This is a genomic window from Pandoraea sp. LA3, from assembly GCF_022696215.1.
Classification (GTDB): domain Bacteria; phylum Pseudomonadota; class Gammaproteobacteria; order Burkholderiales; family Burkholderiaceae; genus Pandoraea; species Pandoraea capi.
In genome coordinates, this window is the sequence record NZ_PTPY01000024.1 from 1 (window position 1) to 115,343 (window position 115,343).

Consider the following 115,343-nt stretch of genomic DNA (forward strand, 5'->3'; position numbering starts at 1 on the left):
ACCCCTTCCCATCCCGAACAGGACCGTGAAACGACTCCACGCCGATGATAGTGCGGATACCCGTGTGAAAGTAGGTAATCGTCAGGCTCCCCTTAAAAACCCCTTGTAGCCAAAGCTGCAAGGGGTTTTTGCTTTGGGCCCGCGCTTTGCATCCAAGCTTTGTACCCGCGCTTTGTGCTGTCTCTCTGTGCTCTCGCTTTGCCCTCACGCTTTACACCGGTACTTTGCAGCCGAGGCTTTGGCTGCCGGATCCCGTTGCTGCGCCCGTGTCGGCTAGCCTGATTCCCAGAAGCGTCCGGAAGAAGACGACGCGCTCCGGTATCACGGCGCACGTCGCGTAATGCCCTCCAATGCTCCCAGCTTAATCGCAACATGGCCTGCGGCTAGTGCTGCATTTCTTGTGATGCCTTGTGTCTGATCGATCTCAACGGTCAGCCGCTACTTTCGATAAGAGCGAAGTACCCATGAGCACCACCGCAATCGACGAGTCGACGAGATCACGGTGGTTCAGGCATTGCCGACTGAAGCCACCCATGGAATCACGATGGCAGCCCGGTGGCCTTTGCCACTTTCGAACGAGATCACGGTGGTTCAGACATTTCGGACTGAAGCCACCCGTGGAATCACGATGGCAGCCCGGTGGCCTTTGCCACTTTCGATTCAGGGGGATAGCACCCAAGAGCACTGCGTCTTAGATAGATCGCAGCGGGTTCGGCGCTTCGGACAGATGCTAGCCCGCAAGTCGACAATGACCCACAGGGTAACGGTGACTCTCGGTGGATTGGAACGATGACGCACTGTGGGGCAGCGCCGTCATTGAGACGGCTACCGGCTTGCGGATACTGCTGCCGGCGTCTCGTAACTGAGGGGCGGGGAGATACGAGTCGATGCCCTCAATCTGCTGGGCAACGACTCGTAAAGACAACTGAAACAGCTAAGCAGCTAGCCGACGACGTCGGTCGTCGGTGCTGCAAATTTGTTAGCGGGCTGTGGCCAGGACCCTACGCACGATGACTACGCAGATGCCGACGAATACGATCAGTGCGAGCCATTCGGACGTCGAGGCGAAACTGCTGCCGACGAGTGCGAGCGGGGCGTCCGAGCCGGTGAAGCCGACGACCATCGCCATCGCAACACCCACGAGACTTTCGCCAACGATCAGGCCGGACGCCAGCAACACGCCGCGTCGCTCCGCCGCTTCCGCGTAGGGGCCGTAATCCTCCCCCTTTGCCTTCGCACGTGCCTTCAATACACGCTGCGCAATCCACCCCAACAACGCACCGATCACCAGCACCGAACCGATCGTCGGTGGCAAATAGATGCCAATACCCACGGCAATGACCGGTACACGCGCAACACCACCGCGCTTGGCCAACACCGCATCGATGGCAATCAACGTGAGACCGAGCACCGCCCCAATGCCTAACATCGACCAGTCGAGCTGGTGCGTGAAGATGCCCTTGGCAATCGCCGTCATCAGAATCGCCTGCGGCGCCGACAACGCTTGCGACGGATCCATTCCCGGACGCGGCAACGCATCCGTAAAGCCGTACGCGTTGTAGAGCAGATTGAGCACCGGCGGAATCACCGCCGCACCGACCACGCAACCGACGAGCAACGCCACCTGCTGACGCCACGGCGTCGCCCCCACAAGCCAACCCGTCTTCAGATCCTGAAGGTTATCGTTCGAGATGGTCGCGATAGCGATGACGGCAGCCGTCGTGAAGAGTGCCAACGCAATCGCCAGCTTGCTTCCCGCGCCCGTGTCGAGCAACCCACTCGCCTGGCTGACGCTCAGAATCAGCAGCGAGACGAGTACCACAGCCACAATCCCGATGCCCGAAATCGGACTGGCAGACGATCCCACCAACCCGGCCATGTAGCCGCACGCGGCAGCCACCAGAAAACCGAAGACGACCGCAAACACCACGCTGCAAATGACCAACGTCGCGATCGCACCGAACGACAGCGGCGCATCCGCCAGGAACACCCCGAACGTCACGACCCAGACGGCCACACACAGCAAAGTCAGTCCGATCACCCAATACGGCGACAGATCCTGCTCCGTTCGCGCCAACGCACCTGCCCCGCGCGCACCGCGCGACTTACCCAACGCGGCAAACGACGTCTTCACACCATCGACCATCGGCTTTGCCAACGTAATCAACGTCCAGACAGCGGCCACGCCGATCACGCCGGCGCCGATGAAGCGCACCTTGTGCTGCCACAGCCCGTTGGCGAACGCGGCCATCGCCACGCCATCGGGATTCGGCGTGATGGAAGTGAGCACCGGCACCGCGATACCCCACGTCAGCACAACGCCGAGCAGGATCGCCAGCCCGGACACGATACCGATGAGATAGCCGGCACCGATCAACGCGAGCGAGAAACCCGTCGTGAGACGAAAGACAGCGGCACCCGCAGGAATCCACGCCGTGATGCTCTCACCGAGCACCTTCAGTCCCGCCGTTGCAAACGCGAAAAGCGCCGACACCACGCCGCCGAACGCAATCTCGCGCACGCCACTGGATTCGTTACCCGTCGCGGCCTTCTTGCCAGCCGTAGGCGTGCCTTCATCCCCCTCGCTGCCGACGCGCAGAATTTCCGCCGCCGCGACACCTTCGGGATAAGGCAGGTCACTGTCGACGACCATCGCGCGTCGCAGCGGAATGGTGAACAGCACGCCGAGAATGCCGCCCGACGCACAGATCGCCAGCGTCAGGCCGAACGGAAAGCCCTGCCAATGCCCGATCATCAGCAAACCGGGCAAGACGAAGATGATCGACGAGAGCGTGCCGGCTGCGGACGCCTGCGTCTGCACCATATTGTTCTCGAGGATGTTGCCGCCACGCAGCGCCCGCAATACGGCCATCGAAATGACGGCCGCGGGAATCGAAGACGAAAACGTCAGACCGACCTTGAGGCCGAGATATACGTTGGATGCGGTGAACACTACGGTGATCAACGCACCGAGGATCATGCCGCGCACCGTCAGCTCGGGAAGCGAGACGGCGTCGGGAATTCGGGTCGGATGAGATGCCATGTACGAATCGGGGGGATTTTTCGCCCAATGGGAATGTGGCGCAGATTGTATGCGCCCACGTGGTGTATCGCCAGTCTTGACGCGCGCGCTAGAACAGTCGTTCGAATCTGACCCTATGAGGCGTGCACCTCCGCGCAACCTCGTTCATCCCCGTCTCACATACGCCATACGCAGAATGCTGCCCATATCCATCTGCTTATCAGATGGAATCTAACTTTTCTCAATTGATTTATTGATGGATGATGCGGGTTTTCCCTAGAAATCAATGAATGCGCCGGATAGCTCGGAAGTCACGCAGACAACCGGACCGGCGCGAAGAAGCAAAGGAGTTTTCCGATGTCCAGTCTGCATACCTCAACACATCCGGTTCCCCACACTCGCGACACCCGTCGTTGGTGGGTACTGGCTATCGTGTCGGTGGCGCTGCTGCTCATCGTGATCGACATGACGGTGCTCTATACGGCACTGCCGCGTCTGACCCACGATCTCGCAGCGACGGCCTCCGCCAAGCTGTGGATCGTCAATGCCTATGCACTCGTCGTATCGGGTCTGCTGCTCGGCATGGGCACGCTCGGCGATCGCCTGGGCCACAAGCAACTGTTTCTCGCCGGCCTCGTCGTTTTCGGCGTCGCTTCGCTTGCTGCGGCCTTCGCGCCGAGCGCTAATGTGTTGATCGTCGCGCGCGGCTTCCTCGGTGTGGGGGCTGCGATGATGATGCCCGCGACGCTTTCGCTGATTCGCCTGACCTTTGCCGATCCGCATGAGCAAGCGCTCGCTATCGGTATCTGGGCGTCGGTCGCCTCGGGTGGCGCGGCGTTTGGCCCGATCGTCGGCGGGGCGCTGCTTGAACACTTCTGGTGGGGTTCGGTCTTTCTGATCAACGTACCCATCGTGCTGATCGCGCTGCCTGTGGCCTGGTGGCTGATCCCGAATCGTGGGGCGACGTCGACGCAACCGTGGGATTGGCTCGGTTCGCTGCTCTTCATGGTCGGTCTGATCGGCGTGACGTACGCGATCAAGAGCGCGGGCAAGATGTCGCCCGACTGGACGACGGTCGGCGTCGCGGTGCTCGTCGGCGCCATCTTCCTGTGGGCGTTCGTCAAGCGTCAGCAACGCAGCGAGCACCCACTGCTCGACTTCGCGCTATTCCGCAACCCGGTGTTCGCCGGCGCCGTTGCCGCCGCACTGATCGCCGCTGCTGCGTTGATCGGCATGCAACTGGTGTTCAGTCAGCGTCTGCAACTGGTCCTGGGTTACTCGCCGCTTGCCGCCGGGTTGGCGGGGATGCCGTTGTCGTTGGCGGCATTCGTCGCCGGGCCGATTGCGGGACGTATGCTGCCGCGCATGGGAAGTACGCGCTTGCTGTCGATTTCGCTGACGATGTCGGCCGTCGGTATGGCGGGCTACCTCTTCCTGCGTGATTCCGGGTTCGTCCTGTGGGGACTCGCGCTGGTGATCCTCGGGCTTGGCGTCGGGGCGACGATGGCTGCCGCCTCGCACACCATCATGCAGAGTGCGCCGCCCGAGCGTGCGGGCATGGCCGCGTCGGTGGAAGAGGTGTCATACGAACTCGGTGGCGCGCTCGGCGTGACGTTCATGGGCAGCTTGCTGACGTTCGTCTACGGTCGTGCGATGGATGTGCCGCAAGTCGCTTCGTTGCCCGACACCGTGCGCGATAGCCTCGACGAAGCGCAGATCGTCGCCGAGCATCTGTCGCCGGGAATGGCTGATACGCTCACGACGTTGTCCAACACGGCCTTCAATCTAGGCTTCGACGCCGTGATCGGCACCGGGGCATTGCTGCTGCTCGTCACTGCTATCTGGGGACGCTGGCACGCACGCAAGCGCTAACCGGTCGTCTTCATCCCTACACAAGCACCTACCGCAAGGAACACGACAGCCAGTGTGCGATACGCACACCGTCCAGTCGTGAGCCTTCGGGGGTATCGCTACCGAGCATGGTCACGATGACGGGACGTGTCTTGTGCACCATCACGCGCATCACCATGTTGTGTCCCGACTCGTTGATGAAGCCGGTTTTCTGCACGCTCGCGTGGACTTTCCCGTAGCGCACCAGTCGATTCGTATTGACGTACTGCAACTGTCCTTTGCCCGTAGGCACGAGTTGCTGGTTATCAATCGAGTAGCGGCGAATGAGCGGATAGCCGTTCGACGCGCGCACCAGTCGCGCCAGTTCGCGCGCCGTCGACACGTTTCGCGGCGAGAGCCCCGTGGAGTTCTCGAAGCGTGTATTCGGCATGTTGAGCAGGCGCGCCTTGGCATTCATCGCCGAGATAAACGCGGGACGTCCGCCCGGATAGTCGCGGCTCAGCGCTGCCGCTGCGCGATTCTCGGAGGCCATCAGCGAGATGTGCAGCATGTCGGCGCGCGAGAGCGTCGAGCCTACCGCCAGACGCGAATGCGTGAACTTGAGCGTGTCGAGATCTGCGTTGGTGACGCTCAGCGGCGCACGCATGGCCGGGCCGCTATCGAGCCAGACGACCGCCGTCATGAGCTTCGAGAGCGACGCGATGGGGCGCACCTGATCCGCGTTGCGTGCGAACAGCGGCGTATGCGTTTTCTCGTCGACGATATAGACGGCCTTTGAGAACAGCCGCTTGCGCGACGCTGGCGTGAAGCCGCATCGCGCAAGCAGACGTGGCTTGGCGTCGGTACTCACTTGTGCAGAAGCGGGCGCTGTGTCGGTGTTTGCCGTGACCGCCCCTGCCGCTCCAGCCGCCACACTCCCGGCGCCCGCAACGGCCGCCGTTCTGGGCACTGCCTTGCGTCTGGCTGTCGTTGGCGCCCGTTGGGCCGTCGATCTCACCGCCTTGGCATGACGCGGCGGCACAGCCTTCTTCGCGCCCCGTGCGGTCCGCGATTTCGCCGAATGACTCGCCGCACGCTTGCGCGAGGCGCTTGCCGTCGCCTTGCGCTGCGGGGCTGCCTTGGCCTTCTTTGCCACGGGCTTTTTCTTCTTGACGACGTCGTGACGGCGTTTGCCGGTGCTCGTGTGATGTGCGTTGGCAGCGAGCGCGTCGCTCACCGGCAGCCCCGCAATCAACAGAATGACGCCGAACATCACCAGACGGGCGAGGGCAATGGCGCGAGGCGACATGCGGTAAAGGCGGGGCAGGGACGGGCTGAGCAGCGGGTACCACAAGGCGGACATCTTCGCGAGGTTCCGTAGAGACAAGCGGTGGGCGGATGATTCGCGTCGGCAAAAGAGCCGCGCTGCGCGGCAGGCATCGCCACACAGAGCACGGACGCAATTCACGGGGAAACCTGTTGGACGACGCGTCAGCGAGGAGTTCCTGAATTTCTCGATCGCGTATTACAAAAAGTTACATGTGCAGAACCTTCGGCGTACGAATGCTCTTCGCGCGGCGAACCATTAGCTTTACGCAATTGGTTATTGGACGCTCCCGGGCGTCGCTTCCTAGACTGTGCGTTCGCCTCAACCGGCGTCACCGATACCAACATCAAGGGGAGTTTTCATGCAACGCCGCCAATTGTTTCGTCTGCTCGGCAGTCTCTCGATCGCATTCGCCATCGGCACGGTGGGGGCGCTGGGGACGATGGCGGCCCACGCGGCCGACAAGCCGCTCAAGGTCGGTGTGCGTGGCGGCGTCGACGAGGAAATCTGGGAAGTGGTCACGAAAGTCGCGAAATCGCGTGGCCTGAACGTCGAACCCATCGTCGTGAGCGGCACCGCCAGCCCGAACGAAGCGCTCAACAACGGCGATCTCGACGCCAACTCGTTCCAGCACATTCCGTTCCTGCGCGATCAGATCAAGCAGCGTGGCTACAAGCTGGTGTCGGTCGGCGACACGTTGATCTCGCCGATCGCTTTCTATTCGAAGAAGTACAAGTCGCTCGAATCCCTGCCCGAAGGCGCGAAGATCGGCTTGCCTAACGACCCGAGCAACCAGACGCGCGCGCTCGTGATCCTGCGCGATCACGGACTGATCAAACTGCGCGATGGCTTCGATCCGTACACCGGTACGGCCACGCTCTCCGACGTGACGGCGAACCCCCGCAAGCTCCAGTTCATCGAAAGCGCATCGGTGGTGCTCGCACGTTCGTTGCCGGATGTCGACGCGTCGGCCATCGTCAACAGTTTTGCCTATCAGGCGGGCCTGATCGCCACGCGCGACGGCATCGCAGTGGAGAAGCGCGAGAACAATCCGTACGTGAACATCATCGCCGTGCGCGAGAAGGACAAGAACGCCCCGTGGGTCGCGCCGCTGGTCAAGGCCTATCAGTCTGAAGAAGTGCGCAAGTTCATCGAGACGAAGTATCAGGGCTCGGTGGTCCCGGCGTTCTGATGTCCCGACGTCCTGAACCGAACGCACACCCCACACCCCCACACCTGGTACCCAGCCCATCACCTACGAGGAGCCGACGATGACGACACGAAACGCCGGCGCTGCCCCCGTTACCCGTCTGCCTACGGCAGCCGCACGCGAGGTCGCGCACATTACCTTCGACGGACTCGGCAAGGTCTATCCGGGCGCATCGAGCGCTGCGCTGCAAGACATCTCCTTCGCGGTGCAACGCGGCGAGAGCTTCGGCATCATCGGGCGCAGCGGCGCGGGCAAGTCCACGCTGTTGCGCACGATCAACGCGCTGGAGTTGCCGAGCGCAGGGCACATCAAGGTGGATGGCGTGGACATCGCATCGCTCGACGACGAGGCGCTGGTCGGTCTGCGTCGGCGTGTGGGCATGATCTTCCAGCACTTCAATCTGTTGTCCGCGAAGACCGTCTTCGAGAACGTCGCGCTGCCGTTGCGGGTGGCGGGCGTACCGAAAGCGAAGATCGCGCCGCGCGTGAACGAACTGCTCTCGCTTGTCGGTCTCTCGGGCAAGGCCGACGCCTATCCCGCCATGCTCTCGGGCGGGCAGAAGCAGCGCGTGGGCATTGCCCGCGCCCTCGTGCATCGCCCTGAAATCCTGCTGTGTGACGAAGCCACATCCGCGCTCGACCCAGAGACGACCGACGCGATCCTTGCCCTGCTCGGCGACGTGCAGCGCGAATTCGGGTTGACGGTCGTGCTCATCACGCATGACATGGGTGTCATCCATCAGGCTTGCGACCGCGTGCTGGTGCTCGATCAGGGACGCATCGCCGAACTCGGTCCGGTCGACGAAGTCTTCGACAATCCGCTGGCCGAGGCAACGCGAGCGTTGCTGCGTCCGCTGCAACATGCGTGGCAGGGGCGTCTCTCGCAACGCGCGCCGACGACTCGACAGGCGCACGCCGTCTGATCTTTCTGGACATTCCATGCTCGACAAATATCTGCGCGCGCTCGGCGAAACCTTGTTGATGGTCACGAGCGCCTGCGCCATCGTCTTCGCGATCGGCATGCTGCTCGCGGTCGTGCTGGTCGTCACGGCACCCGGCGGGCTGGCGCCTCGCCCCCGTTTCAATCGTGCGCTGTCGGTCATCGTAAACCTGTTTCGCGCGGTGCCGTTCATTATTCTGCTGGTGGCGTTGCTGCCGGTCACCCGCTGGATCGTCGGCACGACGATGGGGACGTGGGCCGCCGTGGTGCCGCTCGCCGTGCATCTCATCCCGTTCTTCGCGCGTGTGACGCAGGTCGGTCTGCGCGAGATCGACCCGGGCCTGATCGAAGCGGCCCGCGCGATGGGCTGCCGCCGGTGGCACATCGTGCGGCACGTGTTGTTGCCGGAAGCCTTGCCCGCCATTCTGGGCGGTGCGACGGTGACGGTGATTGCGATGGTCGGTGCGTCGGCGATGGCGGGCGCCGTGGGCGCGGGCGGGCTCGGCGATCTTGCGGTGCGCTATGGCTACGAGCGCTACGAGACCAGCGTCATGTTCAACGTGATCGTCATTCTGGTGGCGCTGGTCACACTGGTGCAGTTCGCGGGCGAACGACTGGCACGTCGCGTCGATCATCGTCGCTGAGACGAAGCCCGGGAGATTCGAGGAAAAATTCGAGGACAAAAAAACGGGGCCGCGATTGCGGCCCCGATTCATTGGCGATCACTTGCATCGCCGACGATCCGGACGATGTCCGGACCGGATCATGCATCAGTACCCGAGTGCGAGACCCGTGTTACGACGCGGATCATTCGCGCCGTAGAAACGGTTCTTGCCGATCGGCTTGCCGCCGAGCGACGGGGCGCCCACGAGAATCGCTGCAATGTGGTTCGCCGGTTGCGGACCTGCGAACTTCTGGCCCCAGCTTTCAAGAATCTTCTGCGTATCCGGGCTGAGGGCGAACGGCTCGATGTTGGTCGCTTCCGGCATCCACTGCTGGTGGAAGCGCGGCGCATCGACCGCTTCTTGCAGGTTCATGCCGTAGTCGATCATGTTGAGCATCGTGAGCAGCGTGGCCGTAATGATGCGGCTGCCACCCGGCGTACCCACGACCATGACCGGCTTGCCATCCTTCGTGACGATGGTCGGGCTCATCGACGACAGCGGACGGCGGCCCGGCCCGATGGCGTTCGCTTCACCCTGGATCAGACCGTACAGGTTCGGCACGCCCACCTTGGCGGTGAAGTCGTCCATTTCGTCGTTGAGCAGCACGCCCGTACCGTTGGCCATGACCTTCGCGCCGAACCAGTCGTTGAGCGTGTAGGTGACCGACACGGCGTTGCCGTCCTTGTCGATGATGGAGTAGTGCGTGGTGTTGCTGCCTTCATGCGGCGGCACACCCGGCTTGATCTCTTGCGAGATACCGGCCTTCTGCGGCTGGATCGCGGCGCGAATCTTGGCGGCGTAGTTCTTGTCGAGCAACTGCGCGATCGGGTTCTTCACGAAGTCCGGGTCGCCCAGATAGCTGTTGCGGTCGACGTAAGCATGACGCATCGCTTCGATGGTGTAGTGCACGCCCTGAGCCGAGTGATAACCCAGCTCCTTCATCGGGTAGCCTTCGAGAATGTTCATGATCTCGCAGATCACCACGCCGCCCGAGCTGGGGGGCGGTGCCGACACCACGTGATAGCCGCGGTAGTCGCATTCGACCGGCGCGAGTTCACGCGTCTGGTACTGGTCGAGATCGGCCTGCGTGATGATGCCGCCGCCGGCCTTCATCGATGCCACCAGCTTGTCGGCGACTTCGCCCTTGTAGAAGCCGTCGGGGCCCTTTGCACTGACCAGCTTGAGCGTGCGTGCGAGGTCCTTCTGCACCAGGCGCTCGCCCGGCTGGAACGGCTGTCCCTTGTTCAGGAAGATGGCGCCCGAGTTGGCGCGGTCCTTCTCGAAATCCTTGGTGGACGTCCACAGCATGTCGACGTCGCCCTGATCCAGCACGAAGCCCTTGTCGGCCAGCGTGATGGCCGGCGCGAGCAGTTGCTGACGCGTCTTCGTGCCGTACTTGCTGCGCGCGTATTCCATGCCCGAGACGGTGCCCGGCACGCCCACGGCCAGATAGCCGGTGGTGGAAGCGCCCTTGATGACGTTGCCGTCCTTGTCGAGGTACATGTTGGCCGTCGCGGCGAGCGGGGCCTTTTCACGGAAGTCGAGGAAGGTCTTGCGGCCGTCGGCGAGCTGGATCGTCATGAAGCCGCCGCCGCCGATGTTGCCCGCTGCCGGGTACACCACCGCGAGTGCATAGCCCACGGCAACGGCTGCGTCGACGGCATTCCCGCCGGCCTTGAGCACATCGACGCCGACTTTCGACGCGAGGTGCTGGGCCGTCACGACCATGCCGTTCTCCGCGCCGACCGGAGCCTGCGATGCCGCGTGAACGTTGAACAGCGCACCGGCCAGCGCCGTGGCCAGGAGAGCTTTGGTGAAGGTTGGGTTTTTCATCGTCTTTCTGTGGTTCTTGTCGTAAGCGAGATAGAAAGGGACTTCAACTGCGGAGGACTTCAACTCCACATTCGACGGACGCACGACGGGCAGCTCACCCTCGTGCACGTGCCTGAGCGAGTGGCACAGCGCCGGGGTGACGTCTCCGCTGCCGGTGTGTCGTACATTGGGAAAAATCCGTCGACCATCGAACGTTAACGCATAACGGGTAATTGGGGAAAGATGTGCCAAAAGTCCGGGCGACGGGCCACGACACGCGACCGGGTGGCTCTGGACAATTGGCAAAACAGCATGCGAGCCTTCAATGACGTGCGCTCGACGTGATTTGGGGTCAGATGCCGGAGGGGAGTTGTCCGTCGAAACGGTGAGGATCGCGAGGCGAAACAGCAGGAAAAGTTCGGAAACCGCCCGATGATGTTGCGTTATCACTACGTTGTGACGTGCGTAGTGTTATGGCGAGCATGGCGTGACGACAGCGAAGATCGCGCTCAAATCTTGAGCAGCGAATGACGGATTGAGCCAGATTGAACTGCGTGTTGAGTATTTGTTGAGTATTTCTTGGTCTTCGTCGAGGCGGCCCATTCAATCCCGGCCGCGCCGCTCTCGCGGCGCGTCGCCGGAATCATCCGATAAGCATCACACGAACATCAGATGAGCAGGTCTTCGTAGAAGGCGCCGAAGGCACGCGTCGGATGGGCGATCTGGATCTCGAGAATCCAGAGGCCGCCGTTGGGCGTGCCGTCCAGATCGGCCAGCCTGCCGCCCTTGTGGATGGCGTGTGGGAAGTCGCTCACCCGATGGCCCTTGATGTCGAGGTTGAGGACCCAGCCCATCGCTTCGGCCTGCGTCTTCGCGAACTCATACAGCGCTTGCCCGGTCACGCCTTCGGCGCGCCAGTGGGCGTGCACGATGTCGAACAGGCGCCTGGCGTCGTCGGCACAGCGCTGCATCTCGGCATCGGTGCCGGTCGTGCGGGTGAAGCCGCAGTCGCCTTCGTGAGCCCCGAACACCACGCCGATATCGATGAAATAGATATCGTCGTCACCGAGCACCGGGTCGTTATCGCTACGTTCGCTGAAGGTGCGCAACGTGTTTTCGCCGAAGCGGATCAACACCGGATGCCAAATGCGGTCCATGCCGAGCGTGCCGAGCAGCGCCTTACCGGCCGCAATGGCTTCCGACTCACGCATGCCGGGCTTGATGATGGCGGCGATTTTTTCGGTCGCCTCCCATGTGAGGGCCTGCGCCCGCTTCATGGCCTCGACGCTGTACTTTGCTCCGACCGCCTCGCGTCGAGCCAGCTCCGTCAACTCCATCGAATTTCTCCACTGATTGTTTTGGCTTGGGGGAACGTCCGTTCGCGTTGCAACCTGCGCAACGGATGTCATGGCATCAAGGATAAGGCCTAACTTGTATAATTCGAAGCGCCATTTATCGGGTGTTTGATTGGGCCACTATGAACGAACCCGGTTGCCGACAAGATGCCTACGTCACGCTTTACCTCCACCACGCTCGCTCACGAATCCATCGCCCTATGCGCCGACGTCACGTAAGCCAGTCGCTCGAACTGCCGCTCTCCGACCGTCATGAGAAGGAGACCCGTCAGGCCTGGGTGTATCGCTGTGTGCGCGAGCGCATCGTGGCCGGCGCATTGCGGCGCGGTGACCGTCTGCCGTCCACGCGCACGCTGGCCGAGCGCTGGGGCGTGTCGCGGGGGATCGTCGAACTCGCTTTTGAGCAATTGACGCTCGAAGGCTATGTGGCGAGTCGTGTGGGGGCGGGCACGGAAGTCGTCGCGGACCTGCCGGGCGCGGGGGCGTCAACGGATCGGGCGAACCCGTGCGTCGCCCCGCCTGAACCGTTGCCGGAAAACGCGGCGTCGCTCGCTTCGAAGACCGGGCGCTCGCCCGATGCCGCGCTGTTCTCGCTACCGGTGTGGCGCAAGCACATGAATCGCGCGCTGCGCACGGTGACGCCGGAACTGCTCGCCGACACCGATCCGCGCGGCTACCTGCCGCTGCGCGAGAGCATCGCCCGCTACGTGCGCATGACACGCGGCATCGCCTGCGAGGCCGCCGAGATCGTTGTGACGACGGGCATCCGGCATGCCATCGATCTCGTGACGGAGGTGTTGGCGGACGACGCCACCGCGTTCTATCTTGAAGATCCCGGCTACAAGAATCTGTCGTCGCTGATTCGCGCGCCGTTGCCGCGTTGCGTGAGTGTGCCGGTCGATGACGAGGGCTTCGTCGTGGATGTGGCGGACCGTGCGGGTGAAGGTCGCTCTGGCATCGCCTACGTCACGCCGGCGCATCAGGCGCCGCTCGGCACGACGATGTCGATCAACCGTCGCATGCAGTTGCTGGAGTGGGCTGTCGCGCGCAACGTGTGGATCGTCGAGGACGATTACGACAGCGAGTTCAGTTACGGCAGCGCGCCGTTACCCGCACTCAAGGCCATCGACACGCACGGCCGCGTGATTCATTGCAGCAGCTTCAACAAGACGCTGTTTCCATCGCTACGCATCGGGTACCTGCTGGCGCCGCCGGCGTTGCTCGCGCGGATTGCGGGATTGCGCTCGGCATCGGGCAGAGCGAACAGTCTCATCGAGCAGATGGCGCTGGCGAGCTATATCGACGCCGGGGATTTCGCGCGACACCTGCGAGCGTCGCGCAGCGTTTATCTGCGACGTCGTAATCTGCTGCTCGAAACGTTACGCGCGCGGATGTCGACCTCGTGTCGCGTCACCGGCGAGCACGCTGGCTTTCACTTCGTACTCTGGCTGCCGAGGCCGGTGGATGAGGCGGCGCTCGTCGCGACGTTGCGCGAACAGGGCGTTTTCGTGGAGGGGCTCAGGGAGTTCACGCGAGCGCAGGCGATGCCACCTGCGCTCGTGCTTGGCTACGCCGCACTGGAAGACGCGCGGTTGCCGGAGATTGCGACGCGAATTGCCCTGGCCATCGATACGGTGGTGCTGGCGGCGCAGGCGGGCGGATGAATTCGCGTCGAGGTCGAAGAACGTGAGACCGAACGTCAGGCCGAACGTCAGGCCGAACGCTTGCGCATTTCGAGCCGGATGACGAACCAGCCGGCCACGGCCGACATGATCGCCAGCGCGTACCACGTCAGCAGATAGCTCATGTGGTTGTTCGGGAACTGCACGACGGTGAGGCCGCCGACCGGGTAATCGCGGTCCTGAGACTGGGCGCGGCTGGTGACGGCTTCGGCATCGTTGGTGATGGCGTTCGCGCTGTCGCTGGCGCCAGGTTTGGCATCGGCATCGACGAAATACGGCGCGACATCGGCCGGCGAGAGCCCGCGCGCGGCGGCAATCGCGCTCACATCTCGCGAGTACCAGAGGTTCTCCGACGGCACGTTCTTGCGCAGGAAGCCGCCGACCGGCTCAGGCATGCGCAGCAGGCCCGTGACCGTGACTTCGCCAGCGGGGGCCGGCGGCACCGATTCCTTCCAGCCCGGCGGCACGAAGCCGCGATTGACGAGCACGTCGCCACCGTCTGCCGTGTGCAGCGGTGTGAGCACCCAGTAACCGCCGCCCAGATCAGTGACAGCTTGCACGAGCGTGTCCTTGTCGAACCGGTAGGTGCCGGTGAGCGACACATGGCGGTATTCGTCGGTTTCCGCGTTCACGGCGGGCCACTGTGCGCGTGTCGGCGCGGCGGACGGCGGCGCATGCACGCGGGAATTCACCCGCTCGATCAGGTCGAGTTTCCAGGCGCGGCGTTGCAACTGCCACGTGCCGAGCGAGGCGAACACGCTCACGAGCACCAGCGTGATGACGCCAAGGATGACCAGCCGAAGGGGGGAAGGTTGGGCGGGGGCGCCGGAAGCGCGCGGGGGACGCTGTGCGTCCCCCGAATTGTGAAGTCGATCGCTGCTCAAGGGAAATGCCGTTCAAGGGAGGTTTTTCGTATCCTGCATCATACCCGGCATCATGTTTTGGTTCAGGTGATACATCACCCAGAGCGAGCCCGAGAGCGTAATGACGACCAGCACGATCGTGAAGATCAGCGAGAGCATGTTCCAGCCGCCCTCGGACTTCGCGTTCATGTGCAGGAAGTAGATCATGTGCACCACGATCTGAATGGCCGCGAGGAAGAGGATCATGATCGCGGTCGTGCTCGATTTCTCGAACACGCCGCCCATCACGAACCAGAACGGAATGGCGGTGAGCACGACCGACAGGATGAAGCCGGTCGCGTAACCGCGCAGGGTGCTGTGCGGTCCTTCGTCGCCATGATCGTGATCATGGTCGTGGTCGTGCCCCTCGGCACCGTGCAGGGTGGAGTCATGGGTGCTCACGGCAGCACTCCCATCAGATAGACGAACGTGAAGACGCCGATCCACACGACGTCGAGAAAGTGCCAGAACATCGACAGACACATCAGACGACGGCGATTCGGCGCGGTGAGGCCGTGCTTGCCGATCTGTACCAGCAGCGTGATCAGCCAGACGATGCCGAACGTGACGTGAAGTCCGTGCGTGCCCACCAGCGTGAAGAACGACGACAGGAACGCGCTGCGCCACGGCCCGGCGCCTTCATGAATCAGGTGCCCGAACTCATACAGTTCCAGCGAGAGAAACGCCGCGCCGAGCAGGCCGGTCACGATCAGCCAGGCGGTCACCGCGCTCTGGCGGCGCTTTTGCATCTCCAGCATCGCGAAACCGTACGTGATGGAGGAGAGCAGCAGGAACGTGGTGTTCAGCGCGACGAGCGGCAGATCGAACAACTCCGCCCCGGTCGGTCCGCCGGCGTAATTGCGACCGAGCACGCCATACGCCGCGAACAGACAGGCGAAGACGAGACAGTCGCTCATCAGATAGATCCAGAAGCCGAGCAACGTGCCACCCGGCGGGTGGTAGTCGGTCGACATCATGAACTTCAGGCTGGCGTCGCCCGGGGGCGCGGGCGTGTGAGCGGCATGGGCGCCGCCGCCGAGCGGGGCGCCGCCTGCCGGGAAGGGTGCGGTCGTCTCAGACATGCTGGGCGAGCAGTCGCGTGCGCGCTGCCTCCGTGTGTTCGACCTGGTCGGCCGGGATGTAGTAGTCGCGGTGATAGTTGAACGTGTGGCCGATCGCCACCGCCAGCAGCGAGACGAATGCCACGATCACCACCAGCCACATGTGCCAGATGAGCCCGAAGCCGCACACCGTCGCCAGACCCGCGAGGATGATGCCCGCGCCGGTGTTCTTCGGCATGTGAATCGGGATGAAGCCATCGTCCGGACGCTTGAAGCCGTGCTGCTTCATCTGCCACCACGCGTCGTTGTCATGGATGAGCGGCGTGAAGGCGAAGTTGTAGACCGGCGGCGGCGACGACGTCGACCATTCCAGCGTGCGTCCGCCCCATGGATCGCCCGTGTCGTCGCGCAACTGATCGCGGCGCATGAAGCTCACCACGAGCTGGATGATGAAGCAGCCGATGCCGATGGCGATGAGCAGCGCTCCCACGGCGGCGACCTGGAACCAGATCTGGAGCGACATATCGTCGAAGTGGCTCACGCGGCGCGTCACACCCATCAAGCCCAGCAGATAGAGCGGCATGAAGGCGACATAGAAGCCGATGAACCAGAACCAGAACGAGCACTTGCCCCAGAACGGATCGAGCTTGTAGCCGAACGCTTTCGGGAACCAGTAGGTAATGGCAGCGAACACGCCAAACACGACCCCGCCGATGATCACGTTGTGGAAGTGGGCGATCAGGAACAGACCGTTGTGCAGCGAGAAGTCGGCGGGCGGCACGGCGAGCAGCACGCCGGTCATGCCGCCGATCACGAACGTCACCATGAAGCCGACCGTCCAGAGCATCGGCACTTCGAAGTGGATTCGCCCGCGATACATCGTGAACAGCCAGTTGAATATCTTCGCCCCGGTCGGTATCGAGATGATCATCGTCGTGATCCCGAAGAACGAGTTCACGCTCGCGCCCGAGCCCATCGTGAAGAAGTGGTGCAGCCACACGAGGTACGACAGCACCGTAATCACGACCGTGGCGTAGACCATCGACGCGTAACCGAAGAGCCGCTTGCCGGAGAACGTGGCGACGACTTCCGAGAACACGCCGAACACCGGCAGCACGAGAATGTAGACCTCCGGGTGGCCCCAGATCCAGATGAGGTTCACGTACATCATGGCGTTGCCGCCGAGATCGTTCGTGAAGAAGTTGGTGCCGGCGTAGCGATCGAGCGCGAGCAGTGCGAGCACGGCGGTAAGCACCGGGAACGCAGCGACGATCAGCACGTTGGTGCACAGCGAGGTCCACGTGAACACCGGCATGCGCATCATCGTCATGCCCGGCGCGCGCATCTTCACGATGGTCACGAGCAGGTTGATCCCGGAAAGCAAGGTGCCCACCCCCGCGATCTGCAACGCCCATATGTAGTAATCGACGCCCACGTCCGGGCTTTGCAGAATGCCCGAGAGCGGCGGGTAAGCCAGCCAGCCGGTGCGTGCGAATTCGCCGACGAAGAGCGACATCATCACGAGCACCGCGCCGCTCGTCGTCATCCAGAAGCTGAAGTTGTTGAGGAACGGGAAGGCCACGTCGCGCGCACCGATCTGCAAGGGCACCACGAAGTTCATGAGCCCGGTGACCAGCGGCATCGCCACGAAGAAGATCATGATCACGCCATGCGCCGTGAAGATCTGGTCGTAGTGGTGCGGCGGCAGATAGCCCATGTTGTCGCCGAACGAGACCGCCTGCTGCATGCGCATCATGGCGGCGTCGGCAAAGCCGCGCAGCAACATGATGATGCCCAGAATCACGTACATGATGCCGATCTTCTTGTGATCGATACTCGTGAACCACTCTCGCCAGAGATAGCCCCACAGCTTGAAATAGGTGATGGCGCCCACCACCACGATGCCGCCGATCGCCACGCCCGCAAAGGTCGCGAGCAGGATCGGTTCGTGGTACGGGATGGCCTCTAGCGTGAGGCGGCCGAAGATCAGCTTGACGATGTCCATAAGCTCGAACCTGGGATCATTCGCGCGCGAGGCGCATGATTGTCGACGGTTGGGCGCGGTGGTCCATCACTGCGCAAGCGCGTTGCCGGGAACGCGTCTGGCCTCCGACGCGAACTGCACGGTGTTCTGTGCGGTGCACATGGCGTCGGAGAGCAAGGCGTCGGTGCTGCGCGAGCGCGCCCGGCTGGCATGCGAGTGATTGGGCTGATCCATCATGTCCTTCAGACAGGTCTGTCCCGGCTGGACACAACGGTTCAGGATCGCGTCGTAGAGATCGGGCGCGACATCGGCGTAGTACTTCACCGGCACCCACTCGCTCGGTTTCGCGAGCGCCTCGTACTTGTCGCGCGAGAGGTTCTCGCCGCGGGCCTTGACCTGTCGCACCCACGCGTCGAATTCGTCCGCCGTCATGCCGTGGAACTTGAAGCGCATGCCCGAGAAGCCTGCCCCGCTGTAGTTCGCGGAGAAGCCGTCGTACACGCCGGGCTTGTTGATGACTGCATGCAGCTTCGTTTCCATGCCCGGCATGGCGTAAATCTGACCGGCCAGCGCGGGGACGAAGAACGAATTCATCATCGTCGTCGACGTAATCTCGAAGCGAATCGGTCTGTCGACAGGCGCGGCCAGTTCATTGACCGTCGCAATGCCCTGATCGGGGTAGAAGAACAGCCACTTCCAGTCCATCGCCACCACTTGCACGGTGAGCGGCCGGGTGTCGGGCGGTATCTCGCGTTTCGCGTCGATGCGTTCGAGCGGCCGGTACGGATCGAGCTTGTGGGTGCTGACCCAGGTGAGCGCACCCAGCGCGATGATGATCAGCAGCGGCGCGGCCCAGATCAGCAGTTCTAGCAGCGTCGAGTGATCCCACTCGGGGGTGTAGACGGCGTTCTTGTTCGATGCCCGGTATCGCCAGGCGAACAGCAATGTCAGCACGATCACCGGCACGATGATCAGCAACATCAGAACGGTGGAAATGATGATGATGTCCCGCTGCCTCACCGCGAGATCCCCCGAAGGCGACATCAGAACGGTATTGCAGCCGGACAACAACGCCACGAGGGCGAGGGCGGGGAGCAAAAGTACCCCGCGAGGGAACTTGGGGGAAGTCATGCTGCGATCGATGGAACCGTAGCCTTAGACCGTGACCATCATGGACTGCCCTCCCGCATGCAGCAATTTAGGGTAAACCCTATGGCGGCAACTCGAGATACCTGCGATGCTTTTCTGGCACGAGTGTTTCATCGTCAGCCCGCGCCATCCCGATCCGCCCGATCCGTGAGGGGGTCCGATAATGTCAAGCAGTGCTCATCATTCGCCCACGCCGGGCGTACCCGCCGCACCGACGGCGCACGATCACGGGAGCAAGTCCCGCATCGCGCCGGAGGAAATTGCGGTTGGCGTGGTCGTTGGACGCGCCTCCGAGTACTTCGACTTTTTCGTGTTCGGCATCGCTGCCGTGCTCGTCTTTCCACACGTCTTCTTTCCATTTGCCGACGGGCTGCACGGCCTGCTGTACTCGTTCACGATCTTCTCTTTCGCCTTCATCTCGCGTCCATTCGGCACGGCATTGTTCATGAACGTGCAACGCCGCTGGGGACGCAGCGTGAAGCTCACGGCGGCGCTGTTCGTGCTCGGCACGGCCACGGCCGGCATGGCCTTCCTGCCGGGGCACGCGGTGCTCGGCGATCGCGCGATCTGGCTGCTCGCGTTCTTCCGGCTGGTGCAGGGCATCGGCTTCGGCGGCTCGTGGGACGGCCTGCCGTCGTTGCTTGCCATGAACGCACCGCCGCAGCGTCGCGGCTGGTATTCGATGATGGGGCAGTTGGGCGCACCGATCGGGTTCATCATCGCGGCGTCGCTGTTCCTGTTCCTGCACTGGAGTCTGGAGCCCGACGACTTCCTCACGTGGGGCTGGCGCTATCCGTTCTATGTCGCTTTCGCCGTGAACGTGGTGGCGCTCTTTGCGCGGCTGCGTCTGGTGGTCACGCATGAATACACCGCCATGCTCGAAGAAGGGCAACTGGAGCCGATCAGCACGCGCGAGATGGTGCGCTCGCAGGGCTACAACATCTTCCTCGGCGCGTTTGCGGCACTCGCGAGCTACGCGTTGTTCCACCTTGTGACGGTGTTTCCGCTGTCGTGGATTTCGCTGCAAAACACGCAGGATCTGAACAGCGTGCTGATCGTGCAGCTGTGCGGTGCGGTGATCGCGATCATCTGTACGGTGCTCTCGGGACGCATCGCCGACCGCATCGGACGCCGGACCACTTTGGGCCTTTTCGCGATCTTTATCGCCATCTTTGCCCTATTCGCACCGTTCCTCATGGGCGGCGGATCGATGCGTCAGGACATTTTCATTCTGGTGGGCTTCGGCCTGCTCGGTCTGTCCTACGGACAGGCGGCCGGCACGGTGACGTCGAACTTCGAGCAGCGCTTTCGCTACACCGGGGCGGCGCTGACGACCGACTTCGCGTGGTTGCTGGGCGCAGCGTTCGCGCCGCTCGTAGCACTCGGGTTGTCGGCCGAATTCGGGCTGATCGCCGTGAGCGGCTATCTGCTCTCCGGCGCGGTGTGCACACTGCTGGCGCTGCGCATCAACAAGGCACTGGAGACGCGCGACTGACATCGATCACACGTCATGCAACATACCCGCGATGGCGGCGGTGATGTTGTAGGTGCGCGAATCGTGTGCGCGATGAATCATGCCGACGGTGCGCAGCAACGGCGGCTCGGCGATCGGCACGATGCGCAGCGACGGATCGGACTGCCAGTCGCCACGATGCAGCAAGGGCAGCACGGACACGCCGACGTTCTTGCGCACCAGCGCGACGATCGTCTCGATGGAGTTCAGCTCCAGATATTCCGTCACGCTTAGTTTCGCCGCGCGCAACGCCTGCTCCACCACGAGCCCGGTACGAACGCGCCGGTCGAAGCGCAGGAACGCGTGGGCGTCGAGAATGCGCTGCGGGTCCGGCTCGGTGACCTCCCGGTTCACCACCATCACCATGGGCTCGGTGTAGAGCGGCGTCCACACCAGTCCGTCCTGACCGCTGGCATGCACACCGTCAGCAACGTCCGCGCGGCCGACCACGGCGGCGATATCGACTTCCCCCTGTTCCACGAGATCGGTCAGTTCGTCGGAGCGGGCCGACGTCAGGCGAACGTCGAGCCGGGGATGCGCCGTCTTCAATTCCGCGACCACGAGCGACAACGCACCGATGACGGACACCACCGCACCGATGGTCACGGGGCCCTGCATGGCGTCGATGGGCGTGGCGGTCAGTTCGGCGGTCAGCGCGAGAATCTGTTCGACGCGAGGAAACAGATCACGCCCCTGACGGGTGAGCGTGATCTGGCGTCCGCGCCGGTCGAACAGTCGCTGGCCCACGGCGTCTTCCAAACCCCGCATCTGGAGACTGACGGCAGCCTGCGTCAGCGCGGCACGCTCGGCCGCCGCCGCGAACGACCCGGTTTGCGCCACCAGCCGGAACGTTTTCAACATGCGCAACGTGAGCATTTCGATGGGCGTCCCAATGTTAAAAATTACTTAAGCATGAAAAAGAAATATTAATATTTCTTTTGCTTCCGTGGGGGACATAATCGTGTCATGCAGATCCCTCATGACCGCCGAGCCAAGGTTTCGCGGGCAGGAGGGCAGAAAGACCGACCCACACAACGCGCCCCATGACCATGCCCGCAGACGCTGGGCCGGTGCTTGATGTCACCGGACTGTCGCTGAAGTTCTCCAAGGCGGCCGACGCGCCGAATCTGATCGACGGCGTGTCGTTCGCCGTGCATCCCGGCAAGACGCTGTGCATCGTCGGCGAGTCGGGGTGCGGCAAGAGCGTCACGTCGCTGGCCCTCATGGGCCTGCTGCCCAGCCCGCCCGCGAACGTCGTCGCCGGGCGGGCCGTCTTCGAAGGCAAGGACTTGCTCGCGCTGGACGAACGCGACTTCGCCGATCTGCGAGGCAATCGTCTGGCGATGATCTTCCAGGAGCCGATGACCTCGCTCAATCCGTCCTTCACCATCGGTCATCAGATCGAGGAGGGCATTCGGCGTCATCGCGGGCTGGACCGGCGCGCGGCGCGGGCCGAAGCGCTCGAGATGCTCAAGCTCGTGCGCATTCCTGCGCCGGAGACCCGACTGGACAACTATCCGCACGAGCTGTCCGGCGGCATGCGTCAGCGCGTGATGATCGCCATGGCGCTCGCCAACCGGCCGGCGCTGCTCATTGCGGACGAGCCCACCACGGCACTCGACGTCACCATCCAGGCGCAGGTGCTCACGCTCATCCAGACGCTGCAACGCGAGACCGGCACGGCCGTCGTGCTCATCACCCACGATCTGGGCGTGGTCGCCGAGGTGGCGGACGACGTCGCCGTGATGTACGCCGGGCGCATCGTCGAGTACGGCACCGTGGGCGAGATTTTCGATGACCCGCAGCATCCCTACACCATCGGCCTGATGGGGGCGATACCGTCCATCGGCAAACGAGAGGGCACGCTCGCGACGATTCGCGGCTCGGTGCCGTCGCCGGAGCGCATGCCTGCCGGGTGTCGCTTCGCGCCGCGCTGTCCGTTCGCCGAGGCGCGATGCGTGCGTGAAGCGCCCCCCGAGCGCACGTTGTCGGGCGCGCACCGGGTGGCTTGCTGGCTTGCCCCGGTCGAGGCGCTGACACCGCCGCCGTCCGTTCGTGACGAGGTGGCCGCATGAGTGCCAATCACACGCCGCATACACCCCACACGTCGCCGGTGCCGATTCTCGAAGCACGCGACCTGACGAAGCACTTCGGCGGTCACCGCATCGGCTTCTCGCGCGCGCCCACGGTCTATGCCGTGAATGGCGTGTCTTTCGCCGTGCAGGCGGGCGAGACGTTCGCGATCGTCGGCGAGTCCGGTTGCGGAAAATCGACGCTGGGCCGTTTGCTGCTGCGACTGCTCGACGCCACACGCGGTGAAGTGCGCTATCAGGGCGAAGACATCATGACGCTCGGTGCGAACGCGATGCGGCGTTTGCGCCGGGAGCTTCAGATCATCTTTCAGGACCCGTTCGCGTCTCTCAATCCGAGCATGACCGTCGGCGGCCTGATCGGCGAGCCGATTGGGCTGCACGGTCTGGCGCAAGGTCGCGCCAAAGACGAGCGCGTCGCCGAGCTGCTGCGCACCGTCGGCCTGCAACCCGATTACGCACAGCGGTTTCCGCATGAGTTTTCCGGCGGTCAGCGTCAACGTATCGGCATCGCGCGGGCGCTGGCCGGCGAGCCGCGCGTGATCATCGGCGACGAACCGGTCTCGGCGCTGGACGTCTCCGTGCAGGCGCAGGTCATCAATCTGCTGGAGCGGCTCAAGCACGACTTCGGCCTCACGCTCATCATGGTCGCGCACGATCTGGCGGTCATCCGCCACATGAGCGACCGTGTGGCCGTGATGTACCTCGGCGAGATTGTCGAACTGGCGAGCGCCGATGCGCTCTTCGACAACCCGCTGCACCCCTACACGCAGGCGTTGCTTCAGGCGATTCCGGCGAGCCGTCCGCATCTGCGTCGTGAGCGCGCGCCGCTCGGCGGCGAGCTGCCGAGCCCGACCGCACCGCCGCCCGGCTGTCGCTTCCATCCGCGTTGTCCGCATGCGCGTGCCGCGTGTAGCGAGCAGCAACCGATCAACGAAGTGCTGCCCGACGGACGACAGATTGCCTGCCACTTCTGGCAAGAGATTCAGAGCGCCGGCGCGAGCCCCGCACGCGCGGCGGCACCGAGCGAAAAGCTGGGCGAGCGTCTGGCGCTGTATCGCGCAAGACAAGCGCAGGCCGACGCAGCCGTCGCGAATTCCATGTCCGGCGCATAACACCATCTTCACCACACCCTCACACAACCAAGGGATCACACGCATGCGCAACGTTCTGCTCGATCTTGTACTGGCGACGGCTCTGACGACCGGCGCGGCTTCGGTCATGGCGCAATCGACCGCGTCCACCCTGCGCATCGGCTTGCAGGAAGACATCGGTTCTCTCGATCCTGCGCGCAGTTCGCAGGTCGTCGACCGCATGGTGCTTCGCTCGCTGTGCAGCTCGCTTGTGGATATCAGCACCGATCTGAAGTTCGTGCCGATGCTCGCGACCGCGTGGAATGTGAGCGCCGACGGCAAGACCTGGACGTTCAAACTGCGCAAGGGCGTGAAGTTCCACGACGACGAGCCGTTCAACGCGGCCGCCGTCAAAGCCAACCTCGACCGTGCGCGCACCATGCCGGCGAGCAACCGCAAGAGCGAGTTGTCGTCCATCGACCATGTGGACGTCGTCGACGATTCGACCGTCAACATCGTGCTCAAGACGCCGGACTCGGCGCTGCTCGCCACGCTGTCTGATCGCGCAGGCATGATGCTCGCGCCGAACACGCTCAAGGACGACGCCGCGGTGCAGTCGCGCCCGGTGTGCTCGGGGCCGTACAAGTTCGTGCAGCGCGTGCAGAACGACCGCGTGGTGCTGGAGAAATTCGCGGGCTTCTGGGAGGCCGACAAGTACCCCATCCAGAAGGTCATCTACCTGCCGATTCCGGATACGACGGTGCGTCTGGCGAACGTGCGTTCGGGCTCGCTCGACATGCTGGAGCGCCTCTCGCCGTCGGATGTGAAGTCGGTCAAGCGTGATGCGAACCTCACCTTCATCTCCATGGACGGGCTGGGGTACTACGGTCTGACGTTCAACGTCGCGGCCAACGCCAACAAGGCGCTGCGCGACAAGCGCGTGCGTCAGGCATTCGATCTGTCGATCGATCGCGACGCCATCAATCAGGTCATCGGCGGCGGCATCTTCACGCCCGCGAATCAGGCGCTGCCGCATTCGGGCCAGTATTACGACACGTCGATCAAGACCACGAAGCGCGACGTCGCCAAAGCCAAGGCATTGCTGAAGTCGGCCGGTTTCGAGAAGGTCGAGGTGACGCTGAGCTTCGGCAACAGCACCGTCTCGAACCAGATGGCGCAGATGTTGCAGGCGATGCTGGCCGAGTCGGGCATTACGCTGAAGCTGCGTCCGATGGACTATGCGGCGGCGCTCGACGCCGCGCACCGCGGCGACTTCGACGTGCTCTACAACGGCTGGTCGGGCCGCGTGGACCCGGACGGCAACCTGCATCAGTTCGTGTCGTGCAAGGGCAACCTGAACTACGGTCAGTACTGCAATGCCGACGTCGACAAGCTGCTGAACGATGCGCGGGTGAAATCCACGGTCGCCGAGCGCAAGCCGCTGTACGACGCTGCGAACAAGATCCTGTCCGACGAAGACCCGATCCTCTACCTGTACGTGCAGCCGTGGCCGTATGTGCTCACGAAGAAGGTGCAGGGCTTCGTCGCCTATCCGGACGGTCTGATCCGTCTGCGCGGCGTGAGCCTCAAGGGCTAAGGGGACTGCCGCCATGCTGCGCCTCGTCGTCCATCGTGCGCTGGTTGCGATTCCCACGCTCATCATCGTGTCGATGATGATCTTCGGGCTTCAGAAGATGCTGCCCGGCGATCCCGTGCTCGCGATGGCCGGCGAGGACCAGAACCCGCAGGTCATCGCCGCGCTGCGCGAAAAGTATCACCTCGACAAGCCGCTGCCGACGCAGTACGCGCTGTGGATCGGCAGCGTGCTGCGCGGCGATCTCGGCAACTCGCTGCGCACCGGTGAGCCGGTCACGTCGCTCATTGCCCAGAAGCTGCCCGTCACGCTGCAACTGGCGATGTTCGGTCTGGTCATCGCGATCGGAATCGGCATTCCGCTGGGCATTCTGTCGGCGGCCAATCGCGGCAAAGCCATCGATTACGGCTCCAACGTGCTGGCGCTCTCGGGCATGTCGATCCCGAACTTCTGGCTCGGCATTCTGCTCATCTTCCTGATCTCCGTGCGCTGGCAGTTGTTGCCGTCGTCGGGCTACGTGCCGCCGAGCGAAGATTTGTGGATGAGCTTCAAGACGATGGTGATGCCCGCGTTCGTGCTGGGGGCGGCGCTCGGTGCGCAACTGATGCGCCACACGCGTAGCGCGATGCTCGGCGTGCTGCGCACCGACTACATTCGCACGGCGCGTGCCAAGGGGTTGTTGCGTGGCACGGTGGTGCTCAAGCACGCGTTTCGCAATGCGCTGATTCCCATCGTGACGGTGCTGGCGCTGCTGTTCGGTGAGCTGCTGGCGGGCGCGGTGCTCACGGAACAGGTCTTCACGATTCCGGGCTTCGGCAAGCTGGTCGTCGACGCCGTGTTCAATCGCGACTACGCGGTCGTGCAGGGCGTGGTGCTGGTGACGGCTGTGAGCTTCATCGTGCTCAATCTTCTGGCCGACGTGCTTTACGTCTTGCTCAACCCGCGCCTGCGTCGCGCCTGAGACCTCTTCGACTATGGCTGCTATTCAGACGTCATCCACGACATCCGCGGGCGCAGAGGCGAATCGGCCTGCGTCGTCTCCCGTGCCGGGTGCGAGCGCGGAGCGACTGCCGCGCCGGCGCTATCGCGGACTGCGCAAGTTCATGCGCAACAAGGCGGCGGTCGCAGGCGCGATCATCGTGGCGTTTGCGGTGCTCGTTGCGCTGCTCGCGCCATGGATCTCGCCCTACGATCCGATTGCGACGAGCTTCCTGACGGTGCGTCAGGCACCGAGTGCGTTGCACTGGTTCGGCACCGACGAACTCGGACGCGACATTCTCGCGCGCATGATCTTCGGCGCGCGCGCCTCGCTTGCTGCGGGTGTGGTGTCCGTGGGCATTGCGGTGATCATCGGCGTGCCGCTCGGCCTGCTCGCGGGCTACTTCGGCCGCTGGGTCGACGCCATCGTCTCGCGACTGGCCGATGCACTGCTGTCCATCCCGTTCCTGATTCTGGCCATTGCGATGGCGGCATTTCTCGGCGCGAGTCTCACGAACGCGATGATCGCCATCGGCGTGTCGGCCATGCCGCGCTTCGTGCGGCTCGCACGCGCGCAGGCACTCACCGTGAAGGCGGAAGAATATGTTGAAGGCGCACGCGCCATCGGCCTGACGGACGCGCGCATCATCGTGCGCTACATCCTGCCGAACGTGCTGCCGCCGATCATCGTGCAGGCCAGCCTGACGGTCGCCACCGCGATCATCGCCGAGGCGAGCCTGTCGTTTCTCGGGCTGGGGCAACTGCCGCCGCTGCCGTCGTGGGGCTCCATGCTCAACACGGCCAAGGACTTCGTCGAGCAGGCGCCCTGGATGTCCATTTTCCCCGGCATCGCCATCTTCCTGACGGTGCTCGGTTTCAACCTGCTGGGCGACGGTCTGCGCGATGCGCTGGATCCTCGCGAGCAATAAGCGTCCGACCCCGGCAGAATCCTTCCAACCAACATACCTAAAAGGACAGCAGCGACTCCCATGACGCAATTTAACTGGCAAAACCCGTATCCGACACTGCGTATGCCGGTGTTCGCCCGCAACATCGTATCGACGTCGCATCCGCTCGCGGCGCAGGCCGGTCTGCGCATCCTGTGGCAGGGCGGCAATGCCGTCGATGCCGCGATTGCCGCCGCTGCGTGCATGACCATCGTCGAGCCGGTATCCAACGGTCTGGGCGGGGATTGCTTCGCGCTGGTGTGGGACGGCAAGCAAGTGCACGGCCTGAACGCCTCGGGCACGGCGCCTGGCGCGTGGAACGTCGATTACTTCCGCAAGAAGTACGGTGAGGAGCATGGCATCGCGAAGCAGCCGATTCGGGGTCTCGACACGGTGACCGTGCCCGGCGTGATCGCCGGCTGGGAAGCCCTGCATGCGAAGTTCGGCAAGCTGCCCTTCGCCGATCTGATGGCGCCGGCCATCGAGATCGCCGAACGCGGTCACGCCGTGGCGCACATCGTGGCGCGCAAGTGGGCGGCCGCCGTGCCGGAGCTCAAGAACCAGCCGGGCTACGCGCAGACGTTCATGCCGAACGGCCGCGCGCCGACGACCAGCGAGATGATGCGCATGCCGGGGCACGCGCGCACGCTGCGTCTGCTCGCCAAGGAAGGCCCGCGCGCCTATTACGAAGGCGAGATCGCCGAGCGTATCGCGGCGTGGAACGTCGAGCACGGCGGCGCGATGACGGCCGAAGACCTGCGTGGCTATCGTGCGGACTGGGTCAAGCCCATCGAGAAGGATTACCGTGGCTACACCGTGCATGAGATTCCGCCGAACGGGCAGGGGATCGCTGCGCTGATCGCGCTGGGGATTCTCGACAAGTTCGACGTCTCCAGCCATGCCGTCGACCAAGTGCATTCGCAGCACTTGCAGATCGAGGCGATGAAGCTCGCCTTCGCCGATCTCTACAAGTACGTGGCCGACCCGCGTTCGATGGAGGTGACGCCGGAGCAGATGCTCGACGACGCTTATCTCACTGAGCGCGCGAAGTTGATCAACCCGGACAAGGCGACGCATTTTGATTTCGGCATGCCGAAGTCCGGCGGCACGATCTATCTGACGGCGGCCGACGAGCAGGGCATGATGGTCAGCTTCATCCAGTCGAACTACATGGGCTTCGGTTCGGGTGTCGTGGTGCCGGACTACGGTATCGCGCTGCAAAACCGTGGCTGCGGCTTCTCGATGGATCCCAAGTCGGCGAACGTGGTCGAGGGCGGCAAGCGTCCGTTCCACACGATCATTCCGGCCTTCCTCACGCAGAAGGTGAACGGCCAGCACGAGGCGGTGATGAGCTTCGGTGTGATGGGCGGCGACATGCAGCCGCAGGGGCATCTGCAATCGGTCGTGCGCATGCTCGACTATGGTCAGCAGCCGCAGGCGGCTTGCGATGCGCCGCGCTGGAAGGTGAACCGCGACTTCACCGTCGATATCGAATCGACGATGAATCGCGAGACCGTCGACGGGCTGGTGGCGCTCGGCCACAAGCTCAAGTCCATCGACGATCCGTACATGGACTTCGGCTCGGGCCAGTACATCTGGCGTCTGGATCGCAACGATCCGGAGCGTGGCTACGTGGCCGCGAGCGACAGCCGTCGCGACGGTCTGGCTGCCGGTTACTGATCGGCGCCTGATCGACTGCCCTGTTCGCTGCCGGTTGGAAGCCCTCGCTCCGAGGTGTCGTCGACCGGTAGCGGACAGGTAGCGGACAGGAAGCAGGCCGGGGGACGGTGTGAGGACCGAAACCTCATTCCGTCGCCCGGGATATCCCCGTCAGTACGCACTCACTCATCTCGGATTCCTACACGGTGGTACGGCATTGGCTCGACGTGAAGCTTCTGTTGATTCATCGAATCGTCACAGTTCACCCGCAATAATCACGGCGCACGAGGAATCTACAAACTAATTCGGCGGCCGATCTACTGCGTCAACTCACGCGTGGCACCGGGCGCCGGTGCGACCCGGGGAAATGACGCAATGACCATCCGTCATCGAATTACGCTATTGGTGATCCTGACGTTCGTCGCGCTCTCGATCATCGGCGGCTACGCGGTCTACCAGACGCGCGCCAGCGCTCAGAAAGTCCGACAGGTAACGGAAGGCGTGGTGCCCAGCGCGCTGGCTTCCGCCGATCTCGTCTCGCAGGTCAAGGCGGTGCAGATCGCCACCATGACGCTGGTCTACGCGCCCGACGATACCGTCGTCGAACAGGCGCTCGACAACCTCAAGAAGCTGCGCGGCGATATCGACCAGTCGCTCGCCCGACAGGCCGAAGGCGCCGCCAGCGACGCGCAGAAGGGGCTGGTGACGCAGGCTCGCGAGAGTGTCGAGAACTACTTCAACGCCATCAACGACACCGCCAAGCTCAAGCAGGCCGGTAAAACCGAGATGGCCCAGGCGTTCCTCTTCGCGATGGTCGCGCAGTACCGCGACGAACTCGAAGGCGTGGTCAACACGCTGCGCGTCGAGAAGAACCGCCAGAAAGATTCGGCCATCACCACGCTCAACGACACGCTCTCGACCACCACGACCGCCATCGGCATCGTGACAGGGCTGGCGATCGTGCTGCTCACGGCGATCGGCGCGTTGCTGTACCGCCAGATCACGCGCCCGCTCTCGCGCATGCAGGCGATGATGAGCGAGATCGCCAACAGCCAGGACTTTACCCGTCGGGTGCCGGTCGGCCGCATGGACGAAATCGGACACTCCATCTTGGCGTTCAACGGCATGATCGAGAAGATTCAGGAACGCTCCGCACAGCTCAAGCAGAAGACGGCCGACATTCAGGCGATGTTGCAGAACATGCAGCAGGGCATTCTGACCGTGGTCGACGGCTCCAAGGTGCACGGCGAGTATTCCGCTTATCTCGAAGCGATCTTCGAGACGCAGGACATCGCTGGTCGCGGCGTGATGGATCTGGTTTTCGGCGACAGCGATCTCGGCTCGGATGCCCTCTCGCAAGTCGAAGCCTCCATCGACGCGTGTATCGGTCAGGACGCCATCAACTTCGCGTTCAACGAACACCTGCTGGTCGGCGAAATCGGCAAGCGCATGCCGGATGGACGCATCAAGCAACTCGATCTGACGTGGTCGGCGATCACCGATGAAAGCGACACGATCCTGCGACTGATGCTGTGTGTGCGTGATGTGACCGAGTTGCGCGAACTCGCCGCCGAAGCCAACGAGCAGAAGCAGCGTCTGGAGATGATCGGCGAGATTCTGGCGGTGAGCCAGGAGAAGTTCCATCACTTCATCGAAAGCTCGTCGGACTTCATTCGCGAGAACGAGCGGATCATCCGCAAGCACTCGCAGGCCGACAGCGCGGCCATCGCGGAGCTGTTCCGCAACATGCACACGATCAAGGGCAACGCGCGCACGTACAACCTGCAATACCTGACGAACGTCGTGCACGAGACCGAGCAGAGCTATCACGAACTGCGTGCGCCGGACGTCGCCCGCCTGTGGGATCAGGACGGCATGATGCGCGAACTCGAACGCGTGCGTGAGGCCGTCGATGCCTACGCGCACATCAACGAAATCAGCCTTGGCCGCAAGGGCCCGGGGCGTGCTGCCGACGAGCAATCGATGGTGGTCGACCGTGCCCACATCCGCGCCAGCCTGCGCATGCTCGAAGCGGCCGATCCGAACGATCTGCACCAACTGGTCGCCATGCGCGACGCCGTGCACCAGACCCTGCGTCTGCTCGGTACCGAAGGCGTCGGCGAAGCGCTGGGCGGCGTGCTCGACTCGCTGCCGTCGCTGGCCGGCGAACTCGGCAAACCGGCACCGGCCGTGCGCATCGACGACAACGGCTACCGCCTGCGTGCCCCGGCCGTGCGAATTCTGCGCGACGTGTTCATGCATCTGCTGCGTAACTCGATGGACCACGGGCTGGAAGGTGCGGACGAGCGTCGTGCCAAGGGCAAGCCGGCCGCGGGCACCATCGACATCGAAGTGGGCCTTGATCACAACATGCTGCAAGTCACGCTGACCGACGACGGTCGCGGGCTCGCGCTGCACCGGATTCGCAGCATCGCCGTGCAGCGCGGCTGGATCACCGCCGAGACGTATGTCACCGACGAGCAGATTGCGCAGTTCATCTTCCGTCCGGGCTTCTCGACGGCCTCGGAAGTCACCGAAGTCTCGGGGCGCGGTGTGGGCATGGATGCGGTGCAGGACTTCGTGCGTCGCGAACATGGCCGCATCGAACTGCGCTTCACCGACGAGCGCAAGGGCGCCGAGTTCCGTCAGTTCCAGACGGTGGTGTGCCTGCCCGATAACCTCGTCGTCGACGGGTTCGACCTGAACAGTGTTGCCGCTGACGCCGTCGACCTGCCTGCACTGGACGCCGTGGTGCCGCGTATCGGGATGAATGCGGGGCTGAACGCGGGAACGAATGCGGAGATGGGCGCAGACACGAAGGCGGCCCCGGACAAGTCCCACGACGACCTGTCCCAAACCGGGAAGGTCTGACGCCTGAGCACTCGACAAGCACGATGGACGAGGCGGCGCAGACCGGAAAGGTTTGCAGCCGCCGCGCTATTTTTTGCGTGATGAATGTAGGGACGGCATAGGCGTTTCAGGCGTCGATGGCGTTCAGGGAGAAGCACGGATGGAAGCAGTTCAATGGCTACTGGCGGGTGCGCTTGCGGGCATCGTCGGTGCGGGCGCTGTGGGTTTTATCGTGCATCGCTGGCGCATGGCGCAGGCCACGGCGCACTGGCGCGCACTGACGAAGACGCACGACGAGGCGCTCGAGCAGGCGCTTGAGCGCGAGCGTGTCGCGCTCGCCGACAGGGACGCGCTCGCGCAAACGCACGACGACGCCATCGCCAGGTTGCAGGCAAAGCTGACGCAAGCCGAGCAGGATTTGCAGACGGCGCTCAAGTCGGAAGCCGTCGTGCTCGAAGCCAAGGCGATGTGGCAGGGCGAAGCGCAGCGCATTGCCGGGGAAGCGGCGCGCCTGCGGGGACTGGCGGCCACCTTCGAGCGCTGGCACGAGCAGATGATTTCGCTGATGACGCAGAACCAGGACATGCACGCGAAGAATCACGAGCTGGCGTCGATCGTGCGCCACGTGCTGATCGTGTCGCTCAACGCATCCATCGAAGCGGCGCGCGCCGGGACCGCTGGTCGCGGCTTCGGTATCGTCGCCAGCGAAGTGCGCGCGCTCGCCACGCGTTCGGAAGAACTGTCGAAGAGCTATCGCGACAGCCTGCATCGCAACGACGTCACGACGACCGCCACGTTCCAGGACATTCAGGCGGGCGGGAAGATGATTGCGGCGTCGCTCTCCAGCGTCGAGGCGCTGGCGCAGCAACTGCATTCCCGTCTCCATTGAGTTGTCTTACACGTCGTTATTTCTCTCAAGCATCCGTCAGCCAACAGGTTCCGTTGTGATCAGCGCTCACGCTCGCGACAGTTTCGAACGCATTCTCCACAAGGCGGCTCGCACGCGTCTCGCACGCTCAGTCGATTCGCCGTGCGACATCGCGCCGCTCGGCGTGCGCCACAGCGCGAAGGGCGACGCATCGGTGCAGGACGATGGCGTGGCGCTCACCGTGCGTCATGCCAACGTGGTGGTGCTCACCATCTCGGGCATCGATTTCCGCATGCTGCTCGTGCTGCATTTCGACGAGGACGACGCGACGAAGGCGTACTTCGTGGGCGACGATCAGGACAAGTCGTTTCGCGAGGCCTTTCTCGAAATCAGCAACCTGTGCTGCGGAGCCATCAATCAGGAGTTGCTGGGGTACTTCCCCGATCTCGGCATGTCGACACCGTACGTGCTGAGCGCGCGCTGCGTGCCTCACCTCATGCAGCTCAAACCGAATCATCTGGCGTCGTGGGACATCACGCTCGATGGTTCGGTCAGTCTTGCCGCCACGCTATGCGTCTGTGCGCATGCACCGCTGGATTTCAACGCCGAAGTCAGCGAGACGCAGGACAGCGGCGGCGAACTCGAATTGTTCTGAGACGGCCGCGCTTCGCTGCCGAGTAGCAGCCTGCATCCCCTCTCGCCTCTTACGCGCTTTCCGTACTACGCCCTAGGAAATTACGACAATGAACCGAAGCACCCCCCGCGAGTCGGTCGGCCAGTTCCTGATCCTCGAAGACAGCGTCGAGCACGAGTACCCCGACGCGCTCGTGCGCGGCATGATCGACATCACCGACGGCGTGTTTCGCGGCCTGTTCGGCGACATCGAAGTGAGTTGCGATTCGCCCAGCGTGGTGCGCGATCGCATCATCTTCGGTGAAGTGTTCAGCCTGATCCCGCTCGAGAGCGCGTGGTGTCGCGGCTACATGATGATGCAGGCCGAGCAGGTGCCGTTCATGCAGTTGCTGGAGCACACCGGGCGCTGCGAAGGGCAGGCCGGCTTTCGCGAACTGAACGGCATGCTGGGTGAGCTGACGAACCTCGTCTGGGGCGCTTTCAAGAATCGCTACATGGGCGATCCGCTGGCCGTCGACCGCACCCAGGTGCAGGTGCCGCTGCTCATCAATCACAAGCAGAAGTACATCACGTTCGGCACTGACAACCCGCAGTTGTGCTTCGTCTATCGCCTGACCGATCCGGTGAGCGGACAGATCGTCACGCTGCATCAGCATTTCGTTTTCAGCCTCAACTGGTCGCCCGAAGCGTTTCGCGAGGCGGCACAGGGCACGGCCGAGCCCGTCGAGACCGGAGCGCTGGAACTGTTCTGAGATTCCGGCTCGACACCTGCCACTGCACATTCACTTTTACACACAAGGACAACACCATGTCGAAGATTCTCGTGGTCGACGATTCGAGCACCGTGCGCGACGAAGTCGCCGGTTTTCTGCGCAAGAACGGCCTGGACGTGGACACCGCCGTCGATGGCAAGGACGGCCTGGCCAAGATCAAGGCAAGCCCCGGCGTGCGTCTGGTCATCAGCGACGTGAACATGCCGAACATGGACGGCCTGACGATGGTCGAGAAGATTCGCGGCGAACTCGCGAACGCCTCCGTCAATGTGGTGATGCTCACCACCGAAAGCAGTCCGGCCATGAAGGAGCGCGGCAAGGCGGCCGGCGTGAAGGGCTGGATCGTCAAGCCGTTCAAGGGCGATGCGGTGCTCGAGACGTTCCGCAAGCTCGCCAGCTAAAACCGGCAATGCGAGCGTGCAGGACATTCGATGACTTCCAGCTCTGAGGGGAGCCGGGGATACCGATGGCGCCTGTCGCTCATGCCGCTCATCGATGGGATGAATCGCGGGCAGACCGTCGCCACCGCCCGGTGGCGGCGTTACACTGCTGACTTTCCCGCATCACGCGAAAATCTGCGCATTCTCGCTTTCTCATCATGAGCGTCGTCCCACAGAAAAAGAAGTCTGTCGCCGCCACGTCGTCGACGGCCAGCGCTTCGTCCTCGTCTTCCTTGCCCGACGCGATCGTGCATGAGGCGGGATCCGAAGCAGTGCATGGGGCGGCCGACACCGCGTCGGATGCGCGCCCGCGTCGCGCCAAGCAGCGCCTGACTTACGTCATCGCGAGTCTCGATCGGCTGCTGCGCCGCCACATGTCGGAAGCGCTGGCGCCGCTGGGCCTCACGCTCGCGCAGTTCACCGCGCTTTCCGTGCTCGACGCGCGCGGCAAGCTCTCCAACGCGCAACTCGCGCAGCGCTCGTTCATCACGCCGCAGTCGGCCAACGAAGTGGTCAGCATCATGGCGTCGCGCCAGTGGATCACGCGCGAGCCGGATCCCAATCACGGCCGTATCGTGTTGCTGCAACTGACCGACGAAGGACGTCGTGTGCTCTCGCAATGCGAAGCCGTTGCCAAGGAAATCGACACGCGCATGCGTGCGGGTGTGCCGCGTGAAGACGCCGCCGCCATTCAGCGCCATATCGAAACGTTCGTGCGCAATCTGCGCGACTGACGCCGGGGTTGTCCCGACCTCTCCCGCCCTTTCTCTCTCTTTCCCGCCACTTCCCGCCACTTCCCGCCTTTTCCCGCTACTTCCCCCTCCTGGCCTGTACCGCATCCCGGTGACCCGTGAATACGGCGGTGTTGCGCATCCGTCGCGAACCTCGTCAGCGCAGCCCCGGCATGCCGTAGCGCACGCGCGCGGCTTCGCGCATGGCGCTGATGAGCATCTGCTCGGGCGGTGTGGGCACCGTGTCGTTGCGCCACAAAATGCCGATGGACTCCTCGGTGCCTTTCGTCGCGAAGGGCAGGGCGCACAGTGCGCCGTCGGCAAGATCGTCCTGCACCGTGATCTCGGAGGCGATCCAGACGACGTCGTCGCGCAACGTCATGGCGCGCGCAAGCGACATCGACAGCAGCTCGGAATAGTCGTCCAGCGTGCCCACGCCGTGCGCGCGCAGGAAGCTATCGGCCGTGTGACGAAGAATCGTGCCGTGCGGCGGCAGCACCACGTGATAGTTCGCAATGTCGGCCATCGACACGCTGCGCTGCTGCACGAGCGGATGCTCGGGCCGCACGACCACGCACAGCGGTGTAGCGCACAGATGCTCGAAGGTGAGACCCGCCATGCCTTCCGGATCGGACATGCGCCCGAGGGCAAGGGTGACCTGACCCGATTTCAGTTGGGTGAGCAGTTGCTGGTTCGCCCCGGTGTGCACCTGCACCACGATGCCGGGCCACTCGCGCCGGAAGGCTTCGAGCACGCCGGGCATCATCGCAGCGGCCAGCGTGGGCAATACCGCGATCTCGATCACGCCGCCGGTCTGGCCGACGGCGCGCGAAAGCACGTCGATGCCCTGACGCAGCGCGCTCACGCTCGCGCCCGCATGCCGCAGGAACAATTCGGCCTGCGCGGTGGGCCGGGCGCCGTTGCGGCCCCGGTCGAACAGACGCACGCCCAGCAGGCCTTCCAGCTCGGCAATCGTCTTGCTGACGGCCGGTTGGGTAATGGACAGCGCTTCGGCCGCGCGCTGCAAGCTCCCATGCTGCGCGACCGCCAGCAGGCATTGCAGATGGCGCAGCTTGATGCGTCCGTCGAGAAGGTGTCTTTCCATGCCGGAAAGTTATGAAAAGCCTAAGAAAATGTCAATAAATATATCCGTTGATTATGGATATAGTGTCGAAAACAAGCTGGCGACCGGCCAACGTGCCTGCCAGATCAGTCAACACAAAATGGAGTGAGACCATGTCGAAGACGACAACCGTCCTGCGCCCCCGCGACTGGGATTCCCATCCCAAGCTGATCGACAGCGGGTACAAGTCCACGGCGCTGCGCGGGCCCAAGCAATTGCTCGTGCCGGTCAGGCAGAACCTCGCGGATCTGCGCTCGCCGGTCTACGGCAATGGCATCATCGGCGCGCTCGACGGCGATCTCACGCGCAATGCCGTTCGTAATGGCGAACCGCTGGGCGAGCGCATGATCGTCACCGGCCGTGTGCTCGACGAAGGCGGCCGCCCGGTGCCGAACACGCTCGTGGAACTGTGGCAGGCCAACGCGTGCGGTCGCTACGTCCATAAGGTCGACCAGCACGACGCACCGCTCGATCCGAACTTCCTCGGCGCTGGCCGCGCGATGACCGACGCCGCCGGACGCTACAAATTCCTGACGATCAAGCCGGGCGCCTATCCGTGGAAGAACCACCACAACGCATGGCGTCCGCAGCATTTGCACTTCTCGGTGTTCGGGCATTACTTCGCGACCCGGCTGGTGACGCAGATGTACTTCCCGGGCGATCCGCTCCTCGCTTACGACCCGATCTTCCAGGCGACGCCGGCGCAGGCCCGCGACCGTCTGATCGCGCGCTTCTCGATGGATATCACCGAGCCGGAATACGCGCTGGGGTACGAATTCGACATCGTGTTGCGCGGTGCCGACCAAACGCCGATGGAGTCCTGAGCCATGTCCAACACGTCAGATCTCAAGCAAACGCCGTCGCAGACCGTCGGTCCATACTTCGCCTACGGCTTGTCGCCGGAGCAATACCTGTACGATTTCAAGAGCGCCTTCACGCCGGTCGTCGCGAGCGATCGCGCTGACGGGGAGCACATCCGTCTGATCGGTCAGGTGTTCGACGGCGCAGGCAATCCGATCAACGATGCCCTGATCGAAATCGTGCAGGCCGACGCCCATGGGCGCTACGTGCAGACGGCCGACGATATCGAGCGCACCGGGTTCGCCGGGGCAGGCCGTTGCGGTACCGGTACGGATGCCGAGAACCGTTTCGTCATCGAGACCGTCAAGCCCGGCGCGGCTGTGCAGGGCGATGCCCCGCGCATCGACGTCGTGCTGACGATGCGGGGCTTGCTCAATCATCTGTTTACGCGTATCTATTTCGACGACGAGGCTGCGGCCAACGCGCTGGACCCCGTGCTGCAACAAGTGCCGGCCGAGCGTCGTCACACGCTGATTGCCCGGCGCGAGACGAACGGTGGACGGGTGACGTACCGGTTCGACATACGTATGCAGGGGGACGAGGAGACGGTGTTCCTCGACCTGTGATGTCGCACACGTCATCGGCAACCTAAACCGATACGTCAGACCAGGACTGGCGCGGCTTCGGGCTGCCGGCATGTGAATGCCGGCAGCCCGTGGCCGTATCTGCATTTTTGCAACGCACCAACAACGCACCTAACATCGATTTCCCGATGACGGAACTGCTTGATTCCTTGCTGCGCGGCGCGGCCGTGTCGACGCGATTTTCCCGCGACGCCACGCTCCAGAGCATGCTCGACTTCGAAGTGGCGCTGGCCGCCGCCGAAGCCGACACGGGGTTGATCCCGGCCGCCGCCGTCGCGCCGATTACCGCGGCCGCGCGCGCTGGCGACCTCGATTGGGAGGCGCTGCGCGACGCTGCTGCCTGCGCGGGCAACCTCGCCATCCCGCTGATCAAACAACTCACTGCGCGCGTGAAGACGCTTGACGCCGATGCCGCCCGCTATGTGCACTGGGGCGCGACCAGTCAGGACGCCATCGACACCGGCCTCGTGCTACAGATACGCGGCGCCCTCGACGATCTCGGCGCCGATCTCGACGCGCTGATTCAGCAACTCGCGGCGCAAGTGCGCCAGCATCGCACCACGGTCATGATCGGACGGACGTGGCTTCAGCACGCCTTGCCCATCACGTTCGGCCTTAAACTCGCCGGCACGCTCGACGCATTGCTGCGTGCGCGCGCCGACCTCAGCAGCGTGCGCGATCAGGCGCTTTGCGTGCAGTTCGGCGGTGCGGCGGGCACGCTGGCCTCGCTCGGCACGCACGGCCCCGCGGTGGCGGCGGCGCTGGCGCGTCACCTAGGATTGTCGGACGCGGCGACGCCCTGGCACGGGCAGCGCGACCGGATCGTGCGCGTGGGGAGTTGGGCAGCGTCGCTGACCGGCTCGCTCGGCAAGTTCGCGCGCGATACGGCCCTGCTCACGCAGACGGAAGTCGGCGAGATCGCGGAAGCCTCCGGCCCGGGGCGCGGCGGCTCGTCCACCATGCCGCACAAGCGCAACCCGGTCGGCTGCGCGGCCATCCTCGCGGCCGCCGCGCGCACGCCGCAACTCGTCGCCACGCTGTTCGGCGCGATGCAGCAGGACCATGAGCGTGGACTCGGCACCTGGCATGCGGAGTGGGAGACCTTGCCCGAACTGCTCATGCTGTGCGGTGGTGCGCTGGCGACAGCGCGCACGCTCGTGCAGGACTGGACCGTCGACGTGTCTCGCATGCGTGCGAATCTCGACGTCACCCATGGGCTGATCATGGCTGAAGCCGTGACGATGGCGCTCGGCGAATCGATGGGGCGGCTCGAAGCGCATCGGCGCGTGGAGGCCCGTTGTCGCGATGCGCTCGCACAAGGGCGTCACCTGCTCGACGTGCTGCGCGAAGACGCCGACATCACCCGCATTCTGTCCGGCGAGGCGCTCGAACGCCTCACGGATCCCCAACACTACCTCGGCGCCGCCGACACGTTCGTGAGCCGTGTGCTCGCACGGGTGGACGTGGCAACGGCCGCGCCGTCTTCACCTTCCGGCAGGACATCCCAATGAACGATCAGGAACGCTACGACAACGGCATGGAAGTGCGACGCGGCGTGCTCGGCGACGCGCACGTGGACCGCACGCTCACGCGCCGTAACGAGTTCAACGACGACTTCCAGAACTTCATCACGCGCTTCGCCTGGGGCGACATCTGGACCCGTCCCGGCCTCACGCGCCACATGCGCAGCATGATCACGCTCTCGCTGCTCATCGCCCTCAATCGCGGCGACGAATTCCGCATGCATGTGCGTGCCGCGTTCAACAACGGTGTGACGCGCGACGAGATGAAGGAGCTGTTCATGCACGCCGCGCTGTACGCCGGCCTGCCCGCCGCCAATCAGGCGATTCATGATGCCGAGAAGGTCTTCGCAGAGATGGAAGCCGCCGAGCCGGGATCGACGACGCGCGCATCGAAATCCGCTGCGCCGGACGCGCAAGGTTGAGGGGACAAGACAAATGACCGTGGAACGTTTGATCGACGTGGGCGATGCCCAACTGCGCGTGGCTATCGATGGCGACGACCATGCGCCAGCGCTCGTGCTCTCGAACTCGCTGGGCACGACGCTGGAGATGTGGGCGCCGCAAGTGCCTGCGTTTGCACGTGAATTCCGTGTGATCCGTTACGACACGCGGGGGCATGGCGGTTCGTCTGTCACGCCCGGGCCGTACGTGATCGATCAACTGGGGCGCGACGTCGTCGCCCTGCTCGACGCACTGGACATCGAGCGCGCCAGTCTCGCCGGGGTGTCGATGGGCGGCATGACGGGCATGTGGCTGGGCATTCATGCGCCGCAGCGTCTGGATCGCCTCGCCATCGTCTGCTCGTCGGCGCATATCGGTGCGGAGGATGTGTGGAACGGCCGCATTCGTGCCGTGCAGGCCGACGGTATGAACGCGGTGACGGACGCTGTCGTGTCGCGCTGGTTCACGCCGGAATATGCGCAGCGTGAGAGCGCCACCGTCGAACGGATGAAGGCGATGTTCCGCTCGCTCGCCCCGGCGGGTTATGCCGCGGCATGTGCGGCGGTGCGCGACATGAATCAACTCGATGAGATCGCCGCGATCACGGCACCGACGCTGATCGTGACCGGCGCTGGCGATCTGGCCACGCCGCCCGCCATGTCGACGGCCATGGTCGAGCGCATTCGCGGCGCGCAGCAGGTGATCGTGCCCGGGGCGCATCTGTCGAACATCGAGTGCGCTCCTGCCGTGACTGACGCGTTGCTGAGCTTCCTGCGCGGCTGAGCGGTTGCGATGGCGCCGATGTCGTTCTGTCGGCGCGATCATCAGTCACCTTGGTATGTCGCCCTCGCGGGATGCCCGGGCCACATCAGGGCAACAGTTCTGCGGACAGCGCCGAGTCGTCACCCAGATGTGCGTGTTGCGCCGTACGCCGGAAGGCGGACGGCGTCACGCCGACATGGCGCTTGAACACGCGGCAGAAATACGCCGGGTCCTGAAACCCGAGTTCGTAGGCGACGTGCGAGACCGGCGCGGGAATGTAGATGAGTTTGCGCCGCGCTTCGAGCATCAGACGATCCTGCACCAGATCGAACGCCGATTTTCCCGAGATACGCCGGCACAGACGATTGAGCTTGCTCTCCGTCACATGCAGGCGTTCGGCGTAGGCGGGCACGGCCCACGCCTCGGTGTAGTGCGTTTCCACGAGCGCGCGAAACCGCGCGAACAGATCCAGTTCCGTGCGTCCCGTGCGCGTGGCGGAATCGTGATGTGCATGCAGGCGTGCGAGCAATAGCAGCACGCTGCGCGTGAGCCATCCGACCATTTCCGCGTGCCCCAGTTGCGGGCGCGAAAACTCGTCCATGATGAGACCGAGCAGCGTGTAGAGACGATCGCGCGTCTGCGGCGCATCGGCCAGCGCGAACAGCCACGGTTTGCGAAGCAGCGAGGACATGTCGGCATCCGCACCGATGGCGGCGTCGAACGGCACGCTCTGCGCCATGGTGAGCACGAAACCGTGCGCGCCGCGCGAGAAGCGGAAGTTGTGCACGGCCGACGGGTGCACCGTGATGACGGCGGGGCCTTCGACTTCCCACGTCGCATCGTCGACATTGGCCTCGACCTTGCCCTCGAAGATCGCGAGCACCTGAAACAGACCCAGATGGCGATGCGTATCGATATGCCAGTCGTAGAGACGGCTGCGTGTCTCGATCCATTCGATATGGACGAAGTCGCCGCTGTCGGTTTCGGTCAACTCGCCGTACAACGAGAATTCCGGAATCGCCTCGCGCGCCGCGCGCAGCCGGGATGACGCGCCTGACATACTGGTTTTCCCTTGGTCGAAGTTGTCGAAAAAGTACAAGAAAGTCGCCGATTCATCCATTCAACGCGACGTGCGCGCTCCATAAGATATGACGCATTCGCCCCTCGTGACAAGGCGTTAAAAAAGCACTTAGGACAGGCGCGCGGGCATGCGTGTTTACGCGTAGTCCTAAGTGGGTGCAGCGAGCGTGAGACAACCAAGAAATGCAATTCGTCCGCTGCCGGGGCTTCCCTCTTTTGCCTCGCTTTTGCCTGATTCATGTCGCGAGATGCCCGGCGCAGGTGTGCCGGACGTGGGCGGTGCAATCACAGGAGACAACCTATGCGCACCCATTACCCCGTCGTCATCGTCGGCGCTGGTCCCGCCGGCTTGCTGCTTTCCCATCTGCTGCATCTCAAGGGGATCGATTCGATCGTGCTCGAATCGCGTTCGCGTTCGGCGGTCGAGTCGACCATTCGCGCCGGTGTGCTGGAGCAGGGCACGATGGACATCCTCAACGACACGGGTGTGGGTGAGCGCATGCGCCGTGAAGGCGCGGTGCACCACGGTGTCGAACTGGCCTTCGGCGGGCAGCGTCATCGCATCGCGCTGACCGAGCTGACCGGGCGCTCGATCACGGTCTACGCGCAGCACGAGGTCATCAAGGATCTGATCGCGGCGCGTGAGGCGGCGCAGGGCGAGATCCTGTTCGATGTCTCGGACGTGTCGGTTCACGACGTCGACAGCACGCAACCGAGCGTGCAGTTCACCGTGGACGGACAACCGCGACGCCTCACCTGCGATTTCATCGCCGGCTGCGATGGCTTCCACGGCGTGTGCCGTCCGGCCATGCCCGCGTCGGTGCGCAAGGAATACCAGCGCGTGTACCCGTTCGGCTGGTTCGGCGTGCTGGTCGAGGCCCCGCCGTCGTCGGACGAACTGATCTACGCGGCACACGAGCGAGGCTTTGCGCTGATCAGTACGCGCTCGCCGACGGTGCAGCGCATGTACTTCCAGTGCGATCCCAACGAGCGTGCCGAGACGTGGAGCGACGCGCGCATCTGGGAAGAACTGCACACGCGCACGGAGAGCGACGACGGCTGGCGTCTCACGGAAGGCCCGATCTTCCAGAAGAACGTGGTCGCCATGCGCAGCTTCGTCGCCACGCCGATGCAGTACGGACGTCTCTTTCTCGCGGGCGACGCTGCGCACATCGTGCCGCCGACCGGCGCGAAGGGGATGAACCTCGCGGTGGCCGACGTGTGGCGGCTGTCGCACGCGCTCGACGACTTCTTTCACCGCGACAGTGAGGCGGCGTTGCAGGGGTATTCGGAGGCGGCGCTCAAGCGCATCTGGCGTGCGGAGCATTTCTCATACTGGATGACCCGCATGCTGCATCGTCTGGACGACGCCACGCCGTTCGAGCAACAGATGCAGCGCGCCGAGCTGGAGTACGTGGTGAGTTCGCGTGCGGCGTCGCTGATGCTGGCGGAAAACTATGTCGGCCTGCCGCTCGCCTGAGCCGGAGCCGTTTGAACGGGTCTGAGCGGGGCTGAGCGGGTCTTAGCGGGCCTGAGTGTGCCTGATGGGGCAGCGCGCCGTGGTCACCGCCTCAAGGACTACACCACCGGTGTGCTATAACCGCCACCGGTGGCGTCACGCATAACCGCCCGTTATGGATGGCCTGACGAAAGATCATTTCGACAGGCGGGATATGGACGTACATTAGCGGCAGAAATCGGCTTTGCCGCAGTGCCGCCATGCCGCATCAAGACGGCAGGACGGCCAGACCCCCGGCGCGCGCGCCACCCCCGACACACGGATGCGCACCGGCGGTGATCGATTTCCAAAAAAATAATGGAATGAACAACGGAGCGCTCGCGCCCCGAGGAGACAGCGTCATGAATCATCCGCGCACGGTGGACGTGCCCGCCTACATCAACGCTCAGCGCTTTTCCAGCTATCAGTGGCTGGTGCTGATCCTGTGTTTCTTCATCGTGGCCATCGACGGCTTCGATACTGCTGCCATCGGTTACATCGCGCCGTCGCTGGTACAGCAATGGCATATCGACAAGGGCTCGCTCGGCCCGGTGCTTTCGGCCGCGCTGTTCGGGCTGGCAGGCGGGGCGATCTTCGCCGGGCCGCTGGCCGACAAGGCAGGCCGCAAGACCGTACTCGTGTTGTCTGTGGTGTTCTTCGGCGTGGCGAGTCTTGCCACGGCCTTCGCACAGGATCTTCAGACGCTGACAGTGCTGCGCTTTCTGACGGGCCTGGGACTCGGCGCCGCCATGCCGAATGCCGTGACGCTGATTTCCGAATACGCGCCGCAAGCGCGCCGTGCGGTGATTGTCAACACGATGTTCTGCGGCTTTCCGCTCGGCGCTTCCGTTGGCGGTTTCGTGGCCTCGTGGCTGATTCCGCATTTCGGGTGGCATAGCGTGCTGGTGCTCGGCGGCGTGCTGCCGCTGGTGCTCTCGGTGTTGCTGATTGCGTGCCTGCCGGAGTCGGTGAAGTTTCTCGTGGTCAAGCAGAAGCCGGTGGCGCGGGTGCGTCGTATTCTGTCGCGTATTGCGGGCGAATCGTTCGACGATGTGAACACCTTCACCGTGAACGAAGCCGCGCCGAAGCGCGCCGGCTCGGCCATCGGCGTGGTGCTCTCGAAGCAGTACGGCTTTGGCTCGGTGATGCTGTGGGTGACCTACTTCATGGGTCTCGTGATCTTCTACCTGCTCACCAGCTGGATGCCGATCCTGTTCAAGGACGCGGGCTTCACGGTCGAGCGCGCCGCCCTGATTACGGCCTTGTTCCCGCTCGGCGGCGGTATCGGCACGATCCTGTCGGGCTGGCTGATGGACAAGTTCAACGCGCAGAAGGTGGTGGCGGTCGGCTACGCGCTCACGGCGGTGCTGGTGTATGCGGTCGGGCAGGCGATCGGCGACATCGGCATGCTCGTCACGCTGATCTTCCTCGCGGGCACGGCGATGAACGGCGCGCAATCGTCGATGCCGTCGCTGGCCGCCATGTTCTACCCGACGAATGGCCGTGCCACGGGCGTGGCATGGATGCTCGGCATCGGACGCTTCGGCGGCATCGCCGGTGCGTTGCTCGGCGCGGAACTCGTGCGCCGTCATCTGGGATTTTCCGCGACGTTCTCGCTGCTGGCGATTCCGGCGGTGATCGCGACGATCGCACTGCTCGCAAAGAACGCATGGGAGCGCACGCGCGGCGACGTGCCGGCGCAGAACGCGGCCGAAGCCCGCAATTCCGCGGCGATGCACTGATCGACGGATCGACGATTGACCTGGCAGTTGCTGTACCGGACGCGGCGCCTTGTGCGCCGCTTTTTTTATGGCAGGCAGAGCGTGAGCGGAACGTCAGCGCTTCCCAAGCGCGTCGATCATCGCCATCGCGGCGGCCGGGTTGCGCTCCTTGAAGCCGCTGATGACATAGAGGAACACGTCGCGGTGTTTGGCCTGGGGCGGCGCTTTGGCGACGGTGTCGAGATCGTCAGGCATGCCACCGGCGGCGAACGTCGTCGCGCGGTCCAGCCATTGCGCCATCGCCTTCGGGGCATAACCGAGTTTGTAGCGCTCCTGCGTGCCCATTAGCCGCGCGTAGACGAACGGCGCCGTGACGTCGGCGATGCACGGAAACTTGGCATCACCGGCGAGCACGATGGCCATCTCGTACTTGCGCGCCAACGCGACGAACTCGGGTGTCGCAAAGCTCTCGTGACGCACTTCCAGCGCATGACGGATCGTGTGTCCGCCCGCCGTTGTCGGCAGCAGATTCAGGAAGTGTTCGAAGTCTTGCGCGTCAAACGTCTTCGTCGGTGCGAATTGCCAGTTCACCGGGCCGAGTTTCCTGCCAAGTTCCAGCACGCCGCTGTCGAAGAAGCGCGCCACGGAGTCGCCCGCTTCGGCCAGCACGCGACGATGCGTGGCGTAGCGCGACGCCTTCACTGAGAACACGAAGTCGTCTGGCGTTTCTTCGAACCAGTTGCGAAACGTCGCAGGCTTTTGCGAGCCGTAGAACGTGCTGTTGATCTCGATGGAGGTGAGATGCTGGCTCGCATATTCGAGTTCGCGGCGCTTGGGCCACTTCTCGGGATAGAACGTGCCTTGCCACGGGGCGAAATTCCAGCCGCCGACGCCAATGCGAATGCGAATGCGCTTGTCGTCGGTGGCGGGAGTCGGCGTCTTGGGGGATCGGGTCGTCGCCATCGGGGAGTGACGCACGCGGCGGTGCGTTGTCGGTGGGATCAAGTCCCCGATGGTGGATCAACGACGTGGCGCGCGTCAACCTTGTACGAATGCACGCCACGTGCCAGTGGAGATCGACGCTCAGACGCGCTTGCGTCCCAGATGCAGCATGCGCTCGCGCACTTCTTCTTCTGAGCGCCAGTGTTCGGCCGGTTTCACCAGATCGCTGCGACTGATGATGCCGACGAGCCTGCGTGACGTCGCATCGCTCACGACCGGCAAACGCTCAAGTTGATGCGCGGCGAAACGTGCGGACACGATGCGGCCGGTCTCCGAAGGCAGCGCGACGAGCGGTGGATTCACGCCGTACAACTGCCCGAGCGTTTGCAGTCCCTGCGTCTGCGCGCGGGTGAGCGCCTGCCGGTCGACCATGCCAAGGACGGCGCGCGACGCATCGACGACCGGGTAGGCGCGATGACGCTGACTCGCGCCGAACGCCTGCTGCGCGGCGTCGTCGATGGACATCTCGGCACGCAGCGATTCCGGTTCACGTGTCATCAGTTCGCCCACGTGCAGGCGCTCCAGCGGATCGACTCCGTATTCGCGATGGATGTGGCGTCCGCGTCGCGCGATTTTCTCCGTCATGATCGAGCGCGGCATGATCCAGATCGTGACGCCGTACGACACGCCGCAGGTCAGCAGCAGCGGCAGCAGGGCGTTGACGTCGTGCGTCAGTCCCAGCGCGAAGACGATCGCCGTGAGCGGTGCGCCAAGCACGCCTGCGAGCGTGGCGGCCATGCAGACGAGCGCCCAGAGCGTGATGTCGCCGCCGGGCAGCATGGGCGCGAGCAACGTGCCGAGGCCCGCGCCGATCATGAGCAGCGGCGCGAGCACGCCGCCGGACGTGCATGACCCCAGCGCAATCGCCCAGATGAGTGCCTTGACGAGCAGCAGCGCGAGCGCGGCGTGCATCGTGAAATGTCCGGCGAGCAGATCGGCGATGACGTCGTAACCGACGCCCAGCGCGCGCGGTTCGAGATAGCCGCCAATGCCCACGGCAAGACCGCCGATGGCAGGCCACCACATCCAGTGCACGGGCAGCTTGTGGAAGGCGTCTTCGATGGCGTACAGCGCGCGCGACATCGCGGCGGAAAGCAGGCCCGCGCACACCCCGGCAATCAGGCACGAGACCAGCGCAATGGGCGAGACGGCGGGGGTGGTCATCGGAAAGAGGGGGCCGGCTTCGAGCAGCAGCGGGCGGGCGAAACCGGCGACGGCGCACGCCACGATCACCGGCAGCAGACTGCGCGGCCGCCATTCGAACAGCAGCAGCTCCACGGCCAGCAGCACGGCGGCGACCGGCGTGCCGAAGACTGCCGTCATGCCCGCCGTGGCGCCAGCCACGAGCAAGGTCTTGCGCTCGGCGGCGCTCAGGTGGAAGTACTGCGCGATGAGCGAGCCGATGGCGCCGCCCGTCATGATGATCGGGCCTTCCGCGCCGAACGGGCCGCCGCTGCCGATCACGATGCCGGACGAGAGCGGCTTGAGCACGGCTACGCGCGGCGACATCTTGCTCTTGCCGAACAGAATCGCCTCGATGGCTTCGGGAATGCCGTGACCGCGAATCTTGTCGCTGCCGAAGCGCGCCATGACGCCGACGATCAGACCGCCGATGACGGGCAGGGCAATGACTGCGATGCCGAGGGTGTTTTGCGACGGCGAGTGCGCGGCGAACGAGAGCGTCTGATAGAAGAAGAGGTTGGTGAACCCCTGAATCAGATTGAGCAGTAGCCAGGCGGCGGGCACACCGCAGAAGCCGATGACGGCCGCCAGTGCAATGAGGCGCGGCAGCCCCGGCGCGCGCGCGAAATCGCGCGCATGCGCGGGAAGCGGCATCGGGGCGTGTGTCGACGCCGATGCCTGTGCCGGAGTGGAATGAGGAGCAGAAGCCATGACGGTACCGGGATTACAGATGGACACCACGAATGTGGAAGATGTCGGCGAAGGTGCTCAGTTCGTTGCGATGCTGGGCGGCGAGATTCGCCAGACACGCTTCGCCCGCCGGGGACAGATGAATTTCCACGACGCGCCGGTCGCTCTCGTTCTGACGACGCGTGACGAGCCCGGCCTTCTCGCAGCGGGCGACGAGCGCGACCACGCTGTGATGCACGGCCTGAAGCCGCTCCGCTAATTCACTGATAGACGCCCACTCCCGCCCGGGGATACCTTTGACGTGCAGCAACAACAGATACTGCTGCGGCGTGATGCCTCCCTCGCGTGCGGCTGTCTCGCTGAAATTGAGAAAGCGCCGCAGCCGATAACGAAATTCCGAGAGCGCCTCGAAGTCGCTCTTCGTCAGGGCGTGCGCTGTGATCGGCGTGTCGGGCCCCTCGGGGGCATGTTGCGGCGCCGGATGGTCCGGGGGAGTCGATGCAGTCATAAGTCAGCGGCTAAGAATATGGGAGACGTCTGAAAGCCGAAAAATATATCACATCACGATATAAATGATGGTCTTAGGGATAGCCGGGGTGACAAATCTGGGCGGTCGCGTGCAGAATCGCGAAAAAACGAGACTCAGTCGTTACTGGAAACTCGATCCCCGCCAGGACGTAGCAGTGCCGGAGTGTGGTTTGCCAATCGTCGCTAGCCGGCGCAGGCGTCTTCCGAGCGGGCCGACCTCTGACAGGGAGGAGACATGGCTTCCACGGTCCGACGCCGCTGGCGTACGGGAACGTTGTTGTTGCTGTCGGTGGCACTCGGTTCGACCGTTGCCGCTTATCACTACGCCACTGGTTTCGAAATCGGCGGCGGCGTCTTTCAGCAGATCGGTTTCGGACGTCAGGGCACGTCGTCCGGACCGGGCGCGCACGCGCGCGGCGCCCCGCGGCAATGCGCGGGAAGCGATTGCCGTGACGACGGCGAATCTCCGCCACGCTGAACCCCACGTTTTAAACGCCTTCCTGAGCACGGATACCCCGGATCGGCTCCGCCTGGACCGTCGATCCGTCGTCCCGGCCCCGCGCTTGTTGTGCGGCGGCAACGCATGCTCACGGCCAATCTGACTGTCACAGGCCGCGTGCTAGCATCGCGGCACTAAACCAGAACGATGCCGGATACCACGGCAAACGTCAGGGGCGCAACATCTCAGCGGGGAATGTAGTGAAGTTTGATTTCGGAATACACCGTAGGACCGGTCGCGCCTATTGCTACGCGATCTCACCCTCTGCAACGACGATCGACACGGGCATGCGCGAACGCAGTTCGCCGTCTCAACGATCCGGGTTGTCAGCCGACGCTCGCCAATCCTCGTTCTCGACGTGGCCCAACGCCATCTAACGTCTCTCTCCCTTTTTTGAGTCGCAAGTAACACATGAACTGCAAGGCAATGGCTTTTGCCGTGGCGGCGCTCGCATGCACGGCGCATGCGCACGCCATCGAAATGTACGGCGCCGTGGGCACCGAAGGTCTGGGCTACGGTATGGGTGTCGGTATCACGCGTCATATCGGTGCGCGTGCCGACGTGAATGGATTGGCGCTGTCGCATAGCTTTACGGCCGGTCAAGTGCGCTACAACGGCAAGGCGCGTTTCCTGCACGGCGGCATTTATGCGGACTTTTTTCCGGCCCCCGCAACGTTGCCGTTCCGCCTGACGGCGGGCGTGCTGGTCGGCAACGACCATGTCGATCTTGTGGGCCACGCGGTGCAGGATGTCTATGTCTATCGCGGCGTAGCCTATCCGACGGCAGGGCAGTCGGTGACCGGTCGTATCAAGCTGCCGACGGTGCGCCCGTATCTCGGTATCGGTTTCGGCCACGCACCGGAAGGCACGCCCGGCTGGTCGATGTCGTTCGACGCCGGTGTTGCGTACGGCCGGCCGAAGGTCGACCTTAACGTGTCGCCGTTCATCACGACTATCGTCGGACAGGCAACCGTCGATGCACAGCGTCAGGAGCTTCAGGACAAGGCCGACCGGCTTCGCTTCTACCCTGTCGTAAAGCTCGGCGTGACGTATCGCTGGTAATGCACGTTTGCGGCCCGGCGAAGCGCAACGCTTGCCGGGCCGTGACCGCCAGCGTCATCCGTCTCGCTCGTTACACGGCGATTGCGCTTCACATGCCGCGTCTTCGATCTGAATCGTGGCGTGCTCCACGTTGAAGCGCGTGGCCAGCCGTTGCTGCACGGCGACCATGGCGTCGCGCGTGCTCACGCCGGGCGCGGGCACGGCATGCAAGGTGATCATGTGACGCTCGCCCGTAATCGACCACGCGTGGATGTGATGCACGCTGCGCACCTGCGTCACTGTGGCTTCCAGATCGGCTTTGATGTCGGTGGGATTGAGCGAGTCGGGCGTGCCTTCGAGCAGGATGTGGGCGGATGACTTCACGATGCCCCACGCGCTCTTCAGAATGATGAGCGCCACGAAGATCGACAGCAGCGGGTCGATGGGCATCCAGCCGGTGAGCAGAATGACGACGGCCGCGACGATCGCCGCTGCCGAGCCGAGCATGTCGCCCAGCACGTGCAACCAGGCGCCGCGCATGTTCAGATTCTCGCGGTTGCCGCCATGCAGCACCATGAACGCGGCGATGTTCGCGAGCAGCCCCGCAAACGCCACGATCAGCATCGTCGTCCCCACAATCGGTACCGGCTCGGCAAACCGCCGGATCGCTTCGATCACGATCCATCCCGCAATCACGAACAACGCGCATCCGTTGACGAATGCCGCCAGCACTTCGAGCCGCTTGTAACCGTAAGTCAGTTGCAGCGTCGCCGGTCGCTTGCCGTAGTGAATCGCGATCCAGCTGAAAGCGAGTGCGGCCGCATCGCTCACCATGTGACCGGCGTCGGCGAGCAGTGCAAGCGAACCGGAGAGCAGGCCGCCGACGATTTCGATCACCATGAAAACCGCGATGAGCACGAAGGCGATGCCGATCCGTCGCTGATCGGTCACGCCACTGGCATGACTATGACCTGCGTGGCTGTGTCCCGCATGGCTGTGTCCGGCGTGCGTGTGGTGAGCGTGATCGTGGTCGCCGCCTTCATCGCTGCCGTTGCTGTGCGGATGATCGTGGTCGTGCGCCTCGTGCGATAGGTTTGGCATGGCTTACCTCGCGTCGGGATGCCTCGATTGTAATCCTGCGCTGCTTGTCTGCCTTAGCGTCTGCCTGATGACGGCACGTCGAAGGCGCGCCCGTCAGGCACAGAGGCGGGGAGTGAGAGGTCGCGCGGTAATATCCCGCGATGGACTCCCTCCTTGCCGCTTCCGCCCGCGCGCTGGCCGCGGGCGATCCGCTCGGCGCATTGCGCCGTGTCGCCCTTCGCGACGATCCGCCGGCGCTTGCGCTGCGCGGGATCGCGATGGCGCAGCTCGGCGATTATCCCCTCGCCCGTGATCTGCTCAAGCGGGCGGCGCGTGGCTTTGGTGCACATGAAGCACTCGCGCGGGCACGGTGCGTCGTCGCCGACGCCGAAGTCGCGCTCGCCATGCGCGATCTCGGCGGTACCCTTCGCGCATTGCAGACGGCGGCGGCGTATCTCGCGTCGCATGGCGACGCACCGAACGCCATGCTCGCGCGGCTCATCTTGGCCCGGCGTCTGCTGCTGATGGGCAAGCTCGATGCGACGGCGCAGGCCCTCGATGAGGTGCCCCACAGTGACATCCCGGCACGTCTCGTTGCCGTGCATGCCCTGATTGCGGCGGAACTGGCGCTGCGCACCCTGCGCGTCGACGACGCACGTCATGCGCTTGGCCGCGCACGATCCGCCGCCGACACCGCCGGTGTGCCAGCGCTGCGCGCGGAGATCGACGGTCTTCATGACGTGCTGACGCGCCCCGCGGCGAGACGGTGGCAGCGCGGCAGAGAGCAGACGGTATCGATCGAAGCCGCCGCAGCGCTGGTGCACTCCGATACGCTGGTGATCGACGCCTGCCGTCGTGGTGTCGGCACGGGCAATGTGTGGCGTCCGCTGGCGAGGCGTCCGGTGCTCTTTACGCTCGCGCTGACGCTGGCCCGCGCCTGGCCGGGAGACGCCTCGCGCGAACGCCTGATCGCCGAAGCGTTTCACCTGCGCCGTCCCGAGGATATGGACGAGACGCATCGCGCACGTCTGCGCGTCGAGATCGGGCGTCTGCGTACGCTGCTTCGAGGCATCGCCGATATCGATGCCACGGCGGCTGGTTTTGCGCTGCGACCGTGTGGCCGCGCAGGCATTGCAAGCGAACCGGATGTCGCCGTGCTGCTTCCGCCCATCGATGGCGAACGGGCATCGCTCGTTGCGCTGCTGGCCGACGGCGCCGCGTGGTCGACGTCGGCGCTCGCGCTGGCCCTCGGCGCCAGTCAGCGCACGGTGCAGCGTGCGCTGAGCGAACTGGAGGCGCAGGGACGGGTTCGTGCGATCGGTCTGGCGCGCGCGCGTCGCTGGATGGCGCCTCCGCTCACCGAATTCACGACGATATTGTTACTCCCTGCCGGATGGGCGTTTGGCTAGAGTGGACTTGCGCGCCGAACGTGGCGTCTCTACAGAAAAGACAGGAGCCTGACATGACGAGCAAACCCCAGCAGCAAAGCCGCCTTCAAACGACCGCCGTGAGCGCGGCCGACATCACCAGCGAATATGGTCCGTTCCCGGGCTTCGATCGCATCCACGGGGTGACCTTCGACGGACGGCAGGTATGGGCCGCTACCGGCGAAGCGCTGGTGGCCTTCGATCCGTCGAACGGTGCAGTCAGCCGCACGCTCGATGCGCCGAGCGATGCCGGTACCGCATTCGACGGCAAGCATCTCTATCAAATCGCGGAATCGCGCATCGACAAGATCGATCCGTCGACCGGTCGCGTGCTGCATTCGATCCCGGCGCCCGCCGACCGGGGCAGCAACTCCGGGCTCACGTGGGCCGAAGGCAGCCTGTGGGTCGGTCAGTACCGCGACCGCCGCATTCTGCAAATCGACCCGGCGGACGGACGCGTGTTACGCACCATCGTGTCCGACCGCTTCGTCACGGGCGTGACGTGGGCAAACGACGAACTGTGGCACGGCACGTGGGAGAACGAACAGAGCGAGCTGCGTCAGGTCGACCCGACCAGCAGCGAAGTCCTCAAGCGCGTGCAGATGCCGGATGGCGTGGTCGTGAGCGGCCTGGAGTACGACGGACACGGGACCTTCTACTGCGGCGGTGCAACCAGCGGCAAGGTGCGCGCTGTGCGCTACCCCAAGGCCTGACGCCCCCTTGTCCGCATGGCCGCCGCCGGGGTCGCGGCGAGGCCATAGCCGTCAGGCTATCGACACCGATAGTCTGGCTTAATCGCATAGATTCTAATAATCAATTTCTATTGATCGATAGCATTCGGCATACTGGCAACACTTTCCACCCCGTCCAAGAGACAACGTCATGCCGATCATCAACACCCAGATCAAGCCGTTCAAAGCCAACGCCTACCAAAATGGCGACTTCATCACCGTGACCGACGAGACCCTGAAGGGCAAGTGGTCGGTGGTGGTGTTCTACCCGGCCGACTTCACCTTCGTGTGCCCGACCGAACTTGGCGATCTGGCCGACAACTACGAAGAATTCAAGAAGCTGGGCGTTGAAATCTACAGCGTCTCGACCGACACGCATTTCACGCACAAGGCCTGGCACGACACGTCGGACACGATCCAGAAGATCCAGTACCCGATGGTTGCCGACCCGACGCTGGCGATCTCGCGCAACTTCGACGTGCTGATCGAGGAAGAAGGTCTGGCCCTGCGCGGCACGTTCGTGATCAACCCGGAAGGCGAGATCAAGCTGTGCGAAATCCATGACAACGGCATCGGCCGTGACGCCAAGGAACTGCTGCGCAAGGTGCAGGCCGCTCAGTACATCGCCGCTCACCCGGGCGAAGTGTGCCCCGCCAAGTGGACGCCGGGCGCTGAAACGCTGAGCCCGTCGCTCGACCTGATCGGCAAGATCTAAGCGTCACGCACTACCGAAACCGCATCGTAGTTTCGTTGCTGTAAGCGCCGCTCCCGTCACAGAGCGGCGTGTCCTGCCGGCGCGCGGGTCCCCCCTAAACCCCGCTGCGCCGGCACCCAACCCCGAATTCCCGACAACTCATCTGCGCCAGCCGACGGCCGACGCGGTGGACCTCGCTCACCCTATCGAGACGGAAACAAAGCCATGTTGGACGCGAACCTCAAAGCCCAGTTGCAAACGTACCTCCAGAAAGTCACGCGCCCCATCGAGATCGCCGTGTGGCTCGACGATAGCCCCAAGTCTGCCGAAATGAAGGCGCTGGTCGACGAGATCGCGCCGCTGTCGGACAAGATTGCCGTCGTGTCGCGTGATGACGCCAACGAGCGTCGTCCGTCCTTCGCGATCGGCACGCCGGGCGAGGCGCCGCGCATTCGTTTCGCAGGATTGCCGATGGGGCATGAGTTCACGTCGCTGGTGCTCGCGCTGCTGCAGGTCGGTGGTCATCCGCTCAAGCTCGACGACGACACCATCGCGCAGGTTCGCGATCTCGATGGCGATTTCCGCTTCGAGACGTACATTTCGCTGTCGTGCCAGAACTGCCCGGAAGTCGTGCAGGCACTGAACGTGATGGCGCTCATCAATCCGCGCATTCAACAAGTCACCATCGACGGTGCGCTGTTCCAGAGCGAAGTCGAAGCGCGTCAGGTGATGGCGGTGCCGACGGTGTTCCTCAACGGCGAATCGTTCACGCAAGGCCGCACCAGCGTGAAGGAACTGCTCGCGAAGCTCGACACGGGCGCGACCGCACGTGCGGCCAAGGCGCTCGAGAACAAGCCGGTCTACGACATGCTGATTGTGGGCGGTGGCCCGGCAGGGGCCGCCGCAGCCATTTACGCGGCGCGCAAGGGCATCGTGACGGGCGTCGTCGCCGAGCGCTTCGGTGGTCAGGTGCTCGACACGATGGCGATCGAGAACTTCGTCTCCGTCACGCACACCGAAGGGCCGAAGTTCGCCACGGCGCTGGAGCAGCACGTGAAGTCGTATGACGTCGACGTAATCGACACGCAGCGTGCCGAAGCCCTGATCCCTGGCAAGATTCACGAAGTGCATCTGGCCAGCGGCGCGGTGCTCAAGGCCCGTGCCGTGGTGCTGGCGACCGGCGCGCGCTGGCGCGAAATCGGCGCACCGGGCGAGCGCGAATACCGCAATCGTGGTGTCGCCTACTGCCCGCACTGCGACGGCCCGTTGTTCAAGGGCAAGCGCGTTGCCGTGGTCGGTGGCGGCAACTCGGGCGTGGAAGCGGCGATCGATCTGGCGGGCATCGTCAAGGAAGTCACGCTGATCGAATACGGCACGCAACTGCGCGCCGACGAAGTGCTCCAGCGCAAGCTGCGCAGCCTGCCGAACGTGCGCGTGCTGATGAATGCGCAAACGACGGAAATCGTCGGTGACGGCCAGAAGGTCAACGGTCTGACGTATCTCGACCGTGCCACGGGCGAGCGTTCGACGATTGCGCTCGAAGGCGTGTTCGTGCAGATCGGTCTGGTGCCGAACACCGAGTGGATCAAGGGCACGGTCGCGCTCTCGCGTCATGGCGAGATCGAGGTCGATGCCAAGGGTGCGACGTCCGTGCCGGGCGTGTTCGCGGCGGGCGACGTGACGACGGTGCCGTTCAAGCAGATCGTGATCGCCGTTGGCGAGGGCGCCAAGGCATCGCTCGGCGCGTTCGAGCATCTGATGCTCAGTTCGGTCGAAGACGAGATGGTGGCGGAAGCCGCTGCAGTGGCGGCCTGATTCCGACGAGGGCGTTGCGGTCATAGGATCGCAGCACCGATCGACATGCATTACGCGAAGCGCCCATGACATCGTGCATGGGCGTTTTGCTTTTCCGTGCGACGTCAGGCGCCCGGCCTGCGTCGCTCATCCATCGATCCGCTCGACGCTGACATTGCCTGCGCCCGACACTGTGCCGGTAATCCGTAGCATCGGATCGAGCCAGTCCGTCATGGTCCAGATGTCGTGGGTGACACGGCGTTGCCACACGCGCAGCGGCGTTTCGCTCATCGGCAGCCCTGAGAGGTCGATGGCGCTCATGCTTTCCAGTGTGGTGCCGCCGACCTTGACGAGACTTTCCTTGCGCGTCCACAGACGCAGCCACGCCAGCGCACGCGGCGACGGCGCGTGATGCGTAAATGCCACGCTTGCAAACGCGCCGAGTCGACTGCGCTCGCGCGCGTTCACGCCCGGCAGATCAATGTCGAGCGATAACGCTTCGTCCCAGTGTTCGATGTCGATGCCGACCGGCGCGATGGCGCATGCTGCCGCGACCGCACCCCGGGTGTGGCTCAGGCTGACATGCAAGCCGGGATGGGCGGGCAGGCGAGGGCGTCCGTGCGCACCGCCGCATTGTTCGCAGCGCTGTACGAGGATATAGGTGCGCGCGGCCGCCCCCGGCGTGTCGGGACTACCCGTGACGCGCGCTGCCGCCACGCGCGCAAGGATGTGTGCCGCCACATAATCATCCCGATCGGCCGGTCGGGAAAAGGCATCGGCGCGCTTGCGCTCGTCCGGCGTCAAATGTGCCGTCCATCCCCTGAAGCGAGCCAGCACACTGGCTGACGTCCCGTATAGCGCCAGCCCGGTGAGTCCAGCGAGCGTGCTGAACGCATGGCGTGTGTTGATCCCCTCTGACCCGCTCGGCTTGTCATGGGTTTGCGTGGCCGTATTGTCGTTTGTCATCGTGTGTCGTGCGCCGCTTCGGCGGCGAGGACAAATGACGGACTCCAAGCAATTTGAATGCCACCGTGAACCGGCTGCCTCGCGCGGCTGCGTTCGTAACGCCTGCCAAGTGTTCGACGCGCGCTCACGCGCACGGACACCTGTCGCAACGTGCGACAGGTGTCGCAGTGCCGGACAGCTGTACGGTCATTTCGACGGGAGAAAAACCGTCTCGCGGCGCACGATGCTCACGACATCCCGCACACGATAAATCCTCGTCCGAAGCATTGAGCGCGTGCAGGCATGCGGGTTGTGAGAGGGTGGTACGCATTGCGATTCAGGCTTGAGGGAAATATCAGGCTGGCGAACACCGGAATGGTTCGAAACTTGCATGGTGATGACGACGTACCGGTGTCGCTTGCCTGTCATCCTTGCGACGCCGGACCCACGACCACACCACAGGAGTTTTGCGATGCTGCCAACACGCCGGCTTGGGAATCAGGGACTGGAAGTCCCCGCCATTGGACTCGGTTGCATGGGTATGAGCTATGCCTATGGCCCCTCAGACGATACCGAGTCGGTTCGCGTATTGGAACGGGCATTGGAAATGGGATGCAACTTCTTCGACACCGCGGAGGTGTACGGACCGTTCGATAACGAACGCCTGCTCGGACGTGTGCTCAAGGGGCGTCGCGACAAGGCGATCATTGCGACCAAGTTCGGATTCCGCTTCGAGAATGGTGCGGTGACGGGCGCCGATAGTCGTCCCGAGCACATTCGCGAGGTCGTCGATGCCAGCCTCTCACGACTGGGTACCGATTACATCGATTTGCTCTATCAGCATCGCGTCGATCCCAATGTGCCGATCGAAGACGTGGCGGGCACGGTCGGCGAACTCGTCAAGGCAGGCAAGGTGCGCTACTTCGGATTGTCGGAAGCGGGTGAACGAACGATTCGTCGCGCGCACGCCGTGCATCCGGTCAGCGCGCTGCAAAGCGAATACTCGCTCTGGCATCGCGATCTGGAAGCATCGATCCTGCCGTGCCTGCGTGAGCTGGGTGTCGGGCTTGTGCCCTTCGCACCGCTCGGGCGCGGCTTTCTTACGGGCACGGCACGCCGCGCAGAGGACTTCCCTGAAGGGGATTCCCGCCGTACGTCCGACCCGCGTTTGCAGGGCGAGAACTTCGACGCGAATGTGAAGCTGGCAAAGACGCTCGCAGGCTATGCGACACAGGTCGGCGCAACACCGGCACAACTGGCGCTCGCGTGGCTGCTCTCGCGCAGCGACGACATCGTGCCGATTCCCGGCACCCGTCGTGTGAGTCGTCTTGAGGAAAACCTGGGAGCGGCGAGTCTGCACCTCGACCCCGCCATGACGCGAACGCTCGACGCGCACTTCGGTGCAGGAGCGACGACCGGATCTCGTTACAAAGCGACGGCCATGATGGCGCTGCTGGCCGACCCGGCATAAGGCAGAGGAAGTCAGGAAAGACGCAGCAGGGTAGTAAGACAGCGGTAAGGAAGACGGGCGGCACACATCGCCGCCCGTCGACGGGCTTAGCGTTCCGAGCCGAGCAAGACGTCGCTGCCCATGTCGCGCACGTGAGGAATGTGAAGTTCGCGAAGTTTGCGATAGAGCGACGTGCGGCAGATGCCGAGTTCGCGGGAGGCGGCCGAGATGTTCCAGCGCCGCGACGACAGCACGCGAATGATGATTTCACGCTCGCCGTTGGCAATGGCCGAAAGCGTTGCGATCGGGGCAATCCGAATATTGCCGGGCGGGCTGGGCAGCGAGGTGACCGGCGCCGCTGCGCGAGTGGCCGCAGATGTCGCGCTTTGCACGAGATTCGCCGGCAGATCGTGCACCCGGATCGTGTCGTCGCTTTTGACGGCACACGCGTACTGAACCGCAGCACGCATTTGACGCAGGTTGCCCGGCCAGGAGTAGGAGAGCAGCAGCTCACGGGTTTCGTTGTCGAGCGATGCAAAGCCGGCGTTGCCGCGCGACTCCGCGGCGATCATCGTATCGAGCAACCAGGCGCGGTCTTGCCGTAGTCGTAGAGGGGGGAGATGCACGATGCCGACGGCGACCCGATAGTAAAGGTCCTCGCGAAACGCGCCCGCCTGAACCCGCGATTCCAGGTTCTGGTGCGTCGCACAAATGAGTTGAAGATCGACGGGCACGGGCGTGGCGGAGCCAATAGGCGTGACCTCCCGTTCGGAAAGCACGCGCAGCAAACGCGTCTGTTGTGCGAATGGCATGTCGCCGATTTCGTCGAGAAACAGCGTGCCGCCATCGGCCTGCACGACCTTGCCTTTCATGCCGGTATTGAGCGCGCCGGAGAATGCGCCGCGTTGATAGCCAAACAGTTCGCTTTCGATGAGGTTTTCCGGGATCGAGCCGCAATTGACCGACACCATGCTGGCGCGACGGCGGGCGCTGTAGTCATGCAGCGCCCGTGAGAGGTATTCCTTGCCGGTACCGGTTTCTCCGAGAATCAGGATGGGAAGCTGGCGATCGATGAGCAGTCGGGCACGGGCAAGGGTCGCCAGCATTGAGGAGTCGTTACCGCAGAGCCGATCGAGCGATGGCCTGGACGAAGACTGAAAGTTTGCGTTTGAACGGGCCAGCGGATCGTGGGCGTACATAGCGTCTCTCATTGACTTTATAGGAATTGGCGAGCGCTGCGTTTGGCGGCGCAATATCGCATCGTGGCGACTGCCGTGGGGGTGCTCCATAAAGCAAAACCAAGGATAGTTCGATTTTCGAGAGGTCTCCAATACCATATGATGCGATGACTGATACCGGTTCGCTATGAATAGAAACCGATGTTCTTTACAGGGGGAGAAGGCTCCATGGAACTGAGGCAACTTCGCTATTTCGTAGTACTGGCTGAAACACTTCACTTCGGGCGCGCAGCGAACCTGCTGCATATCTCGCAACCGCCGTTATCGCGTCAGATCGCGATGCTCGAAGAGGAGTTGGGCGTTGTACTGTTTCAACGCACACAGCGCAGCGTCGCGCTCACCGCGGCAGGACAGCGTTTCTACCGCGATGCCCGCTCGGTGCTCGCCACGCTCGACCAGGCACGCTCGCACGCGCGTGCTGCCGAGGTCGGCGATTCCGGCATGCTCTGTGCCGGCTTCATGTTTGCCGTCGCGTGCAGTGTGTTGCCGGTGCTCACGCGCGCGTTTGCCGCGGCATTTCCGCGTATCGAAGTCAAACTCAAGGAAACGATTCCGACCGAACTGGCCGATCAGTTGCGCTGCGGGAAAGTGGACGTCGGCATCATGTATTCCTCCGATGCGACCGACGAACTGTGCACGGAAACCATCTTTCGCGAGCCGCTGGTGGCGGCGCTACCCGCCGGTCATCGGCTTGCGGCCCGCACGGCGATCTCCATCGGCGAGTTGCGCGATGACGCTTTCATCATCTCGCCGCGCGAGGCGTCGCCCTTCATCCACAACACGATTACCGAGCATTGCCGTCAGGCGGGGTTTTCACCACGCGTGCGGCTCGAGACCAACTTCCAGCAAACGATCGTGAATCTCGTCGGACAGCGGCTTGGCGTGGCGCTCGTGCACAGCTCGATGCGCAGCACGCGCGCGGAGAACGTGCAGTTCGTGCCGTTGCTGCACGCGCCGCACATCGACGTGGCGCTCGTGTGGAACGAGAAGAGCAGCAATCCCTGCGTGCCACGCTTCGTGCAGACGGCGCAAAACCTCGGATTGTTCGAGCCGTCCGACGCCACGCTTCAGGCGTGTGCGTGAGACACCGTCGTCACGGAGATTGCAGGCGTAGCGGCGACGACGGCGTCCGGAGGGCTTCAGGAGACAGTGATTCAGGAGACGGTGAGACAGGCTTCTGTCGTGCGAAGTCGCGCCTTGATGGCCTGTGCGAGACGTGCGATGCCTGTCTCGATCTGCGAAGGCGTCGCGGTCGTGAACGTGAGGCGCATCGTGTTGGCCTTCGGCGCGACGGCGTGGAACGACGCGCCCGGAATGAACGCGACGCCGCGTGCGAGCGCATCGTCGAACAGACTCGCGCTGTCGATACCGGCCGGCAACGTCACCCAGAGGAACATGCCGCCCGTGGGACGTGTCCAGGACACGCCCTCGGGCATCTGCTCCGCGAGGCATTTGAGCATGAGAGCACATTGCGCGCGGTAGCGCAGGCGAATGGCGTCGAGATGGGTGTCGTATTCGCCATCGGTCAGCAGGGCATGCGCGAGCCGTTGCGTGATGCCCGTCGTATGCAGATCGCTCGCCTGCTTGGCTTGAAGCAGCTTGACCATCAATTCTTCGGGCGCGACGACATAACCCACACGTAAGCCGGGCGCGATGACTTTGGAGAACGAGCCGAGATGCACGACGCTGTCTGGCGCCATCGAAAGCAGCGACGGTGGCGTGACGCCGCTATAGACAAGCTCACCGTATGGGTCGTCTTCGACGAGCAGCAAGCCGTTGCGTGCGGCTTTCGACACCAGCGCGATTCGCCGATCGAGCGCGAGGGTGCGCCCCGTCGGATTCTGGAAATTCGGCTGGGTGTAGAGCAGTCGCGCGTTGCGCATCGACGCTTCGTCCATACGCTCGGGAAGCAGCCCTGCGGCGTCCGCAGGCACCTCTTCGAAGACGGGCTCGTACTGTGCAAGTGCCTGCACGGCGCCGAGGTACGTCGGCGTCTCGATCAACACGCGCGAGCCCGGATCGACGAGCACGCGTGCGACGAGATCGAGGGCCTGTTGCGAGCCGGTCGTCACGAGAACCTGCGAAGGACTGACAGCGGCGCCCTGGCGCGTGAGCCGTGCGGCAATCGCCTCTCGCAACGGCAGGTAGCCCTCGGAGGGTCCGTATTGCAGTGCACCGACCGCGTCACGTTGCAGAATGCGCTCGACCGACGCCTGAAGGCGTTCGACCGGCAGCGCATAGGGCGAGGGCAGACCGCCCGCGAACGAGATGATGTCGGGCCGCTCGGCGACCTTGAGGAGTTCACGCAGCGCCGACGGCTGCATGCGTTGCGTGCGCGCCGCGAGTTGCCAGCGGCCGGCGGGCGGGAGATGTCTGTCCATGAGGCGGTCCGTGACGAAGCGAAATGAGGAGGGATCGCCCCCACGGTGCGACGTGCGGGGGCGGGAAGCATGAGACGAATGCGCGATGCCAGCGAGGGAGGTCGACGAGGAAGGTCAACGTCGGCACCCGCGCCGGCACCGCCGAACGATCACTCGTTGAACATCTTGCGCAGGTTGTCCATCGCCATCTTGAGGAAGCCGACGGCGAAGGCGTCGAACGCCGGTTGATCCTTCGGGTTGCCCGAACGCGCTTCGCCCACGATGCGATAGGTCGCCGTACAGGCTTTGTCGCCGCGCGGCACGACTTCCATCGACGCCCACATGTTGCCGATGTCGAACGTCGTGTAGATCAGCGTCCAGCTCATTGTCATGGCGTCGTCGTCACGCGTGTTGAGTTGCTCCACGACCAGATCGCCGCCGGTGAAGTGCTTGTGACGCAGCGAGCGCGGGCCCGTCGCGGTGCCGGTCATCTGGATGTATTCCAGCCCGGTGACGAAACGGTTGTAGCCGTCGAAGCGGCCCACGATGTTCCAGACGTCGCGCGCAGAGGCATCGAGGTCCGCAACACCGGCGTGAACCGTCGTCGTCAGGTTGTGGATCAGCGTATCGGGTTGCAGTTCGGTGCGGACTTTTTGCAGCATGATGAACTCCTCGATAGAGAAAAAAGGGACTGCGCGAATATCAGTGGGTATGACGATTGGCCGGGCGATCAGGCGACAGATGCAGTCTCCGTCTCGCGTTCGGTGCGCCGGGTACCGCTGCCGCCCGGCTCGGGCAGGAATCCGCTGTCGATGAGATAGCGGAAGTGATGGGCGAGCAGCGCGTCATCCTTGCGCGGATACGCGATGCCCAGACGTTGCAGTGCTTGCGCAGTCTCCCGATGGGCAATGCGCGCCATGTCGCCGATGTCTTCCTGACTGTCGTCGAGATAGAACGCGACCACGTCGAACAGCGCGTTGCTCTCGTCGATGGATGTCAGCCGGTTACGCCAGTCGGCAGGCTCCTCCAGTGCGAGCGAGTAGCCGCACTGCGCGAGCGCGCCGAGATAGTCCTCCCACGTCAGCGGTTGCGGGTTCTGGAGATGGAACACGCGCAGTTCGCGCTGTGGATCGGTCGTGCAACGCACCATGGCGCGCGCGAGGAAGTCCACCGGCGTGAAGTCGAAGTCGGTGTCGCCGGCGGGCGCGGCGCCCAGTTGCAGCGAACCTTTGACGAGCAGCAGGATACGGTTGCGCGTCGGCTGGCACAGCCCCGTGCCCGCGACACCCGTGATGTTTCCGGGGCGCAGGATCGTCGCATCGATGCCGCGCTCGGCCGCTTCCCAGACCAGATGCTCCGCCACCCACTTCGTCACGTTGTAGCCGTTGTTCACGAAAGCCGGGGCGTTGCGCGCGGGTCCCTGCTCCAGCACGTGACCGTTGGCATCCACGGCGCTCGCGGCGGACAGCGTCGAGACGAAGTGCATCGACTTGTTGCGGAACTCACAGGCGAGGCGCAGCAGTTCGAGCGTCGCGCCGACGTTCGCGTCGTACAGATACGGATAGTCGTAGACGTGGTTGACGTGCGCGCCGTTGTGATAGATCGCGTCGATGTCGTGGGCGAGCGTGCGCCAGGTTTCCGGCGACAGACCGAGCCGGGGCTGGGTCAGGTCACCGAGAACGACCTTCAGTCGGGGATGCCCGGCGAGCGAGGCCAGTCCGTTGGCCTGGAACGCCTGTGCCAGCCGTGCCTCACCTTCCTTCTGGCTCGCGGCACGCACCATGCAATGCACGGTGGCCGAGGTCTGTGCGATCAGCTCGGCGGCGATGAACGTGCCGAGGAAGCCGTTCGCGCCGGTCAGCAGCACCGCACGTGCGCGATCTGCCACCGGACGAAGACCGTCGACCGGACGGATGTCGTCGGGCAGCGCCATGTCGTCGAAGACCCGCTGCGGAATCCGTTCGCCCTTGTTCACATCGTCGTTCGCGAGCAGCGAAGCGAGCGCGCCGATGGTCGGTCGCTCCATGAAGCGCGCCAGCGGTGCGTTGCCGCCGAACTCCTTCTTGACGGCGAGCATCAGCCGCGAGACGAGCAACGAGTGGCCGCCGAGGTTGAAGAAGGAGTCGTCGCGGCCGATCTCGAACGGTTCGAGATCGAGCAGGCGCGCCCACAGCGCACGCAGATTCGTCTCGGTCTCGGTGAGCGGTTCCTGCGCTTCGGCGTCGGTCGGCAGGGCACGCTGCACGGACAGACGAGCGAGCGCACTGCGGTCGATCTTGCCGTTGTTGGTCGCGGGCAGTGCGTCGAGTACGACGATCTCGAACGGCACCATGTAGTCCGGCAGACGCGCCACGAGCAGGTCGCGCAGCGCGTCGCCCGTGGCGCCGGCCGTCAGCGTGCGGGCGACGAAGCCCCGGATGCGCTTGCGGTCGTCGACCACGCAGGCGCATTGGCCGAAGAGACCGGTGGCCAGCGCGGCGGATTCGATCTCACCGAGTTCGACGCGGAAGCCGCGAATCTTGACTTGCGCGTCGCGGCGTCCGACGAAGTGCAGCAAGCCGTCATCGTCCCATTGCACGATGTCGCCCGTGCGATAGAGCTTCTCGTCGCGCGCTGACGGCCAGGTTCCGGTCGGGTCGGCGAAGGGGTTCGGCACGAAGCTGCGCTCGCTCAGATCCGGACGGTGCAGATACCCGTCGGCCACGCCGGCACCGGCCACGCACAGTTCGCCCGGCTCGCCGGACAGCGCGGGTTGTCCCGTCTCCGTGAGCACGTAGCAGCGAACATTCGCGATGGGACGACCGATCAGGCGGTTGCTGTCACCGGCCTTGAGGCGCGCGATGGTGACGAGCACGGTGCACTCTGCCGGGCCGAAGATGTTGTGGAATTCGCGTCCCTGACTCCAGCGGGCGATCGTGTCGGGGAAGCACACGTCGCCGCCGGTGAGCAGGTGACGCAGCGCGGGCCACTGCGCGTCGGGCATGACCCCGAGCAAGGCGGGAGGCAGGAAGGCGTGCGTGACGGCTTCGCGTTCGATGAGCGTGCTGAGGTCGTCGAGCGCGTGGCGTTGCGCCTCCGTCGGAATCACCAGTGTCGCGCCCGCCAGGAACGTCGGGAAGATGTCGAGCAGCGAGACGTCGAACGCGACCGTGCAGAACTGCAACGCGCGCGAACTGGCGTCGAGGCCGATGTAGTCGCGATACCAATGGCAGAAGTGAACGATGTTCCGGTGCGTGAGCATCACGCCCTTGGGCGTGCCCGTCGATCCCGACGTGAAGATCGTGATGGCGCAGCGACTGGCGCGGTCCTCGAAACGCTCTACCGGCCATGCCGTCACGCCGATGGCCACGTTCGCGACGTTGAGCGAGCGCAGCCGGATGACCTTGATGTCCAGGCCGTCGAGGATGCTCGTGTCGAAATCGTCGTCGGTGATGAGGCAGGCGGCGCGGCTCTGTTCGAGGATCTGGCGCACGCGCTCGGGCGGGAACGACGGGTCGAGCGGCGCATAGGCCGCACCCGCGCCGATCGCGCCGAGAATCGCCGTGTACAGCAGTCGCGATTTGGGCAGGCGTACGGCGACGACATGCGGCGAGCCGTCGTCCGGTGTGGCTTTCGGCAGGAGCGCGGCGAGATCGATCGCGAGCTTCATCGACGCCGCGACGAAGGTCCGGTAATCGACATCGCCGTGTTCGTCGCGCAGTGCGATGGCGGTGGGGGCCGCCAGTGCGCGGCGCGAGACCATTTCCGGCAGCGAAGGCTCCAGCGAGATCGTGCGTGCCGTTTCGTTGCTCGCATGCCAGCCCGTCAGACGGTGCAGATCGAGGGCAATGCTGCCCGGCGGCACTTCGGCGACGGCGCGTGAGGCGAGCGCTTCGGGCGTCAGGATGTCGCGGCCGAGCTGGCTGACGATATCCACGAGCATGGCTTCGGCTTCGGCATCGATTTGCGCGACGAGGTCGGCGCCGCAACGCGGACTGCCGAAGTCACATTCGGCCGTGGCGACATCGATGTCGCCTTTCGCCCCGGGCCATTGCCAAGTGAGCGATGCGCGTGAGGGCGGGAAGGCAGGCGCGTAGGCGCGGAACGTGAGCACCTGCCGCGCGGTGCAGGCGATTTCCGGGGTGATGTCGCCACAGTCGATGCGCCACTCGACGGCGAGCGGCGCGGTGCCCGGCGTGGGGACGAACGCCCCCAGTTGCTCGGCCATCTCCGTGAGCGGGCCGCCCGTGTGGCTCAACGGGGTCACGTCGTGCCCCATGTCGTGAAGGGCGGCGAACAGGCGCGCCCCGAGGCGGTTGTTGCCCGCAATGGCGAAGGAAATCGCTCTCATGACTCGTTCCTCACAGGTATTGCGCGATGGCTGCGCGCGTGGGCTCATGCTCGAGCAGGCCCGCCATCTTCAAGAACTTGCGGATATTGACGATCATCGGATGCTGATTCGTGATCGGATATGCCCCGACCATGTCGTTCGCGATCTGCTCGCGCGTGGCGGCAGGCAGATCGAGCGTGTCGATCAGACGCCGGTCGAATTCAAGTTGAAGCTCGTTGGTGAGGTATTCGCGCAGGAAGAACGGCAGTCCCTTGCCGAGTTCGACGCGTGCCGTCTCGTCGATCTCCGACCAGTACAGCTTCACCAGATTGATCCAGAAGACCGAGTGGCGGCCTTCATCGGCGAGGTGGTCGGCCATCACGCCCTTGACCGAGCGCTTGAGCGTGGTGTCGCGCGAGAAGGCGGCGACCTCGGCCGTCACGGTGTTCTCGGAGATGGCGACACCGAGCAGCTCCATGCCGGCGGCATATTGCGGCGGCACGTATTCCATGGCGCGGGGAATCGCACGCGAGAGTTCGATTTCCTTGTTCTGCTCGATCGGGCCGATGCCGGTGCTGCGCTCGACCTGGTCGAGGTAATCCATGGCGACGTACGCGTGGTAGTTCTCGTCGATGACCACCGACATGGCATCGCTGCGGCAGGCGAACGGAAACTCGAACGGGAAGCGCGACTTGGCGATGGCGAGCGCCGTGCGGTTGACGATTTCCGTCTCGAAGATGATGACGTCGTTGATGTACTTGTAGAAGCTTTGCAGCAGGATGTAGTCCTGCACCTCGCGACCGGCGTCGATCACGGCGGGATGTGCGTACAGCGGCTGGCGCTCGACCGGGTAGTAGCTCAGATCGTCGTCTTCGACGATGCGGCGCGGGCGCGAACGGATCGTGGCGCGTTGTTCCCATTGGTCAGCGTGGCTGACGTAACTCTGCAATGACATGGCGTTGCCTCGGAAGATGGGGGACGGCAGAGGGCATTCGACTGGCAGTTCCCGGCATGCGCTCGGGAAGACGGGGGCGGGACCGGCGTGCGCTGTGCGCGCAGACACCGGAACGTGGCCACCCGTCGAACCTTTTGCAGCCTTCGAAACTCAGGCAGCGACGGCTTCCTTTTGCGTCGCGACGATGTGCTCGTGCAGCCCGTCCCACAGACGCAGGCGTTCGTCGATGGCACGCAGCCCGGCTTCCAGCGCTTCGACGAGCAGACGTTCGTCGTTATGCGCGGACTCGACGATCATGGCGCGCGCGGCCGGGCCGTGTTCGCCGGAGTCCACTTCGATGTGACGTTCGAGATAGAAGGTCAGCAGCGGCACGCTCTTCGGGTCGATCTGCCAGCCGTCGAGCAGCGTGCGGAACATGTCGGGAATCACGTTCTCGCGGCCATAGAAGAAGTTGCCGAGCACCTGATGGGTCTTGCCTTCGTAGCAGGTGGCGAACGTCGAATTGACGAATCGAAGCACGGGGGCGGGGGCTTCGACGGCGGCAAGTGCAGCGCTCACGCTATGACCGGCGACCAGCAGGTCGATGAGCTTTTCGATCTGACGCGTATCGGCACCCACATCGCGCATCGCGGCAAGGTACAGATCGAAGTGGCTCATCGGCCCTTGCGGCGTCTCGTCGCATTCCTCGCCGAGCACGATCTCGTTGATCAGGCGCGCGGCGTGAATGTTGCGCGGTGCGATCCACGGCAGCGTGATGGTCGTGAGGTCGGCCTGAAGGCGCTTGACCAGCGACATGAAGTCCCAGACGGCGAAAACGTGCCATTCCATGAACGTCTGCAACCCTTGCATCGATTCGATGGAGTGAAATACCGGGTGATGTGCAAGCGTCGCGTGATGTTCCTTGATCTGACGTTCGAGATGTTCGATCTTGTCCACGATAGGCATCCTTGTGATAACGAAATTGAAATCAACCTGTGCGAGGGGGAATGCGGCGCGACTTTCACGTCGTCGCCCACAGGGATCAGCAAGTTCGGTGCCAGTGTCTCGAAACGTTAGTATCTCGATGATTGGAAGGGATTTTCGAACGATCGCGGTGCGCGCGAGGGGATGACACCTGTACAACTAATGGACAGGTGTGCACGCGGGTGTCGCGGTGGCGAAACGGGCGTGGAGCATCAGGTCGGAGGCAGTCCGAACGGAATCACCGGGACGTCAGGAAGGATGCTGCAACGCAGCGCGGCGGGTGGAAAATGCTGCCGCTCAGGGCAGGTTTTCCCGGAAGATGACCTGACTGCGATTCGCCTCGATGCCCGCCGACAAGTCGCGCTTCTCGCGCAAGTTGGCGAAGATGCGCACGCAGTTCATGATCGCGCTCTGCGGGCTCTGGGTGATGACGGCGTCCATCGACCCGTCGATGAGCAAGGCGCGTGTGTCGGGCGTGAGGCCGTGTCCGATGAAGACGACCTTGTGCTGCTTGCCCAGCGACTTGAGCGCTTGCCCGACGCCCTCTGACCCGCCGCCGATGTTGTAGATCGCTGCGAGGTCGGGATGCTGTTCGAGCAGCGCGCGCGTTTGCCGGTAGTTGACCGCTTCGTCGTCGTAACCTTCGCGCAATCCCACGACCTGCATGTGCGGATACTGTTCGGCGAACAGTTGCAGGAAGCCGGCTTCGCGCTCCACGTGCGCCTTGTAGCTGAGAGACCCGGCGATGAGCGCGACCTTGGCGGGCTTGTCCGTACCGACGAACCGGGCGATCAGATACGCCGCCGTGCGTCCCGCCGAACCGTTGTCCAGCCCGACATAGGCGATGCGGCGCGAATGCGACAGATCGGACACGAGCGTGACGGCCGCCACGCCCGCATCGGCCAGCGTGTCCACGGCTTCGCGGACTTTCGGGTGCTCCAGCGGCATGAAGGCCACGCCGTTGCACTCGCGCCCGCGTCGCAGCAACGCCGTCGACAGCGCATCGGGGTCGAACCCCTGGATGAACTGCACGCGACAGTTCACGTGATACGGCGCCCATTGTGTCTGCGAGCATTGCACCCATTCGCCGAGCATGCGCAGGAACTTGCTGCTGCGCCCGGGCAGGACGAACAGCACTTGCGTCGCAGGCGTCGAACGCACCGCTTCGAGCGCCGGCTCCGGCAGGTACTTCAATTCGCCGGCGGCTTGCAGCACGCGCTGAACCGTCGTCTGGCGTACGCCTTCGCGGCGATGCAGCACGCGGTCGACCGTGGCCGTGGATACCCCCGCCAGCCGCGCGATGTCGGCCAGATTCGGCATGTTGCGTCTCATCTCATGCGCCTCCGATGTGTTGCTGTGCGGGATCGTCCCGGCATTGTGGATCACAGCATACTTCATCAAATCACATCAAAACACATCATGAAATCGGGTTGAGCGATCGCGGTATTGCGCCCTATCGTACGACCTCAACCGATGTGCCCGAACGTGATGACAGTCGATGGAATGAGGACTGTCGTGCGAGCGCAGGCACGACAACAAACAGCAACAGGAGACATCGTCATGGCGGGAGCAGGTGAGCCGGTGCCGCGCAGGCTGGAGGGCCGGGTGGCGCTGGTGTTCGGTGCGGGATCGATCGGCGACGGATGGGGCAACGGCAAGGCCGCTGCTGTGGCATACGCCCGGCATGGCGCGAAGGTCGTCGCCGTCGATCTTCAGCAGTCCGCTGCCGACGCCACGCGTGAGGTGATCGTGAGCGAAGGCAACGACGCCATCGCGATTGCCGCCGACGTTACCGCGCTGGCCGACGTCGAGCGTGTCGTGGCCGCTGCAATGGAGACTTACGGGCGCATCGACATCCTGCACAACAACGTCGGCATCACTTCGCAAGGCGGGCCGGTCGAGACGACCGAAGCCGTGTGGGACCGGGTGATGACGGTCAACGTCAAGAGCATGTTTCTCACGTGCAAGGCGGTGCTGCCGGTCATGGAGGCGCAGGGCAGCGGGGTGATCATCAATATCGGCGCGCTCGGCGGGGTTCGCTGGACGGGCTATGCCTACTGCGCCTACGCGGCGTCGAAGGGCGCGGTGAATTCGTTCACGCAGAGCGTGGCGCTGCAATATGCGGGGCGCGGCATTCGTGCGAACTGCATTTTGCCTGGCGTGATGGACACGCCGCACATCTATCAGCAGATTTCCGGGTTTTACCAAAGCGCGCACGAGATGGTGGATGCGCGTAACCGTCTGTCCCCGACCGGTCGCATGGGGGATGGCTGGGACGTTGCGAATGCGGCTGTGTTTCTGGCGTCGGACGAAGCGCGCTACATCAATGGTGTAGAACTGCTCGTCGACGGCGGCATGCACGCGCGTTGCGCCTGACGTCGTCCGGCCGCTGCGCCGGCGCTCGCGCTGAAAACCACAATATCAGGAGACAAGCAGATGACCCGTTCCACTTCTCAGAGCCGCCGCAGCGTGCTGCGCGCGCTGTCCGCCTTGCCCGCTCTGGGTGTTGCCGGCATGACCGGTGCGCTGCCGGGCATGGCGCGCGCCGCTGCGCCGCAATACGTGTTCAAGTACGGCAACAACCTGCCGGTCAGTCATCCGCTGAACGTACGCGCGCAGGAAGTCGCCGCGCGCATCGCTTCGGAAAGTCAGGGCCGGATGGAACTGCGCGTCTTTCCGAACAACCAGCTTGGCGGCGATACCGACATGCTCGCGCAGGTGCGTAACGGCGGCATCGACATCTTCAATGCCGGCACGATGGTGATCGCCACGCTCGCGCCGATCAGCGCGATCACGGCGGTGGGCTTTGCGTTTTCCAGCTACGACCAGGTGTGGCACGCCGTCGACGGGCAATTGGGCAACAGTATTCGCGAGGCCTTTGCGAAGACCGGGCTCTACACGTTCGAGAAGATGTGGGACAACGGCTTCCGCCAGATCACGAGCGGCAACAAGCCCATCGCGAAAGCTGCCGATCTCTCGGGCATGAAGATTCGCGTGCCGGTCAGCCCGATGGGCATCTCGCTGTTCAAGTCGCTGCAAGCGTCGCCGACGAGCCTTCAGTTCAGCGAGGTCTACTCCGCCCTGCAAACGCGTGTGGTCGATGCGCAGGAGAATCCGCTGGCCATCGTGCAGACGGCCAAGCTCTATGAGGTGCAGAAGTACTGCGCCATCACGAATCACAGCTGGGACGGTTATCACCTCGTGGTCAACGGCCGCTCGTGGCGCGCGCTGCCCGACGACCTCAAGACCATCGTTGCACGCGCCTTCAACGAAGCGGCGATCAAGCAGCGCGAAGACGTCTACAAGCTCAACACGGGTCTGCAAAGCGAGCTGGCGTCCAAGGGGCTGGCGTTCAATGCGGCATCGCCGGAGACGTTCCGCGCGCAGTTGCAAAAGTCCGGCTACTACGCCGAGTGGCAGAAGAAGTTCGGCGCACAGGCGTGGGCGTTGCTCGAAGCCACGGCCGGCAAGGTAGCGTGACATGACGCCCCGTCATGCGCACTCCCCGAACGGCATGCCTGCCGGGGGCGCCGGGGACGTCAGGGACACAACCCTGCGCGACGTGCCGCCGCAACGCGGCTGGCACGCGTTCGTCGGCGGACTCGACCGTGCCATCGGGTGGCTGACCGAGATTCCGGCGGCGCTGCTTGTGCTCGCCGACATCGTGGTCATGCTCGCCGGTGTGATCGCCCGGTATGCGTTTCACGCGCCGCTGGTCTGGGGCGACGAACTGGCCGGCATCCTGTTTCTGTGGATGTCGATGCTCGGCGCCGTGGTCGCGTTGCGACGCGGTGAACACATGCGCATGACGGCGTTCGTCGGCAAAGCGAAGCCCGAGACCCGCGCATTCCTCGACGTGCTGGCGATTGCCGCTGCACTGGCGTTCCTGATGCTGATCGTGCATCCCGCATACGAGTACGCGTCAGAGGAAGCGTTCGTGGTCACGCCCGCGCTGGAAATCAGCAACGCGTGGCGCGCGGCAGCGCTGCCGGTAGGCGTCGCCTTGATGCTGCTGGTGGCCGTGTTGCGGCTGTTGCGCACGGCGCCGCTCGTCAAGGCCGTGCAGGCCGTGGCGGTAGTCGCGGCGGTCTGTCTCGGGTTCTGGCTGCTCGGTCCCGTGCTCGAACCGCTCGGGCGCTGGAATCTGGTGATCTTCTTCGCTGGCGTGGTCGGGGCCTGTGTCTTCGCGGGCGTGCCGATTGCGTTTTCGTTCGCGCTCGCCACATTCGGCTTTCTCGCCCTGACGACGACCACGCCGCTGGTCGTGCTCGTGGGGCGCATGGACGAGGGCATGTCGCATCTGATCCTGCTGGCGGTGCCATTGTTCGTCTTCCTCGGCCTGCTGATCGAGATGACGGGCATGGCGCGCGCGATGGTGCAATGCCTGGCGAGCTTGCTGGGGCATGTGCGCGGCGGGCTGAGCTACGTGCTGATCGGCGGGATGTATCTGGTGTCGGGCATTTCCGGCTCGAAGGCCGCCGATATGGCGGCGATTGCCCCGGTGCTGTTTCCCGAGATGAAGAAGCGTGGCGCGGATCCGGGCGATCTCGTGGCACTGCTCTCGACCACGGGGGCGCAGACGGAGACGATTCCGCCGTCGATCGTGCTGATCACCATCGGCTCGGTGACCGGTGTCTCGATTGCGGCGCTCTTCACCGGCGGGCTGTTGCCGGGTGTCGTGTTGGGGATCGCGCTGTGCTGCGTCGTATGGTGGCGCTACCGTCACGAAGACCTCTCCGGCGTGAAGAAGGCGAAGAAGGGCGAAGTGCTGCGTGCATTCGTCTACGCCTTGCCTGCGCTTGCGTTGCCGTTCGTGATTCGGGCGGCGGTGGTCGAGGGGATTGCCACGGCGACGGAAGTCTCGACCATCGGCATTGCTTACTCGGTGATCGCGGGGCTGTTGATCTACCGCCAGTTCGATACGCGCCGCTTGTTGCCGATGCTGATCGAGACGGCGGCACTCTCGGGCGCGATCATCTTCATCATCGGCGCGGCCACGGGCATGGCGTGGGGACTGACGCAGTCGGGCTTCGCGCAGGATCTGGCCGCGGCCATGGAGCGCATGCCGGGCGGTAGCGCGGGATTCATCTTCGTCTCGGTGATCGCGTTCATCGTGCTGGGCAGCGTGCTCGAAGGCATTCCGGCCATCGTGCTGTTCGGACCCTTGATGTTTCCGATTGCGCGCGCGGTCGGTGTGCACGAGGTGCATTACGCGATGATCGTGGTGCTCTCGATGGGGCTGGGCCTGTTCGCGCCACCCTTCGGCGTGGGGTATTACGCGGCGTGCGCCATCGGCAAGGTCGACCCGGCCAAAGGCATGCGCGCGATCTGGGGCTATCTGGTGGCGCTGATCGTCGGGCTGATCTGCGTGGCCGCCATTCCGTGGATCTCCACAGGTTTTCTTCACTGATACAACACGATCCATGAGCAGATTCTTTGGCGAAATCCGCCAGGTGGCATATATCGTGCCCGACATCGAAGCGGCCATGACCTACTGGTCGAACGTGCTGGGCGTGGGGCCGTGGTACTACAACCCCAAGGTGCCGATTCGCAACTACACCTATCGCGGCGAGTCCTTCGAGCCGCATAACTCGGTGGCGCTGGCCAACGCGGGCGGCTTGCAGATCGAGCTGCTCCAGATTCGCAACGACGTGCCGTCGATGTATCGGGATTTTCTCCAGGCGGGGCGCTCGGGGGCGCAACACGTGGCGTACTGGACGCAGGACTTCGATGCCGATCTGGCGCGTGCGCAGGCGGCGGGCTTCAAGGTTTGCATGGGCGGCGAAGTGGGCGAGAACGGCCGCTTCGTCTACTTCGAAGATCGCAGTGCCGAACCCGGCTGTCACCCGGGCACCACTATCGAACTGTCGGAAGTCGCCGGTCCGAAGGGGCGTCTTTTCGCGATGATTCGCGAGGCCGCCGCCGCGTGGGACGGCACGGATCCCGTTCGTCCCTTTCCGGATCTGACGACGCTATGACGGCAACGCTCAACGCCACGTATCTGATCGAAACGCCGCTCGATCCGCGAAAGGTGGCTGAAGTCATGGCCGGCGAACAGTCGTGCGGCACGTTCACGCGTGTCGAAGGCGAGACCGATGCCTTGCGTGAGCGCGCCCGCGCCGTCGTGCAGGCCGTCGATTTCGTGGGCGACGTCGAGCGTCCGTCGCTGCCCAATGCGTTTCTCGAGCGCAAGGGCGGACCCGGTGTCACCGGTCCCTGGCATCGGGCGCGCGTGCGCATCGCCTTTCCTTGCGACAACATCGGCGCCAACCTGCCGACGCTCGCCGCCACGGTGGCCGGCAATCTTTACGATCTGGGCGAAGTCACCGGCATGCGGCTCGAACGCATCGCCTTGCCCTCGGCTTATCGCGAGCAGTTCGAGTTTCCGCGCTGCGGCATTGCCGGCACGCGCGAAGCGACGGGCGTGGCGCGCGGGGCGCTGGTCGGCACGATTCTCAAACCGAACGTCGGCATGAGCGCGCACGACACCGCAGCGCTGGTGGCGCGCCTGTGTGCCGCAGGCGTTGACTTCATCAAAGACGACGAGGTGTGCGCCAACCCGGTACATGCACCACTGGCGCTGCGGGTGCCGGCGGTCATGGCGGCCGTGCGCGCGCATCGGGAGCGCACCGGCAAGCAGGTGATGGTGGCGTTCAACATCACTGACGAGACGGAGGCGATGCTGCGTCACGCCGATCTCGTGCGACGCGAAGGCGGCAATTGCGTGATGGTCAGCCTGAACTGGTGCGGATTCTCGGCGGTGCAGACGCTACGTCGTCACACGGGGATGGCGATCCACGGGCATCGCAACGGTTTCGGCGCGATGTCGCGGGCGCCATTGCTCGGCATCGGCTTTCAGGCGTATCAGGCGCTGTGGCGTCTGACCGGTGTCGACCATATGCATGTGCACGGCTTGCAGGGCAAGTTTTCGCAGCCGGATGACGAGGTCGTCGAATCGGCGCACGACTGCTATACGCCGCTGGCCTTCGATGCCCCCGGCAACGGCGACATTGACGATCGCGTCATGCCGGCGTTCTCCTCGGGACAATGGGCCGGCACGGTGCCTGCGACCTGGCGTGCGGTGCGTCGCGACGATCTGCTTTTCATGGCGGGCGGCGGCATCCTCGCTCACCCGGACGGCCCTGCCGCCGGTGTACAGAGCCTGCGCGACGCATGGCAGGCGGTGCGCGAGGGCGAGTCGCTCGAAGCGGCCGCCTTGCACTCACCGGCACTGGCGGCGGCGTTGCAGCGCTTCGGTCGTTGAGCGGAGCGCCGTCATGTCCATCGACACGATTGAAGCCACGGCCGACGCGAGGCATCGCCCGCAACTGCTCTACTACGGAGACGATTTCACCGGCGCGACCGATGCGCTGGCGACGGCCGCGCGCGCGGGTTTGCGAAGCGTGCTGCTATTCGGGCCGCCGGATGAAGCGCGTCTGGCATCGCTGGGCGCGCTCGACTGTCTGGGCATTGCCGGGGTATCGCGCTCGCTGGCACCCGCCGCCATGCGCGACGAACTCGGACCGATTGCGGATCTGGCGCGTCGCCTGAAACCGGCCGTGCTGCACTATAAGACCTGCTCGACCTTCGACAGCGGGCCGGACGTGGGCAGCATCGGCGAAGCGATGCGCGCGCTCGCCCCCGCGATGCCCAGTCAGTGGACGGCCATCGTCGGGGGGCAACCGAACCTCGGGCGGTACTGTCTGTTCGGCAATCTGTTCGCCGCAGCGGGCGCGGGGGGCGAGGTGTTTCGTCTCGACCGGCATCCGACGATGAGCTTTCATCCCGTGACGCCGATGCACGAAGCCGATTTGCGGCGGCATCTCGCTGCGCAAGGGGTGTCGGACATCGGGCTGATGCCGTGGACCGGCTATGTGCCCTCGGCGGGAGCCACGGAGGCAGACGCCGTGGCGCGGATCGCGCAGATCACCTCGCGCCTTGAATCGTTGCGTGCGTCGGGTGTCGTCAACGTGCTTTGGGATGTCGCGGCGACATCGGATCTCGCCGAGATCGGCTCCGTGCTTTGGGCACAGGCGCAGCAAGCGCCGTTGCTGGCCGTGGGGCCTAGCAGCGTGACGCAGGCGTTGTCGAGCGCCATGACGCGAGGCGCCACGCCGCAGACGCCGGAAACGGCGGGAGCGGCGCGAACGGAACGTGTCGCCGCCGCAAGCGGACCGGTGCTGGTGCTCGCTGGGAGCTTGTCTCCGGTGACGGCAAGGCAGGTGAGTGCGGCCAGATCGTTCGAAATCGTCCGTCTCGACGCGGCGCGTCTGGTGCAGGGCGATGGACGCTATCTGGCCTCCGTGGCCGACGAACTGACGCAACATCTGCGGGCGGGGCGGCATACGCTGGCGTGTACGGTGCCGTCGGCCGGGCGTGAGGGCGATGGTGCGTCCGTGTCCGCGCTGGCACTGGCGCAGGCGGGCGGACGTCTGCTCCGGAAAGTGCTGCAAGCGGCGCCTGTCTCGCGGGCGGCGATTGCCGGAGGCGACACATCGAGCCACGGGGTGCGCGGACTGGACGCGTGGGGGCTGACCTATGCCGGCACCCTCTCGGCGGGTGCGCCGCTTTGCCGCCTGCGCAGCGACTGCGCCACGCTCGACGGGATGGAGATCCTGCTCAAGGGCGGTCAGATGGGCGATGAAGATCTGTTCGAGCGGCTGGTGCACGGCAACTGACGACGCGCCCTTTCACGCTCGTCAACATGCACTGACACCCATCGATAACCCCATCGCGGCTCAATTACGGAACGTTCTCGCCGTCTCTTCGGCGGCGAAGCGAAGCTCCGGCTCGAAGGCGAGCAGATCGTCGAGCGTCAGCCTGCCGATGGGCGCCTGCACGGCGATGGCGGCGCACGCGCGATTGCGGTTGAGCAGCACCGGCACGGCAATCGCGATCAATCCCTGCAAGTGTTCCTGATTGTTGATGCCCATCTTGCGACGGCGTGTGTGCTGCAATTCCGTGCGTAACGCGTCGCGATCGGTAAAGGTCTGATCGGAGAAACGGCGCAGCGGCAGCGTGTCGATCAGATGTTCGCGCCGTTCCTTCGGCAAGAAACTCAGTAGCAATTTACCGCTCGCCGAGCAATGCAGCGGGACATGCGACCCCGGTTGCAAATGCATGCGCAGCGGCCACTCCGTCTCCACACGATCCACGTAAATCACATCGTTGCCGGAGAGCATCGTGAGATTGCACGTCTCGCCGATGCTCGCGACGAGTTGTTGCAGCAGGCCGTGACGCGCGGCGGCCGGCCCGGTCTGCATCAGCACGTTCACGGCGAGCGCCCGCACGCGTGGCGAGCATTCGTAGCGCCGGTCGTTGTCGCTTCGGGTGATGAGCCAGGCATCCTTGAGCTGGGTCAGGATGCGATGCACCGTCTGCTTCGGCAGACCGAGTGCATTCACGAGATCCATCATCGACAGTGGACTGCCTGCGTCTGCCAGGGTTTCGAGCACGCGAAACGCCCGCACTGCGGCTGCGTTCGATTGATTCGATGCCGTCATGTCGCCTCCTGAGGTCTGGCTTCGTCCCCTTGTCTCTTTGATGCCTTGCCCGCTTGGCAATCTCGTCGTTGCGTGCGGTGCTGAGCCTGATTGTGCATCGGTTTCATCGCTTTTGCGGACTTCATCGGTCCCGAATTTCGAGCGACCCTGTACACCCTCCGACGGTGTCCGGGTTGACCGGGAATTTGAGACCGGTATCGCCACCGCGGTTGACTAGATTGGTCACACGAACCCGATCGAAAAACCACAGGAGGCGTCTCATGAATTCACGGGCTCCCGGCGCGGTCGTTGCGTCACAGAACCCTCGGTCGTTCCCCTCGGACACGCACACTGGCGCACCCGACGTCGATGCGATGGTCGGGCACCTGATCGCGCGGGCCAGACTGGCGCAGCGCGATTTCGCGGCGGGCGGGCAATCCGCGCTCGATACGGCGGCCAGCGCGGCGGCGTGGGCCATCATGGCGCCGTCGCGCAACCGGCAACTGGCGGAGCTGGCCGTGCGCGACACCGGGCTCGGCAACGTCGACGACAAGATCCAGAAGAATTTCCGCAAGACACTCGGCCTGCTGCGCGATCTGCACGGACGCAAGACGCACGGTGTCATTGCCGAGGACACCCGCAAGGGCATCGTGGAGATTGCCCGGCCAGTAGGCGTCGTGGCCGCGATTACGCCATCGACCAACCCGGCGGCCACGCCGGCGAACAAGATCGTCAACGCGCTCAAGTGCGGCAATGCGGTGATCGTGGCGCCATCGCCCAAGGGCTACAGCGCCTGCGCGTTGCTGCTGCGGTTCATTCACGCCGAGTTCGAGCGGGCAGGTCTGTCGCGGGATCTCGTGCAGATGCTGCCCGAGCCGATCAGCAAGGCGGCGACGGCATCGCTCATGCGTCAGGCGGATCTGATCGTCGCGACCGGATCGCAGGCGAACGTTCGTATGGCTTACACCAGTGGTACGCCGGCGTTCGGCGTCGGGGCGGGGAACGTGGCGTCGGTCGTCACGTCGAGCGCTGATCTGACCGATGCCGCCGACAAGATCGCCCGCTCGAAAACCTTCGACAACGCGACCAGTTGCTCGTCGGAGAACAGCGTGGTGATCGAAGACGGTATCTACGACGCCATGCTCGATGCGCTGCGTCGCGCGGGCGGCGTGTTGCTCGACGCCAGCCAGAAGCACGCACTGGCGCAGGTCATGTGGGTGGATGGCAAGCTCTCGGGCCAGTGCACGGCGCAGTCGGCGCAGCGCATCGCAGAGCTCGCCGGGCTCCACGACGTGGCCGCGCAGCGTCCCGCCTTTCTGATGGTCGAAGAGACGGGGACCGGTGCGGATCATCCGTTCTCCGGCGAAAAGCTCTCGCCGGTACTGACCGTCTATCGCGCGAAGGACTTCGACGACGCGACGTCGCTCGTCGCACGCCTCTACGACTACATGGGTGCGGGGCATTCGGTCGGATTGCACGGTGCGGACCCGGCGCAGGCGGTGCATCTGGGCGAAACGCTCCCGGTCGCGCGCGTGATCGTGAATCAGGCGCATTGCTTTGCCACCGGCGGCAATTTCGACAACGGTCTGCCGTTCTCGCTCTCGATGGGATGCGGCACCTGGGGGAAGAACAACTTCACCGAGAACCTCGGCTTTCGCCAGTATCTCAACGTCACGCGCGTGGCTTACCCCATCGCCGCCGAAGTCCCCGACGCCGACGATCTGCTCGCCGACTACTTCGGGAGATTCGGACGATGAACGCGCCCACGAATCCGGTAGCGACCGCCGCCGTCGTTACGGCGCGCGAGCCGGTCGCCACGCCTGCCGACACGTTGCGCGAACTGATCGATACACAGGCGTCTGATTATGGCCAACGACCGTACCTGCTCGCCTTGACCGAGGGAGAAGGGGCGGGCGCGTCACTGACGTTCGAAGCCTTGCGCGACGATTGTCGTGCGCTCGCGCGTCGCTTTGCCGACGCCGGGCTGCGCGAAGGCGACATCGTTTCCGTCTGCATGGGCAACGGGCCGCAGACGGCGCGCATCATCCTCGCCGCGATGTACTGCGGTCTGATCGTCAATCCCGTCAATCTGCTGTGTCAGCCGACGCAACTGCAATACATCATCGAGCACTCGGAGACGCGTGTGATCTTCGTCTCCGACGCGATGCTCCCGGCGGTGGTGCTGGCGATGGAGGCCGCACGAGCGCAGGGCATGACGCGGCCTGTGGCGCTGGTGTGCACGTCACCGGAGGCGTCTGGCTTGCCAGACATCCCGGCGTTGGATGTGAGCCGCGCCGCACCCTCGTTGGCCGGTAGCGACATTGCGTTGCTCATGTACACATCGGGGACAACCGGGGTGCCGAAGGGCGTGCTGCTTTCGCATCGGAATCTGCTCGCCAACGCGGCCTTCATCAGTGCGGAGCATCGGCTGACGCAGGACGATCGCGTGCTGGCGTCGCTGCCGCTTTATCACATCAACGGTCTCGTGGTGACGCTGCTCACGCCGTTGTTTCACGGGGGTTCCGTGGTGATGGCACCCCGCTTCTCCGCACGCACCTTCTGGCGCGACGTCATGGCCACACGCTGTACGTGGATCAACGTCGTGCCGACCATCGTGGCGTATTTGCTCGACGGCGTGCACGACGGCGACGTGCCGGAGCGCGCTGCGCTGGCTGGACTGCGATTCTGCCGCAGCGCATCGGCGGCATTGCCTGCCGATCACCATCGTGCGTTCGAGGCGCGGTTCGGCATCGGCATCATCGAGACGATGGGCATGACCGAGACGGCCGCGCCGGTCTTCAGCAACCCGTTCGACGCCAAGGCAAGACGCATCGGCAGCATCGGATTGCCATCGGGTGGGGAAGCGAAAGTCGTCCGGCGCGACGGATCGCAAGCGGAGCCGGGCGAGACCGGAGAGCTGGTGCTACGTGGCGCACAGGTCATGCGCGGGTATTACAAGCGGCCGGAGGAGACCGCCGGCGCGTTCACGGCCGACGGCTGGCTGCGTACCGGCGACCTGGGCTATCGCGACGACGATGGCTACTTCTACATCACCGGACGCGCCAAGGAGCTGATCATCAAAGGCGGCGAGAACATCGCCCCGCGCGAGATCGACGAAGCGTTGCTGCGTCACCCCGACGTGCTCGAAGCGGCAGCCGTCGGCGTGCCCGACCCCGCCTACGGGCAGGAGATCGTGGCGTTCGTCGTGCTCAGAGAGGCGGCGCATGCCGACGGCCATACGCCACCCGATGTGCAGGCACTTCGCGAGCACTGTCTGCAAACGCTCGGCCGCTACAAGACCCCCAAGGAGTTTCGTTTCGTAACCGAGTTGCCCCGTGGCCCGTCGGGCAAGGTGCAACGGCTGAAACTGCTGCAACCCTCGTGATTCACGGTGCCAGGGGGGCTACGTCCCCCGTCATGCAGGACACGATCGCACGCGCATGACGTGTGCGACGTAAATACATAGGAGACAACATGGACAAGCGTACCGGTCGCGTGAAAACGCGCCACATCATTCTTGCGGTCATGTGCCTGATGTATTTCATCTCGTACATCGATCGCGTCAACATTGCGGTTGCGGGACCCTTTATCCGACAGGAGATGGGGCTCACGACGGTGCAGCTAGGCCTCGTGTTCTCGGCGTTTGCCTATCCGTATGCCGCGATGCAGATCTTCGGCGGATGGCTGGCGGATCGTTACGGGCCGAAGCTGGTGCTGACGGTGCTCTCGCTGATCTGGGGCGCGGCCACGCTTGCCACCGGATTTGCCGGCAGCATCGTGACGCTGGTCGTGCTGCGCTTCGTGCTGGGCATCGGCGAGGGCGGTGCGTTCCCCACCGCCACGCGTGCCTTCACTTACTGGATGCCTGTCGGTGAGCGCGGGTTTGCGCAGGGCATCACGCACAGCTTTGCGCGTCTTGGCGGGGCGATTACGCCGCCAGTGGTGCTCGCCATCGTGGTGGCGTTCGGCTGGCGCGAAGCGTTCATCGTGCTGGGTGTGGTGAGCCTCGCGTGGACCGTGCTGTACATGAAGGTGTTCACCAACACGCCGGAGCAGCACCGTCGCGTGACGCCGCAAGAGGCTGCGGAGATCGGCTATCGCTCGGGAGATTGCGAGCGGGCCAAACGGGCGTCCACGCCCTGGCGAAAGCTCATCCGTCGCATGTGGCTCGTGACGTTCGTGGACTTTTGCTACGGCTGGCTGCTGTGGGTCTATCTGACGTGGATGCCGTCGTATCTGCGCGAATCGCAGGGCTTCGATCTCAAGCAACTGGCCTTGTTCACGGCGTTGCCGCTGCTCGCTGGGGTAGTGGGCGACACGTTGGGCGGGGTCGTCTCCGACAAGCTTTACAAGATGACAGGCCGGTTGCGTTTCGCGCGGGTGTCGGTGCTGGTCGTCGGCATGGGCGGATCGCTGGCGTTTCTGTTGCCCATGACGATGGTGTCCGACCCGATGGTGGCGGTGCTGCTGCTCTCGTCGTCGTTTTTCTTCCTCGAAATCACCAACCCGGTGCTGTGGACGCTTCCGCTCGACATCGCGGGGAAGTACGCCGGCACGGCGGGCGGCATGATGAACACGGGCTTTGGGCTGGCGGGCATGATCTCGCCTGTGGCGTTCGGCTATCTGATCGAGACGAGCGGCAGCTACAACGTACCGTTCGCGATCTCGGCGGCGCTGCTCGGTGCAGGTGTCATTGCGGCGCTATTCATCGACACCAGCAAGACCGTCGACAAGGATGAAGAGGATGAAGCGGCCGCGCTGTCCGGCGAACGGATCGGAGCGGCTGGTGCGGCTGGCACGGCTGGCGCGACCACGATGTGGGTCGCGACCGGACCGCAGCGGCACCCGTTGCGGCGGCCGCTGCGCTGGCGCCGGTGATGAGGCGAGCGCTGCTACGGTCGTGTGCGGGAAGCCGATAGGGAGCGTGGGCGGATGGCAGTGCAACGCTGCCATCGCCTGCTTAATGGCCCGGTGACGCGTCGGCGCACGCGAGTTCGTGGACGTCGACCCCAAGCTGTTCCTTCAGCGCTCGTGCGCCTTGCTGCGTGACCTGTACGGCGCGGGAGGCCTTGTCGCGACGCACCCAGCCTTTCGCGCAAAGCACCGCCAGAAACTGCACGCCGAGCGGGCCGGCGAGATGGTGCTGACGTTCCGTCCAGTCGAGACATTGCCGCGCGAGACCGCGTCGTGTCGGCGTGATCCGGGTCACGTCGAGGCCAAGGCTTGCGAACCATTCGATGCCGGCCGGCGTTACCTCGAACTGTTTGTCGGACGCGCTCACGATGAAGCCGCGCGACTGAAGACCGTTCGTGACGGCCACGCCAACGCGCCCCGCGAGATGGTCGTAGCAGCAGCGCGCGAACTGAAGTTCCCGGGCCTGTCGCGTGAGCGGTCTGCGACGTGTCATCTGCGTGAGGCCGATGGACGCAAGATCCTCCAGCGTCTGTGCGATGTGCGCTCCGGCCAGCCGATAGTACCGGTGTCTGCCCTCCGTCTCGACGCTCAACAATCCGCCGGCGAGCAGCTTGCTCAGGTGAGCGCTGGCCGTTTGTGCGGTCACGCTGGCGGCATAGGCGAGTTCACCGGCAGGCCGCGCTCGCCCATCGGCCAACGCCATGAGAATGGCGGCACGGGCAGGATCGGCGATCAAGGATGCGGCGAAGGCGACGTTCGGTTGCGGATACATGGCACTCACTCCAGTCATGGTTCGACGTTAGCACAGGTGCACGGCGCGATATTTCGTTGTCGGTCGAAGCATCGGGGGCGGGGGCTCGTCTATGCTGGATCGCGTCGAAACGATGCGGAGTGCAACGATGGCCGGGAATGCCGAAGTCGAGATGTCTCAGGGCCATGCGCTACAGCGTCGGGTGCTGGCGGCGACCAGTATCAGTTATATCGTGGTCATTCTCGACACGTCGATCGTCAATGTCGCACTGGAGCGCATCGCCGGCGCCCTGTCGACCGACATTGCCGGTCTTCAGTGGGTGGTGAACGCCTATACGCTGGCCTTCGCCAGCTTGCTCCTGACGGGCGGCACGCTGGGGGATCGCTGGGGCGCGCGCAACGTCTATCTGGCGGGACTGGCGATCTTTACGCTCGCCTCAGTGCTTTGTGGGGTCGCGCCGAGCCTTGCGGTGCTGACGGCCGCACGCGTCTTGCAGGGCATCGGCGCGGCGCTGCTGGTGCCGTGCTCGCTGATGCTGCTCAACCACAGCTATCCCGATCCGGGCGAGCGTGCGGGAGCGATCGGCGTGTGGGCTGGGTGCGGTGGCGCGGCGCTTGCCGCCGGTCCGCTGGTGGGCGGTGTTCTGATCGGTTGGTTGGGGTGGCGCAGCGTCTTTCTCGTCAATGTGCCCATGGGCATGATCGGTCTATGGACGACATCGCGCATCGACGACAGCCCATACCGGGATTCCGGTGATTCTCGTGAGGGTCGCGGGCACCCACGTCATCTGGATCTGCCGGGGCAGGGCTTGGCGATGCTCGCGCTTGGCTCACTGGTCGCCGTGCTCATCGAAGCACCGTCGATCGGATGGCGTTCACCGACGGTGATGATGGGGGCCGCCGTTTGCATCACCGCGTGGATCGCCTTTCTGACGACCGAAGCGCGGCGGGCGCAACCGATGCTGCCACTCACCTTCTTCCGCAATCCCATGTTCTCGGGCGCGGCCATCGTCGCGATGACGACGACGCTGACGTTCTTCGGGCTGATCTTCGTCCTCAGTCTGTACTTCCAGCAGGTGCGGGGGTATTCCCCGCTGCGCACAGGGCTGGCATTTCTGCCACTCACGGCGGTGGTGACCGTCGGGAATATGGTGTCGGGACGCTGGGCCAGGGCCGACGGGTTTCGCTGGCCGGTGATGACCGGAATCGGTTGTTCTATCGTCGGTTTCGTCGGCATGCTGCCGGCTACGCAAACGTCGCCGTATTGGCACATCGGTTTGCCGTTGCTCGCCGTGGGATGGGGCGGTGGCCTCATTACGCCCGCCGCGACCGCTGCGTTGATGTCGAGCGTTGAACGGCATCGTGCAGGCGTTGCGGCGGGGGTGCTCAATTCAGCGCGTCAGACGGGGGCGGCGCTGGGTGTCGCGATCTTCGGTGCGTTGATCGCCGCGTCTTCTGTCGCCTCCGCGTCTGCTGTGTCCCGGTCGTTCGATGCAGGCATGCATCTGGCGTTGTGGATTGCGACCGCGCTGTCGTGCTTCGTGGCGGTGATCTGGTGGTTCGCTGCCGCGACGTGAAAGATCAGGCAGTGCTCCCGCGCTTGCTGCCAAGCAGCGATGCGAGCATGAGTAGCGTGCCGCTTACCGCCATCGACACGACGCCCATCGCCATGCCCTGACCGATGGAGCCCTGCTCGAACTGACGCCAGACGAAGATCGAGACGGTCTGCACGCCGCTCGGCGCCAGCAGCAGCGAGGTCACCAGTTCACGCGAGGCGATGGCGAACACGATCATCAGCGATGCGCCGAGTGCGGGCATCACCAACGGCAGCGTGATGCGTCGCAGCGTGACGCCCGCGGGCGCGCCATGCACGCGTGCCGCCGCTTCCAGCGAGGCCGCCATCTGACGCAACGCCGCGCTCGTGTACCGCACCGGATACGGCAGGAGCAGGCAACAGTACGAGAGCAACAGAATGCCCCACGTGTTGTACGGCGTGACCGGCCAGAACGGCAGGTTCCAGGCGAGGATCAGGCCGACGCCGACCACGATACCCGGTAGCGCATGCGGCAGCAGCGAGAGACCGTCGATCAGCACCCGTCCCCGCATCGTCGACTTCACGACGCACCACGCGCACAGGAACCCGAGTACGCCGGTCACGAGCGATGTGCCCAGTGCCAGCGACAGGCTCGTCGCCAGGGCTTCGAGTCCTTCCGCGCCCTGACCGAGCAACGCCGTGAAGTGCGCCGTCGTTAGGTTGGCGATCGACAGGCCGCCCGAGAGCGTGCCGGAGAAGGCCGTCGCCAGGATCGAGAACAGCGGGGCGGCTGTGGCGAGCAAGGCTACTGCGCCGAAGCCAAGCATGACGGGGACCGTCCAGCGTCCCAACGCACGGGGCGGCGACGCGATGGGCTTGCCCGTCTGCGTCTCGAAGTCCTTGCCCGCCGCGAGTCGATGCTGCAATACGAACGCGAACAGCGCTAGCACGGCGAGCACCACCGACAGGATCGATGCGCCGGGCAGATCGATCGGCCAGTCGGCGAAGCGGCCTTCGATGGACGTAACGAGTACGGAGAACCCGGCACGCGCACCGAGCGCGGCAGGGGCGCCGAACTCTTCGATGGCCATGGTGAACGCGAGCAGTAGACTGGCCGCGAACGCCGGTAACGCGAGCGGCAGTGTCACGCGCAGGAACGCACGCCATGCCGAGGCGCCATGCACGCGTGCGACGTCGGCCAGTCGCGAGCCGGTCGTCGCCAGTGCGCGCGAGACGGCGAAGTAGACGACGGGGAAGATGTTGAGCGTCATCACGAAGACGAGGCCCGGTAGCGAGAACAGGAACCGTCCGGCGTCGAGTCCGGTGAGTTGCTGGGCGTAGCCGCCCGTTTGCAACAGCAGCATCCAGCCCAGTGCCGCGAGGTAGGGCGGCACCAGAAACGGCAGCAGGAAGCACAGATCCCAGAGCCGTGCGCCCGGTACATGGAACAGACCGCGAACCGCTCCGAGCGCACCGCCGACCAGCGCCGTGCCGAGCGCCACCGACAGGCCCAGTCGTAGCGTGTTGGTGACGAGCGGCAACGTGTCGCCATGCGACAGCGTTGGCCAGACAGCGGAAAAGGGCGCGCGCAGCGAGCCCTGTGCGAGGTGCGGGAAGACAGCCTGTAACAGAACGAACGCGACCGGCAACGCCACCACGACGGCGAGCGCTGCGACGGTCGCCGTGGGAAGAAGTCGGAGCGATTTCACCGTTAGTGCTGGCCGTTGAGTTTTGCGAAACGTGCCAGCACTTCGGCGCGTGAAGCGTTCGACGATTGCGCATCGCCTTGCGGCAGCAGACGCAGATCCTTGAACGAGGCGCGTTTGATGGCGATGTCTTCGCGCGCCGGAATCAGCCACGCTTCGGCGACCATCTGCTGGCCTTCTTCGGAGAGCACGTAATCGATGAACTGACGCGCTTCGTTCTGCTGCTTGGACGTGTTCAGAATCATCATCGGACGCGGCGCAATGACCGTGCCGCTCGTCGGGAAGAGCACCTTCACGGCTTCACCGTTGGCCGCTGCCGCGTACGCGACGTAGTCGACCGCGCCGAACACGGCCGCCTTCGCGCCTTGCAGCACCGGGTTGAGCGCTTGCGCGTTCGGACCCGAGACGACCATGCCGTTTTGCTTGAGGTCGTCGAACAGCTTCCACGCTTCGTTGCCCAGACGCGCTTGCAGACCCAGCAACAGGTCGGCCGATGCCCCCGAGAGGGCCGGGTCCGGCATCGTCACGAGATTGCGGTAAGCGGGCTTGGTGAGGTCGCGCCAGTCGTGCGGTTCCGGCGTGCCCGACTTGGCATTCCACACGATGCCGAGCGCCGAGAGACCTTGCGCGACGTAGTGCGTTGTCTTGAACGGGGCCGGCACGCGCGAGGCGTTGGCGCTCTGGAACGGGGCGAGCCAGCCGCGCTTTTCCAGATCCTGTGCGGTATCCCACGAGGCCGAGATGAGCACGTCGGCACGCGGGTTGGCCTGTTCGGCTTCGATGCGGGCCATCACCTTGCCGGTCGTGGCCTGAAAGACATCGACTTTGATGCCGGTCTTCTTCTCGAAACCCGAAGCGAGTTTCTTGCTGAGGTTGCCGGGGCCGGCGGTATAGACGGTCAGCGCATGCGCATGTTGCGCGCCGACGCTTGCAGCAAAGGCCATGGTGAGTGTCGCGATAATTTTGCGGTGGAGCATTATGGGCTACCTCGTAATACGTTTGTCAACGCGCCCGTGGGCGAGGATCACGATCTGGTCGGCCAGCGCCTCGGCTTCTTCGCGGTCATGGGTCACATAGACAGCGGTGGTGCCCAGACGCGAGAGCAGCGCGCCGATATCGGCGCACAAACGCGTGCGCAGATCGCGGTCGAGGTTGGATAGCGGTTCGTCGAACAGCAGCAGACGGGGCGCCGAGACGATGGCGCGCGCGAGGGCGACACGTTGCTGCTGGCCGCCGGAGAGCGCTTGCGGACGACGGTTGCCCAGACCTGCGAGTCCCACGAGCGAGAGCGCGTCTTCGACGCGTTGTGCGCGCTCGGCGCGTTTCACGCCGCGCATCTCCAGCGGGAACGCCACGTTGGCGGCCACGCTCATGTGCGGCCACAGGGCGTAGTCCTGAAAGACCATGCCGAGCGAGCGCAATTCGGGGGCGTGGCAAACGCTGGCGCTGGCAACTACCGTATCGTCGAAATGGATTTCGCCCCCGGTGGGGGCGAGCAGGCCGGCGAGCAGCTTGAGCAGGGTGCTCTTGCCGCATCCGGAGGGGCCGAGCAGGGCGGTCGTGGTGCCGGCCGGGACATCGATGTCGATGCCGTCGAGCACGCGCGCCGCACCGAAAGTCTGGCGCAGCGCGCGCAGCGACACGGACACGCCAGCGCGCGACGGCGTCGTGCCGTCTTGCGAAGGGCGGGTGTCGCTCGTCATCAGAACGTATGCTTGATGCCGGCCATCGTACCGAACTGGTTCTTGCCGGCGACCACGTTGGTGCCGAAACCGTTCAGACCGAGATCGGAGCCGTTGCGGTTCACGACGTAGCCGAGGTTGAGGTAGACGTCGGTACGCTTCGAGAAGCTGTAGTCGGCGCTGACCTGGAACGACAGCGGATCACGGTTCGTGCCGTAGAAGTCCTGATACATGGCGGTGGCCGAGAGGTCGACGGCGGGCGTGGCGTGCCACGTCGAGCCGATCCAGTAGTAGCTCGACGCTTCCACCGGGCTCTTGTTCAGGGCCGAGAGGTGGATGGCCTTGGCGTTCAGGTAGCGATACCCGACGTACAGATCGACGCTTTGCAGCGAGTACTGCACGGCGGCGGCGATACGGCGGTCCATGTTGCCTTCGTACCCGCCGACCTTCGAGGTCATGGCGGCGTTCGGCAGCGTCGATCCGCCGTTCTTCTGGTCGTAGGCGATCACGAACGACAGCGGGCCGTTGGCGTAGCGGATACCCGCATCGACGACCTGTGCGCGACGGTTGTCGCCCGGCGTGGTGCTGGCGGCGCCGAAGCTCACGTCGTCGTAGCCCTTCGAGTATTGGATCATGCCTTCGAAGTCACCGAATTTGCCGGTGTAGCGCAGGCTGTTGTCCAGACGGTCGGAGAACGCCGTGTCTTGCATCTTGATGGCGTAGACGGCGTTGTTGAGCGGGTTGAACTTGGAAACCCAATCGAGGAACACACCGCCCTGACGGCCGATCGAGAAGGCGCCGACGGACTTGTTCGACAGGCCGACGTAGGCCAGACGTCCGAACTCGCGACCGCCCTGAAGCGATTGACCGCTGGCGAGGTTGAAGCCGTTTTCGAGCAGGAAGAACGCTTTATTGCCGCCACCGAGGTCTTCGGTGCCTTTGATGCCCCAGCGCGAACCGGCGAGGTTGCCCGAGGTAATGCGCGAGAGGCTGACGGTATTGCCGGCGGCGTTCTTGTCGGCGTTGGTAAGGAATTCGACACCCGAGTCGATCAGCCCGTAGAGCTGAACGTGAGACTGGGCCAGAGCGGGCATGGGCAGGCAGCTGGCGAACGCCAGACAGCCCCCGGCCGCCGCGATGCGGAGGTTGGGTTTCATGACAAGGTCCTCTTTGGGATTAAATTGAGCCGCCAATGTAAGCGGCCAACATGTCGTGAAAATGACAATGCATCGTCATCCCAACGAGGAGGGGGCGCATGCGGTTGGCCGACCGGGGAGGGCTTGGCGGCCGTTGAGGGGGATGAGGGAAATGAGGGGAGGGTGCGTTATTTAATTGCAAAAACTAACGAGAAACTCTAATTTTCTGCAATTAAATAACGCGACAAGCCTGTGATGCGGCCGGCGCTCACAACGCCGGGCTGAACGGGGCCGAATGATTGGCCGGCAAGGTGATCGTAAAGCGTGCGCCGCCGAGGGGGGAGGTTTCGACGCCCACGCGGCCGCCGTGGAGCAGGGCGATGCGGCGCACGATGGCCAGCCCCAGACCGAAGCCGCCCGTCGCGCGATTGCGGCTGCTGTCCAGACGATGGAACGGCTCGAAGATGCGGGCACGCTCCGGTGCCGGGACACCCTCGCCATCGTCGTCGACGTAAATCACGATCTCGCCGTTCTCGCTCGTCTTCGCCCCGCAAACGATGCGTCGCGAGGTGTGTCGCATCGCATTGTTGAGCAGGTTCTGTACCGCCCGCGCCAACAGCTTCGGCTCGACCTCCACCCGATCGGCACCCGGCTCCGCTGCGATGTCCAGCGCAATGGAGCGCGCCGCCAGCACTTCCGTACAGTTCGCCGCCAGACTGTCGAACATCAGTCGCAACGACACCCACTGACGCGTCGGCGGCGCCGTGATCTGGTCCAGACGTGCGAGCGACAACAACTCGGTGACGAGTTCGTCCAACTCGCGAATGTCGCCCTTGAGCGCATTGATCCGGTCATCGGCATCGGCGTCGTGACGCCGCTGCTGCAAGATCTCCAGCCCGAAATCCAGCCGTGCGATCGGTGTGCGCAGTTCATGCGACACCGCATTGATCATGTCCTTCTGCGTCTTGATGGAACGCTCGATGCGATCGGCCATCGTGTTGAATACGCCCACCAGCGCCGTGAGGTTCGAGAAGCTCGACACCTTCGCCCGTGAACTGAAATCGCCTTCGCCAAAACGAATCGCCGCCCGGTTCAGTGACTTCAGATCGGACCAGTACCAGCGCACCCAAGTGAGGACCGCGATCAGCATCAGTAACGCCACCACCGCATAGGCCAGGTAGTTGATTTGCTTCATGCTCAGGTCGGTGCCGCTCGCGGAGGTCAATACCCACTGCGAATCGCGCAGGCGCATGGCGTAATGCTCGCCGTCGGTGCCGTTGACGATCGGCAATCCCGCTTCAAGTTCGTGGCGCAGATACTCACGCTCGACGGGAAAGTCCTTGAGCGGCTTGAGTTCCAGGGTGTCCTGCGTCTTCGACGCAAATTCGGCGATGAACTGCGGCCATTCGGATTCCGGGATGTCGGCAAGTTTCTCGTTGATGAGCCACGCGTAGCCGCCCAGTTGCGTCTGCGCCGAGCGGTTCATGGTGTCCATGAACAGATGGCCGAACGTGTAGGTGATGATCAGAATCGCGGCGACGACAGAGATGCCGACCAGCGCGTACAACTTCAAAAGCACGCGAAACATGCGTCAACTCTCCCAGGCAGACGGGCTGAACAGATAACCCCGGCCCCAAACGGTCTTGATGCGTTGCGGTTCGCCATCGGTGTCTTCGAAGCGCTTGCGCAACCGGTAAATGCCCACGTCCACCGTGCGATCGATGCCGTCGAATTCGATCCCGCGCAGTTGCTGGAGGATTTCGTCGCGTGTGACGACACGCCCCGCCCCCCGCGCCAGAATCAGCAGCAGGCTGAACTCGTTCGATTTCAACTCGACGCTCGCGCCGCGCCAGAACACCATGCGGTCGCGCGGAACGATGCGCAACTGCCCGAAGGTGAGCCCGTCGTCGCTCTCGACTTCCACCTCGGCCATCGGCACGGCGCGTCGTAACAAGGCGCGCAAGCGTGCGAGCAGCAGACGCGGTTCCACCGGCTTGACGACGTAATCGTCCGCGCCGACCTCCAGGCCAGCGACCTGATCGTAGGTGTCCTCGCGCGCCGTGAGGATGAGAATCGGCGTGGCGCTGACCGCGCGCAACTGGCGGCAGATCTCCATGCCGTCCATGCCGGGCAACATCAGATCCAGAACCACGATGTCAGGCGAAAACGCGCGAAAACGCTCCAGGGCACGCGAGCCATCGCCCACGACCGCCACTTCGAAGCGGTAGGCGTGCAGATATTCGGTGACGAGTGCGGCCAGACGCGCATCGTCCTCGACCAGCAAGACTCGGTACATGGCCGGTATTCCTTTCCTGTTGTGCGGTGCCGCACGCCATCGGCGGCACTCCGGTGAAGCGCATTTTACTGCCCGAAAGCCCCGCCGGGCGGACGTTTCAAACCTGCGAACAAATGAAAACATTTGTTCACAACTCTCCTAAATCGGATAACAGCCAAGCGGCGGCTTCTTTCCTACTATGCGATCACCTTGCGATCCATCCGTCTCGATGCGTCGATCGCAATGCCAACCCTCGCAATCGAAATTCAAACACTTATCGGATCTTGTAGGAGTGCCATGAAAAGCCGCCACAGCAAATCAGCCCGAAAATCAGCGCGCAACTCAGCGTGCCACCTTCGCACGGCGCAACGCGAGCAACGCCATGGTCATCTGCATCGGCTTGCAGCGGCCGGTGCGGCGGGACTGCTGTTCGCCGGTATTGCTTCGCAGGCGTATGCCGTCGAACCGGCACGCTATAGCGGCATTCAGCAGGATCAGAGCCTGCCGACCAATGCAGCCGACAGCGGCTATGAGTTCACCATCGGCGGCGGCGTCGGGTATTCGCCACGCTACATGGGCAGCGACGAATACCACGCCACGCCTGCGCTGAATCTCGCGCTGCAAACGCCTTTCGGCGTGTTCGTCGGACTGAGCGGCATCGGCTATCGCCTGTCGCTGCCCGCCGGTTTCTTCGTGTCCGCGGCGCTCTCGTACGACGGCGGTCGCAAGGACCACCCCAAGGGGCTCGATGCCGGTTCCGACAAGCTGCGCGGCATGGGCGATATCAAAGGCTCGCTCTTCACCACGCTGCAAGCCGGTTACGCCATCGGCGATCTGGCGGTCGTGAGTGTGGCGACCGACGTTGCGCTGACCAACCGCGATCGCGGCAACGTCTATCGCTTCGCGGTGGACAGCGTGGTCTATCAGTCGGCGGCGGATTCGGTCGGCGTCGGTGCGGCCGCGCACTTCGCCAGCGGCAAGTATGCACAGACCTATTTCGGTGTGACGGCCAATCAGAGCCTGAACTCCGGCTACCGGCAATACGCGCCGGGCGGCGGTCTGTACGGCGTGAGCCTCACCGCCAACTGGACACACAAGTTCACCAAGCACTGGAGCACCACGGTCGCGGGCGGTGTGATGCGCTACACCGGCAACGCGTCGAAGAGTCCCATCGTTTTCAAGAAGACCAACTATCAGGTCGCCGCTACGCTCGACTACACGTTCTGACGTCGCGGTTTCGTTTCCCCTAGTTTTGCGAGGCCCAAGCCATGCGAATTCTCGTCACCGGCAGTACCGGTTTTGTGGGCGGCGCCGTTGTCGCCCAACTCCTCAAGGACGGCTTCGGTCCGTCGTTGTTGCTGCTCGTGCGTGCGCGCACGAGCAGCGACGGTCTTGCCCGCGTGCGCGCCGCCATGGACCGTTTTCGCGTCGCGCCCGTCCACCGGCTCACGCTGACCGAAGCGAATATCGTATGCGGTGACCTTGCACAGCCGGTGACGTTCGACGACGACCCGCGCATGCGCAGCGTCACGCACGTGATACACGCCGGTGCGATTGCCAGCTTCTCCGCGCATCCGCAGCTCGACACAGTGAACGTGAGCGGCACGCTGGCGCTCGCGCGTGCGGTGGCCGCGTCACCGGTGCTGGAGCGCTTCGTGCACGTCGGCACGGCCATGGCTTGCGGCGATTCGCTCTCGGGGCTGGTGAAGGAATCGCACGAACTGGCGCTTGCCGATCATCAGGTGGTTGCGTACACGGCATCCAAGGCGGAAGCCGAACGGCGCTTGCGCAAGGAGTGGCCGGGCCTGCCGCTGGTGATCGCGCGGCCGTCCATCGTGGTGGGGCACACGCGTCTCGGATGCGAACCGTCGGGCAGCATCTTCTGGATGTTCCGGATGGTGCAGTTGCTCGGCGCCTTCACCTGTGGGCTGGATGACCGTCTCGACGTGGTGCCTGTCGACTACTGCGCCGATGCGCTGATCGATCTGGCGTTCCTGCCGCGTCTGCGTCACGACCTGTATCACGTGTCGGCGGGCGAGGGCAGTGCGCGCACCATCCGCGAGATCGAGGCGGCGCTGGCGAAGGCGCGTGGCGTGGCGCCGCTGGGCGAGCGCTTCCGTCATATCGCAGACACCGAGATCGACCGTCTGACGCCCGCACTGGCGCGTCAGCTCGGACACGGCAACAGCCGTCTGATGGCCAAGGCGCTGCGACGCTACGGCGCGTTCGCGGCGCTCGACTACGTGTTCGACAACCGTCGTCTGCTGTCCGAAGGCACGCCGCCACCGCCGTCGGTCACCGATTATCTGGACGTGTGCGTGCGGTCATCCGAGTCGACGTCGGTGGCCGAGCAGATGGCGTGGGATTTCAAATGACTTGAAAACGACTTGAAAGCGATCTGAAGCAGGACCGGAGGAGGCCGGTTCGGCGCGCCGGTCCGGTTCGCGGTGCGACGAGTGCCGTGCGGCGTACGATGGGGTCGTCGTCACGTGTCACCGCAAGGCGGCCGGATCGGTGGCGTCCCCTGCGAAGCATTGCGCGAGAAAGCGCTCGGTGGGGCGCGATAACGCATCGGCATGCGGCACGAGCGCCGTCAGCAGGCGCTTGAGGCCATGCGGCGGATCGATGCGCACGGTGGCGAGCGCGGCGTCCTCATGGCGCATCGACATCGCCGAGACGAATCCCACACCCATCCCCGCGCGCACCGCTTCCTTGATACTTTCCACCCCCGCCAGTTCGAGCGCCACGCGTGGCTCCAGCCCGGAGACCGAGAACGCGCGCGCGACCAGCGCCCGCACGCCGGACCCCGGCTCGCGCATGATGAGCGGATAGGCGGCGATGGCCTGCAACGACGCCCCTTCGGGCGTTTGCGCGAGCGGATGGTCGGCGCGTGCAATCGCGACGATCTCGTCGTCACGCCACGGACGCACCGCAATCTCCGGCGACAACCCCGGCGGCACCGCGCCTTCGATGAAGGCCACGTCGAGCCGGTCGAGTTGCGCGACGATCTCGCTGGTGTTGCCGTCGATGATATGCAGCGCCACGGCCGGGTAGCGCTGGTGGAATTCCGCGATGACGTACGGCAACAGGTAGCTCGCGGGCGTGGTGCTGGCGCCGATGTGCAGCGCGCCGGTCTCGAGTCCGCGCAGGCTGTCGCGCAGTGCGATCGCCTGACGGTAGTCCTGACGCAGCTTGTTGGCGTACACCGCGACCTGCTCGCCGACGGCCGTCAGGCGGATGCCGCGTCCGTCACGCCGGTAGAGCGGCTCGCCGAACGACTCCTGCAAGAGCCGCAACTGCCCGGAGACCGCGGGCTGCGACAGGTGCAATGCCTGCGCCGCGTGGCTGATGTTGCCCAGTTCGGCCACCGTCGCGAATGTCAGCAATTGGTCCGGCGTCATATCGTCGAATTTATCGGCTATGGTGATGATTGGCTCTCATCATAGCCATTATTCGGATGATTGGCTCGGGTGACGAAAGGCGCTCAGAGGGGACGTTGCGAGGCGATGAGCTGCTCGACCGCGTCCCAGTCTGGCGCATGCGCGCCGGTGCGGGTGCAGGCGAGGGCGGCCGCCGCCGCAGCGCGCCGCAAATGGTCGGTCACGGGGGCCTCGGGTGCGCGTGACCGACTGGCGAGCCACCCGCCGATGGCGGCGTCGCCCGCGCCGACGGTATCGGCCACATCCACGGGATAGGCGGGTTGGACGAGCGTCGTGCCGTCGGCCAGCAAAAGTTGCATGCCGCGCTCGCCGTCCGTCAGCAGGATGTCGGCCTGCGGCGCGAGGCGACGCACGTCTGCCAGTGCATCGACGTCGGTCCGCGCGGGATACAGACCGCGCAGATCCTCCACGGACAACTTGAGCCACGTGGCAAGTTTCGCCATGCGTGCGAACGTCGCGAAGTAGTCCGGCCCCATCAGATTGCGAAGATTCGGATCGAAGCTGATGGCGACGCCACGCGCGTGCAATTGCGTCGCGAGGTCGAGCAGCGTGCCCGCCAGCGGTTCGCGAACTAGGCTGATGCAGCCGAAGTGGGCGACATGGGCGGCGTCTTGCCAGCCGTCGGGCAATGCGCCGGGATCGAAGGCCAGATCGGCGGCGTCTTCGCCAAGAAAGAAGTACGCGGGGGGATCGTGACGATGCACGACGGCCACGAGCGGTGGCGCATCGACGGCTTGCCAGTAGCGCTCGTCCAGTCCGGCGTCACGGGACAGGGCGAGCAGTTCGGTGCCGAATGGGGCGTGTGTGCTGATTGCGCCGCCGTATCCCGTTGCTACGCCCATCGCAGCGCTCACGCGTGCGACGTTCCAGCACGCACCGCCCGCGCGACTCACCCATTGGCGATTTTGCTGGCCTTGGCGACCCTCGGCGTCCGGCTGGCGAATCAGATCGGTAAGGGCTTCGCCGAAAACCAGCAGGGCAGGCAGGGACATGACGGGGGCGTCGCGAGACGATCAGGTGAGAACGGCCGTCAGCATACCCGACCCTCGCTGATTGAACCGCGCGAACCGACAGCGCTAACCGACAGTGAGATCGGTCAGTGACTGCGGATCAGCAAAGCGATGCCCGCAGCCAGTACTACGACATTCACCGCCCTCACGAACTGCTGCCGCGAGAGGCGCAGCGTGATGTGCTTGCCGACCCACATGCCGACGATCATTGCGGGAACGAGCGAGACCGCGGTGACGAGCATCGACACGTCGGCATAGACCCCTGCGAACAGAAACAAGGTGGCGCGCACGAGGGTGCTCAGACCGATGAGCGTCGCCTGCGTCACGCGCATGGCTTCGACGCGTTCCAGCCGGCTCGTCAGATAGATCGCGAAGACGAACCCTCCGCTGCCGAACATCGCCCCGAACATGCCGCCGAGCGCGCCGAACGGCACCGCCCACGCCTGCGACAGACGCGATTTCGCGCGTGGCCCGATCAGCGCAAAGACCGCGTAGGCGCAAACGAACCATGCGAGCGCCCGCAACAGAACGTCAGGGCGCAGGTGCAGCAGCAATGCGCCGCCGATCAGGCTGCCCAGCACGAGCGCGGGCACCAGACGTTTGAGTTCGTCCGTGTCCGCTGCGCGCGCGTTGCGCATCACGTTGCCCGACGCCGCGCCGAAGTCGAGCAGCGCGAGCATCGGCACGATCTGCGCAACGGGCATCGCGTAAGCGAGGATCGGGCTGGCGACGAGCGCCGTGCCGAAGCCCGCAACGCCGAAGATCACATACGCAACGACCAGGGCGGCGCTCATCAGCAGCCAATGGCCGGGCGTCGGAAGGGCGGCCGTCAGCGTAGCGAAGGTGTCGGGCAGGGCAATGGATAGCGTTGAAAGCATGGCGGCGAAGGGACGTTTCGACAGACGTCAGGACGAGAAGCTGCGGGCCGCGTAGACCGATGGCACGCGGGTTTTCCGTCAGCTTAGGGCCGCGTGAGGGTGTCGCGCCAATATAGAATGTGGCGATATTCGATCTCGAAACGGCATGGTCATGGTGTCGCTGCGACAGTTGCGGTATTTCCTCGAAGTGGTCGACGCGGGTGGGTTCAGCGCGGCGGCGGAGCGTCTTTTCGTCGCGCAATCCGCCTTGAGCCGGCAGATATCCGAGCTGGAGCGCGAATTGCAGGCGGTGCTGCTCGAACGCTCCTCCAAGGGGGTGACGCTCACCCCCGCCGGTCGCACGTTCGTGGGCGAAGCGCGACGCGTGCTTACCGAACTCGAAGGCTCCGTGGCGCTCACCCGCAGCGTGGCGCGCGGCGAGCAGGGCACGGTGCGACTCGCGCATTCCAGCTCGGTGCCGTTTGCCGGCGCGCTGCCGTCGGCCCTGTACGCGCATCTGCGCGCGCATCCCGGGGTGAACGTCGATATCTCGACGTTGTCGTCCGAGCAGCAGCAAGACGAGATCGAAGCGGGACGGATCGACGTCGGACTCGTGCGATTGCCGGTACTGCGCCCCGCGCCGACGCTCGTTTGCGAGACGATGGCGCGAGAGCGTCTGCTATTGCTCGTGCCGAAGGGGCATGCACTGGCGTCGAAGGCGTCGGTGAGTGTGGCGGCGCTGGCGTCGGCGCCGTTCGTCTCGCTGCCGCATCGCGAGCGTGGCGGGCTGAGCTATCGCGTGGCGCAACTGTGTCAGCAGCACGGATTCTTCCCCACGGCGGCCGTGGCGACCTCGCGCAAGGCGACGCTCGTTCATCTGGTCGCAGCCGGCTTCGGGGTTGCCATCGTGCCTGAGAGCCTGGCCGCGCTGGCCGGATCGGACGTCTGCCGCGTGGCGCTGGAAGACGCCGATGCCGACAGCGAAGTCGCCCTGCTGCGCCGCCGCGATGCCGGGGATCTGGTCATCGCCGTGGGCGAGGCCTTGCGCCGTGCGGTGGCGGGGGCCAATAGCGTCAATAGCGACGAAAGCGACGCTGCCGCGTCCTGATGCGGCCTGACGCTGCCGTAAGTCCCGCGTAAGCCGTGCGTGAGAGTGTGGCCGCATAACATCGAAAGCGTCGAAAGTGCAGGGAAAACACGGCCTGAGTGGGTGAAAACCACGCGAAGAAACCCTCAAGTCGGCCGTTTTTTCTCCCGTTATACTTTTCGACACAGGGTCAACAGAGACCCGAACGTGTGGCGCAGACGTCTACCCGGCGTTTTACGTTTTTCGGCAGTTCCGGCGACCGTCCCGCCCTCGTCATAACAAGCAGATCAGAGATGCGAGGAGACTGACGATGGGGCTATTCACGCGCTCAAGGGGAGCCGCGCAGACCGTCAACATCATGAGCGAGGTGGCCGCCAACGCGGGCACCCTCGGGGTGGAGTTGTGCGATATCGCCGGTAACGTCGATGAAATCGCCGTCCGGATCAAGCGACAGGCCGAGGTGTTCCAGGAGCTTCGCCGTGCCGCGACCGATACCAGCGAGGGCAATCAGCGCATTGCCAGCGCCGCACGTGAGGCGCGAGATGTCGCCGACCGCGCGAGCGCCGAAATTTCGGCGTCGCGCAGCACGGCAGACGCGTCGCTCGCGTCGATCCACGGGCTGGTCGAAGGCGTTTCCGGCATGGCGGACGAGATATCGGGGCTGCGCGAAGCGCTCGATCACGTCGGCAAAGTGGCCGAAGGCATTTCCGTCATCGCCCGGCAGACGAACCTGCTTGCCCTGAACGCGGCCATTGAAGCGGCGCGCGCCGGTGTCGCGGGACGCAGCTTCGCCGTCGTTGCAACGGAGGTGAAGCTACTCGCGAGCAAGACCGCCGAGGCCACGCAGCAGATCGAGCACACGCTCGCTGCGCTTGGCGAGCGCACCGAACGTCTCATGCGCGAGAGCAATGCCAACGTCGCGCGCGCCAACGATGCCCGCGAAGGCACGCGCGCCATCGCCAGCGTGATCGAGACGGCGGGCAGCGCGCTCGATACGTTCGACCGTCAGGCGGGACAGATCGCGCAGGCGAGCGAAGCCATCGAAAACGAATGCAGCACGCTCGCGGCGCACGTCGATGAGATGGCCGATGGCGTGACGCATTCGGCCGATCACGTAGAAAGCGCGCGCGAGCGTATCAACGGTCTGCTGTCGGTATCCGAGCACCTGATCGGCCTGATTGCCGAAGCGGACGTCGAAACCGAAGACACACCGTTCATTCGCGCGGTGCGTCGCGCGGCCCGGCAGGTCGGGGAAAGTTTCGAGGCGGCGCTGGCCAAGGGGAAGATCAGCGAGCAGGAACTGTTCGACCGGCGCTACGAGCCGATTCCCGGATCCAACCCGCAACAGTTGATGGCGCGCTTCACGCGCTTTACCGACGAGACACTGCCCGCGATTCAGGAGCCGCTACTCGGCATGAACGAGCGCATCACCTTCTGTGCGGCCGTCGACGAGAATGGCTATCTGCCCACGCATAACCGCAAGTTTTCGCAGGCGCCGACGAACGATCCGGTCTGGAACGCCGCGCATTGCCGTAACCGACGGCTCTTCAACGACCGCACCGGAGCGGCCGCCGGACGCAATACCAAACCGCTATTGCTGCAAACGTATCGTCGCGATATGGGCGGCGGAGAGTTTGTCGTGATGAAGGATGCGTCTGCGCCGATCTACGTGAACGGGCGACACTGGGGCGGTTTCCGGATCGCTTATCGCGTGGCGCGCTGACACGTCGCACGCGCTGGCGTCATAAACAAAAAACAAAACGCGCCGCCGACATTGCCGTCGGCGGCGCGTTTTTCATTCGATGCCGGTTGTACCGGAGGCGGCCGTCGATCAATAGCCGTACCAGCGGCCATGACGCCAGTAGCCACGACCGTAATAGCCACCGTACGGACGACCGTAGTACACCGGCGGCGGGCCGTAATAGGCCGGCGCAGGTGCCACGTAGACGGGCGGCGGGGGGGCGACGTAGACCGGCGGGGGCGGCGCGACATACACCGGGGCCGGAGCATAGACCGGGGCCGGCGCGATCAGCGGTACACCGATGCCGATCCCGACCGAGACGTGAGCCTGCGCCGTTCCGATCGCACCCGCGGCGAGCGCGACCCCGGCGATGGCAAGGGCGGCAAACTTGGTTTTCATGACATTTCTCCTGCGGACTTGGCAGCGTACTGATGACAGCGCCCGAACGGCACCATGCCGCTCGACGCGCCCGGTGCCCGCCGGCACCCTGATTCGTCAGATTCCTTGGCTTTACTTTACTGAAGTTCCGAAACGCGGTCCTGTCGCAATTGTTGCAAAGTATGCGAACGGGAGCGGTGTGGGGAACGTTCGGGCGTAGAAAGGCGGCCGCCAAACGTGTGCATCAGGCCCCTATTCTATGCAGAATCAACGCTTTGCGCTGGTTTCGGTTGACATCGCCCCGCCGCGCACCGACCGCGCAGAGCGCGTCGTTGCGCGACACTTGTTACATTCATTTACATGGCGCTGGCGCGTGTCGCACAAAAACAGCGGGCGAATGCCACTTGCGCAGCATTCGCCCGTTGCCGGCGTCCAGCGATATTCGCGTGGGACACCGTCTCCTCCCTGCCAAACCTGGGTGACCGTTCGCGAAAATTTGGGGAAATTTCGGCGACGGCCCTGCTTACTGGTGATAGCGCGTCTTGGCTTCGGCGACGCAACTGTCCTTGCTGTTGCCCGTCAGGCTGTCGCAGCGTTCCATGGCGGCCTTGTACTGGGCCTTGTTGGCATCGGCGTTGGCATCCTGGCGTGCGGCCATGGTGTCCTTCGACGATTCACGGCTCGTGCGCATGACCTTGGCGTCGCCATAGGCCTTGGTCTTGGCGGCGTCGGCGTCCTTCACGCAGACATCCTTGTCGTTGCCCTTCTTGTCATCGCAACGCAGCTTGGCGACGCTGTAGTCCGCGTCTGCCTTGGCGACGGCGGCATCGTAGCGGGCCGTGGGCGTTTGCTTGTAGTCGGCTTCTGCGTTGGCCTTGGCGATCTTCTCCTTGCCCTTCGCATCTTCCACACAGATCTTCTTCGCGTTGTCCTTCATGTCGTCGCAACGCGCGGCGGCGGCCTTGTAGTCCGCTTCGGCGGATTTCTGCGCGGCGTCGTACCGGTCCTTGGCTGCGGCATCGGCCGCGCTGGCTGCCGTGGTGCTCAGCATGCCTGCTGCCGCGATGCAGGCGCAGGTCAGGACATTCATGGCGATTCGATGTGACATCTCAGAGTCCTCCTTGGCTGGGGATTTGGCGAGCATGAGGCGCGACGTCGAGCGCCGCGTGTCGTGGATCCGAGGGATCCGGTGTGTCGCTGGGGGGCAACCGGGGGATGCGCCACGCCAGGGGGGCGGCGTGGCGCGGCAATCGTTACTTGTTACGGTCGGCGGCGCCCTGAATGGCTTCGCCTCCCTTCTCGACGTCCTTACCTGCGCCGTGGATGGTGTTGCAGCCGGCGAGGCCCAGTGCGAAGCCCGAAAGCAGAGCGATGGCGATCAATCGTTTCATTTTGATTTCTCCTTGGAGAGATGTTGTCGTTCGAGGCGCATGGGAAGCGCGAGGGGAGGACCGTGGCTCACCTCCCGGCGAGCTCGGCCTGCGTGAGCGGCCCGAGGGCGCTATGGACGCCGCGACCCCGGATTACCAGAGCTTGTGCTGGTTGTTCCACGTGTCGACTTCGCGCTCGGCATCGGCCTTGGCCTTGCCGTAACGTTCCTGAATCACGCCGACGAACTTGTCGCGATTGCCTTCGATCTTGAGCAGATCGTCATCGGTGAGATTGCCCCACTGCTTCTTTGCTTCGCCCTTGAGCTGGTTCCACTTGCCCTTGATCAGATCCGAGTTCATAGCAACTCCTTATCATGGTGGGTTGGGTTCACATACCGCGCCCCGCAGGGCGTTGGCAGGTGATTCCATGGTAGGGAGTGCGAAGTGTTCGCGCTGTCAGCCGCGCTTTCGTCGCGGTGTAGGCGGAGTCGGGTTGGGCTGTCAGTGCATTCCGACTGGCGGGTGTGGAGGCTGAGCCCGCGTGCCGGAGGACGGCTCGCCGGACTTGTCGTCGGCGGAGGCGGCGGTCGCCGACGGTGCCTGAGTGACAGGGCGTTCGGTGTGCTCGGTGCTTTCCGTCACTGCTGTGGCGATTTCGAGGGCGTCTGCCGGATTGCACAGCGGCAGCACCACCTGAATTTCGGTACCGAGCCGCTGCGGCAGCGAATGGATGTCGATGCGCCCGCCCTTGGCGGATACGCGCTGACGCATGCCGAACAGGCCGTGCGTTTTGGGCTTGTTGAACTGATCGGAAGTGAGGCCGATACCGTTGTCGATGACTTCGAGTCTTACGCGCTGGTCGTCGCACGCCAGCGCCACGCGCACCTGCGTGGCACGCGCGTACTTGCCTGCATTCGTGAGCGCCTCCTGCGCCACGCGGAACAGCACGATGGCCGTCGACTCGGGTAACGCGAAGTCTTCCTCCGGCAGATCGAGATCGAGTTGCCAGTGCTGCTGATCGGCCGTCTCCTCGGAGAGCGAGCGCAGGGCCGTGACGAGTCCGAAGTTGATCAGCACGGTCGGGCGCAGGTTCTCGATGATGCGACGCTTTATCTGAATGCCGGAGTCGAGATTGCGCTGCGCACGTGCGAGTTTTTCCGCAATGACCGGATCGACGCTGCGCACCTTGTGATGCACCCACGTGACGTCCATCTTGCACGCGGTAAGAATAGCGCCCAGCTCATCGTGCAATTCGCGCGAGAGGCGCGTCTTTTCATCTTCACTGACGTTCTGCAGGTGAGTGGCCAGCTCATCGAGCTGTTCGGTGCGCTCGCGCACGAGGCGGTCGAGATGCGCCTGCTGCTCGTGCAGTTGGTCGCGCGCCAGTTGCTCCTGTCGCATCTGCTTGCCGAGCGAGCGGAACAGCAGTACGAACAGCAGAATCGTCAGCACCGAGAGGGCCCCGGCGCTCACGGCCGAAATGGCCTGATCGAAGCGGCCGTCGTCCTGCGCCGTGCGCGCCCGCGCCAGTTCGCGGTTGTACAGATCGGTGATGCCGGTCTGCACGGGCTCCATCGTCCCGATGCCCAGTCTCGAGGGCGAGAGCGCTTCGTCGAGCGACATCTCGCCCTGCGTGACGGCGGCACGCGCCGTATCCATCGCCGTAATGCGCTCGGAGAAGACTTTCATGACCCGCGCGAATTCGCGAGTGGCCTGATCGTCGCCAACATCCTGATAGTGCTGGATGATGAGTGCCGAGAGATCGCGAATGCGTCGCACGGCCGAGAGATACGGGTCGAGATACGCCGGATTGTTCGTGAGCAGATAGCCGCGCTGACTTGCCACCACGGTCGATGTGCGCGCAATGATCTCGTTGAGTTCGTTGGCGGCCATCATGTTTTGCAGCGCACTTTCGTAGGTGGACGCGAGACGGCGGTGCGCCGATTCCAGCCCGATCAGGCTGCCGACCGTGATGACGATCGCGGCGATCATGGCGATGATCCAGCTTCTGCGACGCAACCAGGACGTAAATCGGGGCATTGGGAAATGGGGGCCTTGAGTGGCGTTGATAGGGGGTTGGCGGGCGTATGTCGAAGTGCGGCGATGGCCTTACTGCCCGATAGCGTGCGACGTGCAACAGCATAAGACGACGTCGGATGCTTCGATAATACGGCGAAAACTGCACCTTTCGGGCAATTGTCAGCCAATTCCTACGCAAAAACCAGCGCCGCGCGGGCAGTCCCGTCAGCGGCGTTTTTCTACTATTCATTCAGCGCCCTGTGGTTCATGCGCTTCGTATTTGGGCGATCAAGGTCATCGATCCCCCAGACACGAGACGTGCCAGCCACGGGGAGCCGGAAAAGTCTCCGGGAAATGAAGCAATAAACAAGGAGAACGCCATGTTGAAGTGGGCTTTGTTGTTCGCACTGATCTCCATCGTCGCCGGCCTGTTGGGCTTCACCGGGATCGCTGCGGGTGCGGCCGGGATCGCGAAGATTCTGTTCGTTCTGTTCCTGGTCCTGTTCGTGATCTTCCTGCTGCTTGGATTGACCGTCGCCAAGAAGATCGTCGACTAGCCATCACCATTCAAGGAGGTTGCGATGCTTCACTATGCCGTCGTTTTTTTCGTGATCGCGTTGATCGCCGCAGTTTTCGGGTTTACGGGAATCGCTGCCGGTGCGGCCGAGATCGCGAAGATCCTGTTCTTCATCTTCCTGGTGATCTTTCTGGTCACGCTGCTCTTCGGGGTGGTCCGACGATAGTCACCGTCAGGGAACGCGGGGCGGCAATAGCCGCCCTTCGCCATATCCGGCGCGCGCGTTCCCACGGTTCCTATGGTTCCCATGGTTCCCTTCGTAACCCCGTCCGACGCATAAACCGCTACAGGAGGATTCGCCAATGCATACCGCCAAGCAAGCCAAACAGCACGCCAAGCGCACCAAGCACGCGATGACCGGTAATGGTCACAGCCAGCACGCGGGTGATGAATTCGAAATCGACGTTCGCGCCATGCGCGAGCGTGCCCGTGAGCACCTCGATGACGGTGCTGTCACGGAGGACTACCGCGCCGATCGCGACGCGGTCGTGCACATGCTCAACGACGCGCTCGCGACCGAACTGGTCTGCGTGCTGCGTTACAAGCGTCACCATTTCATGGCCACCGGTATTCATGCCGAGCCGGTAGCGGCGGAATTCGCCGAGCACGCGGCCCAGGAGCAGGATCACGCGGATCGCATTGCGACGCGTATCGTGCAACTGGGCGGCGAACCCGATTTTTCCCCCGACAGCCTGTCGTCACGCAGCCACGCCGAGTACGTCACCTGTACCAGCCTGCGGGACATGATTCGCGAAAATCTCGTGGCAGAACGTATTGCGATTGAGAGTTACCGCGAGATGATTCATTATTTGGGCGACCGGGATACCACGACGCGTCGCATGCTCGAAGAAATCCTCTCTGTCGAGGAAGAGCATGCCGACGATATGCGGGATCTGCTCGACCGGGAGTGACGGCCATGGCACGCGTACCGAAATCGTTCGAGCGCGGTCAGCAGGCCGACGGGGACAGTCTCTGGAGCTTAGATGTCACTGACAATAAAAATCCTGATTGCCGACGATCACGCCATCGTTCGTACCGGCTTCAAGCAATTCATCGCCGACGAGTCGGATATGGAGGTGCTGGGCGAAGCCGCGAGCGGGGACGAGGTGATTCGTGCCGTGCGAGAAACCGAATTCGATGTCGTGCTGCTGGATATCGCCATGCCTGACAAGAACGGCATCGACACCCTGCGCGTGATCAAGCAGTTGAGACCCGAGCAGGGTGTCCTGTTCTTGTCGACCTATCCGGAAGCGCAATACGCGGTGAATCTGCTGCGCGCCGGGGCCGATGGCTATCTGATGAAGGACGCGGCGCCCGAGGAAATCATCCGGGCGATTCGCACGGTCGCACGCGGTCACCGTTATGTCAGCGAAGTCACGGCGGACCTGCTGGCGCAGAAGCTTGACAAGCCGGTCGACGAACCGATGCACGAGCAGCTCTCGGAGCGCGAGTTTCAGGTGTTCTGCAAGCTCGCTCAGGGGCGTACGCCCACTGAAATCGCCGACGAGTTGCATTTGTCGGTGAAGACCGTCAGCACCTATCGTGCGCGGGTGCTGGAAAAGATGCATTTGAAAACCAATGCCGACCTGACGCTGTATGCGCTCAAGAACGGCCTGATAAGTTGATAGAGAGGCTGTCATGTCAACCGGGAACGCGGCAACGCTTACGGGGTCCCGCTTGCCCCTGAAGGTGCTGCTGATCGAAGATTCGGCGGTGATTCGCGAGAGCCTGTCCGAAGCACTCGGATCGACCGGGATGCTCGAGGTCACAGGTGTGGCGGAGACGGCCGATGACGCGGTTCGCACCCTGGAAAACGATTCTTTCGACGCGGTCATCGTCGACATCCAGCTCCGGCGCGGCTCGGGCATGGACGTCCTGTCGTATCTGCACGACAGCGGAATGCTGGAAAAGCTCATGGCCATCGTCTTGACGAATTACGCCCTGACGACGTACCGCAAACGCTGCCAGCAACTGGGTGTGCAGTACTTTTTCGACAAATCGCTGGAGTTCGACCGGGTCATCGAGGTACTGGACGAATTTGCGACCGGTCGGCAGGCCTGATTTCGCCCGTTGGCGGTCGTCGATTCCTTACCTCCTAAAATCCATATAAAGAGATCAAATTTTATTATTTTCAACTATTTAGGCGCATGGGCTAGAATGTCGCCTTTGCGCTAAATAGAGTCTTGGCGGCGGCACTGCGGGCGGTTTTGCAGTGGGGCTGCTATTTTTTTGCATGATCGAACTCCAGAACATTACCCAGCGTTTCGCTGGACCCAAGGGGCCGATCGACGCGCTTTCCAATATCAGCCTGTCGATCCAGCGTGGCGAAGTCTTCGGCATCATCGGCCGAAGCGGCGCCGGCAAGAGCACGCTCGTGCGTGTCATCAACCTGCTGAACCGTCCGAGCGACGGCACGGTGCGGGTCGACGGTCAGGATCTGACGTCGTTGTCGGCGGACGACCTGCGTCAGGCGCGTCGACGCATCGGCATGATCTTCCAGCACTTCAACCTGCTCAGCTCACGCACCGTCTATCAGAACGTGGCGCTGCCGCTCGAACTCGCGGGCATGTCGGCCGCCGAGATTCGCGGCAAAGTGCTGCCGTTGCTCGAACTCGTGGGCCTGACGGCGCAGAAGGACCGCTATCCGTCGCAGATCTCCGGCGGCCAGAAGCAGCGTGTGGGCATCGCCCGCGCGCTCGCCAGCGAGCCGCAAGTGCTGCTCTCGGACGAAGCCACGTCGGCGCTCGATCCGGAGACGACCCGCTCGATTCTCGACCTGCTCAAGCGGATTAACCGCGAACTGGGCCTGACGGTCGTGCTGATCACGCACCAGATGGAAGTCATCAAGCAGGTCTGCGACCGCGTTGCCGTGCTCGATGCCGGTCGTGTGGTGGAGCAGGGGGCTGTGATCGACGTATTCCTGCGTCCGCGTCACGACGTGACCCGTGCGCTGATCGGCGACGTGATTGCGCAGGAATTGCCCGCGGGCGTGCGCGAGCGCGTGGCGTCGCGTATCGGTAACGGTCACGATCACCTGTACCGCCTGGCGTTTTCGGGCGCGGGTGTCGACCAGCCGCTGCTGTCCGAGGCGATTCGCCGCTACGAACTCGATTTCAACATCCTGCATGGCCAGATTGACGAGATCCAGGGGCAGGCATTCGGATCGCTTGCCGTGATGGCGGGCGGCACACCGGCCCGTGTGGCTGAAGCCATGGCGTTCCTCGCCAGTGAAGGCGTGGTTGTCGAGGAGCTGAGCCATGTGGAGTGAAATGTTCGATCTGTTCGTCTCGTCGTTCTGGGAGACGCTCATCATGGTCGGGATCTCGGGCCTGATCGGTGCTGTCGTGGGCGTGCCGCTGGGCGTGCTGCTGTATCTGACGGACCGTAACGGCGTGTTGCAGAACCTGCCGACCAATCGCATCGTCGGGATCCTCGTCAACGCCGTGCGCTCCACGCCGTTCATCATCTTGCTGGTGGCCGTGATTCCGTTCACGCGACTGATCGTCGGGTCGTCCATCGGCACGATGGCAGCGGTGGTGCCGCTCACGATTGCGGCGGCCCCGTTCGTGGCGCGTCTGGTGGAAACGGCCCTGCGTGAAGTCGATCGCGGCCTGATCGAGGCCGCCCAGTCGATGGGCGCGACGACCGGTCAGATCGTCATGAAAGTGCTGCTGCCCGAGGCGCTGCCCGGCATCGTGGCCGGTCTGACGATCACGTTCGTGAGCCTGGTCGGTTATTCGGCCATGGCGGGCGCCATCGGCGGCGGCGGTCTGGGCGATCTCGGGATTCGCTACGGGTATCAGCGCTTCCTGCCGGAAGTCATGATCACCGTGGTGCTGATCCTGATCGTTTTCGTGCAACTGGTGCAAACGTTCGGCGACTGGCTGGTGCGTCGACTGAGCCACAAGTAATACGTCCCACATAACAATGTCGCCGGACCGACGAGTCCGGCACTTCATTCACACACGCGAGGTTTTCCATGCAACGTCGTACGCTTTTCAAGCTGCTGGCAGGAGTTGGTGCCGCTACGGTTTTCGCTACGCAATTCGCGGCTACTGCTGCGGCGGCTGACGCCGTCAATCTGAAGGTCGGTGTCACGGGCGGCCCGCACGCCCAGATCTTCGACGAAGTGAAGAAGGTCGCGGCCAAGGACGGCCTGAACATCAAGGTCATCGAGTTCAGCGATTACGTGCAGCCGAACGCGGCCCTGTCGTCGGGCGATCTGGACGTGAACAGCTACCAGCACCAGCCGTACCTCGACGCGCAGGTGAAGGATCGCGGCTACAAACTCGAATCGATCGCCAAGACCGTGATCTTCCCGATGGGCATCTATTCGAAGAAGATCAAGTCGCTGGCCGATTTGAAGACGGGCGACAAGGTGTCGCTGCCGAACGACCCGACCAACGGCGGCCGTGCGCTGCTGTTGCTGCAAAAGCAGGGTCTTATCAAGCTGCGCGCTGACGCTGGTCTGAAGGCAACGCCGATCGACGTGGCCGAAAACCCGAAGAAGCTGAAGTTCGTGGAACTGGACGCCGCCCAACTGCCGCGCTCGCTCGACGACGTCGCCGTGGCCGTCATCAACACCAACTTCGCGATGGAAGCCGGTCTGAACCCGAAGAAGGATTCGATCGCCATCGAAGACGCCAATGGCCCGTACGCCAACGTGCTCGTGATTCGCTCGGCCGACAAGAACAAGCCGTGGGTGGCCAAGCTGATCAAGGCTTACCACTCGCCGGAAGTGAAGGCATTCATCGAGCAGAAGTTCGGTGGCTCGGTCGTGACGGCCTGGTAATCGGTCATCGTGCGCAAACGCATTTGAGGACGCCGGGGGACGGTTCACCGTCCGACGGCGAGCTCTGCGGAAACGGCAACGCTTTACGGCGTTGCCGTTTTTTTTGGCCCCGTCAAAGCGGTCGATTCGTGGACGCACAGTGTGTTGTATCCACCGGTTGAATCCACAACCCGAAGCCGCCATTCGGCGTAGCGGCGATCCACATTTAACGCCAGGCTGAAGCGTTCGCGCCGGGGGCGCTCGCATAATCCACCTCATCCGGCGCCTCACAAGCCGCGTGGATCCCGACCCCCTTCATGGCGAGAACGAATTGGCGCAAACACGCACAACCGCGACGAGCGAACCTAACGCCTTGCTTGATCTGACGTTGCTCCTGATGCTCTCGACACTGTGGGGCGCATCTTACACATTCATCAAAATCGGCGTCGCTACGATTCCCCCGCTAACGCTCATCGCGGCGAGAACGTTAATTGCCGGATCGGCCCTGCTGCTCTGGATGAGAGTCCAGCGTATTGCCATGCCGCGCGATCCTGCCGTATGGCGTCGTTTCTTCGTGCAGGCGTTGTTGAACAGTGTCGTTCCTTTTACGCTCATCGCATGGGCCGAGCGTTCGGTGGACGCGGGTCTGGCGACGATCCTGAATTCGGCCTCGCCGGTCATGGCGTTTCTCGGAACATGGCTTATCACTCGCCACGAACGAATGACAGTGCGCAAGTCGTTCGGCGTCGTCTCGGGGCTTGCCGGGATATGCCTGGTCGTTGGTGTCAGCGCATTCGGAGGACTCGGGCAGCAACTGGTTCCACAACTGGCGATCGTTACAGCGACGGTTTGCTATGCCGCGGCGGCGATCTACGGACGGTCCTTCGCAGGGCTCTCGCCAGCCGTTCCTGCCGCGGGTTCGCTGATTGTCGGTGCGGCCCTGCTCGTCCCTGTCAGTCTGCTGGTTGACCGTCCCTGGACACTCCATCCTTCGTGGCAATCACTGATGGCGCTTGCAGCACTCGCCCTCTTTTCGACCGCGATCGCGTTCGTGATTTACTTTCGCCTCGTACAGACACTCGGGTCGGTCGGTACTACCGCGCAAGCCTATCTGCGCGTTCCCATCGGCGTCGCAATAAGCGTCGTGTTCCTTGGGGAATCGCTATCTACGTCAGCCTGGCTGGGACTCGCGTGTGTCGTTGCCGGGGTCGCCGCCATGACGATCCGGACGTCGGCGGAATCCAGAAGAGCCACTTGACGGGGATCTTCGCAGCGCTGTCTTCCTGGCACGCGCAAAGCCATCGCTTCAGGCGGCTGCGGCAATGCCCTTAATGGGCGAGGCATCGTCCCGGTATTTGTGGCAATTCCGATGCTGTCACCGTTTTGTCAAATAACGGCGATAGCCTGAACGGCAAGTAAAAGAGGGTGCCCACGGGCACCGTCACAAGACGCGGACATGGGCCAAAGAGCAGCGACCGCACGCGAAGCACGGGGAACGGGTGAGACTTCATCGGGGTGGAATGCCTGCGGTGCGTACGCGTGTGCCCGTCAGATGCCCGCACTACGTAACGCTGTTTGCATGATGCCGGCGCACCGCACCGACTTACGGAGTCTCAGTTGAACCCTCTCCCGCCTGCCGCAGTTGCCGGGATACGTCCGCAAGACCGCTTTGGCACCGCCCTGGCGGCGCACGATGCACATTCGGCACCCGCCGGCTCGACTTCCCTATCCCCATCTCCTGCCACTTCTGTCGCTTCCTCTGCACCGACGGCTCCTTTCGTCGAACCTGACGAAGTGTCGTTGCTTGCCGAGCTTTGCGAAGGCATCGGCCTGACCTGCGTCTTCCAGCCGATTCTCGACTTCCGGACGTCGGAAGTCGCCGGTTACGAGGGGCTGGTGCGCGGGCCTGCCGGCACCTCGATCCATTCGCCGATGGCGTTGTTTGCCGCGGCACGCCGTCACGGCCTGCTCGGACCGCTCGAACTCGCCTGTCGTCGCACGGTGCTGCGGGGGTTCGTCGAGCAGGATTTGCCCGAGCGTCTGTTCCTGAATATCGGCCCCGTGACACGCGCATTGCCTGGCGGTGGGGTGAGCGAATCGCTCGGTCTGGACGAGACGTTCGCCATGCTCCAGTCGTTCCGGCTGCCGCCCGAGCGCGTGGTGCTCGAACTCACGGAGCACGCACCGACACTGGATCTGGCGAGCACGCGCGCGTCGCTCACGGCGTATCGCGCGCTGGGCTTCGAAGTGGCGCTCGACGATATGGGCGAGGGCTACGCGAGCTTGCGTCTGTGGTCGGAACTGCGGCCCGATTACGTCAAGATCGACAGGCATTTCGTCGATGGGATCGACACCGACACCGTCAAGCTTCAGTTCGTGCGCTCGATGCGCCAGATTGCCGAGACGAGCGGCACGCGCGTGATCGCCGAAGGCATCGAGCACGCCGAGGAGCTTCAGGTCGTGCGCGATCTGGGCATCTTCCTCGGACAAGGCTATTTCATCGCGCGTCCCGAGGCGCAGCCGCAGCGCGCGATTACCGCTAACGTGCAGGAAGTGGTGAACGAGCGTCGCGCGTACGTGCATCAGCAACCGAGCCAGTTGGGCGCGGGCAACGTGACGCTCGAGCGTATTGCGTCGTACGTGGCGCCGGTGTCGCCGGACACGCGCAGCGAGGACGTGGTGGCCCGCTTCGAGAGCGACCCGGCGCTGGAAGTACTGCCGGTGGTCGAGCGCGAGCGGGCCGTCGGGCTGATCGGACGGGCGTCGCTGATCGGGCGGTTTGCGCGTCCGTTCACGCGCGAACTGTACGGACGCAAACCGTGCTCGGCGGTGATGGAACCGCGCCCGCTGACGTTCGACAAGGCGGCGCGCGTCGAGGACCTGAGTCGAATGATCGCTGAAGGGGCGAGTCGTCAGATTGCCGCCGGTTTCATCGTGACGGATCAGGGGCGATACTTCGGCGTGGCGCAGGGACACGCGCTGATGCGCCACATCACCGACATGCAGCTCGACGCCGCACGTTACGCCAATCCGCTCACGCTGCTGCCGGGCAACGTGCCGATCGACGACTACATGGACCGCATGATCGGTGAGCGTCAATCGTTTCACGCGTGCTACGTCGATCTCGATAACTTCAAGCCGTTCAACGACGTATTCGGCTATCGGCGTGGTGACGACCTGATTCAACTCGTCGCCCGCGTGTTGATGGCCGTGCGCAATCCCGAGCGCGACTTTCTCGGGCACATCGGCGGTGACGATTTTCTGATTCTGTTCCGCAGCCCGGACTGGGAAGCCCGCTGCCGCGAAGCGCTCACGCGTTTCGGCGAGGCAGTGACGGAGTACTTTCATCCGGATCAGATTGCGGCCGGTGGGTTTGAGGCGGAGGATCGTCGCGGCATGGTCATCTTCCATCCGATCACGAGCCTGTCGATCGGTGTGGTCGCCGTCACGCCGGAGAGCTTCCCGTCTCATGTGGAAGTGTCTGCCGCCGCAGCCGATGCGAAGAAGATGGCCAAGCGCGCGCTCGGCAACAGCTTGTTCATCGAGCGTCGGCGGGCGCATCGGTAAGGCGCGGCTCGCTGTCGCCGTTGGCCATGAAAAAGCCCGCCGATTGGCGGGCTTTTTCGTTGGATGACGCGTGACGCTGTGCCTCAGTGAGACAGCGCGGGCATGCCGTCCATGCTGGCGGCGTCCTGCTCACGTTCTTCCGACAGATAAGGCGTGCGCCAGCCGGCCTTCACGCCCCAGTGATAGAACGCGAGCGACAGCAGCGCAACGATCGCCATGTCCCAGCCGTACGGCAGCAGACCGAGGCCACCGAATTCCTTGCTGCCGATGTACGAGCACAGCGCCATGCACGGCAGGTAACCGATGAGCCACCACGAGGCCTTCAGGTCGCGACCGAAACCCTGCCACTTGTCCTTCGCCTGATAGTAGAAGTAGACCGGCAGCGCCACGATCACCAGCACGATGATCTGGCCGGTGAGCGGCCAACGCGCCCAGTACAGGATCAGCGACGCACACACGAACGCGAAGGGTGCGATCAGCGACAGGCCCGGCAGGCGCAGCGGACGGTGCATGTCCGGCGCCGAGCGACGCAGCGCCATCACACTGATCGGACCGGTGAGGTACGAGATCACCGTGGCCACCGAGATCACGGCAGCCAGCGAATCCCAGCCACGGAAGAAGAACATGAAGACGAACGAGATCGCGAGGTTGAACCACATCGCGGGACGGGGCACGCCGTACAGCGGATGCACGCGGCCGAAAATCGCCGGCAGGGTGCGGTTGCGCTCCATCGCGTAGATCATGCGGCTCGTCGTGGCCATGTAGGTCGTGCCGGTGCCGCTCGGGCTGAGGAACGCGTCGAAGTACAGCACGATCGCCAGCCAGTTCAGACCAAGGGCAATCGCGAGTTCGGCGAACGGCGAACTGAAGCTCACCATGTGCCAGCCGCCCGCCAGTTGTTCGGGCGAGAGCGCGCCAATGTACGCGACTTGCAGCAGCAGATAGATGACGGTGGCGAGCAGGATCGAACCGACCACGGCAAACGGGATGCTGCGCCCCGGATCACGTGCTTCGCCTGCGAGGTTCACGGGGCTCTGAAAGCCGTTGAACGCGAACACGATGCCCGACGTGGCGACGGCGGTCAGCACAGCCGACATGCCGTTCGGCGCGAAGCCGCCATGCTCGGCGATGTTGAAGTTGCCCGGGTGAAAACCGGCGACCATCAGACCGGCAATGGTCAGGGCCGGAATCGCGAACTTGAACAGCGTGATCGCCGTGTTGGCGCGCGCGAACAGCTTCACGCCCCAGTAGTTCAGCATGAAGTAGACGATCACGAGCAATGCCGACAACGTCAGACCGCTCGTGGTGAGTGTGCCGTCCACGAACAGGGCATGCGCCCAGTCGTACGGCCACGTGCTCATGTACTGGATCGACGCCTCGGCTTCGATCGGAATCACCGAGACGATGGCGATCCAGTTGGCCCACGCGGCGATGAAGCCGACGAGACTGCCGTGCGAATAACGCGAGTAGCGGACCATGCCGCCCGATTCGGGGAACATCGCGCCGAGTTCGGCGTAGGTCAGGGCGATGGCAAGAATCACGACGGCGCCGATGAGCCACGCGAGCAGTGCGGCGGGACCGGCGATCTTGGCGGCCTTCCAGGCACCGAACAACCAGCCGGAGCCGATGATCGAGCCGAGACCGGTCAACATCAGGGCGAACGGCCCGATGTTGCGCATGAGGGATGGGTTGTTGTCCATTCTGTCTTCTCCACGCCCGGGGGGAGCAAACGGCCGCCCGGTGGTCGGGAAGGGCACGTTGCGCGAGGGCGGACACGCCGGCAGGCCATTCGCCGTCACAAGGAGCATGACGGCGCGGGGGTAGCGCTGACGGACGCGACTTCTGTTGATCGGCTTCGCGAAAAACTACCGGGTTCCGATGGCACCGCAGGGGAGCATGCGGTCCCCGAAATGGGGTCGGAGTCGCCGTTCGCGAAAAAAAGCGCGATTCTACCCGAGCCGGCGCGGGTCTGTGGGACTTTGTAACACTTTCACAATGGCATCCCGTTTGCCGACGTTAGGTCGAATTGGGCGCAAGCCAGTCACGGCGCGGCTCGCACCGTGAGAATCCGACTATTACAGATTGTTAAAGGGTCAGATAAAACTCAGAGGCCGGCAAGGCAGAGATATTTCATTTCAAGGTACTCGTCGATGCCGTACTTCGACCCTTCACGTCCAAGACCGGACTGTTTGACGCCACCGAACGGCGCGACCTCGTTCGAGATCAGCCCCGTGTTGATGCCGACCATACCGGCCTCGATACCCTCGGCCACGCGCCAGACGCGTCCGACGTCCCGAGCGAAGAAGTACGAGGCCAGGCCGAAGTCGGAGGCGTTGGCCAGACGGATACCGTCCGCTTCGTCCTTGAACCGGAAGATGGGGGCGACCGGGCCGAAGGTTTCCTCCTGCGCGACGAGCATGTCTGCGCTGGCGTCGGCCACCACGGTCGGCTCGAAGAAGCGGCCGTGCAAGACCTTGCCGCCGACGGTGACGCGTCCGCCCTTGGCGACGGCGTCTGCCACATGGCGCTCGACCTTGGTGATGGCCGCGTCCTCGATCAGCGGGCCGATGGCGACACCCGGCTCGAAGCCGTTACCCACACGCAGTTTGCCCACGGCGGCGGTGAGCTTTTCGACGAAGGCATCGTAAATGCCGTCCTGTGCGTAGATGCGGTTCGCGCAGACGCAGGTCTGGCCGGCATTGCGGAACTTGGAGGCGATACAGCCTTCGACGGCGGCATCGACGTCGGCATCGTCGAAAACGAGGAAGGGCGCGAGCCCGCCCAGTTCGAGCGCGACCTTCTTGATCGTCGATGCGCATTGCTCCATTAGCTTCGCTCCCACCGGGGTCGAACCCGTGAAGGAGAGATGGCGCACGCGGGGGCTGGACGTGAGGACGTTGCCGACATCCGACGAGTTTTTCGACGTCACCACGTTGAAGACGCCCTTGGGCAATCCCGCGCGGTCGGCCAGTTCGGCCAGCGCGAGCGCCGAGAGCGGGGTGAGACGGGCCGGTTTGACCACGATGGTGCAGCCCGCCGCAATGGCCGGCGCGATCTTGCGGGTGATCATCGCGATGGGGAAGTTCCACGGCGTGATCGATGCGCAGACGCCGATGGGCTGTTTGAGGACCAGCAGGCGCTTGCCGCCTTCGGGCGAGGCGAGTACGTCGCCGTCGATCCGTTTGGCTTCCTCGGCGAACCACTCGATGAACGACGCCCCGTAGGCGACTTCCCCTTTGGCCTCGGCGAGCGGCTTGCCTTGCTCGGCGGTCATGATGGCGCCGAGATCGTCCTGCGCCTGCATGATGAGGTCGAACCAGTGACGCATGATGCGCGCGCGTTCCTTGCCGGTCTTGCTGCGCCATTCCGGCAGGGCGGTTTCGGCGGCTACCAGCGCGCGTTCGGTCTCCTTGGCGCCAAGGTCGGCCACGTGGGCGATCTCCGTGTCGGTCGCCGGATCGTTGACGACGAAGGTGGCG

Annotated in this window: 98 protein-coding genes and 1 pseudogene (1 of these 99 running past the window's edge); 57 read left to right on the plus strand and 42 right to left on the minus strand. The window is 64.1% G+C overall.

Going from position 1 to position 115,343, the window contains the following annotated elements; translation table 11 throughout:
* Window positions 1–979: 979 nt before the first annotated feature.
* Window positions 980–3,043, minus strand: a complete 2,064-nt coding sequence (locus C5N93_RS05485; protein WP_242558556.1) for an oligopeptide transporter, OPT family — start codon at window positions 3,041–3,043, stop codon at window positions 980–982.
* Window positions 3,044–3,379: 336 nt separating this feature from the next.
* On the opposite strand from C5N93_RS05485, the gene C5N93_RS05490 reads away from it, so the two are divergent.
* Window positions 3,380–4,894, plus strand: a complete 1,515-nt coding sequence (locus tag C5N93_RS05490; protein WP_242558557.1) for an MFS transporter — start codon at window positions 3,380–3,382, stop codon at window positions 4,892–4,894.
* A gap of 28 nt (window positions 4,895–4,922) precedes the next feature.
* Here the strand turns inward: C5N93_RS05490 and C5N93_RS05495 are convergent, their stop codons facing one another.
* A complete protein-coding gene (locus C5N93_RS05495; RefSeq protein ID WP_242558558.1) occupies window positions 4,923–6,215 on the minus strand; it encodes a serine hydrolase in 1,293 nt (430 codons plus the stop codon).
* 325 nt (window positions 6,216–6,540) lie between these two features.
* Between C5N93_RS05495 and C5N93_RS05500 the strand changes: the two genes are divergently transcribed.
* From C5N93_RS05500 to C5N93_RS05510, 3 genes and pseudogenes are all read left to right on the plus strand, one after another.
* A complete protein-coding gene (locus C5N93_RS05500; RefSeq protein ID WP_242558559.1) occupies window positions 6,541–7,371 on the plus strand; it encodes a MetQ/NlpA family lipoprotein in 831 nt (276 codons plus the stop codon).
* Between the two features lie 79 nt (window positions 7,372–7,450).
* Window positions 7,451–8,251 (plus strand): annotated as a pseudogene (locus C5N93_RS05505) (ATP-binding cassette domain-containing protein); the annotation flags it as partial.
* A gap of 76 nt (window positions 8,252–8,327) precedes the next feature.
* Window positions 8,328–8,972, plus strand: a complete 645-nt coding sequence (locus tag C5N93_RS05510; protein WP_242558560.1) for a methionine ABC transporter permease — start codon at window positions 8,328–8,330, stop codon at window positions 8,970–8,972.
* Window positions 8,973–9,098: 126 nt separating this feature from the next.
* On the opposite strand, the gene ggt is transcribed toward C5N93_RS05510, so the two are convergent.
* Window positions 9,099–10,721, minus strand: coding sequence for a gamma-glutamyltransferase (ggt, locus tag C5N93_RS05515; protein WP_240493522.1), 1,623 nt, complete (start codon window positions 10,719–10,721; stop codon window positions 9,099–9,101).
* A gap of 752 nt (window positions 10,722–11,473) precedes the next feature.
* Window positions 11,474–12,142 (minus strand): M24 family metallopeptidase, encoded by a 669-nt coding sequence (locus C5N93_RS05520; protein WP_242558561.1) that lies wholly within the window; start codon window positions 12,140–12,142, stop codon window positions 11,474–11,476.
* Window positions 12,143–12,360: 218 nt separating this feature from the next.
* Between C5N93_RS05520 and C5N93_RS05525 the strand changes: the two genes are divergently transcribed.
* Window positions 12,361–13,824: a PLP-dependent aminotransferase family protein gene (locus C5N93_RS05525; protein ID WP_242558562.1), complete on the plus strand. Its 1,464-nt coding sequence runs from the start codon at window positions 12,361–12,363 to the stop codon at window positions 13,822–13,824.
* A 47-nt stretch (window positions 13,825–13,871) separates the two neighbouring features.
* Here C5N93_RS05525 and C5N93_RS05530 read toward each other — a convergent pair whose 3' ends face one another.
* From C5N93_RS05530 to cyoA, 5 genes are all read right to left on the minus strand, one after another.
* Window positions 13,872–14,639: an SURF1 family protein gene (locus C5N93_RS05530; protein ID WP_242558646.1), complete on the minus strand. Its 768-nt coding sequence runs from the start codon at window positions 14,637–14,639 to the stop codon at window positions 13,872–13,874.
* Between the two features lie 99 nt (window positions 14,640–14,738).
* Window positions 14,739–15,146 (minus strand): cytochrome o ubiquinol oxidase subunit IV, encoded by a 408-nt coding sequence (gene cyoD / locus C5N93_RS05535; protein WP_069342136.1) that lies wholly within the window; start codon window positions 15,144–15,146, stop codon window positions 14,739–14,741.
* The gene (cyoC, locus tag C5N93_RS05540) at window positions 15,143–15,826 is read right to left on the minus strand and encodes a cytochrome o ubiquinol oxidase subunit III (RefSeq protein ID WP_150722682.1); all 684 of its coding nucleotides are present in this window, start codon (window positions 15,824–15,826) and stop codon (window positions 15,143–15,145) included. The genes cyoD and cyoC overlap by 4 nt, the downstream gene beginning before the upstream one ends.
* Window positions 15,819–17,810 (minus strand): cytochrome o ubiquinol oxidase subunit I, encoded by a 1,992-nt coding sequence (gene cyoB, locus C5N93_RS05545; protein WP_242558563.1) that lies wholly within the window; start codon window positions 17,808–17,810, stop codon window positions 15,819–15,821. Before cyoB ends, cyoC begins: the two co-directional genes overlap by 8 nt.
* 66 nt (window positions 17,811–17,876) lie before the next feature.
* Entirely contained in the window at window positions 17,877–18,920 is a 1,044-nt protein-coding gene (gene cyoA, locus C5N93_RS05550; RefSeq protein WP_242558564.1) for a ubiquinol oxidase subunit II, read from the minus strand.
* A 181-nt stretch (window positions 18,921–19,101) separates the two neighbouring features.
* Here cyoA and C5N93_RS05555 point away from each other — a divergent pair, with 181 nt between their 5' ends.
* The gene (locus C5N93_RS05555) at window positions 19,102–20,433 is read left to right on the plus strand and encodes an MFS transporter (RefSeq protein ID WP_242558565.1); all 1,332 of its coding nucleotides are present in this window, start codon (window positions 19,102–19,104) and stop codon (window positions 20,431–20,433) included.
* Between the two features lie 6 nt (window positions 20,434–20,439).
* Here the strand turns inward: C5N93_RS05555 and C5N93_RS05560 are convergent, their stop codons facing one another.
* Complete coding sequence (locus C5N93_RS05560) at window positions 20,440–21,327, minus strand: LysR substrate-binding domain-containing protein (RefSeq protein WP_242558566.1); 888 nt, start codon at window positions 21,325–21,327, stop codon at window positions 20,440–20,442.
* Window positions 21,328–21,500: 173 nt separating this feature from the next.
* On the opposite strand from C5N93_RS05560, the gene C5N93_RS05565 reads away from it, so the two are divergent.
* The 12 genes from C5N93_RS05565 to C5N93_RS05620 all read left to right on the plus strand — a co-directional run bounded on the left by C5N93_RS05565 (window position 21,501) and on the right by C5N93_RS05620 (window position 35,090).
* The gene (locus tag C5N93_RS05565; RefSeq protein ID WP_217432468.1) at window positions 21,501–22,526 is read left to right on the plus strand and encodes an ABC transporter ATP-binding protein; all 1,026 of its coding nucleotides are present in this window, start codon (window positions 21,501–21,503) and stop codon (window positions 22,524–22,526) included.
* Window positions 22,523–23,656 carry an oligopeptide/dipeptide ABC transporter ATP-binding protein gene (locus tag C5N93_RS05570; RefSeq protein ID WP_242558567.1) on the plus strand — a complete coding sequence of 378 codons (1,134 nt, stop codon included), beginning with the start codon at window positions 22,523–22,525 and terminating at the stop codon, window positions 23,654–23,656. The genes C5N93_RS05565 and C5N93_RS05570 overlap by 4 nt, the downstream gene beginning before the upstream one ends.
* Before the next feature lie 43 nt (window positions 23,657–23,699).
* Window positions 23,700–25,211 (plus strand): ABC transporter substrate-binding protein, encoded by a 1,512-nt coding sequence (locus C5N93_RS05575; protein ID WP_242558568.1) that lies wholly within the window; start codon window positions 23,700–23,702, stop codon window positions 25,209–25,211.
* Window positions 25,212–25,224: 13 nt separating this feature from the next.
* On the plus strand, window positions 25,225–26,169 hold the full coding sequence (locus C5N93_RS05580) for an ABC transporter permease (protein WP_069342144.1): 945 nt from the start codon (window positions 25,225–25,227) through the stop codon (window positions 26,167–26,169).
* 13 nt (window positions 26,170–26,182) lie between these two features.
* Window positions 26,183–27,115 (plus strand): ABC transporter permease, encoded by a 933-nt coding sequence (locus C5N93_RS05585; protein WP_242558569.1) that lies wholly within the window; start codon window positions 26,183–26,185, stop codon window positions 27,113–27,115.
* Window positions 27,116–27,175: 60 nt separating this feature from the next.
* Window positions 27,176–28,813, plus strand: coding sequence for a gamma-glutamyltransferase family protein (locus tag C5N93_RS05590; RefSeq protein WP_150722676.1), 1,638 nt, complete (start codon window positions 27,176–27,178; stop codon window positions 28,811–28,813).
* 354 nt (window positions 28,814–29,167) lie between these two features.
* Entirely contained in the window at window positions 29,168–31,663 is a 2,496-nt protein-coding gene (locus C5N93_RS05595; RefSeq protein ID WP_242558570.1) for an MCP four helix bundle domain-containing protein, read from the plus strand.
* Between the two features lie 139 nt (window positions 31,664–31,802).
* Window positions 31,803–32,531: a methyl-accepting chemotaxis protein gene (locus C5N93_RS05600; RefSeq protein WP_242558571.1), complete on the plus strand. Its 729-nt coding sequence runs from the start codon at window positions 31,803–31,805 to the stop codon at window positions 32,529–32,531.
* Between the two features lie 55 nt (window positions 32,532–32,586).
* Complete coding sequence (locus tag C5N93_RS05605) at window positions 32,587–33,165, plus strand: hypothetical protein (protein WP_242558572.1); 579 nt, start codon at window positions 32,587–32,589, stop codon at window positions 33,163–33,165.
* Between the two features lie 88 nt (window positions 33,166–33,253).
* Window positions 33,254–33,895 carry a chemotaxis protein CheX gene (locus tag C5N93_RS05610; RefSeq protein ID WP_069342149.1) on the plus strand — a complete coding sequence of 214 codons (642 nt, stop codon included), beginning with the start codon at window positions 33,254–33,256 and terminating at the stop codon, window positions 33,893–33,895.
* A gap of 56 nt (window positions 33,896–33,951) precedes the next feature.
* Window positions 33,952–34,317, plus strand: a complete 366-nt coding sequence (locus tag C5N93_RS05615) for a response regulator (RefSeq protein ID WP_039400475.1) — start codon at window positions 33,952–33,954, stop codon at window positions 34,315–34,317.
* Window positions 34,318–34,514: 197 nt separating this feature from the next.
* Complete coding sequence (locus tag C5N93_RS05620; RefSeq protein ID WP_242558573.1) at window positions 34,515–35,090, plus strand: MarR family transcriptional regulator; 576 nt, start codon at window positions 34,515–34,517, stop codon at window positions 35,088–35,090.
* Window positions 35,091–35,244: 154 nt separating this feature from the next.
* Here the strand turns inward: C5N93_RS05620 and pcaQ are convergent, their stop codons facing one another.
* A complete protein-coding gene (gene pcaQ, locus C5N93_RS05625) occupies window positions 35,245–36,192 on the minus strand; it encodes a pca operon transcription factor PcaQ (protein WP_069342150.1) in 948 nt (315 codons plus the stop codon).
* A 131-nt stretch (window positions 36,193–36,323) separates the two neighbouring features.
* Between pcaQ and pcaH the strand changes: the two genes are divergently transcribed.
* The 5 genes from pcaH (at window position 36,324) to pcaD (ending at window position 40,402) form a co-directional block, all read left to right on the plus strand.
* On the plus strand, window positions 36,324–37,034 hold the full coding sequence (gene pcaH / locus C5N93_RS05630) for a protocatechuate 3,4-dioxygenase subunit beta (RefSeq protein WP_242558574.1): 711 nt from the start codon (window positions 36,324–36,326) through the stop codon (window positions 37,032–37,034).
* Window positions 37,035–37,037: 3 nt separating this feature from the next.
* A complete protein-coding gene (pcaG, locus tag C5N93_RS05635; protein WP_150722667.1) occupies window positions 37,038–37,637 on the plus strand; it encodes a protocatechuate 3,4-dioxygenase subunit alpha in 600 nt (199 codons plus the stop codon).
* Between the two features lie 146 nt (window positions 37,638–37,783).
* The gene (locus C5N93_RS05640) at window positions 37,784–39,166 is read left to right on the plus strand and encodes a 3-carboxy-cis,cis-muconate cycloisomerase (protein WP_242558575.1); all 1,383 of its coding nucleotides are present in this window, start codon (window positions 37,784–37,786) and stop codon (window positions 39,164–39,166) included.
* Window positions 39,163–39,600 (plus strand): 4-carboxymuconolactone decarboxylase, encoded by a 438-nt coding sequence (gene pcaC / locus C5N93_RS05645; RefSeq protein WP_242558576.1) that lies wholly within the window; start codon window positions 39,163–39,165, stop codon window positions 39,598–39,600. The genes C5N93_RS05640 and pcaC overlap by 4 nt, the downstream gene beginning before the upstream one ends.
* 13 nt (window positions 39,601–39,613) lie before the next feature.
* Window positions 39,614–40,402 carry a 3-oxoadipate enol-lactonase gene (gene pcaD, locus C5N93_RS05650; RefSeq protein WP_242558577.1) on the plus strand — a complete coding sequence of 263 codons (789 nt, stop codon included), beginning with the start codon at window positions 39,614–39,616 and terminating at the stop codon, window positions 40,400–40,402.
* A gap of 85 nt (window positions 40,403–40,487) precedes the next feature.
* Here the strand turns inward: pcaD and C5N93_RS05655 are convergent, their stop codons facing one another.
* Window positions 40,488–41,441: a helix-turn-helix domain-containing protein gene (locus C5N93_RS05655; protein ID WP_242558578.1), complete on the minus strand. Its 954-nt coding sequence runs from the start codon at window positions 41,439–41,441 to the stop codon at window positions 40,488–40,490.
* Between the two features lie 321 nt (window positions 41,442–41,762).
* Between C5N93_RS05655 and pobA the strand changes: the two genes are divergently transcribed.
* Both pobA and C5N93_RS05665 read left to right on the plus strand, forming a co-directional pair.
* A complete protein-coding gene (pobA, locus tag C5N93_RS05660; RefSeq protein WP_242558579.1) occupies window positions 41,763–42,941 on the plus strand; it encodes a 4-hydroxybenzoate 3-monooxygenase in 1,179 nt (392 codons plus the stop codon).
* A gap of 380 nt (window positions 42,942–43,321) precedes the next feature.
* Window positions 43,322–44,701 carry an MFS transporter gene (locus tag C5N93_RS05665; protein WP_242558580.1) on the plus strand — a complete coding sequence of 460 codons (1,380 nt, stop codon included), beginning with the start codon at window positions 43,322–43,324 and terminating at the stop codon, window positions 44,699–44,701.
* Between the two features lie 93 nt (window positions 44,702–44,794).
* On the opposite strand, the gene C5N93_RS05670 is transcribed toward C5N93_RS05665, so the two are convergent.
* The 3 genes from C5N93_RS05670 to C5N93_RS05680 all read right to left on the minus strand — a co-directional run bounded on the left by C5N93_RS05670 (window position 44,795) and on the right by C5N93_RS05680 (window position 48,062).
* The gene (locus C5N93_RS05670; protein ID WP_242558581.1) at window positions 44,795–45,643 is read right to left on the minus strand and encodes a DUF72 domain-containing protein; all 849 of its coding nucleotides are present in this window, start codon (window positions 45,641–45,643) and stop codon (window positions 44,795–44,797) included.
* A 120-nt stretch (window positions 45,644–45,763) separates the two neighbouring features.
* Window positions 45,764–47,518, minus strand: coding sequence for a chloride channel protein (locus tag C5N93_RS05675; RefSeq protein WP_242558647.1), 1,755 nt, complete (start codon window positions 47,516–47,518; stop codon window positions 45,764–45,766).
* Window positions 47,519–47,588: 70 nt separating this feature from the next.
* Window positions 47,589–48,062: a MarR family transcriptional regulator gene (locus tag C5N93_RS05680; protein WP_242558582.1), complete on the minus strand. Its 474-nt coding sequence runs from the start codon at window positions 48,060–48,062 to the stop codon at window positions 47,589–47,591.
* Between the two features lie 255 nt (window positions 48,063–48,317).
* Here C5N93_RS05680 and C5N93_RS05685 point away from each other — a divergent pair, with 255 nt between their 5' ends.
* Together C5N93_RS05685 and C5N93_RS05690 are read left to right on the plus strand one after the other, a co-directional pair.
* On the plus strand, window positions 48,318–48,560 hold the full coding sequence (locus tag C5N93_RS05685) for a hypothetical protein (protein WP_069342159.1): 243 nt from the start codon (window positions 48,318–48,320) through the stop codon (window positions 48,558–48,560).
* Between the two features lie 432 nt (window positions 48,561–48,992).
* Window positions 48,993–49,643 carry a hypothetical protein gene (locus C5N93_RS05690; RefSeq protein WP_242558583.1) on the plus strand — a complete coding sequence of 217 codons (651 nt, stop codon included), beginning with the start codon at window positions 48,993–48,995 and terminating at the stop codon, window positions 49,641–49,643.
* 54 nt (window positions 49,644–49,697) lie between these two features.
* Here C5N93_RS05690 and C5N93_RS05695 read toward each other — a convergent pair whose 3' ends face one another.
* Window positions 49,698–50,723 carry a cation diffusion facilitator family transporter gene (locus C5N93_RS05695; protein ID WP_242558584.1) on the minus strand — a complete coding sequence of 342 codons (1,026 nt, stop codon included), beginning with the start codon at window positions 50,721–50,723 and terminating at the stop codon, window positions 49,698–49,700.
* A 140-nt stretch (window positions 50,724–50,863) separates the two neighbouring features.
* On the opposite strand from C5N93_RS05695, the gene C5N93_RS05700 reads away from it, so the two are divergent.
* The 4 genes from C5N93_RS05700 to ahpF all read left to right on the plus strand — a co-directional run bounded on the left by C5N93_RS05700 (window position 50,864) and on the right by ahpF (window position 55,369).
* Window positions 50,864–52,111, plus strand: a complete 1,248-nt coding sequence (locus tag C5N93_RS05700; protein ID WP_242558585.1) for a helix-turn-helix domain-containing protein — start codon at window positions 50,864–50,866, stop codon at window positions 52,109–52,111.
* 53 nt (window positions 52,112–52,164) lie between these two features.
* Window positions 52,165–52,842: a PQQ-binding-like beta-propeller repeat protein gene (locus C5N93_RS05705; RefSeq protein WP_242558586.1), complete on the plus strand. Its 678-nt coding sequence runs from the start codon at window positions 52,165–52,167 to the stop codon at window positions 52,840–52,842.
* Window positions 52,843–53,011: 169 nt separating this feature from the next.
* A complete protein-coding gene (gene ahpC, locus C5N93_RS05710; RefSeq protein ID WP_069342163.1) occupies window positions 53,012–53,575 on the plus strand; it encodes an alkyl hydroperoxide reductase subunit C in 564 nt (187 codons plus the stop codon).
* 204 nt (window positions 53,576–53,779) lie between these two features.
* Window positions 53,780–55,369: an alkyl hydroperoxide reductase subunit F gene (ahpF, locus tag C5N93_RS05715; protein ID WP_242558587.1), complete on the plus strand. Its 1,590-nt coding sequence runs from the start codon at window positions 53,780–53,782 to the stop codon at window positions 55,367–55,369.
* Window positions 55,370–55,495: 126 nt separating this feature from the next.
* Here ahpF and C5N93_RS05720 read toward each other — a convergent pair whose 3' ends face one another.
* Window positions 55,496–56,314, minus strand: a complete 819-nt coding sequence (locus C5N93_RS05720) for a 4'-phosphopantetheinyl transferase superfamily protein (RefSeq protein WP_242558588.1) — start codon at window positions 56,312–56,314, stop codon at window positions 55,496–55,498.
* A gap of 451 nt (window positions 56,315–56,765) precedes the next feature.
* Here C5N93_RS05720 and C5N93_RS05725 point away from each other — a divergent pair, with 451 nt between their 5' ends.
* On the plus strand, window positions 56,766–57,764 hold the full coding sequence (locus C5N93_RS05725; RefSeq protein WP_242558589.1) for an aldo/keto reductase: 999 nt from the start codon (window positions 56,766–56,768) through the stop codon (window positions 57,762–57,764).
* Between the two features lie 86 nt (window positions 57,765–57,850).
* On the opposite strand, the gene C5N93_RS05730 is transcribed toward C5N93_RS05725, so the two are convergent.
* Window positions 57,851–59,164 (minus strand): sigma 54-interacting transcriptional regulator, encoded by a 1,314-nt coding sequence (locus C5N93_RS05730; RefSeq protein WP_242558590.1) that lies wholly within the window; start codon window positions 59,162–59,164, stop codon window positions 57,851–57,853.
* Here C5N93_RS05730 and C5N93_RS05735 point away from each other — a divergent pair.
* The gene (locus tag C5N93_RS05735; RefSeq protein ID WP_150722653.1) at window positions 59,150–60,064 is read left to right on the plus strand and encodes a LysR family transcriptional regulator; all 915 of its coding nucleotides are present in this window, start codon (window positions 59,150–59,152) and stop codon (window positions 60,062–60,064) included. The genes C5N93_RS05730 and C5N93_RS05735 overlap by 15 nt on opposite strands.
* Window positions 60,065–60,135: 71 nt before the next feature.
* Here C5N93_RS05735 and C5N93_RS05740 read toward each other — a convergent pair whose 3' ends face one another.
* The 6 genes from C5N93_RS05740 to C5N93_RS05765 form a co-directional block, all read right to left on the minus strand.
* Window positions 60,136–61,362 carry a PLP-dependent aminotransferase family protein gene (locus tag C5N93_RS05740; RefSeq protein WP_242558591.1) on the minus strand — a complete coding sequence of 409 codons (1,227 nt, stop codon included), beginning with the start codon at window positions 61,360–61,362 and terminating at the stop codon, window positions 60,136–60,138.
* Between the two features lie 149 nt (window positions 61,363–61,511).
* On the minus strand, window positions 61,512–62,003 hold the full coding sequence (locus tag C5N93_RS05745) for an SRPBCC family protein (RefSeq protein WP_150722651.1): 492 nt from the start codon (window positions 62,001–62,003) through the stop codon (window positions 61,512–61,514).
* A 68-nt stretch (window positions 62,004–62,071) separates the two neighbouring features.
* Window positions 62,072–65,671, minus strand: a complete 3,600-nt coding sequence (locus tag C5N93_RS05750) for an amino acid adenylation domain-containing protein (protein ID WP_242558592.1) — start codon at window positions 65,669–65,671, stop codon at window positions 62,072–62,074.
* 10 nt (window positions 65,672–65,681) lie between these two features.
* Window positions 65,682–66,605, minus strand: a complete 924-nt coding sequence (locus C5N93_RS05755; protein WP_069342172.1) for a diiron oxygenase — start codon at window positions 66,603–66,605, stop codon at window positions 65,682–65,684.
* Window positions 66,606–66,755: 150 nt separating this feature from the next.
* Window positions 66,756–67,550: a DUF3050 domain-containing protein gene (locus C5N93_RS05760; RefSeq protein WP_240493517.1), complete on the minus strand. Its 795-nt coding sequence runs from the start codon at window positions 67,548–67,550 to the stop codon at window positions 66,756–66,758.
* Window positions 67,551–67,865: 315 nt separating this feature from the next.
* Window positions 67,866–68,900 (minus strand): LacI family DNA-binding transcriptional regulator, encoded by a 1,035-nt coding sequence (locus C5N93_RS05765; RefSeq protein WP_242558593.1) that lies wholly within the window; start codon window positions 68,898–68,900, stop codon window positions 67,866–67,868.
* Between the two features lie 228 nt (window positions 68,901–69,128).
* Here C5N93_RS05765 and C5N93_RS05770 point away from each other — a divergent pair, with 228 nt between their 5' ends.
* Genes C5N93_RS05770 through C5N93_RS05795 form a run of 6 tightly spaced genes read left to right on the plus strand, consistent with a single transcriptional unit; the run spans window position 69,129 to window position 76,246 of the window.
* Window positions 69,129–69,944, plus strand: coding sequence for a glucose 1-dehydrogenase (locus C5N93_RS05770; RefSeq protein ID WP_242558594.1), 816 nt, complete (start codon window positions 69,129–69,131; stop codon window positions 69,942–69,944).
* Window positions 69,945–70,004: 60 nt separating this feature from the next.
* Window positions 70,005–71,048 carry a TRAP transporter substrate-binding protein gene (locus C5N93_RS05775; protein ID WP_242558595.1) on the plus strand — a complete coding sequence of 348 codons (1,044 nt, stop codon included), beginning with the start codon at window positions 70,005–70,007 and terminating at the stop codon, window positions 71,046–71,048.
* Window position 71,049: 1 nt separating this feature from the next.
* Entirely contained in the window at window positions 71,050–72,978 is a 1,929-nt protein-coding gene (locus C5N93_RS05780; protein ID WP_242558596.1) for a TRAP transporter large permease subunit, read from the plus strand.
* Between the two features lie 13 nt (window positions 72,979–72,991).
* Window positions 72,992–73,546, plus strand: a complete 555-nt coding sequence (locus tag C5N93_RS05785) for a VOC family protein (RefSeq protein WP_242558597.1) — start codon at window positions 72,992–72,994, stop codon at window positions 73,544–73,546.
* Window positions 73,543–74,832: a ribulose-bisphosphate carboxylase large subunit family protein gene (locus C5N93_RS05790; protein WP_242558598.1), complete on the plus strand. Its 1,290-nt coding sequence runs from the start codon at window positions 73,543–73,545 to the stop codon at window positions 74,830–74,832. Before C5N93_RS05785 ends, C5N93_RS05790 begins: the two co-directional genes overlap by 4 nt.
* Window positions 74,833–74,845: 13 nt before the next feature.
* On the plus strand, window positions 74,846–76,246 hold the full coding sequence (locus C5N93_RS05795) for a four-carbon acid sugar kinase family protein (RefSeq protein ID WP_242558599.1): 1,401 nt from the start codon (window positions 74,846–74,848) through the stop codon (window positions 76,244–76,246).
* 60 nt (window positions 76,247–76,306) lie between these two features.
* On the opposite strand, the gene C5N93_RS05800 is transcribed toward C5N93_RS05795, so the two are convergent.
* Entirely contained in the window at window positions 76,307–77,071 is a 765-nt protein-coding gene (locus tag C5N93_RS05800; RefSeq protein ID WP_069342174.1) for an IclR family transcriptional regulator, read from the minus strand.
* A gap of 353 nt (window positions 77,072–77,424) precedes the next feature.
* Between C5N93_RS05800 and C5N93_RS05805 the strand changes: the two genes are divergently transcribed.
* The 3 genes from C5N93_RS05805 (at window position 77,425) to C5N93_RS05815 (ending at window position 81,928) form a co-directional block, all read left to right on the plus strand.
* Window positions 77,425–78,807, plus strand: a complete 1,383-nt coding sequence (locus C5N93_RS05805; protein ID WP_242558648.1) for an aldehyde dehydrogenase family protein — start codon at window positions 77,425–77,427, stop codon at window positions 78,805–78,807.
* Complete coding sequence (locus C5N93_RS05810; RefSeq protein WP_242558600.1) at window positions 78,804–80,435, plus strand: AMP-binding protein; 1,632 nt, start codon at window positions 78,804–78,806, stop codon at window positions 80,433–80,435. Before C5N93_RS05805 ends, C5N93_RS05810 begins: the two co-directional genes overlap by 4 nt.
* Before the next feature lie 89 nt (window positions 80,436–80,524).
* Window positions 80,525–81,928, plus strand: a complete 1,404-nt coding sequence (locus tag C5N93_RS05815; RefSeq protein WP_242558601.1) for an MFS transporter — start codon at window positions 80,525–80,527, stop codon at window positions 81,926–81,928.
* An 82-nt stretch (window positions 81,929–82,010) separates the two neighbouring features.
* On the opposite strand, the gene C5N93_RS05820 is transcribed toward C5N93_RS05815, so the two are convergent.
* Window positions 82,011–82,736 carry a helix-turn-helix transcriptional regulator gene (locus tag C5N93_RS05820; protein ID WP_242558602.1) on the minus strand — a complete coding sequence of 242 codons (726 nt, stop codon included), beginning with the start codon at window positions 82,734–82,736 and terminating at the stop codon, window positions 82,011–82,013.
* A gap of 127 nt (window positions 82,737–82,863) precedes the next feature.
* Between C5N93_RS05820 and C5N93_RS05825 the strand changes: the two genes are divergently transcribed.
* Window positions 82,864–84,291, plus strand: a complete 1,428-nt coding sequence (locus tag C5N93_RS05825; RefSeq protein ID WP_242558603.1) for an MFS transporter — start codon at window positions 82,864–82,866, stop codon at window positions 84,289–84,291.
* Window positions 84,292–84,295: 4 nt separating this feature from the next.
* Here C5N93_RS05825 and C5N93_RS05830 read toward each other — a convergent pair whose 3' ends face one another.
* From C5N93_RS05830 to C5N93_RS05855, 6 genes are all read right to left on the minus strand, one after another.
* Window positions 84,296–85,957: an iron ABC transporter permease gene (locus tag C5N93_RS05830; protein WP_242558604.1), complete on the minus strand. Its 1,662-nt coding sequence runs from the start codon at window positions 85,955–85,957 to the stop codon at window positions 84,296–84,298.
* A gap of 2 nt (window positions 85,958–85,959) precedes the next feature.
* Entirely contained in the window at window positions 85,960–86,898 is a 939-nt protein-coding gene (locus tag C5N93_RS05835; RefSeq protein WP_242558605.1) for an ABC transporter substrate-binding protein, read from the minus strand.
* A 39-nt stretch (window positions 86,899–86,937) separates the two neighbouring features.
* Window positions 86,938–87,657, minus strand: a complete 720-nt coding sequence (locus tag C5N93_RS05840; protein ID WP_242558606.1) for an ABC transporter ATP-binding protein — start codon at window positions 87,655–87,657, stop codon at window positions 86,938–86,940.
* Window positions 87,657–88,793: a porin gene (locus C5N93_RS05845; RefSeq protein WP_242558607.1), complete on the minus strand. Its 1,137-nt coding sequence runs from the start codon at window positions 88,791–88,793 to the stop codon at window positions 87,657–87,659. Before C5N93_RS05845 ends, C5N93_RS05840 begins: the two co-directional genes overlap by 1 nt.
* A 247-nt stretch (window positions 88,794–89,040) precedes the next feature.
* Entirely contained in the window at window positions 89,041–90,360 is a 1,320-nt protein-coding gene (locus tag C5N93_RS05850) for an ATP-binding protein (protein ID WP_242558608.1), read from the minus strand.
* A 3-nt stretch (window positions 90,361–90,363) separates the two neighbouring features.
* Entirely contained in the window at window positions 90,364–91,068 is a 705-nt protein-coding gene (locus C5N93_RS05855; protein ID WP_150722638.1) for a response regulator transcription factor, read from the minus strand.
* 276 nt (window positions 91,069–91,344) lie between these two features.
* Here C5N93_RS05855 and C5N93_RS05860 point away from each other — a divergent pair, with 276 nt between their 5' ends.
* Together C5N93_RS05860 and C5N93_RS05865 are read left to right on the plus strand one after the other, a co-directional pair.
* Complete coding sequence (locus C5N93_RS05860) at window positions 91,345–92,274, plus strand: MipA/OmpV family protein (protein WP_242558609.1); 930 nt, start codon at window positions 91,345–91,347, stop codon at window positions 92,272–92,274.
* A gap of 41 nt (window positions 92,275–92,315) precedes the next feature.
* Window positions 92,316–93,422, plus strand: coding sequence for an SDR family oxidoreductase (locus C5N93_RS05865; RefSeq protein ID WP_069342183.1), 1,107 nt, complete (start codon window positions 92,316–92,318; stop codon window positions 93,420–93,422).
* A gap of 117 nt (window positions 93,423–93,539) precedes the next feature.
* Here C5N93_RS05865 and C5N93_RS05870 read toward each other — a convergent pair whose 3' ends face one another.
* The 3 genes from C5N93_RS05870 to C5N93_RS05880 form a co-directional block, all read right to left on the minus strand.
* Entirely contained in the window at window positions 93,540–94,448 is a 909-nt protein-coding gene (locus C5N93_RS05870) for a LysR family transcriptional regulator (protein WP_069342184.1), read from the minus strand.
* 83 nt (window positions 94,449–94,531) lie between these two features.
* Entirely contained in the window at window positions 94,532–95,479 is a 948-nt protein-coding gene (locus C5N93_RS05875) for a PfkB family carbohydrate kinase (protein WP_242558610.1), read from the minus strand.
* A gap of 104 nt (window positions 95,480–95,583) precedes the next feature.
* Window positions 95,584–96,375 carry a sulfite exporter TauE/SafE family protein gene (locus C5N93_RS05880; protein ID WP_242558611.1) on the minus strand — a complete coding sequence of 264 codons (792 nt, stop codon included), beginning with the start codon at window positions 96,373–96,375 and terminating at the stop codon, window positions 95,584–95,586.
* 151 nt (window positions 96,376–96,526) lie between these two features.
* Here C5N93_RS05880 and C5N93_RS05885 point away from each other — a divergent pair, with 151 nt between their 5' ends.
* Together C5N93_RS05885 and C5N93_RS05890 are read left to right on the plus strand one after the other, a co-directional pair.
* Window positions 96,527–97,462 carry a LysR substrate-binding domain-containing protein gene (locus tag C5N93_RS05885; protein ID WP_242558612.1) on the plus strand — a complete coding sequence of 312 codons (936 nt, stop codon included), beginning with the start codon at window positions 96,527–96,529 and terminating at the stop codon, window positions 97,460–97,462.
* Between the two features lie 289 nt (window positions 97,463–97,751).
* Window positions 97,752–99,164, plus strand: coding sequence for a methyl-accepting chemotaxis protein (locus C5N93_RS05890; protein WP_069342186.1), 1,413 nt, complete (start codon window positions 97,752–97,754; stop codon window positions 99,162–99,164).
* 108 nt (window positions 99,165–99,272) lie between these two features.
* Here C5N93_RS05890 and C5N93_RS05895 read toward each other — a convergent pair whose 3' ends face one another.
* The 5 genes from C5N93_RS05895 to C5N93_RS05915 form a co-directional block, all read right to left on the minus strand.
* A complete protein-coding gene (locus C5N93_RS05895) occupies window positions 99,273–99,581 on the minus strand; it encodes a hypothetical protein (RefSeq protein WP_069342187.1) in 309 nt (102 codons plus the stop codon).
* 502 nt (window positions 99,582–100,083) lie between these two features.
* Window positions 100,084–100,668 (minus strand): hypothetical protein, encoded by a 585-nt coding sequence (locus tag C5N93_RS05900; RefSeq protein WP_217432464.1) that lies wholly within the window; start codon window positions 100,666–100,668, stop codon window positions 100,084–100,086.
* A 145-nt stretch (window positions 100,669–100,813) separates the two neighbouring features.
* A complete protein-coding gene (locus C5N93_RS05905) occupies window positions 100,814–100,951 on the minus strand; it encodes an entericidin A/B family lipoprotein (protein WP_039374867.1) in 138 nt (45 codons plus the stop codon).
* 132 nt (window positions 100,952–101,083) lie between these two features.
* Complete coding sequence (locus C5N93_RS05910) at window positions 101,084–101,290, minus strand: CsbD family protein (RefSeq protein WP_039374866.1); 207 nt, start codon at window positions 101,288–101,290, stop codon at window positions 101,084–101,086.
* Window positions 101,291–101,431: 141 nt separating this feature from the next.
* The gene (locus tag C5N93_RS05915; protein ID WP_242558613.1) at window positions 101,432–102,922 is read right to left on the minus strand and encodes a histidine kinase; all 1,491 of its coding nucleotides are present in this window, start codon (window positions 102,920–102,922) and stop codon (window positions 101,432–101,434) included.
* A gap of 407 nt (window positions 102,923–103,329) precedes the next feature.
* Between C5N93_RS05915 and C5N93_RS05920 the strand changes: the two genes are divergently transcribed.
* The 10 genes from C5N93_RS05920 (at window position 103,330) to C5N93_RS05965 (ending at window position 111,864) form a co-directional block, all read left to right on the plus strand.
* Window positions 103,330–103,506: a DUF1328 family protein gene (locus C5N93_RS05920; RefSeq protein WP_042114863.1), complete on the plus strand. Its 177-nt coding sequence runs from the start codon at window positions 103,330–103,332 to the stop codon at window positions 103,504–103,506.
* A gap of 24 nt (window positions 103,507–103,530) precedes the next feature.
* Window positions 103,531–103,692, plus strand: coding sequence for a DUF1328 domain-containing protein (locus C5N93_RS05925; RefSeq protein WP_039374862.1), 162 nt, complete (start codon window positions 103,531–103,533; stop codon window positions 103,690–103,692).
* A gap of 187 nt (window positions 103,693–103,879) precedes the next feature.
* Window positions 103,880–104,437: a ferritin-like domain-containing protein gene (locus C5N93_RS05930; protein WP_150722704.1), complete on the plus strand. Its 558-nt coding sequence runs from the start codon at window positions 103,880–103,882 to the stop codon at window positions 104,435–104,437.
* Between the two features lie 72 nt (window positions 104,438–104,509).
* Window positions 104,510–105,151 (plus strand): response regulator transcription factor, encoded by a 642-nt coding sequence (locus C5N93_RS05935; protein ID WP_039400349.1) that lies wholly within the window; start codon window positions 104,510–104,512, stop codon window positions 105,149–105,151.
* A 13-nt stretch (window positions 105,152–105,164) separates the two neighbouring features.
* Window positions 105,165–105,587 carry a response regulator gene (locus tag C5N93_RS05940; RefSeq protein ID WP_242558614.1) on the plus strand — a complete coding sequence of 141 codons (423 nt, stop codon included), beginning with the start codon at window positions 105,165–105,167 and terminating at the stop codon, window positions 105,585–105,587.
* Window positions 105,588–105,759: 172 nt separating this feature from the next.
* Complete coding sequence (locus tag C5N93_RS05945) at window positions 105,760–106,794, plus strand: methionine ABC transporter ATP-binding protein (RefSeq protein ID WP_150722630.1); 1,035 nt, start codon at window positions 105,760–105,762, stop codon at window positions 106,792–106,794.
* Window positions 106,784–107,437: a methionine ABC transporter permease gene (locus C5N93_RS05950; RefSeq protein WP_039400341.1), complete on the plus strand. Its 654-nt coding sequence runs from the start codon at window positions 106,784–106,786 to the stop codon at window positions 107,435–107,437. Before C5N93_RS05945 ends, C5N93_RS05950 begins: the two co-directional genes overlap by 11 nt.
* A 68-nt stretch (window positions 107,438–107,505) precedes the next feature.
* Window positions 107,506–108,318: a MetQ/NlpA family ABC transporter substrate-binding protein gene (locus C5N93_RS05955; RefSeq protein ID WP_242558615.1), complete on the plus strand. Its 813-nt coding sequence runs from the start codon at window positions 107,506–107,508 to the stop codon at window positions 108,316–108,318.
* A gap of 376 nt (window positions 108,319–108,694) precedes the next feature.
* The gene (locus C5N93_RS05960) at window positions 108,695–109,555 is read left to right on the plus strand and encodes an EamA family transporter (protein ID WP_242558649.1); all 861 of its coding nucleotides are present in this window, start codon (window positions 108,695–108,697) and stop codon (window positions 109,553–109,555) included.
* Window positions 109,556–110,091: 536 nt separating this feature from the next.
* Window positions 110,092–111,864, plus strand: coding sequence for a GGDEF domain-containing protein (locus C5N93_RS05965; RefSeq protein WP_242558616.1), 1,773 nt, complete (start codon window positions 110,092–110,094; stop codon window positions 111,862–111,864).
* An 83-nt stretch (window positions 111,865–111,947) separates the two neighbouring features.
* On the opposite strand, the gene C5N93_RS05970 is transcribed toward C5N93_RS05965, so the two are convergent.
* Window positions 111,948–113,564, minus strand: a complete 1,617-nt coding sequence (locus C5N93_RS05970; RefSeq protein WP_069342194.1) for an APC family permease — start codon at window positions 113,562–113,564, stop codon at window positions 111,948–111,950.
* Window positions 113,565–113,968: 404 nt separating this feature from the next.
* Window positions 113,969–115,343: the 3' portion of an NAD-dependent succinate-semialdehyde dehydrogenase gene (locus C5N93_RS05975; RefSeq protein WP_242558650.1), read on the minus strand. It continues 77 nt past the right edge of the window; the window shows 1,375 of its 1,452 coding nt (coding positions 78–1,452); its start codon lies beyond the right edge, outside the window; the stop codon is at window positions 113,969–113,971.

Excerpts from the sequence above, each read along its gene's own strand:
- C5N93_RS05485 (WP_242558556.1), bottom strand. The coding sequence starts at position 3,043 with ATGGCATCTCATCCGACCCGAATTCCCGACGCCGTCTCGCTTCCCGAG.
- C5N93_RS05490 (WP_242558557.1), top strand. The coding sequence starts at position 3,380 with ATGTCCAGTCTGCATACCTCAACACATCCGGTTCCCCACACTCGCGAC.
- C5N93_RS05495 (WP_242558558.1), bottom strand. The coding sequence starts at position 6,215 with ATGTCCGCCTTGTGGTACCCGCTGCTCAGCCCGTCCCTGCCCCGCCTT.
- C5N93_RS05500 (WP_242558559.1), top strand. The coding sequence starts at position 6,541 with ATGCAACGCCGCCAATTGTTTCGTCTGCTCGGCAGTCTCTCGATCGCA.
- C5N93_RS05510 (WP_242558560.1), top strand. The coding sequence starts at position 8,328 with ATGCTCGACAAATATCTGCGCGCGCTCGGCGAAACCTTGTTGATGGTC.
- ggt (WP_240493522.1), bottom strand. The coding sequence starts at position 10,721 with ATGGTCGTGACGGCCCAGCACCTCGCGTCGAAAGTCGGCGTCGATGTG.
- C5N93_RS05520 (WP_242558561.1), bottom strand. The coding sequence starts at position 12,142 with ATGGAGTTGACGGAGCTGGCTCGACGCGAGGCGGTCGGAGCAAAGTAC.
- C5N93_RS05525 (WP_242558562.1), top strand. The coding sequence starts at position 12,361 with ATGCGCCGACGTCACGTAAGCCAGTCGCTCGAACTGCCGCTCTCCGAC.
- cyoC (WP_150722682.1), bottom strand. The coding sequence starts at position 15,826 with ATGTCTGAGACGACCGCACCCTTCCCGGCAGGCGGCGCCCCGCTCGGC.
- cyoB (WP_242558563.1), bottom strand. The coding sequence starts at position 17,810 with ATGGACATCGTCAAGCTGATCTTCGGCCGCCTCACGCTAGAGGCCATC.
- cyoA (WP_242558564.1), bottom strand. The coding sequence starts at position 18,920 with ATGACTTCCCCCAAGTTCCCTCGCGGGGTACTTTTGCTCCCCGCCCTC.
- C5N93_RS05555 (WP_242558565.1), top strand. The coding sequence starts at position 19,102 with ATGTCAAGCAGTGCTCATCATTCGCCCACGCCGGGCGTACCCGCCGCA.
- C5N93_RS05560 (WP_242558566.1), bottom strand. The coding sequence starts at position 21,327 with ATGCTCACGTTGCGCATGTTGAAAACGTTCCGGCTGGTGGCGCAAACC.
- C5N93_RS05565 (WP_217432468.1), top strand. The coding sequence starts at position 21,501 with ATGCCCGCAGACGCTGGGCCGGTGCTTGATGTCACCGGACTGTCGCTG.
- C5N93_RS05570 (WP_242558567.1), top strand. The coding sequence starts at position 22,523 with ATGAGTGCCAATCACACGCCGCATACACCCCACACGTCGCCGGTGCCG.
- C5N93_RS05575 (WP_242558568.1), top strand. The coding sequence starts at position 23,700 with ATGCGCAACGTTCTGCTCGATCTTGTACTGGCGACGGCTCTGACGACC.
- C5N93_RS05580 (WP_069342144.1), top strand. The coding sequence starts at position 25,225 with ATGCTGCGCCTCGTCGTCCATCGTGCGCTGGTTGCGATTCCCACGCTC.
- C5N93_RS05585 (WP_242558569.1), top strand. The coding sequence starts at position 26,183 with ATGGCTGCTATTCAGACGTCATCCACGACATCCGCGGGCGCAGAGGCG.
- C5N93_RS05590 (WP_150722676.1), top strand. The coding sequence starts at position 27,176 with ATGACGCAATTTAACTGGCAAAACCCGTATCCGACACTGCGTATGCCG.
- C5N93_RS05595 (WP_242558570.1), top strand. The coding sequence starts at position 29,168 with ATGACCATCCGTCATCGAATTACGCTATTGGTGATCCTGACGTTCGTC.
- C5N93_RS05600 (WP_242558571.1), top strand. The coding sequence starts at position 31,803 with ATGGAAGCAGTTCAATGGCTACTGGCGGGTGCGCTTGCGGGCATCGTC.
- C5N93_RS05610 (WP_069342149.1), top strand. The coding sequence starts at position 33,254 with ATGAACCGAAGCACCCCCCGCGAGTCGGTCGGCCAGTTCCTGATCCTC.
- C5N93_RS05615 (WP_039400475.1), top strand. The coding sequence starts at position 33,952 with ATGTCGAAGATTCTCGTGGTCGACGATTCGAGCACCGTGCGCGACGAA.
- C5N93_RS05620 (WP_242558573.1), top strand. The coding sequence starts at position 34,515 with ATGAGCGTCGTCCCACAGAAAAAGAAGTCTGTCGCCGCCACGTCGTCG.
- pcaQ (WP_069342150.1), bottom strand. The coding sequence starts at position 36,192 with ATGGAAAGACACCTTCTCGACGGACGCATCAAGCTGCGCCATCTGCAA.
- pcaH (WP_242558574.1), top strand. The coding sequence starts at position 36,324 with ATGTCGAAGACGACAACCGTCCTGCGCCCCCGCGACTGGGATTCCCAT.
- pcaG (WP_150722667.1), top strand. The coding sequence starts at position 37,038 with ATGTCCAACACGTCAGATCTCAAGCAAACGCCGTCGCAGACCGTCGGT.
- C5N93_RS05640 (WP_242558575.1), top strand. The coding sequence starts at position 37,784 with ATGACGGAACTGCTTGATTCCTTGCTGCGCGGCGCGGCCGTGTCGACG.
- pcaC (WP_242558576.1), top strand. The coding sequence starts at position 39,163 with ATGAACGATCAGGAACGCTACGACAACGGCATGGAAGTGCGACGCGGC.
- pcaD (WP_242558577.1), top strand. The coding sequence starts at position 39,614 with ATGACCGTGGAACGTTTGATCGACGTGGGCGATGCCCAACTGCGCGTG.
- C5N93_RS05655 (WP_242558578.1), bottom strand. The coding sequence starts at position 41,441 with ATGTCAGGCGCGTCATCCCGGCTGCGCGCGGCGCGCGAGGCGATTCCG.
- pobA (WP_242558579.1), top strand. The coding sequence starts at position 41,763 with ATGCGCACCCATTACCCCGTCGTCATCGTCGGCGCTGGTCCCGCCGGC.
- C5N93_RS05665 (WP_242558580.1), top strand. The coding sequence starts at position 43,322 with ATGAATCATCCGCGCACGGTGGACGTGCCCGCCTACATCAACGCTCAG.
- C5N93_RS05670 (WP_242558581.1), bottom strand. The coding sequence starts at position 45,643 with ATGGCGACGACCCGATCCCCCAAGACGCCGACTCCCGCCACCGACGAC.
- C5N93_RS05675 (WP_242558647.1), bottom strand. The coding sequence starts at position 47,518 with ATGCCGCTTCCCGCGCATGCGCGCGATTTCGCGCGCGCGCCGGGGCTG.
- C5N93_RS05680 (WP_242558582.1), bottom strand. The coding sequence starts at position 48,062 with ATGACTGCATCGACTCCCCCGGACCATCCGGCGCCGCAACATGCCCCC.
- C5N93_RS05685 (WP_069342159.1), top strand. The coding sequence starts at position 48,318 with ATGGCTTCCACGGTCCGACGCCGCTGGCGTACGGGAACGTTGTTGTTG.
- C5N93_RS05690 (WP_242558583.1), top strand. The coding sequence starts at position 48,993 with ATGAACTGCAAGGCAATGGCTTTTGCCGTGGCGGCGCTCGCATGCACG.
- C5N93_RS05695 (WP_242558584.1), bottom strand. The coding sequence starts at position 50,723 with ATGCCAAACCTATCGCACGAGGCGCACGACCACGATCATCCGCACAGC.
- C5N93_RS05700 (WP_242558585.1), top strand. The coding sequence starts at position 50,864 with ATGGACTCCCTCCTTGCCGCTTCCGCCCGCGCGCTGGCCGCGGGCGAT.
- C5N93_RS05705 (WP_242558586.1), top strand. The coding sequence starts at position 52,165 with ATGACGAGCAAACCCCAGCAGCAAAGCCGCCTTCAAACGACCGCCGTG.
- ahpC (WP_069342163.1), top strand. The coding sequence starts at position 53,012 with ATGCCGATCATCAACACCCAGATCAAGCCGTTCAAAGCCAACGCCTAC.
- ahpF (WP_242558587.1), top strand. The coding sequence starts at position 53,780 with ATGTTGGACGCGAACCTCAAAGCCCAGTTGCAAACGTACCTCCAGAAA.
- C5N93_RS05720 (WP_242558588.1), bottom strand. The coding sequence starts at position 56,314 with ATGACAAACGACAATACGGCCACGCAAACCCATGACAAGCCGAGCGGG.
- C5N93_RS05725 (WP_242558589.1), top strand. The coding sequence starts at position 56,766 with ATGCTGCCAACACGCCGGCTTGGGAATCAGGGACTGGAAGTCCCCGCC.
- C5N93_RS05735 (WP_150722653.1), top strand. The coding sequence starts at position 59,150 with ATGGAACTGAGGCAACTTCGCTATTTCGTAGTACTGGCTGAAACACTT.
- C5N93_RS05740 (WP_242558591.1), bottom strand. The coding sequence starts at position 61,362 with ATGGACAGACATCTCCCGCCCGCCGGCCGCTGGCAACTCGCGGCGCGC.
- C5N93_RS05745 (WP_150722651.1), bottom strand. The coding sequence starts at position 62,003 with ATGCTGCAAAAAGTCCGCACCGAACTGCAACCCGATACGCTGATCCAC.
- C5N93_RS05750 (WP_242558592.1), bottom strand. The coding sequence starts at position 65,671 with ATGAGAGCGATTTCCTTCGCCATTGCGGGCAACAACCGCCTCGGGGCG.
- C5N93_RS05755 (WP_069342172.1), bottom strand. The coding sequence starts at position 66,605 with ATGTCATTGCAGAGTTACGTCAGCCACGCTGACCAATGGGAACAACGC.
- C5N93_RS05760 (WP_240493517.1), bottom strand. The coding sequence starts at position 67,550 with ATGCCTATCGTGGACAAGATCGAACATCTCGAACGTCAGATCAAGGAA.
- C5N93_RS05765 (WP_242558593.1), bottom strand. The coding sequence starts at position 68,900 with ATGAGACGCAACATGCCGAATCTGGCCGACATCGCGCGGCTGGCGGGG.
- C5N93_RS05770 (WP_242558594.1), top strand. The coding sequence starts at position 69,129 with ATGGCGGGAGCAGGTGAGCCGGTGCCGCGCAGGCTGGAGGGCCGGGTG.
- C5N93_RS05775 (WP_242558595.1), top strand. The coding sequence starts at position 70,005 with ATGACCCGTTCCACTTCTCAGAGCCGCCGCAGCGTGCTGCGCGCGCTG.
- C5N93_RS05780 (WP_242558596.1), top strand. The coding sequence starts at position 71,050 with ATGACGCCCCGTCATGCGCACTCCCCGAACGGCATGCCTGCCGGGGGC.
- C5N93_RS05785 (WP_242558597.1), top strand. The coding sequence starts at position 72,992 with ATGAGCAGATTCTTTGGCGAAATCCGCCAGGTGGCATATATCGTGCCC.
- C5N93_RS05790 (WP_242558598.1), top strand. The coding sequence starts at position 73,543 with ATGACGGCAACGCTCAACGCCACGTATCTGATCGAAACGCCGCTCGAT.
- C5N93_RS05795 (WP_242558599.1), top strand. The coding sequence starts at position 74,846 with ATGTCCATCGACACGATTGAAGCCACGGCCGACGCGAGGCATCGCCCG.
- C5N93_RS05800 (WP_069342174.1), bottom strand. The coding sequence starts at position 77,071 with ATGACGGCATCGAATCAATCGAACGCAGCCGCAGTGCGGGCGTTTCGC.
- C5N93_RS05805 (WP_242558648.1), top strand. The coding sequence starts at position 77,425 with ATGGTCGGGCACCTGATCGCGCGGGCCAGACTGGCGCAGCGCGATTTC.
- C5N93_RS05810 (WP_242558600.1), top strand. The coding sequence starts at position 78,804 with ATGAACGCGCCCACGAATCCGGTAGCGACCGCCGCCGTCGTTACGGCG.
- C5N93_RS05815 (WP_242558601.1), top strand. The coding sequence starts at position 80,525 with ATGGACAAGCGTACCGGTCGCGTGAAAACGCGCCACATCATTCTTGCG.
- C5N93_RS05820 (WP_242558602.1), bottom strand. The coding sequence starts at position 82,736 with ATGTATCCGCAACCGAACGTCGCCTTCGCCGCATCCTTGATCGCCGAT.
- C5N93_RS05825 (WP_242558603.1), top strand. The coding sequence starts at position 82,864 with ATGGCCGGGAATGCCGAAGTCGAGATGTCTCAGGGCCATGCGCTACAG.
- C5N93_RS05835 (WP_242558605.1), bottom strand. The coding sequence starts at position 86,898 with ATGGCCTTTGCTGCAAGCGTCGGCGCGCAACATGCGCATGCGCTGACC.
- C5N93_RS05840 (WP_242558606.1), bottom strand. The coding sequence starts at position 87,657 with ATGACGAGCGACACCCGCCCTTCGCAAGACGGCACGACGCCGTCGCGC.
- C5N93_RS05845 (WP_242558607.1), bottom strand. The coding sequence starts at position 88,793 with ATGAAACCCAACCTCCGCATCGCGGCGGCCGGGGGCTGTCTGGCGTTC.
- C5N93_RS05850 (WP_242558608.1), bottom strand. The coding sequence starts at position 90,360 with ATGTTTCGCGTGCTTTTGAAGTTGTACGCGCTGGTCGGCATCTCTGTC.
- C5N93_RS05855 (WP_150722638.1), bottom strand. The coding sequence starts at position 91,068 with ATGTACCGAGTCTTGCTGGTCGAGGACGATGCGCGTCTGGCCGCACTC.
- C5N93_RS05860 (WP_242558609.1), top strand. The coding sequence starts at position 91,345 with ATGAAAAGCCGCCACAGCAAATCAGCCCGAAAATCAGCGCGCAACTCA.
- C5N93_RS05865 (WP_069342183.1), top strand. The coding sequence starts at position 92,316 with ATGCGAATTCTCGTCACCGGCAGTACCGGTTTTGTGGGCGGCGCCGTT.
- C5N93_RS05870 (WP_069342184.1), bottom strand. The coding sequence starts at position 94,448 with ATGACGCCGGACCAATTGCTGACATTCGCGACGGTGGCCGAACTGGGC.
- C5N93_RS05875 (WP_242558610.1), bottom strand. The coding sequence starts at position 95,479 with ATGTCCCTGCCTGCCCTGCTGGTTTTCGGCGAAGCCCTTACCGATCTG.
- C5N93_RS05880 (WP_242558611.1), bottom strand. The coding sequence starts at position 96,375 with ATGCTTTCAACGCTATCCATTGCCCTGCCCGACACCTTCGCTACGCTG.
- C5N93_RS05885 (WP_242558612.1), top strand. The coding sequence starts at position 96,527 with ATGGTGTCGCTGCGACAGTTGCGGTATTTCCTCGAAGTGGTCGACGCG.
- C5N93_RS05890 (WP_069342186.1), top strand. The coding sequence starts at position 97,752 with ATGGGGCTATTCACGCGCTCAAGGGGAGCCGCGCAGACCGTCAACATC.
- C5N93_RS05895 (WP_069342187.1), bottom strand. The coding sequence starts at position 99,581 with ATGAAAACCAAGTTTGCCGCCCTTGCCATCGCCGGGGTCGCGCTCGCC.
- C5N93_RS05900 (WP_217432464.1), bottom strand. The coding sequence starts at position 100,668 with ATGTCACATCGAATCGCCATGAATGTCCTGACCTGCGCCTGCATCGCG.
- C5N93_RS05905 (WP_039374867.1), bottom strand. The coding sequence starts at position 100,951 with ATGAAACGATTGATCGCCATCGCTCTGCTTTCGGGCTTCGCACTGGGC.
- C5N93_RS05910 (WP_039374866.1), bottom strand. The coding sequence starts at position 101,290 with ATGAACTCGGATCTGATCAAGGGCAAGTGGAACCAGCTCAAGGGCGAA.
- C5N93_RS05915 (WP_242558613.1), bottom strand. The coding sequence starts at position 102,922 with ATGATCGCCGCGATCGTCATCACGGTCGGCAGCCTGATCGGGCTGGAA.
- C5N93_RS05920 (WP_042114863.1), top strand. The coding sequence starts at position 103,330 with ATGTTGAAGTGGGCTTTGTTGTTCGCACTGATCTCCATCGTCGCCGGC.
- C5N93_RS05925 (WP_039374862.1), top strand. The coding sequence starts at position 103,531 with ATGCTTCACTATGCCGTCGTTTTTTTCGTGATCGCGTTGATCGCCGCA.
- C5N93_RS05930 (WP_150722704.1), top strand. The coding sequence starts at position 103,880 with ATGACCGGTAATGGTCACAGCCAGCACGCGGGTGATGAATTCGAAATC.
- C5N93_RS05935 (WP_039400349.1), top strand. The coding sequence starts at position 104,510 with ATGTCACTGACAATAAAAATCCTGATTGCCGACGATCACGCCATCGTT.
- C5N93_RS05940 (WP_242558614.1), top strand. The coding sequence starts at position 105,165 with ATGTCAACCGGGAACGCGGCAACGCTTACGGGGTCCCGCTTGCCCCTG.
- C5N93_RS05945 (WP_150722630.1), top strand. The coding sequence starts at position 105,760 with ATGATCGAACTCCAGAACATTACCCAGCGTTTCGCTGGACCCAAGGGG.
- C5N93_RS05950 (WP_039400341.1), top strand. The coding sequence starts at position 106,784 with ATGTGGAGTGAAATGTTCGATCTGTTCGTCTCGTCGTTCTGGGAGACG.
- C5N93_RS05955 (WP_242558615.1), top strand. The coding sequence starts at position 107,506 with ATGCAACGTCGTACGCTTTTCAAGCTGCTGGCAGGAGTTGGTGCCGCT.
- C5N93_RS05960 (WP_242558649.1), top strand. The coding sequence starts at position 108,695 with ATGCTCTCGACACTGTGGGGCGCATCTTACACATTCATCAAAATCGGC.
- C5N93_RS05970 (WP_069342194.1), bottom strand. The coding sequence starts at position 113,564 with ATGGACAACAACCCATCCCTCATGCGCAACATCGGGCCGTTCGCCCTG.